This window comes from Listeria grandensis (assembly GCF_014322885.1).
Classification (GTDB): Bacteria; Bacillota; Bacilli; order Lactobacillales; family Listeriaceae; genus Listeria_A; species Listeria_A grandensis.
Window position 1 is genome coordinate 1 of the sequence record NZ_JAASUG010000006.1, and the last position, 115,343, is coordinate 115,343.

The window sequence follows — 115,343 nt, forward strand, 5'->3', positions numbered from 1 at the left end:
ACTGTCCTTGGTTATGACGATGCGAACACGGTTATTGTACAAAAAGTAGTGACGATCGATCCAGGTGTAGCACCAACGCTTACAACAGATGAATTCGTTATCGATACAACTAGATTTGTCACAGGTAAGTTTACAGGCGGCGTGAAATACGTTGGTCTTAAAGTAGGCGACACTGTATATGACAGAGTTCCAGTGAGCTCAGACGGAACGTATCAATACTATGCCAAAGATAAAATTAAAGACACCACAACAGCCGTAACGGTTCTTGGCTATGATGCCACAAATACAGTAACAATACAAACAGTTGTAACCGTTAAATAGATTTCAGGTAAACACAAAGTATTCCACCTTTTTAATAAATGATAGTGAGTCATATAAGACGGAGGCGAGCATGACTTATTTGCCTAAATAGAAAAAATACGTATCGAAAATCTAATTTTAGATTTTCGATACGTATTTTCTATTTAGAGAACCTTTTATCTCAAACTAGTTCTTTCGCTCATTTTATTACTCCGTTTTACTTGCAACTTTTTTCTTCATTCTGGCTTTGTCGCGTTCTAATATCGGTTTCAGGTATTTGCCTGTATAGGATTTAGTGACTTTTGCGACTTGCTCTGGCGTTCCTTTTGCAATGATTTGCCCGCCACCATCGCCGCCTTCAGGGCCTAGATCAATGATGTGATCAGCCTGTTTGATGACATCTAGGTTATGCTCAATAACGAGAACCGTATCTCCATTATCATCTACGAGTCGCTGTAGTACTTTCAGTAGCCTCGCAATATCGTCTGCATGTAAACCAGTTGTCGGCTCATCCAAAATATAGAACGACTTACCGTTACTCCGTTTGTGTAGTTCAGATGCGAGCTTCACGCGTTGGGCTTCTCCACCTGATAAAGTCGTCGCTGGCTGACCTAAACGAATATAGCCTAACCCAACATCTACAATAGTCTGGAGTTTCCGGCTAATCCGAGGAAGGTTTTTGAAAAACTCTAAGCCTTCTTCCACGGTCATATTTAATACTTCTGCGATGTTTTTCCCTTTGAAGCGAATATCTAATGTTTCACTGTTATATCGTTTACCATGGCAAATTTCACATGGTACATAGACGTCTGGCAGGAAATGCATCTCGATCTTGATAATTCCATCGCCCTTACAAGCCTCACAACGTCCGCCCTTCACGTTGAAGCTAAAGCGACCTTTTTTATAGCCACGAATTTTTGCTTCGTTTGTGGAGGCAAAAAGATCGCGAATATCATCAAAAACACCAGTATATGTGGCTGGATTGGAACGTGGTGTGCGCCCAATTGGAGATTGATCAATATCGATAATCTTCTCTAGGTTCTCCATACCTTTAATTTCTTTGTGTTCTCCTGGTTTAGCGTGCGCACGGTTAAGGTGTCGAGATAAAGCTTTTCGTAACACTTCATTAACAAGCGAACTCTTCCCAGAACCGGAAACGCCAGTGACACATGTAAACGTACTTAGCGGGATTACGGCGCTAACATTTTTGAGATTATTAGCCTTGGCTCCGATGACTTCTAACTTATTGCCGTTTCCCTTGCGTCGTTCTGTTGGGATAGGAATAAACTTCTTACCGGATAGGTAGTCCCCTGTTATCGAGTTCTTATTGTTGCGGACTTCTTCTGGCGTTCCAGCTGCAACGACTTGGCCTCCATGTTCGCCTGCACCGGGACCAATATCAATTAAATAATCCGCTGCCAGCATCGTGTCCTCATCATGCTCGACAACAATGAGTGTGTTTCCGATATCTCGCATACTTTGAAGGGTATGAACAAGACGATCATTATCCCGCTGATGTAAACCAATCGATGGCTCATCCAGTATATAAAGGACTCCTGTTAAACGAGAACCGATTTGGGTTGCTAGTCGAATCCGCTGAGCTTCCCCACCTGATAGCGTTCCAGCGGCGCGACTAAGTGTTAAATAGTCCAGTCCGACATTCTTTAGGAAACCTAACCTTTGCCTCACCTCTTTTAAAATTGGTTTCGCAATTTGGGTTTCCTTTTCTGATAAAGTAACCTCATCGAAAAACGCCAGTGCCTCGATAATCGAAAAATTACTTACTTCGCCAAGATGCGTCTTATTGATCTTAACCGCAAGCGCCTCTTCTTTCAGACGGTATCCTTTACACGATGGGCATGGCAAATCAGTCATGTACTGCGCCATCTGTTCTCTCGTGAAATCAGAGCTTGTTTCGCGATAACGGCGTTCCACATTCGGAATGATACCTTCAAATGGAATATTAGTTTCGCGAGTCATGCCAAAATCATTTTTATATTCAAAATAGAATTCCTTACCGCTCGAGCCGTTTAAAATAATGCTTAAATGTTCTTCTGGCAAGTCTTCTAGCGGTGTATCCATATCAATGTTAAATTCTGTACAAGCCGCTGCTAGCATTTTGGGATAGTATTGGGAACTGATCGGTTTCCAAGGTATGATAGCTCCTTCATTTAGCGAGAGACTCATATCAGGAATAACTGTATCGATATCTACTTCTAGTTTTGTCCCAAGTCCATCACATGTTGGACAAGCACCAAATGGGCTGTTGAACGAGAACATTCTTGGTTCTAGCTCGCCTACTGAAAAGCCGCAATATGGACAGGCGTAGTGTTCGCTAAATAAGAGTTCTTTATCACCGATAACATCCACGACGGCATATCCATCTGCCAGCCTTAATGCTGACTCAATCGAATCGAAAAGACGGGAAGTAACACCTTCTTTTACAACGATGCGGTCGATGACGATATCGATAGAATGCTTTTTATTTTTTTCAAGTTCGATTTCGTCGCCGATATCATACATTTCACCGTCAATACGAACGCGGACATAGCCTTCTTTTTTTATACCTTCTAGTGTCTTTTTATGAGCACCTTTTTTGCCTGAGATGATTGGCGCTAAGATTTGAATGCGTGTCTTGTCTGGTAATTCCAACACGCGATCCACCATCTGTTCAATCGTCTGTGAGGTAATCTCAATGCCATGATTCGGACAGATTGGATGGCCTACACGTGCGTACATTAAGCGTAAGTAATCATGGATTTCGGTGACAGTACCAACCGTAGAACGCGGATTTCGACTCGTTGTTTTTTGGTCAATCGAAATCGCTGGGGATAAACCTTCTATTAAGTCAACATCTGGCTTATCCATCTGACCTAAAAATTGGCGCGCATAGGAAGATAAGGATTCCACATAACGACGCTGACCTTCGGCGTATATCGTATCAAAAGCAAGCGAGGATTTTCCCGAACCAGATAAACCAGTCATAACAACCAGTTTATCACGCGGTATTTCGACATTAATATTTTTTAAATTGTTAGCTCTAGCGCCTTGTATCACAATTTTATCTTTTTCCAACTACAATCATCCTTCCGCTTTTAACTCGAGTAATGTATCGCGAAGTTGTGCCGCACGTTCAAAATCGAGTGCTTTTGCTGCATCTTTCATCTCGTGTTCCAACTCTTCAATGAAGGCAAGCCGTTCTTTCTTATTCATCTTGCTAAGATCTTTCAGATGCTCGGCTTCTCTTTCCTCAGCAGCCGTAGTCGCAGCAATGACGCCACGCACGTCTTTTATAATTGTTTGCGGTGTAATGCCATGTTCGATATTATATGCCTCTTGAATTTCCCGGCGACGCGACGTTTCACTGATTGCGAATTTCATAGAGTCGGTCATTTTATCAGCGTACATAATGACTCTACCATTTTGGTTACGCGCAGCTCGGCCAATTGTCTGTACCAAGGAACGTTCCGAACGTAGGAATCCTTCTTTATCAGCATCCAAAATGGCCACAAGTGAAACTTCTGGAATATCGATTCCTTCACGCAACAAGTTGATCCCTACAAGGACATCGTATACACCTAGGCGCAAATCGCGAATAATCTCAATTCGCTCTAATGTTTTTATTTCGGAATGTAAATACTGGACTTTAATTCCGGTCTCTTTCAGATAATCCGTTAAGTCCTCCGACATTTTCTTCGTCAGTGTCGTAATTAAAACGCGCTCATTCTTCTTAATGCGATCATTAATTTCATCGATTAAATCATCAATTTGGCCTTCAATTGGACGAATATCAATAATTGGATCCAGTAGCCCCGTGGGACGAATGATCTGTTGGATAACATCTGGATTACGCTCTAATTCATATGGTCCTGGCGTAGCTGAAATGTACATAATCTGGTTCACATGTTTCTCGAATTCTTCCAATCGTAACGGACGATTATCTAGTGCGGATGGCAAACGGAAACCATGATCTACCAGCATTTGTTTACGCGCTTGGTCTCCGTTGTACATTCCACGAATTTGCGGCATCGTTACATGTGACTCATCGATGACAATTTGGAAATCATCTGGGAAAAAGTCCAGCAACGTATATGGTGTAGAGCCTGCTTCTCGCAAAGATAAATGGCGTGAATAATTCTCTACTCCAGAGCAGTAACCCATCTCTTCCATCATCTCAATATCATAATTCGTACGTTGTTCAAGACGTTGTGCTTCTAGTAATTTATTATCAGCACGCAACACTTTCAAGCGAGCTTCCAATTCTGCCTTGATATTCACAATCGCCTTCTGCATAATATCTGGTCGCGTCACAAAGTGGGAAGCTGGGAAAATGGAAACATGGTCGCGTTCCCCAATGATTTCACCTGTTAACGCGTCTACTTCCCGGATCCGTTCAATCTCATCTCCGAAAAATTCAACTCGCATACAGTGCTCATCACGAGATGCCGGAAAAATTTCAACAACGTCCCCGCGAACCCGAAAACGACCGCGTTGAAAATCAATATCGTTGCGATCATACTGTATTTCTACTAAATCACGCAATAATTGATCGCGACTAATCTCCATTCCTGGTCGTAGTGAAACCAGCATTGCACCGTATTCCTCTGGCGAACCCAAGCCATAAATACAAGACACACTGGCAATAATAATCACATCACGGCGTTCAAATAAAGATGCCGTTGCCGAATGTCGTAATTTATCAATTTCATCGTTGACACTGGAATCCTTCTCAATAAATGTATCTGTCTGTGGTACGTAGGCTTCCGGTTGATAGTAATCATAGTAACTCACAAAATATTCCACTGCATTATCTGGAAAAAATTCTTTAAACTCACTATATAATTGCCCTGCTAACGTCTTATTATGTGCAATGACAAGCGTAGGCTTATTCACTTCTTGAATCACATTAGAAACCGTAAAAGTCTTCCCTGTTCCCGTTGCACCAAGCAAGGTTTGATGCTTAATACCACTATTTAAACCAGCCACTAATTTCTCAATGGCTTTGGGCTGATCGCCTTGTGGTGTGTACTTCGAAACTAGTTGAAATGTATCCTTCACCTTTTCCCCTCCTTTAGCAAAACGAAAGCGAGCCTAGGCAAATCCCAGACTCATTACTTACACTTATTCTACCATAATTGTTCGAAAACCACCAGTAAAAAGCGAAAATACGTTCGTATTTATATCACGAATATATCTTCGCTTTCTTTACTACCATTCCTTGTCTGCTTGACGCAATCTAGCAAGCATATGTGTCGCTAAAAAGAACCCAATTGTCATCGAAATGGCGTCAATGAATATAAGCCACCATGTGTTTGTAAAGCCTAAGCGAGCAGAGACGGCGATTAAGATGACGGTCAGTCCTAACCCAACAAAGCGGTGGTATGTTATTCGAGACAAAATAATGACCAACAACCCAGGAAAAATAAACGCCGAAATTAGCTGATCCCACATAGGCTTCGCACTCCCTTTTAATTATCTTCTTTTAGAACGCGTGCTTTGATTTCAGTTGTTAATGCTGGTAAGTCAGTTTTTTCAATCCCTTTTTCAGCGAGAAGATCTGGTAGGATTTCGCGGAGGAAATACTGAACGCAATTCATTTCACGGAATTGGTAGATCGTTTCTAAAGCCTCACTATATATTTTAGTGAACGTTGGCTCTGGATTGCCTTTTTGAATTTCGCCGAATGATTCGTACAGCAAATCAACTTTATCTGCTACAGCGAGAATGCGACCTTCTAACGTGTCATCTTTCCCCTCTTTCAGCAGGACATGATAAATTGCTTGGAATTCCGTTGGGATTTCGTTATCAATAAAATTTCGTGTCATCGTTTCTTCGACCTCGGATAACATTTCGCGAAGCTCGGATGTCGCATATTTAACCGGCGTTTTGATATCCCCGATGAACAGTTCTGGGTAATCATGATTCAGTGCTTTTTCGTATAGAGCACGCCAATTAACCGCTTGTCCCGCCTGTTCTTCTACATTGCCTAAGAACTGTGCTACTTGTGTCACTTTGAAGGAATGTTCGGCGACGGAGTGCTCTTGGTATTTGAACTTTCCTGGACAGCGATAAATATTCTCTAAATCTGATAAACTGCGAAAATATTGATGAATTCCCATTTTATTTCACTCCTCATTGTTCTTCTTGTTTTTTGTTATCCGGATGCGTATTTTCTACTTCTCTCATGATCAACGCGGAGCTAAAGCCAAGCAATGCAATAATAGCCGCGGAATATTGTCTGAAATTGTCTGCTGCAAAAATATAAATAAGCCCCATAAAAATAAGTGTTGTCAAAATACCCCAGGTAAATAGTTTATGTCCACGTGCCGCGCCTACTTTCATCACTGAGTAAATGCCGACATAACAAACGGCTTGGATCAGGATAAACTGGACAATGGAGATAATAATGACGGAAGTTAAATCATCGTTGAACATGATAGCCATGACAGAGACGGCGAGTAGGGCGATAATACCCAAAATAACGATTACTTTTTTGCTACTTGATAATTGTTTCATGTTCTTCCCCCAAATGGCGTTCTTTTTTAACTAGTATAACGAGGATGGCGATTGATAGCAACCTAAAACACTTGATAAGCCTTGATGGAATGCGCTTTATCCTCACACAATAAAAACAAGAAGCGCGACCGGCTTCTTGTTTTTATCGGGCTATTTTATCGCTTTTTCTTCTTTACTTCGGAACAAAATGGAAAGTCCGAGGATCGTGACAATAATGGTAGCTCCCATATCCGCCATGATAGCCATCCAGAGAGTTAGGTAGCCCATTACTGCTAGCAATAACGCTATAATTTTGAGGCCTAATGCGAAAGCGATGTTAAATCCAACGACAGTTCGAACTCTTTTGGCAATTTTCACCGTAATTGGTAATTTGCCAAGATGATCTTGCATCAAGACAATATCCGCTACCTCAATAGCGCTGTCTGTTCCTTTTCCCATCGCGATGCCAAGATCTGCTGTTGCGAGAGCCGGGGAATCGTTTATACCATCGCCAACCATTGCGATACTCCCATTTTGATCGTGCAGTTGTTGAATTTTAGTAAGTTTATCTTCGGGCAGTAGACCAGCATAGTAACTATCGATTCCGATTTCTTTCGCTACTTTCTCGGCTGTTTTTTCATGATCTCCGGTCAGCATGATAATGTTTGTCATACCTTCTTCATGCAACTGGCTTACAAGTTGTTTACTTTCTTTGCGCAAGGCGTCTCGAATTCCAAAAATCCCTAAAACCGCTGTTTCAGAGGCTGTAACGACAACCGTGTAGCCTTCATTTTTCAACTTGTCCACGTCTTGCTTCGATTGCGCTGTCCAGCTTGCGTCCGGAATTTGTTGTTCATTTCCTAAGAAATACTGCTTCCCTTCAAAAGTTCCACGCAACCCTTTTCCGCCGATTGTAGTTAAATCCATCATTTCAGGGAATGTAGTTTGGTGCTTCGTCACATAAACCATTATAGCGGCTGCAATTGGATGTCCAGAGCTTTGTTCCATCATTCCTGAAATTTGGAAGAAGTTTGCATCATCATAGACAACTTCTCTTGCTACGACTGGTTTCCCCTCAGTCAAAGTTCCTGTTTTGTCAAAAGCGATCTGTTTTGTTTTTGCCAATTGTTCTAGGAAAACGCCACCTTTAATCAAGACACCGTTCTTAGCACTACGCGTAATTCCAGATACGATAGCGACCGGCGAAGAAAGAATAAGCGCGCATGGACAACCGATAATCAATACGGCCAGTCCTTCGTATACCCAATAGCTCCACACACCATTGAAGAAAAGCGGCGGTACAACCGTTACAAGTACGGCGAATAGCATAATGATGGGCGTATAGTATTTCGCAAATTTATCAATGAAAAGTTCCGTTGGCGTTTTCGTTTCTTGCGCTTCTTCTACAAGATGCAAAATTTTCGCTAAAGACGAATCTGCATAAATCGCTGTAATTTGCGCTTTTAATGTTCCTTCGTTATTGACTGATCCGCCGAATAAGGCATCACCGATCTGCTTTTCTACCGGCATTGATTCACCCGTAATTGCCGCTTCGTTCACCGAACTTTTCCCTTCGACAATCATTGCGTCAGATGGCACTTTATCACCCGCTTTAATGAGGACGATATCGCCAATTTGTAATTCATTAATTGGCACTTCGACAGCAACGCCATCTTTTAAAATGTTCGCGGTTTTTGGCACGACTTTCAATAGCGCAGCCATCGATTTGCGTGCTTGGCGCATCCCGAATCCTTCTAAATACTCATTTATACCGAAGAGAATTGCGACAACCGTTCCTTCGCGCCAGTCTCCGATAGTGAATGCTCCAACGAGTGCGACGGTCATCAATGTATCAATATTAAATTTCAAACGGAATAAATTTTTCAAACCTTTGAAGAAAGTTTGGTATCCACTAAGTGCTGCGGCTACAAAATAAATACTGAATGCGCCCCAAACCGGAATATTTTTTTCCGTCAAAAAAGCAACAAAGAACAGAATTGTCGAAATTGCGATTTGAATAATCAGCTTCCTATCGCCGTGGTCATGATTATGATCGTGATCGTGATCGTGCTCTCCATCTGGTTTCACGACAGACACACCCTCTTGTTGTAGGATTTTCTCCACGTCTGCCATTACCATCTTATCAGAAATCACCATTTTCCCAGAGTTGTAAAGTACCTTGGCATCTTTTCCGTGTTTTAACTTCTGCATTTCCGATTCCATTTCTTGGGCACAGTGCGCGCATGAGAGCCCGCTTAGTTTGAATTCAGCCATTGTTCGTTCCTTCCTTCTGCATTTAATGATGTTCCACGTGCCTGATTGTTTGAGATAACAACTCTAAAACGTGATTATCATCTTGCGTGTAATAGATCGTCGTACCTTCGCGTCTTGATTTGACGAGTCTTAAATTTTTTAAAAAGCGTAACTGATGGGAGACTGTCGTCTGATTGAAGCCCAGCGTCCGTGCAATGTCATTCACCGAATACTCCTGGTCCTGCACCAAATTCAATATCTGAACCCGCGTCGGATCTGCCAATGCTTTAAAAATTTGTGTTACACCAAAAAGCGTTTCTTCGCCTAATAATTGTTTGCTTTGTTCCATCACCTATCACTCCAATTCTAGTATATGCCCACATATACATATAATAATCCAAACAAGGAACTTAGCAAGGTTTAACTAGGATGATTTTCAATATATGTTTATATACACATATATTAATACATGTTGGTCAAAATTGCAAGCATTTCCTACTTTTTCAGCTATTATGTACAAAATAAGCTTATTTATGTAAAAAAAGAGCTCAATTGGCAAAATCATGATATAATTTACACAAAGGAGTGATAGCATGCCAGATTTAAGCGGACGATTGACAGTTTTAAGGGAGAAACAAGGCTGGTCGAAAGCCGAAACAGCAAGACGGCTCGGACTAAAGGCCCCTTCTACATATGGTAATTGGGAGTACGGTATCAGGGAGCCAGATTTGGATACGGTTCGCCATATTGCAACATTATTCGATGTTTCTGTAGATTATTTAATTGGCCAAAATAGCGAACCTTCGTATAAACCAGTCACCACAAAAGAGAAGAACGATATTGCCAAACGGATCGAAAAGATAATCGAGGACTTACGCTACGAAGAACATCAACATTTAAACGGGGAATATCTGCAAGAAGAAACAAGCGAGTTTTTGATGGATTCGCTCGAATTCACATTAAAACAAGCTCGGAAATTAAATAGTTAACGGATAAAGGACTCTATCACAATATGCGGTAGAGTCCTTTTAACTAGGTATCAATGATTCAATTCTTCAATTTCGCCACTCTTCAAGTACACAATCCATTCACAAACGTTAGTCACATAGTCACCAATTCGCTCTAGGTATTGGGCAACAAGGAGCAGATACGAAATTTCCTCTAGATGATCGGGATCCTCTTGCATAAAATGAATACATTTCGTATAAATGACACGTTGGAGTTTATCAACCTCATTGTCACGTGTCGCAATTTCACGGGCAGCTTCTTCATCTTCCGCCAAATATGCTTTTAACACATCATGCACCATGATTTTAACGATGTCTCCCATCTCTTGGATCTCCGGAATCGGCTTCACAACTTTGCTACGGCCAACTAAAATCGTTGTTTTCGCAATACTTACTGCATGATCCCCAATCCGCTCCAAATCTGAGCTCGCTTTTAGAACTGTTACAATTTTGCGAAGGTCTATGCCTACTGGTTGCTGCAGCGCAATTAATTCGAAAGAGCGCTGTTCTAATGCCAACTCCATGTTATTGATGGAACGATCGCTCACGATGACATTCTCCGCTAGCTCCTGATCCCGATTCACAAGTGACTTCACCGCTTTATAAATCGCTTCATTGACTAACATTCCCATCTCAAGTAAATGTTGATGTAGCTCGTTTAGCTGCTCATTAAAAATTTTTCTAACTGGCATATGCTTCGCTCCTTATCCGAATCTTCCTGAAATATAGTCTTGCGTTTTTTGTTCCGCTGGATTGGTAAAAATAGTTGTTGTGTCGGTGAATTCAATAATTTCGCCATTGAGGAAAAATGCTGTCTCATCGGAAATCCGTGATGCTTGTTGCATATTATGCGTGACGATAACGATCGTGTAATCTTTCTTCAGCTCCAAAATGAGATTCTCCATCTTGGCTGTAGAAATTGGGTCAAGCGCGGAAGTCGGCTCATCCATGAGGATAACTTCTGGTTGGACCGCCAAAACGCGAGCGATACAGAGGCGTTGCTGTTGCCCACCAGACATGCCGAGTGCGGACTTGTGTAAACGATCATGCACTTCATCCCAAAGTGCCGCTTGTCTTAAGCTACGTTCAACGATTTCATCTAGTTTTTTCTTATTTTTGACGCCATGTGTTCTTGGTCCATAAGCCACATTGTCATAGATCGAAAATGGAAACGGGTTCGGTTGTTGGAAAACCATCCCGACTTTTTTGCGCAAATTGACTGTGTCGATTTTGGAGCTTTGAATGTTTTCGTTGGCAACTTTGATCTCGCCTTTGATTGTGACGTTTGGAATCAAGTCGTTCATTCGATTCAATGTACGGAGAAAAGTTGATTTCCCACATCCAGATGGTCCTATAAGCGCCGTCACACGATTTTTTTTGAAGTTTAGGTTTATCTTATTCAGCGCTTGTTTTTGACCGTAGAACAGGTCTACGTCTCTCGTTTCGATGACGAATTCCGTGTCAGTTATTGTTGACATTGGGGTGGCTCCTTTCCTTGAAGAAAAATATTTTGAAGAAGGTGAGCGGGCTGTTTACGCTTTTCATGTGATCCAGCTTCAACAGCCAGCCTCTCGGAATTTTCGTGGCCTCCGCAAAAACCAAGAACGGGTTTTCACTGCGCCCTCTAACAAATTCTGTCGAGACTAAGCGGGCTGTTTACGCTTTTCATTATCCAAAATTGCCCGAAATATAATCCTGCGTCTGCTTGTTCGATGGATTCGTAAATAGCGTCGTTGTATCGGTCACTTCGACTACTTTTCCAAGATAGAAAAATGCTGTGTGATCAGATACCCGCGCGGCTTGTTGCATATTGTGCGTCACGATAATAATCGTGTATTTTTTCTTTAGCTCGTGTATCAAATCCTCGATCTTACTCGTTGAAATCGGATCAAGCGCGGAAGCTGGTTCGTCCAACAACAAAACTTCTGGTTGCATCGCAATTGCCCTAGCGATACAGAGGCGCTGTTGCTGCCCACCAGATAAGGATAGGGCGCTTTTGCCTAAATCATCTTTGACTTCATCCCAAAGCGCGGCGCTACGCAGACTTTTTTCCACGCGTTCCGCAAGCTCGGTTTTATTTTTCATACCATGGCGTTTTAAGCTGAAAGCAATGTTTTCAAAAATCGATTTGGTGAACGGATTCGGTTTTTGGAAGACCATCCCGATTTCTTTTCGAACATTATACAGGTCGACTTCTTTGCGGTTAATATTGATACCGTTATACAAGATTTCGCCTTCCATCCGGCAGCCATCGATTTCATCATTCATTCGGTTGAGCGCGCGGAGATAGGTCGATTTCCCACATCCAGATGGACCGATTAAAGCCGTCACTTGGTTTTCATGAAATTCTAAATCGACGCCTTGAATCGCGTGATTGTCGCCATAATAGACGTGCAAATCATTCGTTGCCATTGCGGGCGCGCCTGCTGTTACGATTTCTTTATCTTGATTTATCGCGAAAGACATATTTGTCGTTGCCATCATTTAAAAAACTCCTTTTGTCCGCCAAATCAGGAAGACGTCATCTTTTTGAATACGTATTTTCCTAAAATGCGGGCTAAAATATTGAAAAGTAGTACGGAAAGAATGAGTACGGCGGACGCTCCCGCGGATACAGCTGCGGCATCAGGCATAATTCCTTCCCCATTAATTTTCCAAATGTGTACGGCAAGTGTTTCTGCTGGGCGGAAGATGTTGAGCGGCGACGTCGGGTTCATTGGATTCCAGTCCCCGAAGTTCAATGTCGGTGTACTTTGTCCAGCAGTGTAGATTAAGGCGGCTGCTTCACCAAATACGCGTCCTGCGGCTAAAATAACGCCGGTCACGATTGCTGGTAGCGCGGCTGGGACTAGTACCCGTGTTATGGTCTCCCAGCGCGACAAGCCTAGTGCAAGTCCTGCTTCTCGCTGCGTATTTGGAATAGCATTAAGTGCTTCCTCAATAACGCGAATAAGTAGCGGTAGATTAAAGATGGTCAGTGTCAGCGCCCCGGAAATAACCGAGAAGCTCCACCCCATCTGTAACACGAAAATTAAGAAGCCGAACAAACCAACCACGATGGATGGTAAAGAAGATAGGACTTCAATCGTTGTTCGGATAAAGTCTGTAATCCAATTTTTGCGGGCGTATTCTGCCATATAGATACCGGCTCCGAGTGCGATTGGAACAGATAATATCATCGTGATTAGCAGCATGTAGAAGGAGTTCCAGATTTCTGGACCGATCCCGCCGCCTGCTTTGAACGATTCTGGCGGTGAGGTTAGGAAATGCCAGCTCAGATGAGGCACGCCTCGAACTAAGATATAGCCGAGTAATCCAGCCAAAATAACGACAATGAGTAGTGCAATCAAATAGAAAACGGAGGTCGCGATTTTATCTTTTGTTTTTACATTCATTTGACTTTCCTCCTACGACCGATGAAGCGGATCATAATGATAAAGAATAGTGACATGGCTAGTAGCACCATCGCTAGTGACCAAAGCACGTTATTATCAAGCGTCCCCATGACGGTATTTCCCATTCCCATTGTTAAAATACTTGTTAACGTGGATGCCGGTTCGAATAACGAAGTCGGGATAACCACGGAGTTTCCAATAACCATTTGTACAGCAAGTGCTTCACCAAATGCGCGAGCCATACCGAATACAACGGCTGTCAAAATGCCTGGTCGTGCACTGCGTAAAATTACTTTCCAAATCGTCTGCCACCGCGTTGCACCAAGCGCAAGCGAAGCCTCACGATAATGACGTGGTACCGAATGAATCGCATCCACTGTCAAGCTGGTCACAGTCGGCAAAATCATCACGGTCAAAACCGCGGTCGCCGCTGCAATCCCAAAACCACTTCCTGAAATGTGTTCCCGTATAAATGGAACGACAACACTAAGCCCGATAAATCCGTAAACAACAGACGGAATTCCAACAAGCAACTCCATCACGGGTTGCAACACTTTCTTACCAAATTTCGGCGATATTTCCACCATGAAAATAGCAGCGCCAATCGCAAGCGGTGCGGCGATACAAGCCGCGAGTAAAGTAACACCAAAAGAACCAAGAATCATCGGCAAGGCTCCAACGAGTGGATTTCCGGCCGCGTCTGTTTTCGAAGGATTCCAATCTGTTCCTGTAATAAAATCGACGAATGACACGTTATTGACAAAGAACGTCGCCAACCCTTTCGAGATAACAAAGAAAAGAATGGATGCTGCTGCAATCACCATGATGCTGATGCAGATAAAAGTAATGATTTTCCCTCTTTTTTCAAGACGGGCTTTTTTGGAAGTTTGCGTTAATGCTTTTTCTCTTGCTTCCACTGTCTGGACTCCTTTCCGAGTGCTGAGCACAATTTTTATACCCAACAAACGGGTTTGCGCCCACTTCTATAATTAGAAGTAGACGCCTTCCCCAATATATTTTTTATTTAACTTCTGTAATGTTTCCTTTAGCATCACGTTCCACTTTCATGGAGTGAATGGATTGGTAACCTAATTGTGGTACCAAGTCATTTTGAACATCTTTGCTTGTGATGTAAGCTAGGAATTTTTTCGTAAGTCCTGTTGCCTCACCTTTTGTATACATATGTTCGTAAGCCCAAATTTTCCAATCGTTGGTTGCTACGTTTTCTTCTTTCGGCTCTACGTTATCAATCGAAAGTCCTTGGATCGAATCGTCAATGTAAGAGAAAGCGAGGTAGCTAATTGCACCTGGTGTTTCGCTTACGATTTTACGAACGGTACCTGAGGAATCTTGTTCTTGTGCTTTCACTGGTGTCGCACCATCTAAGCCCCATTTTTCAAAAGTTGCGCGTGTTCCGCTTCCTTCTGCACGGTTGATGATCGTGATTTTCTCATTTTTACCGCCAACATCTTTCCAGTTTGTAATTTTTCCTGTGAAGATGTCGATTAATTGTTGTTTTGAAATATTTTTCACGCCAGCGTCTTTGTTAACAACTGGAGCCATGCCGACTACTGCGACTCTGTGGTCTACTAATTTTGAAGCGTCAACGCCGTCTTTTTCTTCAGCGAAAACATCCGAGTTGCCGATATCTACTGCGCCTTGTTGCACTTGCGTTAGGCCAGTTCCAGATCCGCCACCTTGCACGTTGATTTGTGCTTTAGGATTTTCAGCTGTAAATTGTTTCGAAGCAGCTTCAACAAGAGGTTGCAGTGCCGTCGAGCCCACCGCCGTAATCGAACCAGAAACTTCCTTGCTATCTGCATTTCCGTTTGCTTTATCTGATGATGAACCTGAATTTCCACATCCTGCTATAATCATTGTGAACGCTGCAATAACAGCTACTAGTCCTAAAAATCTCTTCTTCATGAATTGTAAACCACCTTTTTTATCGATTTAACTTACAAACCTACTATACCTCTTAAGAATTAAGGTGATGTGTAGCTAATGTTAAGAGAATGTAAAGATGATGATTCTGTAAATTTATTTAAAGAGAGATGACGAAAAGACCGCTAATTAGGCGATCTCCGGACTCTATTTATGTAAAGAAAAGCGCAAGCCGTTTAAAATCACGACTTGCGCTACTCCTTTATTTAGGAAGTGTCACTGTAAATGTTGTTCCAGAACCTTCCACGCTCTCCACTTGAATCTGCCCCCCGCAACTTTCAACGATATGCTTCACGATAGAAAGTCCGAGCCCAGTTCCACCTGAATGTCTGCTTCGCGCCCGGTCTACCCGATAAAAGCGTTCAAAAATGCGATCGATATCTTTGACGGGTATACCGATACCGTTATCTTTGACTGTGATTGCAATCGTTTCGTTCGCGATATTTTCCGTCACGCCTACCGTGACTTTTCCTTTTTGAGGCGTGTAAACAATCGCGTTTGAAATCAAATTGATCAAGATTTGTTGCAAACGATCGCGTTCCGCTTGCATAACAATCGGCGTTGCTAAATTCGGAGATATGAGTTGGATTTCTTTTGTAGATGCCATCGGACGAACGGTATCCATAGTTGCGACTACCACGTCCTCCACATCCACTTGTTCTAAGTTCATCGAAACGTGTTTCTGCTCAATTCGTGACAGCTCCAAAATATCCATAATTAGGCGATGGAGTCGGTCACTTTCCTCTTTTATGATCGTTAGGAATTTTTTGAGAAGTGCTTCATCATACATGGCGCCGTCTAGTAAAGTTTCCGCGAAGCCTTTAAGCGCAGTAACTGGTGTTTTTAGTTCATGCGACACATTCGCGACGAATTCAGAACGTACATTTTCGAGTCGCCTAATTTCAGTAATATCGTGAAGTAGCAATATAACACCAGTGATATTCCCTGTTTTAGAAAGAACCGGTGAGGCATTCGCATCCAAAATAAGTTCGCGCGGGAAATAAATCGTAATTTCCTCTTGCTGCGGTGTTTTCTGCTCTAAACAGCGATCTACAAGCTGCGTCAAGGCAAAACTTTTAAGGACTTCATAGTATGCTTTGCTTGTAAGTCCCTTCTCGCCAATGATTTGCTCCATCATCGGATTCGTCATCACAATGAGCTTGCGCTGATCGATCAGCATGACACCACTGACTAAATTTTGCACAATGCCGCTGAGCCGTTGTTGATTAAGTTCGATTTCCTGCATCTGCTTTTCCAAACTTTGCGCTAATTGGTTCACACTTACCGAAAGATCCTGCAATTCACCACTCGTTTGGCCTGTAATTCGACTATAATAACGATTGTTCGCCAAATCCATCGACACATCGATAATTTCATTGACCGGTCGCGTAATCCGGCGGGCAATCACCGCACTGATAAAACCGATAACTACGAGTGCCAAACCAAAGATCAAGGATAAGCTCAGCCATAACTGATGAACAGCTTTTTCGACGGACTCCAACGATATTGAAATTCGTAAGACACCGTCCATCGCACCGTTATGCACAATGGGAACCGCCACATATAACATGCTATAGCCAAGCGTAGAACTTTTTCGAGTCGCAATTCCAACCTCTTTTCCCTGACCTAAAACCTCTTGTACTTCTGGTCGATCCTTGTGACTGCCTAAACTATGTGGATCTTCCTTCGTATCCGCAACCACATGCCCATTCCTATCAACTATCGTAATCCGCGCATCAATCTTATCTTCTAAAGGTTTCAAAGTAGCTTGAATCTGATCTGCACTCTGATCCAAATCCACATTTTCTAAATTTGTCGTCGTCAATAGAATTTTCGCGTCATCCTGCAACTGATTTTCCTTCATATGCAAATAAACGCTCCTCATCAGATCCCCCGAAAAGAAGCCAACGACAACCATCACCACAAAAAATAGAATAAAAAAGGACAGTCCTATTTTCAGCCATAGTTTTTTCATGCCTTCATATTCTCCATCTTGTAGCCAAAACCACGAATTGTCTTAATATATTGTGGCTTCTTCGTATCGGTCTCAATTTTATCGCGCAAATGGCTTACATGCACATCTACAATCCGCGTTTCACCAATGTAATCATAATTCCAAACCGCATCCAGCAACTGATCTCGAGAGAAAACCTTGCCACGATGATTTGCCAAATATACCAACAACTCGAATTCCTTTGGCGTTAAATCCAGCAACTCGTCCTGTAAATAAACCTCATAGCTCTCCGTCAAAATCTTCAGATCGCCAACATGAAGCGCCTTCTCTTTCACAGGCTCTGGCGCATCCATTTCAGCAGCTGATTTCCCAGCACTCCGTCGCAAAATCGCCTTAATTCGCGCCACGACTTCACGCGGGCTAAACGGCTTCGTTAAATAATCATCCGCGCCGAGTTCCAGACCAATAATTTTATCCAATTCGTCATCCTTTGCCGTTAGCATCAAGATCGGTGTCTCCACCTTATCCTGGCGCAACTGTTTGCAGACCTCGATCCCATCCATTTCTGGTAGCATTAAATCAAGCACAATCAAATCTGGTTTTTCCGCTAAAGCGAGCTCGTATCCCGTTCGCCCATCCTCTGCTGTCACCACGTCAAAACCAGCCTTTTCAATGTTAAATTGCAGTAAAGTCACAATGGAAGACTCATCATCCACTACTAAAATCTTGGTCAATGCCATTTCCTCCCCATTCATAACGCGCAGCCTTTACAAACTCGCCACAACTTGTTATGTATTCTTCATCTAAAATATAGCACGAATTTACCTTTATCGGGTAGAAAACCTATCAGATTAACACAATCTTAAAAAAACAGGCCCTGAAAAGAAGAGCCCGTTTTCATCATTAAGAGCTCCATTCCGATACTCGTGTATAGGTTCATGCGCGTCTTATTTTCCCTCTACCATAAATAACCCCAGCTCAAATGAATCTTCCTCATGGATCGCCGTTTGAACAATCCGCGGCTCTCCATTATTATCGCGTACCTTCAACTTACAATACGCCCGATTCTCATTCAACGCATCATATAACTCCGCACGATTTGTCACCTTTTTCCCATTCGCCTCCAAAATAACTTCCCCAGCCAAAATTTCCATCCGACTAGCCGGCGTATTCTCACGAGCGCCCAAAATCATGATTCCATCAGATTGCGGCGTATACTTAAAGGCAGCATTCTGTTCCTCACTGCGGTGACGATAAGATATCCAAAACCGTCCAATGATAGCAACGACAAAAGCGGCTAAGCATAAGATGGGCATCACAATGCTTCCAACACCGAAGAGCGCAATTACAATCGCCAAACTCGTCACGCGAAGCGCGATTTTATGCGTCGCCTGCTTCGGTAATTGTGATTGTACCTGTTGCTGAAAACCGATAACGACCGGCAAAATCAGCAGTGAAAATGTCTGATTCCCAATTTGGAAAATCGGCCACCAATCAAAAAATGCTGCAAAACCATGACCAGGAATAAAGCAAACGATTGGCAATAACCATAAACGGCGTAGTTGAAAAGCCCCGATCCATTTTCCGCGTCCGCTTTTTCGTAGCATTGGTGATGCCTGATTAGCACCCGAATACTGGATCAAAAACGCCTCAACAGCGATCAATAGTGCTAAAATAAATACGATAGCAATCATGAAATTATCAATATACAAATCCTTGATCGGCAACATCGTATCTTCAAACGGTGCCAACTGCCAATCAAAATAGTACGCTGCGTAGTAAACCAAACTCGCAATTCCAATTGTATACGCTGTGGAAGTCATTCGAAAAAGGCCTACGAGTAACAATACAATCAGCACCACATTAAAGATCGCAATCCAGCCAATCGTCAACGTAAACCCGGTGAAAATCAGCACGATCGATACTAGCGCGCCAAACATAATCCCCAATCCAAAGAAGCCTTTCAACTCCTGCCACGGGGAATGCACGCGTGTATGAAAAGATTTACGCTCCCATTTTATCCGGTTAAACCCAGCAATAATAACAATCAATACCGAGACGTAAAAAGCTGGCTGTAGCAGCAAACTCCCGATTCCCTTTAATATTTCTAGCACTATGTCCACTTCATTCACCTCTTATAGTATCGGTGACAGCAACCTTGACACCGCTTCTTTCACTTTAATCCAAAAAGATCGCTCGGCGTACAATTCTGCTGTTAGCTGATACGATTTCAAAATATCTTGCAAAAATAGATCTTCCAATTTCTGCGCGATTTTCTTCTCATACATAAACGCATTCACTTCAAAATTCAATCTAAAACTACGGAAATCCATATTTGCCGTCCCAACCGATGCAATTTCACCGTCGACAACCATCGTCTTCGCATGAATAAAACCATTATCGTAGATATAAACTTTGACTCCACTCTCTATCAATTCCCCACAATAACTCGTCGTTGCACGATAAACAAAAGCGTGATCCGGTTTATTTGGAATCATCAAACGAACATCGACACCCGACAGCGAAGCAATTTTTAATGCCTCAAGCAAACTCGCATCCGGAATAATGTATGGCGACTGTAAATAAATAGATTTCTTAGCCGAATTAATCATCTTAACGTAACCATTTTTAATCTGCTGCCATTCCGAATCTGGCCCACTCGCAACAATCTGCATACTAGAGTATCCCTTCCCATGAAAACTCGGAAAATAACGCGTTTGATAATCTAGTTTCTGACTTGCCGACGACGCTGAATTCCAGTCCATAATATAGCGCGTCTGCATCGCAAAAACCGCCTTCCCCCTCACTCGAAGATGCGTATCTCGCCAGTATCCAAAGCTTTTATCGAGCCCCAAATACTCATCTCCCACATTAAAGCCACCAATGTAACCAACCTCACCATCAATAATTGCCAACTTGCGATGATTTCGGTAGTTCAGCCGAAAGTTAATCAACGGTAATTTCGATGGGAAGAACGGCCAAACTTTCACGCCATTATGCTTCAAATCGTTCCAAAAAGCTTTTTTTGTTGTTCGGCAACCCATTGCATCATAAATTACACGGACATCCAATCCCTCTTTCGCCTTCTTAATAAGCGCCGCTTTCAGACGCTTCCCAAGCATATCAGAATGAATAATATAATAAATCAGATGAATATGATCCTTCGCGTCCTCTATATCACGCATCAACGCATCAAATTTTTCATGCCCGTCTGTAAAAATAGTAACTTCATTATCCTGCGTTAAAATTGCGCCATCATTAACAAGTAATAAATAAATCAAATCCCGATGCTTCGCCACATTCCTATCACTAAACGGAAACTCCTGCTGCCTAATCATGCTAATTTGATTGTCCGTCGACTCACGCAACCCAATTCTCTCCTGTCCCCTCCAGTCAAAAATTTTGCGGTGTGAAAGCTTTCGGCCAAATATTAAATATATAATAAAGCCAATAACAGGTATGAAAGTTAAAACAAGCAACCAAGCCCATGTCGCTGATGTGTCTCGCCGTTCCAAAAACACCATCACGGCGGCAAAGAATAGATTGATTAGTAATAAAACAATCAATAAACCCGCAATAATCCCCATATTGCTCCCCCCAATAATAATCCTACCCTTTTATCATATCATAGATTAGCAGTGAAGTATTGCCTTAGACAAGCAAAAACTCGACCAGCCCACCTATGAGCCAATCGAGATTCTAAATTAAATATAAGGTGATGGATCAACCGGAACCCCATTTTTATGAATCTCAAAATGAAGATGCTGACCTGTAGACTGCCCTGTTGAGCCCATCATGCCGATGCCTTGTCCTTGAGAAACGCTTTGTCCTGCAACGACTTGCAAGCTTCCCGCTCTCATATGTCCATACAAGGTTTGATAACCATTCCCATGATCGATTTCAACCACATAACCATAGCCACCATAGCCACTACCTGGAGCACCAAAACCAGAGAAAACAACAGTTCCTCCTGCCGCGGCATAGATTGGCACACTACCACCAGCTGCAATATCCTGTCCCTTATGTGATTCATGTTCTCCAGTCACTGGATTGGTACGATCGCTAAAGCCAGAAGTTAAGATTCCCGCTGCTGGTTTAATAAACATACCCGTAGAAGATCCTGCACTAATCGATGGAATAGAGACAGCTGGTGATTCCTGTTGCGATTCCGTCCTCGTCACTGTTTTTGATCTTGCTTGTGCTGTTGCAGCCTTTGCAGCTTCTTCTTTAGCTGCACGTTCTGCGCTTGCTTTGCGGGCCGCTGCCAATTGTAGTTCAGCTTGGCGACTTTGCTCCGCTTGAATGTTACCCGCAATTGCTTTCTCACTTGCCGAAAGCGTATCTTGCTTTGCTAACAACTCATTTTTTTGTTGTTGCGTTAAATCTTTTTCTGCCGCAATTGCTAAAATAAGCTCATCTTTTTGGCTCTTTTGGCTCTCTAAGTTATTTTTGGAAAGCGCAATTTCGGTAGAAAGTTTTTTCAAGCTCGCTAATTTTGTTTCTGTCTGATTTTGTTTCGAGCTGAGTGCATCTTCGTCTTTTTTCTGATCCGTCATAATGTCTTTATCTGCATTCACGAGTGTCGATACCATTGTCGCCCGATCAATAAAATCACTGAAATTATCCGACGCTAAAATAACGTTCATATACGCTTGACCGTTTCCATTAACTTGTATCGCACGTGCGCGATCTTTCAATAAGTCAAGGCGTTCCTGAATACTTTTTTGCAATACGCTGATTTCATCCTTTAGTTTACCTACCTCAGCATTCGTTGTAGCTACTTCCTGTTGTTGCTTTTGAAGCTTTTTATTTGTTTCCGTGATACTTTTTACTAGGCTTTCTAATTCCGCAGCCGTTGTTTGTTGTTTTCTTTCAAGAACCGAAACTTCGTGGTCCTTTTCATCGATGTGGCTATCTATAGCAGAGCGCTGGTTCTGAATGTCTTGTTGCTGCTTCTGTAATTCATTTAAATCGGCGGCCATCGCATTAATCGGTACTCCACTAAAAAGTCCAACTGCTACAGTCATTGCAATGCCATTTCTGAGTATTTTCTTATATGTCATTCACAGTTTCCTCCTAATTCGAATTCATATATAACTATTTTTTCCAACACCTAGTTAGAAAAAAAGTACCCTTGCAAAACTCGCACAAAGGTACTTTTCTATTTTCAAAAAATCTTTTTATTGTTTGGGATTAAAAATTAGCTACGCGACCAAAACCTACAAGAGATTGTGCCCAGAAGCTACTTGAAAGGCTGTCAATGCTAACGCCATTATTTTGCGCGTTAATCATTTTACCGCCACCGATGTAAATACCAACGTGAGCGATTCCGCTACCATAGCTGAAGAATACTAGGTCACCTGGTTTTGCTTGGCTTGAGCTGATTTTAGTAGATGCTGCATATTGAGCGCCTGAAGTTCTTGGAAGAGAAATTCCTGCTGCACGGAATGCGTAAGAAGTGAATCCAGAACAGTCAAACGAACCTGGTCCAGTAGCTCCTAGAGAATAAGGTTTACCTAGTTGTGCATAAGCTGCTGAAATCATTGCATCATATCCAGAACCGGTTGGTGTTGCAATATTGTTGTTTGAAGAACTGGAAGTATTTTCATTACTTTCAGATTTACTGCTGCTTGAAGATGATGCAGAACTAGAGTCTGAGCTTGTTGAAGCACTTGAGCTAGAGCTTGATGAAGATGCAGTTTCAGTAGCTGCTACTGGTTGAACAGTTGTAGCTTCTTTCGCTGCTGCTGCACGAGCCGCCGCTGCTGCTGCTTCTCTATCACGTTGCGCAATTAAAGTAGATTTCTCTTGTTCTGTTGTTGCTTGTTGTGCTGCTAACTGTGCTACAACAGCTTCTTTCTCAGCTTTTTGAGCTTCGATTTTATTTTGTTGTTCTTCATAGCTTGCGATTGCTTTTTGTTGTTTGGCTTGTTCTTTCTTAACAGAAGCAGATTTTGATTTCAAAGCATCCTCGTCTTTTTGTTGCTCATCAAGGATTGCTTTGTCAGAATCAACAATGGTATTAACCGCAGAAACACGGTCTACTAAATCACCAAAGTTATCTGCACTTAGAACTACGTCAAGATAAACATTCGAGTTTGAATTCACTTGCATAGAACGAGCGCGCTCTTTAAGAACTGCTTCACGTTCCTTAATGCGTGTATTAATTGCCGCGATATCAGCATTTAATTTCTTTAATTGTTCTGCTGATTTGTTAAAACTTGCTTGTAGTTCTTTCGATTTCGCTTGCGCTGAATCTAGCTTAGACACTAAAGATGATAGATCAGCTTGTAAATCAGCTTTCTTAGATTTAAGATCGTTTAGCTTTGCGTCTTTCTGTTGGATATCTGTGTTAACGTCCGCAAATGCATTTGTTGTAAAAACCGGTGATAAACTGATTACAGCTGCCATTGACGCAGCAATTAAAGTATTTTTTTTCAAAAGATTTTACCTCCTAAAAAGCTCCCTAGGCTTTTCTTTCATTAAATTTTTTTAATCATTATTTTTGAAAATGCGTTCTTTATCTGATACGCACTTAATTGTTAAACTTTCAAGAATCTACGGATGGATATTGCACTCCCCCATATACCGATCAAAACTCCGATAGCGATGATCAACCCAGCAATTTCATACATGAATGGGGTTGGTGTCAATAAGGAAAGATTGGTGCCTTCTCCAAGTCTTGGATTGATAAGCTTGTAGGTGTTAATATAACCTACAAATGTTAGTATCACTGGTACGACGGATCCTAAAAGACCCAGCCAAGCACCTTCTAACACGAACGGCCACCGGATAAACCAGTTTGTCGCCCCTACCAGTTTCATAATCTCAATCTCGGTTCGACGCGAGTAAATCGCAATCTTGATCGTGTTCGAGATTAGGAACATAGCTGTTAGTAAAAGACCAGCACTTAATATGATACCAGCATATCGTCCCCATTTCAAGACATTAAACAATTTATCTACTGTTTTTTCACCATAGTTCACTTTTGCGACATATTTCATTTTCTGAATCTCGGTTGCAACTTTTGAAGTCTCGCTCGGCTCCTTAGCCTGAACTATGAACACATCGTAAAGTGGATTATCTTGTTCGAATAACTCGAAATCCTTACCATATGTAGAGACTAATTTCTCCATTTGTTCATCTTTAGAAGAAAATGTTACACTATCGACGCCATTTAACTGCTCGATATTACCTTTTAATTCGTCCTGTTGATCTTTTGTCGCGGTTAATTGGATATGAACGTTAATCTCCACGTCATTCTCCACATCGTCTGCTAGTTTGTTCATGTTCATCATAATTGCGAAGAACACACTGACCAAAATCAAAGTAACTGTTACCGCACTAGCTGCAGCAAATGTCATCCAACCGTTACGATAGAGACTCTTAAAGCTTTCTCTAAAATGTCTACCCACTGTTCTAAATTTCATAGCCATAATCTCCTTGCTGTTCATCACGAACGATTCTGCCGTTTTCAATAGCGATAACACGATGTTTAAGAGTATTAACAATCTCTTTATTATGCGTCGCCATTACGATTGTCGTTCCGCGATTACTTATTTCTTCAAGGATATTCATGATTTCCCATGAAGTATCAGGGTCGAGGTTTCCAGTTGGTTCATCTGCAATTAACACCTTAGGCATATTAGCTATCGAACGAGCAATCGAAATCCGCTGTTGCTCTCCGCCAGACAACTCATCTGGTAGCATTCTGACTTTATGTTTCAAGTTTACTAAGTCTAGCACTTCCATGACACGATCTTTGATGACTTTCGGATCTTCTTCTACTACTTCCATTGCATACGCAATATTTTCATACACGGTTTTACTCGGTAGCAGTTTAAAATCCTGAAAGACAACGCCGACATGCCTTCTCAGAAATGGTACTTCACGATTCTTCATGTGCAATAAATCAAATTTATCTACATTAATCGTTCCTTTTGTTGCACGTTCTTCACGATAGATCATCTTGATAAAGGTAGATTTACCTGCACCACTCGGACCTACGACATAAACGAATTCTCCCTGCTCGATCCGAATATTCAATCCGTTCGCAGCGGTAATGCCATTGGGATACTTCTTGTATACATCTTCCATAACAATCATTTTATCACCTAACTATGCCTTTCTTAAATCAAGTTTGAATGATATAACATGTAAGATATAACCGAACTATACAGTGAAGTTTCATGAAAGGTTCACCATTTCTTATTGAAATGCTTGAAGTCACAATACATAATTCAATTATAACACTTCAATCTTTCAGGTTCAGGTTAATTAGGTTACAGTTATATTTCAACCAATGACAAGTTTTATTTTATTTGCAACATCTTTATTTACATCCACATTTTAATTTCTAATTTTATAAAAAGCCCCACAAATTCTATTGACCGATAAAAAAGCCCATAAAAAAACGTGCCTTAAATGCCGCACTGTTTTTATTACTCTCTTATTGTACCGTGTTTTACGTAGAATTAACATTACAGGGATATTAAAAATAGTTACAGCGAAACCGCTTGGAATAGACCATTTCGAGACTAATAACATATAATACCTTACTGAGAATGAACTTCTTGTTACACAACTGTTATACAAAATAAACGAACTTTGCCAACTGTACTACAAATAAAGCGACATGAACGTTACTAGTCAATGCCGCTTTAAGTTCTATATTTTAAATATTGAAGCCCTCGCCCATGACCTCACTCGCACTCATGACGACGACAAACGCGTTTGGGTCAATTTCCTTTATGACCTCTTTTAACCGTGAAAATTCAGATTGAGCGATGACACAAAGTAAGATTTGTTTTTCATCTTCCGTATAGCCACCTTTTGCTGACAAACGCGTAATCCCTCGGTCAATTTTAAAAAGAATCGCTTGGCGTATCTCATCTTGCTTTTCTGAAATGATAAGCACGGTTTTCGATTGATTCAGCCCTACTTGGACAAGGTCGATAGTTTTACTCGTTGCAAACAGACCAATTAAAGCATACAGTCCAGACTCAATATCAAAGACGAACATCGCTGCAATCACGACAAAGCCATCGATAAGCGCCACACAAATACCTAGTGATAGATTCGTGAACTTATGCAGAATTTGGGCGATGACATCGGTACCACCAGTAGACGCTTTCCCTCGAAAAACGATACCGAGTCCCATCCCAACTAGCACTCCACCAAATAATGCGGCAACAAGGGGTTGATTTGTCCAAACAGTCCAATCCGATGTTACATAGACGAATAAGGGCATAATCATCGTTCCCACAAACGTTTTAATACCAAATTGATACCCTAAGAAAAAGACACCTGCAAAAAATAAGGGGATATTGAAAGCCCACTGAATATAGGCCGGAGTCCAACCTGTGAGGTAGTTAATGATCGTACTAATCCCGCTCACTCCGCCTGATGCCACATGGTTTGGGAGCAACAGAACATTGAACGCTACTGCAATAATGAAGGCACCTATAATAACATAGACGTATTCCATTATTTTCGCCAGTTTTGGCGATAGTTTTCGCCGTTTAATTGGTTTAATTTCTTTCATATTAGCACCTTAGTCGATCCGCGAACGCAGATAACCATTGATAAATTCATCAATATCGCCATCCATCACCGCTTGTGTATTTCCTGTTTCAACATTCGTACGGTGGTCTTTCACCATGGAATAGGGATGAAATACATAAGAACGAATTTGACTTCCCCAACCGATTTCCTTTTGTTCACCACGAAGCTCTGCTAACTCTTTTTCTTTTTCTTCTTGTTCTTTTTGGTATAGTTTTGCTTTTAACATCTTCATCGCTTGGTCTCGGTTTTTCAGTTGCGAACGTTCAGACTGACAAGTAACGACAATACCGGACGGGATATGCGTCATTCGGACAGCCGAATCGGTTGTATTGATATGCTGTCCACCTGCCCCCGTCGCACGATACGTGTCTATCTTCAAATCTTCTGGACGCACTTCAATTTCAATATCGTCATCCATTTCTGGCATCACATCGCATGATACGAAAGAAGTATGACGACGGCCCGAGGAATCGAATGGTGAAATTCGAACAAGTCGGTGTACTCCTTTTTCCGCTTTGAGATAGCCATAAGCATTATGCCCTTTGATAAGGAGTGTTACACTTTTAATACCCGCCTCGTCCCCTGCTTGATAATCCAATGTTTCCACTTTGAAATCTTTCTTATCTGCCCAGCGTTGATACATCCGTAAAAGCATGGAGCCCCAATCTTGTGACTCTGTCCCACCTGCACCAGGATGCAACTCTAAAATAGCGTTATTTTTATCATAAGGCTCACTTAACATTAATTTCAATTCGAAATCCGTTAACTTCGCCACAAATTTCGTTAAGTCCGTTTCTAACTCTGTATGCAAGTCTTCATCAGCTTCTTCTCGCAAAAGTTCTAAACTAAGTTCTAAATTCTCTTGCTCTTCTTCCAGCTCGTGAAACGCATTATACGTATCTTTATAGCCATTTGTTTCGTTGATTATTTTTTGTGCTGCTTGTTGGTCATTCCAAAAATCTGGATCCAACATTTGATCCTCTAACTCAGCGATTCGCACTTCTATGCTATCTAAGTCAAAGAGACCCCCTAAAGTCTTTGATTTGTTGGGTTGTTTTTTCTAGTTCATTACGAATTTCAGCTAATTCCATGCTCAACACCTCTTTTTAATTTTTCATGCGCCAACTTATGCGCACCTATAATAATATAGCATATATTGTTGTAAACTGCGATTGTGAAATTATTCCTTTGTAACGGATTCCAACTGGCAAACAAAAAACCAGGAAAAATATCCTGGTTTTCTTGCTTCTACTTCTCTTTACCGTGACAATTCTTATACTTCTCACCGCTACCACAAGGACACGGATCATTACGGCCGATATGTTGATCTTTATGAACTGGTTGTCTCTTCGCAACCGGCTTGCCTTCATTTGGATCAATCGCATCACCTTTAGCTACTTGTTCACGTTCAAGATTTTGACGAATTTCAGCTTTCATAATATAACGAGCAACATCTTCATCAATCGAATTAATCATTGCTTCAAACATTTCAAAGCCTTCTGATTGATATTCACGAAGCGGATCGATTTGACCGTAAGCTCGTAAATGAATACCATCACGTAGATGATCCATTGCATCAATATGATCTACCCATTTCGTATCAACTACACGTAACAATACTACTTTTTGGAACTCATTGAACTCCTCTTCTGGAAGCAACGTTTCTTTCTCGTTATAAGCTTCTTTTACTTTCTCTAAAATGAAGTCTTGAATATCGGATGTCTCCATGTTTTTAATATCATCTACACTGATTTCATCTTCTGGCAAAAGGTTCGCCTCGACAAAATCAATAATACCTTGTAGATTCCATTCTTCACGATCTTCTTGTCTTGGCGCGTTCGATTGTACGACAAAGTTCACGACATTTTGAATCATCGGCTCAATAACAGAGCGCAGATTGTTTTCAGCAGTGATTACTTCATAGCGCTGTTTATAGATAACTTCACGTTGTTGACGCAACACATCATCATATTGAAGTACTTGTTTACGTGAATCGAAGTTGTTTCCTTCCACACGTTTTTGAGCGGATTCAACAGCTCGGCTAACCATTTTACTCTGGATAGCCTCATCATCCATTCCAAAACGTTCCATCATGGATTTCATGTTATCAGAACCGAAGCGCTTCATCAATTCGTCTTCCATCGAAAGATAGAATTGCGTCACACCTGGATCACCTTGACGACCAGCACGACCACGCAACTGATTATCGATACGTCTTGACTCATGGCGTTCTGTACCAATAACAGCCAAACCACCAGCTTCAATGGTACCTTCACCAAGTTTGATATCCGTACCACGACCAGCCATATTCGTCGCGATTGTTACTGAACCTTTTTCACCTGCAAATTGAATGATTTCGGCTTCTCGTTCATGTTGCTTTGCATTTAAAACACTGTGAGGAATGCCTCTGCGTTTTAATTTATGCGAGATAACTTCCGATGTTTCAATTGCTACTGTACCTACAAGTACTGGTTGACCATTCGCATGACGCGTCGCAATATCATCTGCCACAGCGCTAAATTTCGCGTCAATAGACGTATAGATTAAATCAGCACGGTCATCACGAATAATTGGCTTATTCGTTGGGATTTCGATAACACGCATATTATAAATATCACGGAATTCTTCTTCTTCCGTTTTCGCTGTACCCGTCATACCAGATAATTTCTTATACATACGGAAATAGTTCTGGAATGTAATGGTTGCCATTGTTTGCGATTCATTTTGAATTGTTACGCCTTCTTTGGCTTCGAGTGCTTGGTGAAGCCCTTCGCTGAAACGGCGCCCCTTCATAATACGACCAGTAAATTGGTCAACAATGAGAACCTCATCATCTTGAACAACGTAGTCCACATCTAAATGCATGGTATAGTTCGCTTTTAGAGCCTGCGCAATATGGTGTAATAAAGTCGCATTTTCTAAATCAAACAAGTTTTCCACGTCAAAGTACTTCTCACCTTTTGTCATACCCTCTTCCGTCATGTTTACGGATTTCGTTTTGATATCAACAGTATAATCTTTCTCCACTGTCATAGTTTCAACAAACGAATTAGCACGAACGTAAAGAATCGTTGACTTCTCCGCTTGACCAGAGATAATAAGCGGTGTTCTTGCTTCATCGACAAGAATAGAATCGACCTCATCGATAACTGCATAAGAAAGCGGACGTTGAACCATTTGCTCTTTATACACAACCATGTTATCGCGTAGGTAATCGAATCCTAGCTCATTATTCGTACTGTACGTAATATCAGCAGCATACGCTTCACGTTTTTCTTCACTGGAAAGGGCATTCAGGTTAAGTCCAACTGATAGACCAAGGAAATTATATAGAACTCCCATCTCTTCAGCATCACGTTGCGACAAGTACTCATTGACTGTAACAACATGAACGCCGCCGCCTGAGAGTGCATTTAAATAGACTGGTAACGTTGCCGTTAAAGTTTTACCTTCCCCAGTTCTCATTTCTGCAATGTTACCTTCATGTAATACAATACCACCCATTAGTTGAACGCGGAACGGGAACATGCCTAATGCACGCTTTCCTCCTTCACGCGCAACTGCAAAAGCCTCTATCAAAAGGTCATCTAGCGTTTCACCATTTTGATATCGCTCTTTAAATTCTTCTGTTTTCGCACGTAATTCATCATCAGAAAGTTTCGCCGTCTCATCAGCTAATGCCTCGATCTGATCTGCTTTCTTTTCTAGATATTTGCTATCTTTTTTTCCAGATTCAAATATCTTTTTTAATAAACCTGCCATGATCTTATTCTCCTCTACTGTTTCTATACTTTCCCTGAAGTTGAAATCGTCGCGTTCTTCCCATTTTCTGACGCGACTGCCTTATCACAGGCACACTAGACAATTCTACCATCTTTCACCTGTCTTTTACAACCTGTTTTCCTGTGAACATTTCGACGCATTTTCGCCAATTCTGTATAAAAGCCTAAGCTATGCGCTTTATCTAGTAAAAAATAGCTTCAAGTATCCGTTTTTATCATTCACTTTTCTTAATTTCAAAACTCAGTATTGACAATAAAAGCCGAGATCCCCTAGTTGTTGGATCCCGGCTCTTAGAGGAATTTCTAAGTTAATTTGTCTCAATCAAACCGTATTTGCCATCTTTACGACGATAAACGATATTCGTACCATCGGACTCCGCATCTGTATATACGAAGAAACTATGACCTAATAAATTCATTTGAAGTACAGCTTCTTCACTATCCATTGGTTTCAAAGAAAATTCCTTTGTACGAACAATATCTAGCTCGCTATCATTCTCGAATTCATCCGATGCAACACTGCTATTTACTTCAGAAAAAGCAAAGTAATCATGTTCGGCACCTTTGTCACGGAATTTACGATTCACTTTTGTTTTATGTTTACGAATCTGTCTTTCTAATTTATCTACAATTAAATCAATACTTGCATATAAATCCCCGCTTGTTTCTTCAGCACGTAGCACTAAATTTTTGAGAGGAATGGTCACTTCAACCTTTGCATTCTTGTCAGAATAAACTTTAAGATTCACATGGACATTAGCATCCGGAGCCTCGCTGAAATAGCGCTCTAATTTGTCGATTTTCTTTTCAACATAGTCTCTAATTGGCTCCGTTACTTCAATGTTTTCGCCACGAATATTATACTTTAGCATAGCAATTCCTCCTTTGAAATAAAACAACTCATACTTTACAAGAAGTGAATGACTTCTTAACATACAGTCTACGTTATAACCTGATATTTTGCAAACATTTACACAGAGCAAAATTACTATATTCCTAGCATGTAAGTAGTCAGTAAGTATGATGCTATTACTCTATTCATTCCACTAATATTCAAATGCAAACCTGAAATGATTGAAAATTTTGTTTTAGCGAAAAATAGTAAGTGACGATACGCTCTTGGCCCCTTCATTTATAAGGGCTTCCGCGGCTAAATGTAGGGTCGCACCTGTTGTGTAAATATCGTCCAGCAAAAGTATCTCTTTCGCTTTGATAGCTTCGTTGTTCTCCACAAAAAAGAATTGCTCTTGCTCTATTCTTTCCCTTCTCGTTTTTTTCGACTGCTTTTCAGTATGTGCTCTTTTTAGATGCGTCTCAAATGGAATGCCTGAAAATTTAAGTAGTCCCTCCGTCTGGTTAAACCCTCGCTCCACTCTACGCTCAGGACTTATTGGAACTGGTATAATTATATCTCTACTCCATTTCATACAATTAGTTCTTAAAACTTGTGAAAAAGCTACTGCAACAGCATAATCCCCTCTATATTTATACAGCGCCATAAGCTCTTTTGCGAATGCATTGTATTCATAGCAAGCCACATTTTTTTGTAAATAATTAATTTTCTTGTCGAGTGACCATTTCTTACAATCCTGGCAAGTCACTATTTCACTTGTTTCATTCATACGACGACCACATTTTTCACAAGCGTTATCACCAATTTCATCTAATTTCGACTCACAAGTAGTACAAATTGTTCGTTTTTCTTCCTTGCTAAATAAACTACCCCATGAAATATCTGCTACTAGCTCTCGCCTACACAATATGCACTTAGTTGCCATCCAGCAGCCCTTTTTGCATTCCCAGTCTGTTCATCAATTTAATTTGCGCGATAGCCAAGCCCATATTACGAGATACGCCGTGGTGGAAAAATAATACATCCCCACCCGGATAGTCAGATTTCCGACCCGCGCGACCTGCTATTTGGACTAAGGCTGATTCTGTAAATATTCTTCCTTCACTCCCGAAAACGCCAACTTGAACATTTGTAAAGGTAACTCCACGTTCTAGTATTGTTGTTGTACATAGCAATTTAATAGTTCCATCACGCATTTGTTGCACCTTCTCTTTTCTTTCGGGATCTGCTGAATGAACGGTGAGTAGTGGGCCAAACCCTAGGAGTTCAAGGATATTTGCCACTTCTAGCATTACTTTTATTTCTGGAAAGAACAATAAAACTGGGCAACCTTCTGCTAATTTCTTTTGTATCCATCTCAAAACCTTAGTGGATATTTTTCGCTTTTGTAGTGCTTTTTTCCAATTTCCAATCCATATTTTTTGAGGAACAGGTAATTTTTTTCTATGATACCTTGCTGGGACTTTTACAAAATTCCGCTTGCCAATACTGCATTCTTTTTGCCATTTTCTTTCTGGTGTGGCCGTTATAAATATAGAGCATCCTTGTTTTAATTGTGCCTTTTTTACAGCATATTCGAGAAAGGGATCTTTGGCATATGGAAATGCGTCTACTTCATCTATGAAAATAACATCGAACGCCTCATAAAACCTTATCAGTTGATGCGTTGTTGCGACAATGAAGCGTTCTCCATTATATACATCCGGTGAATCTCCGTAGAGGCAAACCATTTCCACTGCTGGAAAAACTTCTTGCAGACGAGGAAATAACTCCAAGCACACATCGACTCTTGGCGAGGCTACGCAAAGACGCCCACCATTTTTCAATACTTCTTCCATCCCTTTAAACATCATCTCCGTTTTCCCCGAACCCGCAACTGCCCATAATAATAGGTTCTTTTTATCGATCACAGCCTGATGTACCGCATCTGAGGCCACTTGCTGCCCAGGCGACAATTGACCTTCCCATACTAAATAATGCTGCTTCTTATGAGCCAAACTTATCTCGCTTGGCAGGTAAAAGAGCTCCCTGCACTCTGTCATTTTCCCCATGATAATACAATTTCTGCAGTACAAACATTCCTCACTACCACAATTACTACACGGCGATTTAAAAAATAGTTCCTCATCATTGTTGCCACATCTGAAGCACAACTGTTTGTGATCTGTTATTTCTATCGCCTTGATTCGTTTCAGTTTGTTTATGTCTGTTACCTCACCCTCCAAAAACAACCGACCTTCTGGATTCATACTATCACCTCGTATATACATTTATACACGAAAAAATTTTTTATGCCAGTTACCATATTTCTATTTTATCGACTAACTATCCTCAAAAGTGGAATGAATCAGGGATAGTATCTTTTTTTGCATAGAATTTTAATTTTTTTCAGTCACACTTGGACTTTTTTACGTAATTTATTTTTTCTTTCGCTTCTGCTACACTAGAAAAAACCTCCTAGAGATTAGGAGGCCAAACATCAATTATTTTATTGTCCATACAAGTGCTAATGCGCCTTCACCTAAGTGTGTTGCAATAACCGGCCCGAAATAGCTGATATTAAAATCGACATTCGGATGCAGTTGCTTCAGTTCACTTCTCCATGCTTCAGCCTTATCATAACAATTTCCATGGACAACATATACTTGCTGTGCATTACCTTTAATAACAGCTTCTTCTAAAATCCCTTCGATTCTGCGCAATGCTTTTTTCTGCGTTCTTATTTTTTCAAACAAGACAATTTTGGTTTCTTCAAAATAGAGTATAGGCTTTATTTGGAGAACACTACCAATTACAGCCTGAGCATTGGAGAGCCTTCCACCTCTTGCTAAGTGGTTCAGATCATTTACTAGGAAATAGGCATCCATGGCATCTCTCATAGCATTTAGCTTTAACACAATGGCTTCTGATGTCCCTCCACTATGGGCAAGTTCAGCCGCTTTCTCTACCATCATTCCCATAGCCATACAAGCTATTTCAGAATCATAAGCTATAACACGGATATCGTCGACTATATTTCCTGCTGAAACTGCATTTTGATATGTCCCACTGATACCACTGCTTAAATGAATACTAATGATAGTATCAAAGCCTTTGTCTCGCAATTTCTCATAGAGTATCAAAAAATCCCCTGGTGCTGGTTGAGACGTAGTTGGAAATGATTTCGCTGTTTTCACTAAATCATAAAAATTGCGCTCATCGATGTCCTTATCTTCGATGTAAGATGTACCATCAATAGTTACCGAAAGGGCTACTTTGTATATTTCAAACTTATCGATTACTGCTTGGGGTAAATAAGCAGTACTGTCTGTCACGATAGCAATTTTTTCCCCCATAAGGTCACCTCTAATTTAACGATTATCTAATAAATACCCAGCCGTTCTTGATTGCGGTAACAACAGCTTGCGTACGATCGTTTACTTTCATTTTTTGTAAAATACTACTCACATGATTTTTAACTGTTTTTTCACTAATAAATAAGGCTTCACCGATACCACGGTTACTTTTTCCGTCTGTCAATAACTGTAAGACTTCACATTCTCTGTGTGTGAGAATATGTAGCGGCATCTTAACTTCTGGTTGTTGGTATCCGTAAGCACCTTGAGCATTGTTAGTACTTGCTAAATGTCGATACTCACGCACTAATTTAATAGCAGCTTTAGGATGAATATAGGCTCCACCATCTTCCACCGTCTTAATCGCGTCTACAAGATCCTTGGCATCCATTTCTTTTAACAGGTAACCAACTGCTCCTGCTCGCAATGCTTCTGTCACAAATTCATCAGTATCATGAATTGTTAGAACAACTACTTTAATGCTTGGGAATTGTCTTACTAACATTTCTGTAGCATCTAAACCGTTCACAGTAGGCATATTTATATCCATTAATACGATATCAGGTCGATATTCACGTACCTTAGCAACAATATTTTTTCCATTTTCAGCTTCTGCAACTACTTCAAATGAATCTTCTAGTTCTAGTATACGTTTTATGCCTTCACGAAATAATTGATGATCATCTACAATCATGATTTTTACAGTCATAATGAGAAATCCTCCTTCAAAATTGTTATTTTCATATTTGTTCCCATTTTTTTATCCCTTTAGTAGCTCAAAAGCCTACTCAAAATAACCTTCTAAACTATATTTTCATAGTTTTTCTCTGTATCATTTCATGTTTTTCTAGGAGTCATTGTCATTTGTTTTGTTGCTGCCTCTAGACATCTCGAAGTAATCCGCCCTTATGAATTGCCAAGTTACCCACAAAAATGCCTAGATGATATGGATTTTATCTATCAAAAGTAACAATAGATTTCATTATACCATGAATTTGCTCCCACTTCATCTTTCAAATATACGGGAAAGTTATTTTCTAACTATACACACTCCTAGTTTTCCGTTAAACTAGGAGGATAGACGATTAAATTAACAATTGGAGGCCTATATGCTAGAAAAATATTTAACGATTAAAGTAGCTGGGCAACATGAAATAATCATTGATAAGTCTAGGTTTATTTGCTCTGTCATTCGAGCTACTGATGAACAAAGTGCGCAAGAATTCATCCAGGATATAAAGAAAAAACATTGGAACGCTAGCCATAACTGTTCTGCATATCTCATCGGAGAACGAGATCAATATCAAAAAGCAAATGACGATGGAGAACCTAGTGGCACTGCCGGCGTTCCAATGCTTGAAGTTTTAAAAAAGAAGCAACTAAAAAATGTAGCCGTAGTAGTAACCAGATATTTTGGCGGCGTGAAATTAGGCGCAGGAGGACTTGTGCGAGCATATGGAAATGCTGTAAGCGAAACTTGCAAGACGCTTGGGGTCGTAGAGCGCTCCTTAGCAATCATCATTTCTTGTACCCTCGACTATGCATCGCATGCAAAGTTTGAAAATGCTTTAGAAAAAAAAGGATACCAAATGGCAGGGATATCATTCACAGACAAAATAGTAATCGATGTTTATGTAGATAGTAGTGATGTTGCCATATTCCAAGAATGGGCTATAAATTTCACAAACGGGCAGATCCAACTGCATGAGACCGGGCAAAAATATCGAGAAAAGGATGTTAACTAATGCTAGTAAATGAGTTGCAAAATTTACCACGGGAATTTGAAACAAATCGTACCTTATTGCGAGTGATGACTCACGATGATGCCGATAATTTACTAAAGATTTGGTCACACACTGAGGTCACTCGTTATATGAATATTGAAACGCTCCATACTATTGAACAAGCACATGAAATCATTTCTGCTATATTAGATACAAAAAGTGCTAACAGGTATGTAATTATCGACAAACTCAATAGAAATATTATTGGTTCTTTCGGCATCAATGAGCTATATTTAAATACAATGACTGCAGAAATTGGTTACGAATTGAAGCAAAGTTACTGGGGTACTGGCCTAATGGCTGAAATTCTCAATGTCTTCATTCAACTTATTCAAACAACAACAACCATAAAAATTCTGACGGCTAAAGTATCTCCTGAAAACATTGCTTCTAGTAAACTACTAAAAAAGCTAGACTTCACATTTGATAAAACCGTTTCTGAATTTGCTATGAAGACTAAAACGCTAGAAACTGTGGAGCAGTACAAGCGTGAATTAGTTTGACTAACTATAGAGGCATTACATACGACTTATTTTACCTTATTTTTGATGATTTTAATGTTCATTTTCTGCTTACTTATGTATAATAGAAAAAAGCATCCATGTTTTGCAATGTTCTTTATTGTAACTTTAAAACAAACGTAAATCTATCGTAACAAATAAACTTTCTTATCATGATACAATTGCATACGCGAACAATTTACTTCGGGATATAGCTAGACGCTTAGAATTTAATTATAAGGAGAAAATAATTCATGCCTATAAACAAAAGTCCTGCTCCAAGAAGCGCGAAATACAAAAGACGCCGATTGGTACTTTTTTTAATCCTGATTCCATTGATGATAATCGTGCTTGCGGGGGCTGGATATGCTACATATCTGTTCAGTTCAGCAAAACTTGCCGTAGATAATTCCTATGATAATGTAAGAAGTGGTGAGGCTTCGTCCTTGAGAAACAAAGATGTTGATCCTATAAAAGATAGTTTCTCATTCCTGATCATCGGTGTTGATGACAGCGCTAAAAGACAAGCAAATAATGGCGGAAACCCTCGAAGTGACGCGCTTATTTTAGCAACATTAAACGTTAAGGACAACAAGCTTGAAATGACGAGTATTCCTCGAGATTCCTATGTTCATATTGAAAGTAAAGATGGCACTACTGACAAATTCACGAAAATAAACGCGGCGCACGCTTATGGTGGGCCTGAATTGACAATGAAAACAGTGGAAGATCTTTTTAAAGTTCCTGTTGATTATTACATCAGATTCAACTTCGATGCCTTCTTAGAAATAGTCAACGCACTTGACCGAATTGAAGTTGACGTTCCCGTTGATTTCACAGAACAAAATTCCAAAGATCAAGCTGGCGCAATAAGTTTGAAAAAAGGTAAACAACAGCTTAACGGTGAGCAAGCGTTAGCCCTTTCTAGAACGCGTCATATCGACAATGATATCGAACGCGGCAAACGGCAACAGCTTGTCATGAAAGCAATCATCGATAAGGCTACCTCTCTTGGTTCTATCAATAAGTACTCCGATGTTATAAAAGCAGTGGGAGATAATATGAAAACAAATATGACCTTTTCTCAAATGCTTTCTATTGCCAAATACGGTATGACAAATGATATTGATATGAAATCGTTGGCTCTTAAAGGTGATGATGCTCCGCAAGATGGTGTCTACTACTATCAACTCGATGAAAATTCTGTACAGAGTGTAGCAAATGAGTTTGCTGGGCAGTTACAAGGCGTCAACAAGCCATTCCCTAACGCTCTTCCATATAGCGAAGATAACTAAATTACTAAAAGGCGCGAAACCCTAGATATAAATTTCTAGAGTTTCGCGCCTTTTTAATGTTTTTTTCGCCGTCGTATTTTTGCTAAGATATTTAAAATCGGACGATATTGTTCGCCAATTAAGCCGATAAATTCCACAATGATTTCGATGCAAAAAGCTAGCAATACAAGTAAGATGACGGCTCCCCAAGTCGTAGAGAAAGAGAATACGAAACCAGTGATCGAAAATAGAATCGCCATACAATAAATCAACAATACCGTTTGCCGCTCCGAGAAGCCAAGCGCCATGAGACGGTGATGAATATGAGATCTATCAGCCATCGAAATTGGCGTTCTCGACTTTAGCCTGCGTATAATTGCAAAAAAAGTATCAGAAAGCGGTACACCTAATATAATTAATGGTACCAATATCGAAATAAAGGTCACATTTTTAAAGCCCATGAGTGATAAAACTGCAATCATATATCCAAGAAACAGTGAACCCGTATCCCCCATAAAAATAGAAGCCGGCGGAAAATTATAAACCAGAAAAGCAAAGATACAGGCAATCAACATGAACGCTACAGGGGCTACAAATATGTCTTGGAGCAATAAGGCCATTCCAGCAATCGTTAGAAGCGCGATAATTGCAATACCACCTGCTAACCCATCCAACCCATCAATTAGATTCAACGCATTAACAATAGCTACAATCCAAATAATTGTAATAGGGATCGCCCACACACCAAAATATAAGGGTCCAGCAAAAGGAATATTAATAAATTCAATGGTGATCTTACCCCATAATACAACACACAAAGCCGCACTAATCTGTCCTACAAGTTTCCATCTGGGTGATAATTCAATAATATCATCGATGAATCCTGTTGTAACAATAATCAACGCGCCTATGTACACTGGTAAAAAACCACTTTTATCCACGGCTAGTAATAACATGCCTATAGTGAAAGCTATAAATATAGCTAAGCCACCTAATGTTGGTGTAATTTTCGTATGAATGTGCCGTTCACGAGGCTCATCCACAGCATTTATAAGAAAAGCAAACTTGCGTACTAACGGAATAATGAGTATTCCGATTAGGAAACAAATAATCATGATCCAGATTTGCAACTTAATTTCAGCTCCGTCCTTCAGTTTAAAACGATGACTTCTCGTCGTTTACAATAGGATACCAGACTTTTTTGGTCTATATCTACACCGATACCTGAACCTATTGGCGTTGTTATCTTCCCATTATTAATTTTAAAATCATTCTTGATAATATCTTTCTCAAAATAGCGATTGGATGCCGATATATCTCCTGGAAAAGTGAACTCAGTCCTAGCGGCTAGTGCAATATTATGTGCCCTACCAATCCCGGCTTCGAACATCCCTCCACACCAAGCGATCATACCGTTTTCGTGACAAAATGTAGCTATTTTAAGAGCTTCATCTAGGCCTCCTACACGCGCAATTTTCACATTAATTGCCCACGCACTTTGGAGTTCAAACGCCTGCCTAGCGTCACTCACAGAACGAATATTTTCATCGAGACAAATTGGGGTAGACAATTGTTTTTGTAGCCATGCATGATCTACAAAGTCGGTCACACCAAAAGGCTGCTCGATCATCGCTAAATTGTATTGATCTAGTTTCTTCAATATCGAAATGTCGGCCCTGTTATATGCAGAGTTAGCATCTACCATCAACGTTAAATCGGGAAAATCATTCCTGACCTGGCGCACAGATTCTATATCTGATCCTGGCTTAATTTTAAGTTTCACTCTAGTGTAGCCGGCCCGCACATATTCGCCTACAATTCGCACTAATTCAGTGGTATCGCTTTGAATGCCTATACTCACGCCAACAGGTATATCTCCTTGATTCCCACCAAGATACGCTGTTAGACACTGACCGGACATCTTCGAGAAAATATCCCACACTGCAGTTTCAACAGCAGATTTTGCCATCTCGTTTCCTCGAACGACTTGAAAAAGCTGATTTATTTGGCTAGGTTCCTTGATATCAAGACCTTTTAGCATCGGAAGAAGGTGGTTTTTTATGATTAAACTTGCCGTATTGGTAGTCTCTTCTGTGTACCATGGTGCTGAAAATGCCTCAAGTTCACCATAACCCTCTAATCCATCATCTGAGACGATTTTTAAGATACATAGGCTCTTAGTATGCATAATACCATAACTCGTCTTAAAGGGAGTTTTGAGCGGCATTTCGAGGTGATATATCGTTACCTGTTTAATAAGCATTCCATATCACCTTTGCTTCCTTTGCCTTTTCATTGCCATTACAAATTTTGGAATAGCCAATGCCCGCCTCCAGCGTCTAGGTTGGGATAAAATTCTGTATAACCACTCTAAGTTCGACTTAACCCAAAACTCAGGAGCTCGTTTAGTACAACCAGAAAGTACATCAAAACTCCCACCAACGCCTATAAAAATGCCCTTATTAAATTTCTCTATATGCGAAGATATCCACTTCTCCTGCCTTGGAAATCCAAGCGCTAGAAAAATAAAATCCGCTTTACTTTGAAAGATATCGTCGGCTACAGCCTCTGCTTCTGAAGCAAGAAAATAGCCATCACGCGCTCCTACAATATCAATATCACTGTAATCTTGTTCCACGTGCTTGACAAGTTTTTTTATAACATTTGGTTTTGCACCAACAAAATATACACTCATTTTCATTTCATTTGCTTTTTGGAGAAGCCCCAACATCGTATCAAAGCCTGTTACCCTTCCCTCAAGTGGTTTCCCAATACTTTTTGCAGCCTTAACAACACCAATACCATCAGCAACGATATAATCCGCTTGGAGAACTGCGTGATTAAACGCCATATCCTGCTTTGTATGCATTACTATTTCAGGGTTAGCCGTCACTACAAACCGACGTTCTTGATTCGCAGCAGCCTCTATTAATTCATCTACAAAAGTGCTTTGAGAAACATTATAAAATGGAATACCCAGAATATCAACAGTCTGTTTCATATGTTCACTCCTATATTTCTCATATATCTAAGTTTATCATAAATATACGATTCTTCATATCTTAAAATTATATATTCTTTCATTACGAATCTATGTAACAATATACAGCACAAAAAAATCGTGACTGATGAGACACCAATCACGATTTTGCATTTATAACTGAAAATATTAGTTTAAAATTTGTACTTTTACTGTTTTAACGCCCCAATTGTAGCAAGCTTGTACACTATCTAAATGTACATCAATCTTGTTACCTTTGATTGCGCCACCAGTATCAGCAGCAATTGCTTCTCCATATCCCTCAACATATACCTTTGAGCCTAATGGAATAACGGATGGGTCTACTGCAATGACTCTTGGATTATCGTTCAAATCAATCCCTGAAGCCGTCATATGCCCCATGCCAGGTTCTGCTTTGCTATATGCAGTCGCAGTCACTGTAATCTCTTTGGATACACTGCTAGATGCGCTTTTGTTTGAACTTTGCGCTTGCTTGCTAGGTGTGCTAGTTGTTGCTTTCTCCTTTTGAGGTGCTTGTGCTTGCTCCTGTTCTTGGACGGATGAAGATTCTGATTTGACTTCCTTCTTGGGTTCAGTTGGAGCCTCGCTCTGAACTGCCCCAATAGTTAAAGTATCTCCTGCAATAATCAAATCCGATGATAAAGAGTTCCATGATTTCAGTTGAGCAACAGTAACATTATGGTTTTGAGCAATCTCACTCAAAGTATCACCTGGTACAATTTTATATGTACCTGTATCTACTTTAGTTGTATCCGCTTTGATCGTACCAACTTCTAATTTTTGATTGGGAAAGATAAGATTCGAGCTTAGATTGTTATTTTTCTTTAACTGATCTATGGAGATGTTATTTTCATTTGAAATTTTCCATAGTGAATCCCCTGATTGAACTGTATATTCTGCCGCACTAACCTGAGTTGATCCAATTCCGGCTAAGACTAACCCTGTCGCAATAGTGGCTACTGTTTTCTTCATGTAATAATTACCTCCTTGATAACTTCGAGAATAATCGTATCATATGGGAACTCGGCTTAGGTTACTAATTCATTAAGGCTACGTAACACAATGCTAGTTGCATACTATTTAATCGTAATATTTGTTAATCGACTTTTTTAATAGAATTTTCAGACTATTATTCTTTATGGTGATTACGGTAAAAAAATATATACTCCTCCCTTCTAGTGACTTCACTTCATCTACTTTAAGTTCTACGAAAAATAGATTAACCTAGTGAACTTATTTGTGTCAAAATATATAAATTGGGCAATATATACATTTCAAAAACACTAGGAAATAGTTCAAATTTAATGGAAAATCCCTCTTGCACGGTTTAACTTTTTTGATTTATCCCTCAATATAACAGAAGGTTACAATTGTTATCCTCCATTTATACATCATTTTCTGTTGTAGCCTCCGCTTCTCCCACTTTCTGCTCTTTATTTCTGCTTAAAAATCTTATCTTATCCACTAGTACTTCAATAACATAGACCTTTTTATCCTCCCGATTAATATAATTCCTAGTTTGTAGCTCTCCATTTATACCAACTAAGGTTCCTTTTTGACAATATTCCACTGTATTTTCTGCTTGTTTTCCCCAAATTACACATGGAATAAAATCAGCCTCATTATTTAATCGCCTGTTTTTTCCAAAACGATTGAGAGCTATCGTTACATTTACAACAGCCTTATCTTCTGATGTCCATCGTATTTCTGGGTCTTCAGTTAGCCTTCCAACAATCGTTACTTGATTAATCATGGCATCACTCTTTTCTTTTTTAGTGACCTCAGCATACCTCCATTGTTTCAATCTGTAAAATCTGTAAAAAAAAATTTTAGTAACTTTATTGTCTCTAAAACATCATTTTCCTCTAGCAGAAAAAATACATTTGCTAAGATAATAGCTTTGAAAAAACAAATTTATAAGTTAGCCAATTTTTTTATTTAATTTCTTTTCTCGCGATACTCTGTTATTCTATATTCAAGTCAACGCTAGCAAGCTTTATGCAACTAAAGAGCCGCAATCGAGTATCGCGGCTCCTTTCTACTTATTTAACTACATCTGTGAGTGCAAACATTATTTCAGCTTCACAAACTAATTCTTCATCTACCGTTGCTTTCACCTTTGCCTTAGCAATAGACCCTCGTAAACGAAGAATCTCTGCTTCTAACCGTAGCTGATCTCCTGGGACAACTTGGCGTTTGAATCTACAACCATCAATCCCTGCGAATAAACCAATTTTACCTTTATTTCCTTCTACTTGCATCATTGCAATCCCACTCGTTTGAGCTAAGGCTTCTACAATTAAAACACCAGGCATTACTGGATAATCAGGAAAATGCCCATTAAAAAATTCCTCATTCGCAGTAACATTTTTTATAGCCACAACCTTTTTATCATCTAGTTCCACAACTCGATCTACCAAAAGGAAGGGATATCTATGTGGTAATATTTTTTTAATTTCGCTTATATCTAACATCTTTATACCTCCATACAATCGTACATGAAAATTAATTCACCTTTAGGATCCACTTCATCCGTATTAAAAAATCCATTGTTTTCATAAAATTTCCTTGCTCTTAAATTCTCTGGAGTAACACTCAATATAATCTTTTTTACTTTAAAACGTTCTCTTATATACTCCATTAAATACACTAGAAAATTTTGACCAAAGCCCTGTCCTTGGTATTTTAGATCAATCATAAAGCGATCTATCCAAATCGAATCCATTTCTTTACAACCATACATCGCAAAGCCCACTAACATATCGTCGAAATACAAACCAACAGGATACCAACCAGATATGTACTGAGATTCTAATATTGATAGTGCGTTAGACTCAATAAAGTTTACTTGGTGTTTAGCCACAGTTAGTTCAGCAATTTCTAGCCAGTTGGTTGCATCAACACGTTCTACTCGAAGGCTCAACTTACCACCTCATATTTCTAAAACCAACTCTTCTTTGTTTTTGATGTATTTTCTAACAGTATACCAGTTCCAATCGCCACAGCATCCAATGGGTTCTCAGCAATAAGAACTGGAACCTTTAACTCTTCAGCCAAAAGCTCATCTAAACCATGTAATAATGCTCCGCCACCAGTCATAATAATCCCACGATCAATAATATCAGCAGATAATTCTGGGGGTGTTTGCTCCAGTACTTGTTTGGCAGATTGAACAATCACATTGACTGATTCTCTAAGCGCTAGCTCAATCTCTTCACTAGTTACTGTTACCGTTTTTGGTAATCCAGAAACAAGGTCTCGTCCTCTAATATCCATCGATTCTTGACGTGCACCGGCACACGCAGTTGCTACATTAATTTTTAGTTCTTCAGATGTGCGTTCGCCTATTAGAAGATTATACTTTCGTTTAATATATTGCAAAATATCTCCATCCAGTTGATTACCAGCAAGTTTTACAGATTTGCTCGTTACAATATCTCCCATAGAAAGCACTGCGATATCCGTTGTTCCACCACCAATATCAATAACCATATTACCACTTGGTTGAAAAATATCCATGCCTGCACCGATTGCTGCTACTTTGGGTTCTTCTTCCATAAATACTTGTTTTCCACCACTTTGCTCTGCTGCTTGCCGTATCGCTTTTTGCTCTACCGAAGTGATGTTCGTTGGACAACAAATCAAAATTCTTGGTTTTGAGAAAAAGCCTTTCAAATCTAATTTTTGCAGGAAAATCCGTAGCATTTCTTGGACAATGTCAAAATCTGCAATTACGCCATCTTTCATTGGTCTAATTGCTGTTATATTCCCAGGAGTTCTCCCTACCATATTGCGCGCTTCTGTCCCAACCGCTAAAACTTCGTTCGTTATATTATTGATTGCTACAACGGATGGTTCATTTAATACAATACCTTTTCCTTTTACATGAATCAAAACATTTGCAGTACCTAAATCTATTCCAACATCTTTCGCCATAATCTTTAATGACCCCTTTCTATGTTGTTTTAATATGTATTACTTCACACTATCTCTTCTGCATTATAGCATATTTCCTTTAACATATATATCTTTTCATCGAACGTATTCAGATAAATTATTTTTGGTAAATAAAAAACTAGGTCTTTTACAACCTAGTCATACATTTATTTAGTTGTTACATCTACATTAATATCCTTGGTATCGGCCACGCGTTCAATATCTGCACCTAACGCTTTTAACTTAGTATGGAAATTATGATATCCTCTGTCCAAATATTTAAGTTCGGTAACTTGTGTATATCCATCTGCGACTAGCCCAGCCAAAACCAATGCTGCGGCTGCTCGTAAATCTGTAGCTGCAACTTCAGCACCTTGAAGCTTCGCAGGTCCAGAAATAATAACAGAATGGCCTTCAATTTTCATATCGGCATTCATACGACGCATTTCTTCAACATGCATAAAACGATTCTCAAATACAGTTTCCGTCATCACACTTGTACCCGTGCTTAGCATTTGGATAACCATCATCTGAGATTGCATATCTGTTGGGAAACCTGGATGTGGTAATGTTTTCACATCAACAGCTTTTAAATATTTAGGGCCAATAACCCGAACACCGTTGTTTTCTTCAACGATTTTCACGCCCATTTCTTCTAGTTTAGCAATCAGGGAACTGATATGTTCAGGAACCATATCCTCAATGAATACATTTCCTTCTGTAATAGCAGCAGCAATCATGAACGTTCCTGCTTCAATTCGATCAGGAATAATTGAATGATCTGTGGCAACTAGCTCTTTCACACCTTCGATCCGGATAACTTCTGTACCAGCACCAATAACTCTACCACCCATTTGGTTTAAGAAATTAGCAAGATCGACAATTTCAGGCTCTCTCGCTACGTTTTCAATAACTGTTGTTCCTTCTGCTAGTGTCGCTGCCATCATAATATTTTGAGTAGCACCTACGCTTGGAAAATCTAAATATATTTTGGCACCAATCAATTTCTTAGCCGTTGCTTCAATATAACCATTCTCAATTTTAACATTGGCACCCATTGCTTCGAAGCCTTTTAAATGAAGGTCAACCGGGCGTGAACCTATTGCACAACCACCTGGTAAAGCAACTTTTGCTGAACCTGTTCGAGCTAACAAGGGCCCCATAACAACGATCGAGGCACGCATTTTACGAACATATTCGAATGGTGTATCAGATAAGATATCTCCTGTGGCATTGACAGTCACCACGTCATCTTCAAAGGACACATCCGCTTTTAAATATTTTAGAACTTCATTAATTGTATAAACATCTGACAAATGCGGAACATTTCTTAACGTACTCGTTCCTTTGCTTGCTAATAAAGTAGCAGCGATAACAGGTAAAACAGCATTTTTTGCGCCTTCAACCTTCACTGTCCCTTGTAACTGTTTTCCACCATGAACAATAATTTTTTCCAAAACGAACCCCTCCGCGTATTAATTACTCTAATCATATTTGATATACATCACTTAAAATTAACCCTGAAATGTATTTAGTCTTTAAACATACTCTGAACATTCTACCACTAATCGCAACTACTTTTCAACACTAATTTTAAGAGAGTTATATCAAAGCTAAACAAGAATCTATCTAAAGCCTAACCGCCAAACAAATTACCTAGTTGTTTCGCTGAGATAAAATAATCCAAAAAGAAATTACTAATCGTAACACCTAATTCTACAGCAATAATCAAATAAAGAACTCTAGCTTGTATCACATGGTCACGACGTATCAATTTTTCGAAGTGGAGTGCTTGTAATGCCCAGAAAGCAATGACAATAAAAAGCAGATGTGAAATCATGACGATAACTGCCTGCTGCCCAATAACTGTATACATCTTTTACCTCCAATTTTTATCAGCCTCTATTATTCTACCAGTATTATCACTGAATAACAATTTTATACGCTTTTTATTACTATTTAGTTGATGAAGTAAATGAGTTTGGAGCTAAGTCCACTTTTAAGGGGAAGGCTCCAAACTCACTATACTTTACTTTTTATTATAAGCATGAATTCGATTTATTGCTTTTTGGAGTGCTACTTCTGCTTTTAGTTCGTCTACTTTTTTGTCTTTCGCATCCTTTAAATCATCTTCTGCACGTTGTTTAGCAGCCTCAGCACGGTCGATATCAATCTCTTCTTCCCGCTCAGCGGTATCTGCTAAAATATTTACTTCTTCACCATTTACTTCCATGAAGCCACCATTTACTGCAACCCATTCTTCCTTGCCATCATGCTTTAGACGCACGACATCAATTTTTAGTGGGGCTACCAAAGGAACATGACCAGGTAAAATACCTAATTCGCCGGCTTTTGTTCTTGCGATGACCATGTTAGCTTCACCGCTGAAAACAGGACCATCTGGAGTAACAATACTTACATTTAAAATGCCCATGTGTATCTCCTCCTGCTTTTATTAAACTTCGACACCCATGCTTTTGGCTTTTTCGATAACTTCTTCGATACGACCTAATGAACGGAACGCATCTTCTGGAAGATGATCATATTTACCTGCAAGAATATCTTGGAAACCTTTAACAGTTTCTTTTACTGGTACATAGGAACCTTTTTGACCAGTAAATTGCTCGGCAACGTGGAAGTTTTGACTTAAGAAGAATTGCACGCGGCGAGCACGGCCAACCGCTTGCTTATCTTCATCAGACAGCTCATCCATACCTAAAATAGCAATAATATCTTGTAACTCTTTGTAGCGCTGCAATAATTGTTGTACTTGTGTCGCCACCTCGTAATGATCTTCTCCAACGATATCTGGAGCAAGCGCACGAGAAGTCGATGCAAGTGGATCTACCGCTGGATAAATACCTTGCTCAGTCAGTTTACGCTCCAAGTTAGTTGTTGCATCTAGATGGGCGAAGGTTGTTGCTGGCGCTGGATCGGTATAGTCATCGGCTGGTACGTAAATTGCTTGAATGGAGGTAACAGATCCTACATTTGTGGATGTGATACGCTCTTGTAATTGCCCCATCTCTGTGGCCAGTGTTGGTTGGTAACCTACGGCAGATGGCATACGACCAAGTAAAGCCGAAACTTCAGAACCAGCTTGCGTGAATCGGAAAATGTTATCGATAAATAGCAACACATCTTGATGCTCTACATCGCGGAAATATTCCGCAATAGTGAGACCCGTTAAGGCAACACGCATACGTGCGCCAGGCGGTTCATTCATTTGACCGAATACCATCGCCGTTTTCTCAATAACACCCGAGTCCTTCATTTCAAAGTAAAGGTCATTACCTTCACGGGTACGTTCTCCTACACCAGCAAACACGGAAATACCACCGTGCTCTTGGGCGATATTATGAATAAGTTCTTGGATAAGTACCGTTTTACCTACACCGGCACCACCGAACAAACCAATTTTACCACCTTTAACATAAGGAGCTAGAAGATCTACTACTTTAATTCCTGTTTCCAAGATTTCAGTTGTTGTTGATAGCTCGTCAAATGTTGGTGCTAAACGGTGAATTTTATTTCGTTGAACGTCACTTGCGATCGGCTCATCTAAATCGATTGTATTGCCAAGTACGTTGAATACACGCCCTAATGTTACATTTCCAACCGGAACAGTGATTGGGCTAGCAGTATCAATAACTGTCATGCCTCTTTGAACACCGTCTGTTGAAGCCATCGCAATAGTACGAACAACATCGTCACCTAAATGGATAGCTACTTCAAGTGTTAGTTCCACACTTTTTTCCTCTTCGGATTGTGCTTTATATTCAACTTTAAGCGCATTGTAGATTTCAGGTAGATGATTATCAAACTTTACGTCTACAACGGGACCCATAACTTGGATTATTCGTCCTTCAGTCATGCGATTTTCCTCCTCACTTGCTTTCCCCAACTCGGGAACTTAACAGCTGATGAGCACCCCTTGAAAATTATTCAAGAGCTGCTACACCGCCAATAATCTCAGTTATCTCTTGCGTAATCGCAGCTTGGCGAGCACGGTTATATTGTAATGATAAGTCATCAATGATATCGGTAGCATTGTCTGTCGCGCTTCTCATCGCTGTCATACGAGCAGCATGTTCCGCGGCTTTGGCATCCAAAATGGCACCGAAAATCAAACTTTCAACATATTGCGGTAACAATACTTCTAAAATTTCACCTTCAGATGGTTCAAATTCGTATGTTGTCAGATCATGTTCTGCTTCATTTTCATGAAACTCCGTGAGTGGCAACAATTTTTCGCTTCTCAAAGATTGAGAAATCGAGTTCACATGGTGATTGTAAATAATGAATACTTCATCAAAAACACCATCTTCAAACATTTGAACCGTATTGCGCGCAACATCTTTAATTTCAGCAAAAATTGGATGATCCGAAATACTTGGTACCTCTAAAACAACATTCATATGGCGAGCCTTGAAAAAGTCCGCGCCAGCTCTTCCTAAAGCGATGATTGCGTACTCTTCGCTGGAAGTATGCTTTTCTTGAATTTGTTTATATACTTCTTTGATAACACTACTGTTATAAGCTCCTGCCAACCCTTTATGCGAAGTAACAACGATATAGCCAGTTCTGTGAACAGCTCGCGTTACTAACATCGGATGGTCTGCGCTATTTCCTGAAGCAACATGGGTTACCACATCTCGAATTTTTTCTACGTATGGGGCATAGGCTCTCGCTTTTTCTTCTGCACGACCAAGTTTGGACGCAGAGACCATTTGCATCGCCTTTGTAATTTGGCTTGTTTTCTTTGTAGAAGTGATTCGCTGTTTAATATCTATTAAAGATGCCAAAGATTTTCACCACCTTTGTTTCGTTTATTACTCAAAAACGGTTAGGCTTCTGAAGGAACAAATGTATTTTTGAATTCTTTAATTGCACTATCTAGTTCGGCTTCGTCTGGTAAAGATTTTGTTGTGCGAATTGTTTCCAGTAATTCTGGACGATTATGATCGAACCATGTGTTCATTTCGCTTTCAAAACGAAGAACATCTGTTACCGGAATATCATCCAAGAACGAATGAACTAGTGTATAAAGAATTAGGATTTGTTTCTCGACTTTTAGTGGTTTATGCAAGTCTTGTTTCAGAACTTCTACTGTGCGTTTACCGCGTTCTAGTTTCGCGCGTGTCGCTGCGTCAAGATCAGATCCAAATTGCGAGAAGGATTCCAACTCACGATAAGATGCTAAATCTAGACGAAGTGTTCCTGCCACTTTTTTCATCGCTTTGATTTGGGCGGAACCACCAACACGGGATACGGATAATCCAGCATTGATCGCTGGACGAACGCCAGAGAAGAATAGATCAGACTGCAAGAAAATTTGACCATCTGTTATCGAGATAACGTTTGTAGGAATATAGGCAGAGATGTCTCCGGCTTGTGTTTCTACAAATGGGAGGGCTGTAATTGAGCCACCGCCCAATGAGTCATTTAATTTTGCTGCACGTTCTAGTAAACGGGAGTGTAGATAGAATACATCCCCTGGATAGGCTTCACGACCTGGTGGACGACGTAATAGCAAGGAAAGTTCACGATAAGCAGCAGCTTGTTTTGATAAATCATCATAGATAATCAGAACGTGTTTGCCGTTATACATGAATTCTTCGCCCATCGCAACGCCAGCATATGGAGCTAAGTATAGTAATGGAGCTGGTTGAGATGCAGATGCTGTTACAACGATGGTGTAATCAAGCGCTCCGTGTTTGCGTAAAGTTTCAACTGCTGTACGAACAGTTGATTCTTTTTGACCAATAGCGACATAGATACAAATCATATCTTGATCCGCTTGGTTTAGGATGGTATCGATTGCAACTGTTGTTTTCCCAGTTTGGCGGTCACCAATGATCAATTCACGTTGACCACGGCCGATTGGAACTAGTGCATCAATCGCTTTAATTCCTGTTTGAAGCGGCTCGTTTACGGACTGACGTTGCATAACGCCTGGTGCAATGGCCTCGATTGGGCGTGTACCCGATGCTGCAATTGGTCCTAATCCATCCACTGGTTGGCCTAGTGCGTTAACAACACGGCCAATTAGTGCTTCACCAACTGGAACTTCCATGATTTTTCCTGTGCGACGAACTTCATCGCCTTCACGGATTCCAGTATAAGGTCCCAAAATAATGATACCAACATCATTGGTTTCTAAGTTTTGAGCCATACCCATAACGCCATTTGAGAATTCTAATAGCTCTCCAGCCATCGCGTTATCCAATCCGTGAGCACGCGCGATACCATCACCAATATAAGTAACTGTACCAACATCGCTAACTTTTAGCTCAGATTGATAATTTTCAATTTGTTGCTTTATGAGAGAACTAATCTCTTCAGCTTTTATGCTCATCAAATTCACCCCTTGTTACACTGAAAGCCTACAATTTTATTTGTCGCTCCAGGTCTCTTAGTTTAGATTTTAGACTGCCGTCATAGATACGGTTTCCAATTACTACCCGTACGCCTCCAAGAAGGGACGGATCAATATGGTTATGAATAGTCAACTCGTTTTTAGACATTTTAGCGGCAAAGGCTTTAGATAATTCTGCTTGCTCTGCTTCGGAAAGCGGGATAACAGAGTACACATCCGCGTCTGCAATACCACGAGCTTCTTTTACTTTATTGAGATAACGATCAATGATTACAGCTAAATAATCTTCACGTCCACGATCGATGAGAAGGAAAATGAAATCTTGCAACACTGGCGTTAGACCAGTAAACACAGTCACAATCATGTTTTTCTTTGCTTCAACCGTGATCGTTGGATTCTCGACTAGCGTACGGAAATCATTATTTTGTTCTATGGCTTCCTTTACAATCGCGAGCTCCGTATCGAATTGATCGATCAGTTGTTCGTCTTTGGCAACTTCGAAAAGTGCTACGGCGTAACGATTCGCAACTTCAAAATCCTTGCTCATTTGTCATCGCCTAGCCTTTCGATATACTCTTGTACAAGTGCGGATTGTGACTGTTCGTCCAAGTTTTTCTCGATAACTTTGGATGCGATTAACACAGACAAGGAGCCGACTTGTTCACGAAGCGCTTTGATAGCATCTTCTTTTTCGCGAGTAATGTCGCTTTTGGCTTCTTCTTTAATGCGTTCACTTTCAGCGCGCGCAACTTTGATGATTTCTTCGCGTTCTTTCTCACCAAGCTGTTTTGCGTTCTCAATCATTGTTTGAGATTCTAGACGAGCTTGTTGAAGAACTTCTTTTTGTTCGGCTAACAGGGCTTCTGCTTGTACACGACTTTCTTCTGCTGAGTCGATTTCCGACGCAATATGTTCTTCGCGAGCCTTCATGATATTCATTAAAGGTTTCCATGCGTAGATACGGATTAAGACTAGCAAAATACAGAATGCTACGACGGTAAAAACAGAATCACCAGCTGTAAAAACGGCTGAACCTAGTGCAATACTATTAAATCCTAGCACGTTCGATTCACTCCTTTCCATACATTCGCTTTTTATCGTTTCATGTTTTTATCACACATAAAGATTGGCGAGTTGGCCCCGCCATGTTTCGATTACTTATTCATTACCATGAACGCGATAACAACAGCGATGATTGGAAGGGCCTCAACCAAACCAACACCAATGAACATGATTGTTTGTAGCATAGAACGTGCTTCTGGTTGACGAGCAACACCTTCAACTGTTTTTGATACGATAAGACCGTTACCGATACCTGCTCCTAGAGCTCCTAAACCTACGGCGATAGCCGCTGCAATTGCACCTAATGACATAATAATATCCTCCTCGAATTATCTTCTAAATTATTTTTTATTACAAGATTATGGGTTTTGCCCCATAGCTCTGACTTGACCTGGATGTGGCGAGTGTCGCTTAGTGTTCGTCACTTACTTTGTGCGACATGTAAACCATTGTCAACACGGTGAATAGATAGGCTTGGATTGCACCGATGAATATCGAGAAACCTTGCCAAACCACTGCTGGAATAATTGCGAAAACGCCAACTACTGGATTGATATGTGCTAATTGAAGCGCAATAATGCTTAGCAATACCTCCCCTGCAAAAATGTTACCGTATAACCGCAAACCTAGTGTCAATGTGTTCGCAAATTCTTCTACTAGCTTCAATGGGAATAAAAATTTCATTGGGCTAAAGTATGTGCCAACAACATAGTGCTTAACGCCTCTAAGCTTGATTCCGTAATAATGAGTCAACCCGATAATGAGTACGGCCAAAGTTAGCGTTACGATTGGATCAGCTGTAGGTGAACGCCACCATACTTCGCCACCGACCGCAATCTGCATTGGTAATCCTAACATATTAGCTACGAAGATAAAGAATATCAGCGTGATTCCTAATACGTGGAATCTCCCACCAGTTTTCCAGTCCATATTGCTGTTGATAATGCCTTTAACAAAGTCCATTACCCATTCAATAAAGTTCTGTTTCCCTGTGGGACGCATTTGGAGTTTTCTCGTACAAAAGATTGCAATAAACAGTACGATGACACATGTTATTGTAATCATCAGGACATTAGATAAGTTAAATGCTAATTTCCCTAAGTACCATATTGGAAATTCCTCTTCCAATTTGGTTCACCCCTCTCTCTTTTTAAGCGTTTTTCTTCCGGTAGATGGAATAGATAACAAAATCCAAGAAAACCACGGAATAAACAATGCCCAAACCGATCACCATACTATAAACGTGAAAGAAATCCGGTACTTGTGTCGCAATGATTGTTGCAAGTAGAACGCTTCCCATTCTTGCTGTTGTCCCCATGCCATAAAAAGTTCGCTTCTCGGCAATTGCTTTTGTCATGGCTTGTGTACGTCTCATCAACAGCCAGTAGTTAAACCAACCTACAATAATCCCCAGTTTTAGCCCCAAAAAAATATGTACATGTGGGGTTAGTAACCATCCAGCTACACAAATGCCTACAAAAGCAATGATGTATTTCTGATGACGATGATACATTCCTATTAGTGATTCTAACATTCCGGCAGATGTCCTTTCTTAATGTTATTAGTATTTCTTGCTCCCCGTCTGTAAAATGTGACTCGGATTTTAAGACAGAAGTAAGCTTGGAGTTTGTGATTTTTTACACATTACCCGTTTGCTAACAAAAAATTGAACACAACTGTAAGCCTTATCAGTGCGTCACTTTTTAGCATACAATAGGCAAAAGTAAAAAGTCAATATCTTTTCACAAATTCCGTACCTACTTGATAACAATTCTACCACAATACCACTACTCCAAGGAAATAATGCGAATTAATTTTTAACATTTTTTTGAAAAATCTCATAGCCGGCTCTAACTTTGTCAGTTGAAACACTATTTCCATCTAGTTTTAGTATTTTTTGTTGCACGACACCTCCGTATTTGCTGAATCATGTTATTTACGCTCGCCGCTTCACATATTGATGTACAAAAAAAGCTTTCACCTGATTTGGTAAAAGACTTTCGACAGATTACGTGACTGCGAAAGCTCTCTTCCAGCGAAGAAGATCGAAAAAAATAGCTAGACACGTATTGTTTGCAGTATGAAGTTATAATTGCCCGGCACACTTAGGTCAATTCTGTCCACGCCTTTTTCAGACGTCGGCGGGATTGAGACAGTGCTGGCTTGCAGCAATTATCCCTTACGCATTTCATGAACAGCTAAATCTTTTGAGCTCTTTTGTGATAACATTGATCATCTTAACACAATATAACTGAAAGCTCTAGCAAAAACCAGTTGCGTAATATATTTGTAACAATGAGGCGCTTCCATTGGGATTTCTTGTTTTTTCATAGGTTTTTGGTAGTAATAAAAGCGACTATTTACAGTAAATAAAAAGACCGAACTTTGAACAAAATCTTGATAAAGTCGATGGGTATCTTACGTATTACCAGTAAAATGATCTTCGTCTTTATTCAGGTTTTGTTCAAAGCTCGGCCAGCGTTTTAAACGGTATAGTCGGATGGGCGATTCGTTGTTTTTTCGAAGTGATATTTGATCGCTTCTAGAATTCTTGCAGATGCTTCTCCATCGCCATATGGATTGCTAGCATTGGCCATTTTTAGATACGCTTCTTTGTTATCCAACAGCTCAAATGCTTCTTTTTTCAGGTCTTCTTTGGCGGTTCCAATCAGTTTTAGCGTGCCGGCTTCTACGCCTTCTGGACGCTCGGTCGTATCTCGCAAAACTAAAACCGGAACTCCCATACCTGGGGCTTCTTCTTGCACGCCGCCAGAATCTGTGAATACAAGGTACGATTTTTTCAAGAAATTATGAAAATCGATAGCATCGAGCGGTTCAATTAAATGAATGCGTGGATGCCCGCCTAGGATCGCAGTCGCTTTTTCACGTACAGCCGGATTCATGTGCATCGGATAAACGATCTCGACATCTTCGCGCGCCTCAGCAATCTCGCGTACAGCCTCAAAAATCCCTTGCATCGGAGCGCCCAAATTCTCGCGACGATGCGCCGTCATTAATACGAGACGATTATCGCCTAAACCATCTAGAATTGGATGGTGGTAGTCATCTTGAACCGTCGTTTTCAGCGCATCGATTGCCGTATTACCTGTGACAAAAATGGCATCGGGGTTCTTACCTTCATCTAGCAAATTCTGCTTCGATTGTGAGGTTGGTGAAAAATGCAAGTCCGCCATAACGCCTGTCAATTGACGATTCATCTCTTCGGGGAATGGTGAATATTTATTCCATGTCCGCAAGCCAGCCTCTACGTGACCGATCGCCGTTTGATTGTAAAAAGCAGCGAGTGCAGCCGCAAAACTCGTCGTCGTGTCGCCGTGAACTAGTACGATATCTGGTTTTTCTTTTGCAATGACCTCGTTTAAGCCTTGTATCGCGCGTGTTGTAATATCCGTTAACGTTTGTTTTTTCTGCATAATATTTAAATCCACATCTGGTTGTACATTGAAAATATCAAGCACTTGGTCTAACATTTCGCGATGTTGGGCTGTGATAACGACACGCGATTCAAAAAACTCCGACTGCTTCTCAAACTCTAAAACTAGCGGAGCCATCTTAATAGCTTCTGGTCGTGTCCCAAAAACACTCATTACTTTAATTTTACTCATTGCTAATCCACCCTTTCTGAAAAAACGAGGAAACACTTGCCTCCTCGTCTTTGAATCCTTATTATTTTGTGCCAAATAGGCGGTCCCCAGCATCTCCTAGACCTGGAATAATGTAGCCATGCTCATCTAATTTTTCATCTAAACCGGCAACATAAATGTCTACATCTGGATGTGCCTCTTGTAATGCTTTAATTCCCTCTGGAGCAGCAACTAAACACATGAACTTCATGTTTTTTGCGCCACGTTTTTTCAAACAGTCGATTGCCATGATCGCAGAACCACCTGTTGCCAACATCGGGTCAACAACGATGAAAAGGCGTTCTTCTACATCTGACGGTAACTTCACAAAATATTCGACTGGTTCTAGTGTATCATGATCGCGATACAAGCCAACGTGCCCTACTTTTGCCGCTGGGATAAGTGTTAGGATTCCGTCCGCCATGCCGAGACCAGCGCGCAGAATCGGAACGACGCCTAATTTTTTACCTGCGATTGTTTTTGCTGGTGTTCTTTGTAATGGTGTTTCAACAAAGGTGTCTTCTAACTCCACATCGCGTGTAATTTCATACGCCATTAATGTCGCGACTTCATTTACTAGTTCACGAAATGCTTTCGTTCCAGTATCTTTATCACGGATAATTGTTAATTTATGCTGAACTAATGGGTGATCTATTACGTGTACTTTTGCCATTGTATTCGCTCCTTTAAGGTAAATTTCCTTCTCTTATTGTATCAGAGAATCGCGCTTGTGCAAGTATTAAATCGTTTCGTATAAAATGCTACAAAAAAAGCCCTACTATTCACTAGTAAGGCTCGGATCATTTCTATAGAGATGGATATAATGGATAGTCAGCTGTAATCTTGGCTACTTCCGCTTTGACTTCGGCTAGCACTGCCTCATCTTCTAGGTGATGCAACACCTTAGAGATTAATTTGCCGACTTTGGCAATGGCTACTTCGTCAAAACCACGCGTCGTTACTGCAGCGACACCAACACGGATACCGCTCGTCACAAATGGACTTTCTGTTTCGAAAGGAATTGTATTTTTGTTAACAGTAATACCGACATCGTCAAGGACCGCTTCTGCTGCTTTACCAGTTAATCCTAGTGGTTTTAAATCAATCAGAAGTAAGTGGTTATCGGAGCCGCCTGTTAAAACAGTGACACCATTTTCTTGAAGCGTTGCCGCGAGCTGTTTCGAGTTCTTCAAAATGTTTTCACTATACGTTTTGAACTCCGGTTGTAAGGCTTCACCAAATGCGACTGCTTTTGCAGCGATAACGTGCATCAACGGACCGCCTTGAATTCCTGGGAAAATCGCTTTATTTAATTTGGCTTCCCATTCTGCTTTTGCTAAAATCATACCGCCACGAGGGCCACGCAATGTTTTGTGTGTCGTGGTCGTTACAAAGTCTGCGTATGGTACCGGATTTTGGTGATGTCCTGTCGCAACAAGACCAGCGATATGCGCCATATCCACCATTAAGTATGCGCCAACTTCATCCGCGATTTCACGGAATTTAGCGAAATCGATTGCACGCGGATAGGCACTTGCGCCTGCTACAATCATTTTCGGCTTATGTTCCAGGGCAATTTCACGAACTTTGTCATAATCAATTTGCTTGGTTTCTTCATCCACGCCATAAGCAACGAAGTGATACAGTTCCCCACTAAAATTCGCTGGGCTTCCGTGTGTTAAATGTCCGCCATGAGATAAATTCATTCCAAGTACAACGTCTCCTGGTTTAAGCGTGGCATGATATACCGCCATATTCGCTTGGGCACCAGAGTGCGGTTGAACGTTGGCATATTCTGCGCCAAATAATTGTTTCGCGCGATCGCGGGCTAAGTTTTCTACAATATCAACATATTCACAACCGCCATAATAGCGTTTGCCAGGGTAACCTTCTGCGTACTTGTTCGTTAAAACAGATCCCATCGCTTCCATGACTTGCTCCGTCACGAAATTCTCCGATGCGATTAACTCAATATTACTGCGTTGTCTGCCTAGCTCTAACTCAATTGCGTCAAAAACTGCCTTGTCGTGCTTTTGTAGATAAACCATATGTGGATCCCCATCCTTTTCTCAAATGATTAGTAAAGCGTCGTACATGTTCTAATAATCTCCCATTCCGCTCTAAATTGCAAGTATTTTCGCACAAGATTATCTAATTCTAAATAGTGAAACAGATCACAAAAATGAAAAACGGAAGTAGCCCGTTTATGTTGCTTCACTAAATCAATAGGCAGTGGAGCAATGCGAGACTGCCAACCTTTTATTTGTTAGGGGGCGCAGTGAAAATCCGCTCTTGCTTTTGTAGGAGAGCGTGAAGTTTAGGGGAGTTCGTCGCTGAATGCTGGATCTAGAAATTTAGGCACGTAATAACAAACAGGTCTTTCCGCTTACATGATTGCCAAACGCAAAAAAGGAGGTTTTTAATATGTACAAATCCCTCCTCGGTCCTCTAGACATCTAACAAAAAACGCCGTGCAATCATTTCTTCCAATTCCGCAAACGTATACTCATAATCCGCCTTGCTTCCACCATAAGGATCGGCAACGTCAAAATCATACGGCGAAATCAGCTCGGTTTTCTGATTAGGGAATTGATATAGTAACGCTTGCCGATGTTGCTCCGTCATCACAAAGATTTTATCCGCCTGATCTACGAGGTCATTTGTCAGTGATTTCGCGACATGATAGGTTGGCAAGCCATGTTCTTGCAATACGGCTTTTGATTCCGCTGACATCGGGGAACCGGATTGTGCGGCGAGTCCTGCTGATGTAATTTTCCAATCCGGTTTGAACCACTGTAACATTTTTTCGGCCATTGGGCTTCGGCATGTATTTCCAGTACACACAAATAATATATTCATTCTAACGTTCCTCGCTTTGCCTGATATAATGTCCGCCTGCTGCTTTCTCAAGTCGATTCATTACCGCTTCTCCAATACCAATTTTTGCAAAAGGTTCGGCGTAAATAAGCGTCACTGGTGTATGGTCAAAATGGCGAAGCCGGTCGTATAAACGATAGGCAGTTTCTTCTGGGTAGGCTTTACTGCCAAGTCCCATCATATATTCTGATTTGCGTAGCTGCGCTTCAAGCTCATCAGACACGAGCACACCGACGATTTCTCCGTTTTTCTCAGCCAAGTCAATCTGCTGCTGAAAAAAGACTGCATCGCCCTCAATGATCGCCACCGGGGCTTTTGGCGCGTAATGTGTGTATTTCATTCCTGGCGCTTTCGGTGCTTCTTGTTGCGCGACTTCTTTTGCCTCGGAAATCACGGGGCCAATCACAGCCTCAATCTCCTCTTGTGATACGCCACCGGGTCGCAAAATAGCCGGCATCTCAAGCGTGCAATCAATGACCGTGGACTCCAAGCCCACTCCCGTCTTCCCGCCAAAAACTATACCCGCGATTCGGCCAGATAAATCTTCCTCGACATGTTCCCCAGATGTTGGACTCGGCTTTCCAGAGCGATTTGCACTGGGCGCCGCGACTGGAATGCCAGCTACCGCCAAAAGTCCAAGTGCGACTGGGTGCTCTGGCATGCGAACGCCGACACTATCTAATCCCGCTGTCACATTTGCCGCCAATCGCCCTTTCCGTAATGGTAAAATGATCGTCAACGGTCCTGGCCAAAAAGTGTGCATCAGTTTTTTCGCGTTATCTGGAACCTCCTTGACGAATTCATGCACTTGCGATTGGTCTGCGATATGGACGATTAACGGATTGTCTGCGGGCCTACCCTTCGCTTCATATATTTTAGCCACAGCTTGTTCATTTGTCGCGTCTGCACCGATGCCATACACCGTTTCAGTTGGAAAAGCCACGGCCTCTCCTGCTTGCAAAAGTTTCGCTGCTTCCAAATAGGTTTGGATTTCATTTTCTTTCGTTATATGCCAAATCTTTGTTTTCATCAGGAATTGCTCCTTTACATTGCTTTAATCTTATTTTAACGGTTTTACGATAGTTTTTACAGCGTGAGATCCATTTTTTGAAAATTAGTGATTTACCCACAAAGTTATCCCCAATCTGTGGATAATAACTTTGTCAATGTGTATAACTACTTGTGAATCTGTGGATAATGTGTATAAGTGTGTTGATAACTACGTTTACTTTATTAAGATTTGATTAAAAATATTTTTTTACACAAAGTTTTATCCCCAATCCTGTGGATAATTACGGCTAATAAAAAAGCATCTCCATCATAGAAATGCTTTTATATCCGTTCATACACGCAAATAACCATTCGGTCTTTGCCGTTGATATCTTGTTGTACCGTTGTCGTTGCCTGTGGAAAACTTTTTTCAAAAAGCTGTTTTACGGCTTTCCCTTGTGTATAACCGATTTCCACGCCTATCCAAAAAGAGTTATCCACAATGTCAGGTAAATTCTCGATCAGTTTTTCGTATATCGCTAGTCCGTCATTTGGCGCAAATAAAGCGAGTTCCGGTTCATGATTCAAGACATAGGCCGACATTTCGGCGCGTTCATCATCCGCGATATATGGTGGATTAGCCAGAATCATGTCGAATTTCTCTCCATTTTGTTGGAAAAATTCTACGAGATCGCTGTGGATAAAGTGCACGTCTGTTTGTAATTGTTTGCTGTTCTTCTCGGCGACTTCAAGGGCAGGCACGGAAATATCGGAACCTGTCACCGCGAGTTCCGGAAATGTCGCTTTTAACGTGATTGGGATAATACCGCTTCCCGTACAGACATCCAACACGCGATGGATACGATTTGGCTTTTTTTCAATGAATTTTTCGGCGGCGTAGACGAGTTCTTCGGTTTCGGGACGTGGAATCAGGACGCTTGGTGTGACGTAGAAATCGCGACCATAAAAAGGAGCCACTTCTAAAATATACTGAACTGGCTCTCCGTTTATATAGCGCGCGAAATCAGCATCAAACTGCGCTTGCTCACTTGGGCCCAGCTCGCGATCCGTCGACATCCATAAGTCGGAACGCGTCAAATGCAGACGCGTTTCAATGAGAATTTCAGCGATATTGAGGTCCAGTCCGCGCGTCGTTAGTTCGACTTTGGCTTGATGCAAAATTTCAGCGATTGTCATCTTACATACCGTCGCTCAAATGGTCTAGTTTACTTGTTTGGTCTTCCATAATAAGCGCGTCAATCACTTCGTCGAGCTTGCCTTCCATGATTTGATCGAGCTTTTGGATCGTCAATCCAATCCGGTGGTCGGTCACGCGATTTTGTGGATAATTATACGTCCGAATCCGCTCCGAACGGTCACCCGTACCAACTGCCGATTTCCGGTGTGTATCGTATTCTTCACGCGCTTCCCGCTCAAATTTATCAAAAATACGGGCACGCAAAATTTTCATCGCTTTTTCTTTGTTCTTAATTTGGGAACGTTCATCTTGCATCGAAACAACGATCCCCGTAGGAATATGCGTCAAACGTACGGCTGACATCGTCGTATTGACACTTTGTCCTCCCGCACCACTTGACGCGAAAGTATCCGTCCGAATTTCGTTATCTTTGATGTCGATCTCCACATCTTCGGCTTCTGGCAAAATCGCAACTGTCGCCGTTGATGTATGGATTCGTCCGCCTGATTCGGTTTCAGGTACACGTTGCACACGATGCGCGCCATTTTCGTATTTTAGACGTGAGTATGCTCCAGCGCCGTTAATCAATACGATAATCTCTTTATAACCGCCAATTCCCGTCGCGTTTGCTTCCATTACTTCTGCCTTCCAGCCTCGCGACTCGGCGTAACGAGAATACATTCGGAATAAGTCGCCCGCAAATAGAGCGGCTTCATCGCCACCCGCCGCGCCACGAATCTCCATGATAACGTTTTTGTCGTCATTTGGGTCTTTTGGAACGAGTAATATTTTCAAGCGTTCTTCTAACTCCGCTTTTTTAGCTGTTAACTCGTTGAATTCTTCCTTCACCATTTCCTTCATGTCATCGTCGAGCTTCTCGTTCATCATTTCGCGCGTCTCGGCAAGTCCTGCCGTCACTTCTTTATATTCGCGATATGTTTCTACCGTTTCGGTAATGCCGGACTGCTCTTTGGAATAGTCGCGTAGCTTTTTCGCGTCACTGACCACGTTCGGGTCGCTGAGCAATTCGTTCAATTCATCGTAGCGATCTTCCACTGCTTGTAAACGATCATACATTTCGATTCACCTCATTAGTTTATATTGATGGGTTCGCGTGGCATTTCCGGCAAACTGGATAGTAACGGTCATTGCCGCCAATCATGATTTGGTCGCCTTTGTACATCGGCTGCCCATCCTCATCGACGCGTAATACCATCGTTGCCTTTTTCGTGCAAAACCAGCAAACGGTCTTCATTTCTTCAATCTTGTCTGCGTATAGCAATAAATATTTGGAGCCTTCGAAAAGCTCGTTTTGAAAATCGTTTTTTAGGCCGTACGCGATGACTGGAATATTAAGCCCGTCTGCGATTTGCGCCAACTGCAAAATATGTTTTTTCTCCAAAAACTGCGATTCATCCAGCAGGACGCAGCATGGTTTGGGCTCGATTTTGGCAACTTCTTCATACAGATTAGTTGCGGAAAACACTGGTGTTGCCTCACGTTTCAAGCCAATGCGACTCGAGATGATGCCAACCTGATCGCGATCATCGATACCCGACGTGAAAATCATCACCGGCTTATTTTGTTCCTCATAATTGTGTGCTACTTTTAAAATTTCAATCGTCTTACCACTATTCATCGAACCATATCTAAAGAAAAGCTGTGCCATTCTCTCAAAACCTCGCATTCCCATGTTAAAAACTCTTTTTCATTCTATCATAGCGCGTAATTTGGGACAATAGGCATTGTTTTATGTATCGCGTGAAGCCTGTGATAATCGCATTTTGAGGATTATTTTTATGTGTCATTCTTAAATGAACCTGGCAAAAAAACTACAAGTAAAGCGTAAAAATAATACTTTACTTGTAGTTTATTCATGAAAATATCGTCGAGCCGTTTCCTTCTACATTTAACGAAAGAACCGCCGCAGTTTGATCAAATTCCTTCATGACATGTATCAAGTTCTCGCTTTCCGATTTTGGAGCAAATATTAAAATCGTTGGACCCGCGCCACTCAGACACGCCGCGTAAGCACCGTTCGCTTTCATCAATTCCCGCAATGGCTTCAAATGAGGCACAAGTTTCGCACGATATTTCTCATGCCATAAATCGCGTTCCATCATGTCGCCCGCCAGTTTCAGATCATTTTGCAAAAGCGCGGCGATCATCACATTGGCGATACTGCTTGCTTTGACTGCCTCTTTGTATGGAAGCTGGTCTGGCAAAACACCTCGACTCTCACTCGTTAAGAGCACTTCTTTTGGAATAAACGCGAGCAATGCACAGTCTGGAAAAAGATGCCTCACGTAAAAATCTTCTCCATCCAATTTCGCACCAACGACAAAATTACCGAGTACTGCTGGCGCAACGTTATCAGGATGGCCTTCGATTTCCGCAGCAATCTCCACTTTGCGTTCTGACGTCAACTCCAAATTCGCGAGTATATTCGCAAGCTCGATGCCTGCCACCACGGCCGCTGAACTACTTCCAAGTCCGCGCGCCGCTGGGATATCGCAGAGCATTTTCAAGTGGTGCGGTTCGAGATTTGGCGCAATGCTAAGCGCGGTTTCGATAATGACATTCGAGGCATCCGTCGGAATTCCGCCGCCGAGATCATGCGCGATATGCCATTCCGCTGCTGGTTCGCCAACGTCTAGCGTCAAGTACAGCGATAACGCCAAGCCGCACGAATCAAAACCAGGTCCAAGATTCGCTGTTGTAGCCGGAACTTGGATGCGGATCATTTCGTCACGCCCCCGCGCAAGTATTCACGCATCGCGTCTACACCTTCCACGTGTGAAATCGGAACTTCATGCACGCTCATCGCCGTATCCGGATCTTTCAAACCATTTCCAGTGAACACACACACAACCGTCTCACCTTGCTTAATCGCGCCACTTTTCACGTGTTGAATCACGCCAGCAAGCGATGCCGCAGAACCAGGCTCAATGAAAACACCGTCCTGTGCCGCGACTTTTTTGTACGCATTCACAATCTCGTCATCTGTCACGGAATGAATATAGCCCTTCGACTCATCACGCGCCGCCTCAGCCAACTCCCAACTCGCAGGATTCCCAATCCGAATCGCCGTCGCAATTGTCTCCGGATTCTTGATTGGCGCACCTTGCACGATCGCCGCCGCACCTTCCGCTTCAAAACCATGCATCCGCGGTAAACCGACACCAAAATGCCCGTCCCATTCCTTGAAACCTTTCCAATACGCCGAAATGTTCCCCGCGTTCCCAACCGGAATAGCCAGCACGTCTGGCGCTTTACCACCCAATTGTTCACAAATCTCAAACGCTGCCGTCTTCTGGCCTTCCAAACGATACGGATTCACCGAGTTAACTAGCGCCACCGCTTCCGTTTTCGCAAGCTCACGAACCGCGTCCAAAGCCTCATCAAAGTTCCCCTGAATCGCGATAATATCCGCGCCGTACATCACGGCCTGCGCTAACTTACCAAGCGCCACTTTCCCATCCGGAATCACGACATACGCCTTCATTCCCGCACGAGTCGCGTACGCAGCCGCAGCCGCCGACGTATTCCCCGTCGAAGCACAAATCACAGCCTCTGCGCCCTCTTCCTTCGCCTTCGCAACCGCCATCACCATACCGCGATCCTTAAACGACCCCGTCGGATTCAAGCCCTCATATTTCCCATATAACGTCACACCAAGTTCCTTCGACAAATTCGGCAATGGAATCAAAGGCGTATTCCCTTCCGCCAAGCCAATCATCGGGGTTTTATCCGTAATTGGTAAATAATCCTTATATTGTTTCAGTAATCCTTCGTACATCCTTATCCCTCCACCACTTTATATTTCGCTTCCACTTGCATTTGCGGTTCCAATTGTACCTTTTCGATCGCTTGTTCCAGCTGTGCCTTACTCGTCACATGCGTCACCACAACAACCGTCGCCGTAAACTCGTCCAGCGGTTCCTGCAAAATTTTATCAAAACCGACACCCGCCTCCGCAAAAATCTGCGTTAACTTAAGGAACGTTCCCGTCTTATCATCCATCACAATACGCAAATAATACTTCGAGAAAATTTCATCCGACGATGTTTGCTTCGTGTCATGCTTATAACTATTAAACGCGTTTCCATTAATGCCTAACTTACTATTTTTCGCCACCATAATAATATCGCTGACAACACTCGTCGCCGTCGGTAATTCCCCAGCACCAGGCCCGTAATACATCGTTTCACCAGCCGCAGCACCCGTTACAAACACCGCATTATTCTCGTTGTTCACGCCCGCCATCGGATGATATTTCGGCAAGAGCACCGGTCCAACACTAACAGCCACCGAACCATTTCGCTCCTCCGCCGTACCGACTAGTTTAATCACGTATTTCAACTGCTCCGCAACTTCCATATCACGCGGCGCAATCCCACGAATCCCAACCGTATCCACGTCCGCCAAGTCCACGTTCATCCCAAAAGCCAAACGCGTCAAAATCACCATTTTGCGAGCCGCATCGATTCCGTCCACATCATTCGTCGGGTCACTTTCCGCGAAACCTAAGTCCTGCGCCTCTTTCAAGACACTTTCGTAACTCCGCTTCTCCGTCTTCATTTTCGTCAACATGAAGTTCGTCGTCCCATTGACGATTCCCATCACCTTCTGCATCTTATCCGCCGCAAGCCCGTTCACAATCGTCCGCAAAATCGGGATTCCGCCAGCAACACTTGCCTCATAGAACAAATCACATTTATTCGCCTGCGCCACAGCAATCAATTCATCACCATGTAACGCAATTAAGTCCTTATTCGCCGTCACCACATGTTTACCAGCCTTAAGAGCCTGTAAAACATACTCCCGCGCCGGTTCGATGCTTCCCATTACCTCCACAACGACCGAAATATCCGGATCATTTAAAATAGCGGCAGGCTCCGTGGTCAAGCTAAATCCTTTCGTTTCATACCGACGATTTTTCTCTAAGTCGCGTACAAGAACCGTTTTGACACTTACTTGATAGCCCGTCATTTGACTAATTTTCTCCGCATGTTCCTCTAAAATGTGAATGACACCACTACCAACCGTTCCAAATCCAAAAATTCCAACTTCTAATTTTGCTTCCACTCGCCAACCTCCTCAGTTCTAAAACAATGTAATTATTGCTTATTATACGCAATTTCCTTCTATAAAGCAAAGGGTTATTTGACATATCTGAATATTCGTTTAGGCAATGTCCATAAAGATGTCAAAATCACTGAGACACATAAAAAAACACCCGTCCTTATCCAGCGCACAAATAAGCACGCCGTCATAAGTCCGAGTCTTTCTTAATCTAAAATTACCGCATCGTCACAAATTCCTCAGAACCTGTCGGATGAATCGCAACCGTATTATCAAAATCAGCCTTCGTCGCGCCCATTTTCATAGCGACCGCAAAGCCTTGTATCATCTCATCTACACCCGTCCCAATACCGTGCAGCCCAACTACTTTTTCATTGTCGCCCGCACAAACGAGCTTCATACGGCACGGTTCGCGATGTTCCGTAATCGCCGTATACATCGATGTAAACGAAGAAGTGTAGACTTTGACTTGCGTCTCACCGTATTTCTCAATCGCCTCGGGCTCCGTTAAACCAACTGTCCCAATCGCAGGATGACTGAAAACAACCGTCGGAACTAGCGAATAATCCAAATGCTCGTCCAACTTGCCATTAAACAAGCGCTCCGATAACCGCCGTCCCGCAGCAATCGCAACCGGCGTAAGTTCGATGTGTCCTGTAATATCCCCAACCGCATAGATTCCCGGAACCGCCGTATTTTGGAACTTATCGACTTTAATATAGCCTTTCTTATCCAGTTCCACCGCTGTGGCCGCCAAATTCAGCATCTCCGTAAGCGGCGTCCGACCAATCGCCCAGATTAATTTATCCACCGTCTGCGTCCGACCATCCTCCAAATGAAGCGTCACCGAACCATCCTCATTTTGCGTCACCGCTTTTGGAATCGCCTCAGTATGCAGCGTTGGCCCCTGCTCCTTCATAACCTCCACCAGCGTATCCACCAGCAACGGGTCAAAATTCCGCAACGGCGCGTGCTTGCGAACAAACAAATGCGTCTCCACACCAAATCCCTGCAAAACGCCTGCAAGTTCCACAGCAATGTATCCCGCACCAACAACTGCCACGCGCTTCGGTAACTCGGTCCATTCAAAAAAGCCATCCGAATCCGTCCCAAATTCCGCACCCGGAACGTCTGGCCAAGCCGGTTTTCCACCAGTCGCTATCAAAATATGCTCCGCCGTGTAATGCGTCCCGTTCACCTCAATCGTATGCTCATCCACAAATGACGCGTATCCTTTTAAAATATCGACCTTATTATGATCAAGTCCGCGTTGATACGAACCATGAATCCGTTCAATATAAGCCTCCCGATTCTCCACCAACTTCGCAAAATCAAAACGCTCCTGCTTCACCTCAAAACCATAATCCGGCGCGTACTTATGCATTGCTTCAGAGATTTGCGCCCCATACCACATCACTTTTTTCGGAACACAGCCGACATTCACGCAAGTGCCACCAAGATGTTTTGGCTCTACAAGTGCACATTTCATCCCATAACTGGCCGCCCGATTTACCGAAGAAATCCCACCACTTCCGCCACCAATCGCTATATAATCATAATGTTTTACCATCTGAAAACCTCCTCTATTACTTCTCTATCCCTCAATTCTACCCCAAGCCGCACCGAATTGAAAATGTTTGGATTGGAAGGATCGGTATGATGCTTAGCGGCTTTACTAGGATAAATGTTCCGCACAAAATCAAATAAAAAAGCCACCCGAGGGTGACTTTTTTATTTGATTCCGTATTTTTTGTTGAAACGATCGACACGTCCATCGGCTGTCGCATGTTTTTGTTTACCAGTATAGAATGGGTGAGAATCAGAACTGATTTCGACACGTAGTAAAGGATACTCGTTGCCATCTTCCCATTGAATAGTTTCGTTCGAGCCCTTAGTAGAACCAGAAAGAAATTTGAAATCTGTACTAGTATCAAGAAATACCACTTGACGGTATTCCGGGTGAATTCCAGCTTTCATTGTTTTCAACTCCTTCGCCCTGAATCATCTGAAACAGAGTAATTTCTGCACAATTGCACACAGTAAACTCATTATAACAATGCTTTTCTATTTTAGCAAGGCTTATTTTTTAAACATTTCGCTTTGCATCACTTCGAAAAAGGCCTCATTGGTCGGTGTCTTTTTCAGCTGACGAATAAAGCGTTCGGAAATGTCGAGCGCATCGCCTTGAATCGGCATGACTTTGCGAATTTTCCAAAGCTGCTCGAGTTTATCTTTTGGTAATAATAGCTCTTCTTTTCGCGTCCCAGAACGGCGGATATCAATCGCTGGAAACACGCGTCGCTCAGCCATCGCCCGATCCAAGTGAAGCTCCATATTCCCTGTACCTTTAAACTCTTCATAAATCACGTCATCCATTCGTGAGCCTGTATCCACAAGCGCTGTTGCCAAAATCGTCAAGCTCCCACCTTCTTCGATATTCCGAGCCGCCCCGAAAAAACGCTTCGGTCTGTGGAAAGCAGCTGGATCGATACCACCCGACAGTGTACGCCCGCTCGGTGGAATAACAAGATTATAAGCCCGTGCAAGACGGGTAATGCTATCCATCAAAATAACGACATCACGCTTCTGCTCAACTAGCCGCATCGCTCGCTCTAACACAAGTTCTGCCACTTTAATATGATTCTCCGGTACTTCATCAAACGTCGAACTGACGACCTCTGCTCTAACAGAACGCTCAATATCCGTTACTTCTTCTGGGCGCTCATCGATAAGTAAAACAATGAGCTCCGCGTCAGGACTATTCTCCGTAATCGCATTAGCAATCTCTTTTAGCAAAATGGTTTTACCGGCTTTCGGTGGCGCGACGATGAGACCACGCTGCCCAAAACCAATCGGTGCAATCATATCGATCATTCTCGTTGAAATCGGCTCTTGGCCAATCTCCATTCGAATTTGACGATCAGGGTAAAGCGGCGTCAATCCTGGAAAATGAACACGTTCTTTCGCGACTTCCGGGTTTTCGCCATTGACAGCTTCAACGTGAAGTAAACCAAAATAACGCTCATTTTCTTTAGGTGGGCGTACTTTTCCAGAGACCTTATCACCCGTTCTTAAATCAAAACGTCTAATTTGGGAAGCTGATATGTAGATATCCTCAGAACTTGCGGAATAGTTGATGGGGCGTAGGAAGCCAAAACCTTCCGAGGCAATGATGTCAAGAACTCCTTCCATGAAAAAGAACCCTTGTTTTTCAGCACTTGCTTTTAACAGAGCAAAGCTAAGTTCCCTTTTTGTGAGTTTGCTGTAATAGGGAATTTTATGTTCTTTCGCAAGCGCATAAATTTCTTTAATTGTCAGTTTTTCTAGATAGGATATGGATATGTCTGGCATATAATTTGACCACCTTTTGGATTTTTTGTGGAGAGGATTTTGGAGAACAACGAGGACTACAAACTATTTGTACTACTTTCATACATGCATCACGAAACTAATCGGGGGTTGTCCAACTTTCATGATATGTTGGAACCACCCCCAGCAATTTTTACGATTTCATCCGCCGCGCTGAAGACTAGACGATCTCTTCGGCGTGGACCACCTTCCGAATATCAGCACCGATACCTTCTAATTTTTCGATGATGCGACCGTAACCACGTTCGATATGTTCGATTCCAAGTATTTCCGTGATACCATCTGCGGTTAGGCCAGCAATAACAAGAGATGCCCCAGCGCGCAAATCAGAGGCAGTGACTGTAGCGCCTCTTAGCTGAGTTGGACCAGTCACGATCGCGGCGCGGCTTTGGAGTTTAAAGCGACCACCCATACGTTTTAATTCATCGATATGTTTAAAACGACTTGGATAAATGGTATCTGTTACGATGCTACTCCCATCAGCACCAGCGAGTAAAGCCGTCATTGGTTGTTGTAAATCTGTCGGAAAACCTGGATAGGCGTATGTTTTAATATCTACTTTTTTGAGGGACTTACTTTTGCTGATGTATGCGGAGTCTTCATCCATTTCGATGGAAACCCCTGCCTCGACGAGCTTGGCTTTCACAGCTTCCATATGCGCAGGAATAATATTTTCGACTTTAATACCTGAACCCGCAGCAGCAGCTAGAATCATAAAAGTACCTGCTTCAATACGATCTGGAATAATGGTGTGGCGGCAACCGTGAAGCTGCTCCACGCCTTCGATGCGGATTGTATCTGTTCCTGCACCTTTAATCTTCGCACCCATACTTGTAAGAAGCGTGGCTACATCGATAATTTCTGGTTCTTTAGCGGCGTTCTCGATGACGGTTTTTCCTGTCGCTTTTACAGCTGCAAGCATAATATTAATCGTCGCACCAACACTGACAACATCTAGATAAATTCGCGCACCTTTTAATTCATCGGCACGCAAATAAATCGCGCCTTGTTCATTGGTAACAGTCGCACCTAAAGCTTCAAAACCTTTAATATGTTGATCAATCGGGCGTGGGCCCAAATAACATCCACCGGGAAGACCGATGACAGCTTTTTTAAAACGACCTAACATAGCGCCCATCAAATAATAAGAAGCGCGTAATTTTTTTACATTACCATTTGGCAGTGGGACATCTGTTAAATTGGATGGATCAATCGTAACCGCATCCGGCCCCGCATGAATTTCTCCACCAAGTTCTTCTAAAATCGCATAAAGTGTGTGCACATCCGATATATCTGGCAAGCCTTCAATCGTCACATTCGAGTCAGCCAAAATCGTTGCAGGAATAAGAGCAACAGCACTATTCTTAGCACCATCAACACGCAACGTCCCTGACAGCTCATTTCCACCTTTTATAACTAATTTCTCAACCATACCGTTCCTTCTTTCTGATTACAAAGATTTCACTTGTTGCTAATTATCCCTGATATTGAGGAAATTTGCAAATCGAAGAGCTGAAAGAGCCCGTTTAGCCTTGACAGAAATTGTTAGAGGGCGTAGTAAAAGTCCTCTTTTGACTTTTATGTAGACCTCGAAATTTCCGAAAGGCTGGCTCTCGAAGCTTGATCAAATCGAAGAGCTGAAACGGCTCGTTTAGCTCCGACAAAAACTGGAGCGCTCGCGAGAAAAAGCTGTCCTTGCTTTTTATTGCGAGTGTGAAGTTTTCGAGGAGCTAGCCGTTGAAGCTTGACCCTATCGAAGAGCTGAAAGAGCCCGTTTAGCCTTGACAGAAATTGTTAGAACACGTCATAAAGGCCTCAACAAATCCACCTCATATACATACGCCAGTTGCTTCCGCTGTGCCGATGCTGGTGCTAGTCGCATACCTACATTGCGTACTTTACAAGCAAATGCCGACTCAAACTGCCCCACTTTGCCAATCAATCGTGAGCGCTCTGTAATTTTCTTAGTTCGCCCCACCCGAGCCTTGCTGTAAGCCTCAAATGCCATTTCTACATCCTCTAAACGCTTCACACAGTTTTGCAGAACAATCGCGTCTTCCATCCCCTGACAGCCACCTTGCCCCATATTCGGTGTCATTGCGTGTGCTGCATCGCCAAGCAGAACAATACGTCCTTTAACAAAACTGGTCATTGGCACCAAGTCAAAAATATCACCGCGTATCAATTTTTCTGGATCTGTCGCTTCTAATATTGCTTGCACCGGCGTGTGATAAGAACCAAATCGAGCTATTAAATCGGCTAATTCATAGGTCTGGTGAGCGATACTATTTTCCGTTGCACTGATAACGGCAAACCAATATGTCTCCCCATTGGCAAGTGGGACAATGCCAACTCGCCCTTTCGTACCCCAAGTCTCCGTAAATAGTTTCTCATCATCTGGCCACTCCTTCGCAATCCCACGCCAACACGTATAATCCGCATAACGCAACTTCTGTCTGCCAAAAATCTGATCGCGTGCCGACGAATGAATACCATCGGCAACAATCACGTAATCACCAGTGACCTCCGTCCCATCTTCAAACCGGATCACGACACCGGTATCATCTTGCCCCACATCACAACATTTTTTCCCAAACTGCAACGTATCCTTTTTTAAAGCACCTGCCAGAATATCCTGCAAATCCGCTCGATGAATCGCATAAATTGGGAAAGCTAATACCTCATCCGCCAGCTTCGTGATTGGTCTGCCACGTTCGTCGACAATCGCAATCCCTTTAGAACTTACATTTCCCATCTGTTTTACCTGCTCGGCCAGTCCTAATTCCGCCAATGCCGACATACCATTTGGTGACACAGTAATACCTGCACCGACCCGCTTCATTTGTTCTGCCTGCTCAAAAATTTCTACATAAAAGCCAGCTTGTTCTAAGGCGATGCCAGCCATCAGACCTCCAATTCCCCCACCAATGATTAAAAATTTCGTCGCCATACTCCCCCTACTTTCCTTGTATGCGTTTTCTTTCTAGTCTATCAAACTTCACAAAAATAGGACATCCGACTTAAGTTATGTTTTTTACACACGATTGGTCGCCAATTCATTTGGATCGTGCCGCACCTCAAAAAAAACAGCGAGCCACGATGGCCCGCTGTAACCTAAGTATAAAATTATGCTTTGCCGTTAGAGCCGAATTCTTGGATCTTAGCAACAACAGTTTTAACAATCGCATCTTTACCAGGTCCGATAACTTTACGTGGATCGTAAACTTTATCATCTGTAGCTAATTTTTCGCGAACAGCGGCAGTCCAAACAATTTGGCATTCCGTGTTAACGTTAATTTTGCTGTGACCGTGTTCGATTGCTTGTTTAATTTGGTGTTCAGGAATTCCAGAACCACCGTGAAGTACTAGAGGAGCGCCTGTTAATTTCGAGATCTCTTCCATTTCTTTGAACCCAAGAACTGGTTCGCCGTGGTAAGGTCCGTGTACAGAACCTAATGCTGCAGCAAGTGCATCAATGTTAGCTTCTTTAACAACACGTAGACATTCAGCAGGATCAGCGTAGTTGATTCCGCCAGTTACGCCGTCTTCTTCGCCACCAACAGTTCCAACTTCGGCTTCAACAGAAACACCTTTTGGATGAGCGTAGTCAACAACTTTTTTAGTCATTTCAACGTTTTCATCGATTGGGTGATGAGAACCATCGATCATAACAGATGAGAATCCTGCATCGATTGCAGCTTTACAAGAATCAAAAGATGAACCGTGATCCAAGTGAATAGCAACTGGTACAGTGATTTTTAGGTCATGCATAAGTCCTTCAGTCATTTTAACTACTGTCGTAAATCCACCCATGTATTTCGCTGCTCCTTCAGAAACACCAAGGATTACAGGGGCTTTTTCTTGTTCTGCAGCTTCTAAAATAGCGCGAGTCCATTCAAGGTTATTGATGTTGAATTGACCTACAGCATATTTTCCAGCTAACGCTTTGTTCAACATTTCAGTCATACTAACGATAGGCATAATACATTTTCCTCCTCAGGAATATAAGAGGTCTTGTGCATACCTCGGGTAAATCGGCGGCAAGCGTTCGATTTGTGTAAAGCCTAGTTTACATCCTACCTAAAATAAAAATGGGCTCGACGTTCTTCGGCTTTGTTCGAGTTTGCTCCAGACTCTTACAAAATTTGATTTTCTGCTGTGAAAAATAACGGTTGCTATTTTTCCTAACACTGTAATAATACCAGATTTGTGAGTAGTTTACCATAGTGAAGGTCGATATTTTTGATGTAATCGTTTTATTTCTGTAAGCGGTGCTCGATTCGGGTTACATCTGCCAAAATTGCCAATTTCTCAGGCAGTACTTCCAACGTATATGGTGTCTCCCCGCCATATACACCATCATAGCTTATGTTTAAGCTCGTTTCACATTCGATGTACACTTTTTTCGTTCTTACATAAACAACATCTTCACTAGCCAAATGTGTACCTGCCTTAATGGAAGCAAGGAGTTTCAATAATTTAGCTGGCGATACTTTCTTCAAAATGAGCAAATCCATCTGGCCGTCATTGAGCACTGCTGGTGGACACAATTTTTCCATACCGCCAACGCTGTTTGTTAACGCACCAAATAAGAGCAGTATTTCACCTTCAAAAACACCTGTGTCATGTATTATTTTGACTTGCTTTGGTCCCAATTTGGGCAACATCGAAATCCCGCTTAGCAAATAGGCTAAACGCCCAATCTTATTCTTCATGGACTCTTTGACGGCATACGTGATTTCCGTAATTTTCCCACCTGCCGCATTGTTAATGAAAAACTGATCGTTCGCCTTACCAACGTCTACTTTGATCGTCTCACGTGCTGCGATAATGTGCAGTGCCTCTAGTGGATCTTTTGCCATCCCAAGCGCCCTCGCAAAATCGTTTGTCGTTCCAACTGGCAAAACACCAAAAATAGGCGGTGCTTCGACTTGCATTAGACCATTCACAACATCGTTTACCGTCCCATCTCCGCCTGCCGCAACAATCATTTCAAAACCGTCAAGTGCGCCTTGTTTCGCAATCTTTGTTGCACTTTTTGCTTCTTCCGTTGTTGGAATGAGCGTCACTTCCAAACCAGCATCCCCCAAAACTTGTTCTGCAACCGGCATTAATTTGTGAAACTTGCGCTGTCCGGCAACAGGATTATAGATGATTAACATTCGCTTTAACAACTGTTTTCCCCTTCTCTCATGCAGTGATAATCTTAGTTTCTTATTTCTTTCGTTTATTGTCAAACTAGGTGCCTCGAAACAACAAAATACCTAGGCTTACGAAGGTGAGGACGGAGTTGTGACAAAGGCTTGAACGTACATTTATACCGCTACACTAGTTTTTCGATATTAAGCTATTTTGTGATAATGCTTACAAAGAGGTTTTTTGACGCCATTTAGACATCAAATTGTAGGTAATTTGTCAAATTTCAAATTTTTTAATCTAAATCTATTGGTATCAGTTGGAATTCACGCCCTTCATAGTAGTTATATTCGCCCAAATTTCGACCATGATAGGGAAACTCTATTGACTCTCTTGCTGATTTTCTCCATAATGAAAGTACTCTCTGTATACATTTAGTATATATGGAACACTTGCCTAATTTTTTATTACCAAAGGGGATTTTTAGAATGGAGATGGACAATTGAAAACTTTATTAAAATCAGTGATTGTGACGGTCGGACTTACAACTGTTGTTTTACCGATCTCTGTCCTAGCTGATGAACAACCCACTGCTGATATTAACTCGGTCACCGCAAAAGACGGATCGCAAACGGTTAACGATGATTCGATTTATGTACCAAAAGCAGAACGAGAAGGAACGTTCACGGGAGATTTACACGCGGAGCAAGATACAGAAGCACCGATACCAGATCGTAGCAGGATGCTAAACGCAAAAGCAACTTATCCAAACGTCAATAATTACATCAAAGCGAACAACTTCACCAATGCCAAATTAAGTAGCCAAATTCAGTCACAATTCACTAAATTTAATTACCGTAATGGCTACGGCAAACCAGAAGGCGTCGTTTTACATGAAACTGCCAATCCAAACTCGACTATCCAAAACGAAATTGACTACATGAGTGGAAACTGGGAGAACGCTTTTGTGCATACTTTTATTGACAAAGGAAATATCATCCAAATACATCCAACCGATTATGGGGTTTGGGGAGCTGGACGCTTTGCCAATGCTCGTTTTGTTCAGTATGAATTAGTAGAACATAAAACATTCGATGAGTTCGCACGTTCTATTAATAACTACGCTTATTATACAGCTTATATTCTTGATAAGTATAAACTGCCAATTGACAGCGCTGAAACAGACGGTGTCGGAACAGTTTGGACGCATAATGCTGTTAGTAAATATCTCGGTGGCACAACCCATACCGATCCAATTGGTTACTTTAACAAGTGGGGTTATAGCTACAATGAACTCCTAACACTTATAACCGAGAAATACAATGCGATGAGTAAAGATACCATCATATCCAATACACCTTTCCCAGCGACAACTTATGCTAATGTTAAAACGGCAGCAGGAAACACCGTTTGGTCCGCGCCATTCAACACAGCCGGTTCCGACGAAGTGAATCCCCTGTCCGCCTACACTGGCAAAAATTTAAAACTACTCCGCGAAGCGAAAACACAAAGCGGGACGTGGTATCAATTTAGCATTGATGGAAAAACAATTGGCTGGGTAGAGAATAAAGCAGTCAACATTTTCTATACACCAAGCATGGAACAATCAGCTAACCTAACACGTTACGTCAGCGTTCCAACAGAATCTGTATATTATTTCCCAGTTATTGATAGCTCTGCGCGCAAAGGAAATTTGGCAGCCTATACGAACAAACCATTAACTGTGCACAAACAAATCACACTAAGCGGTACACTTTGGTATCGCCTCATGAATGGCTCCGAAGCAGTCGGCTGGGTTCGTGCTTCAAGTCTGACAACGACAGTCTATGATCAAATCGAGTATGACAAAGTGATGGGCGCAACCACCTATGCTAGCGTCAAAACCGCCGCTGGAAACAATGTCTGGACGGTACCAAATGGAACATTAGGGGCAAGCGTTGTTAACCCACTTTCAAGCTATACCGGCAAAAACCTAAAACTAATTCGCGAGGCCAAGACTAAAAAAGGCATCTGGTATCAATTTGCCATCGACGGACGAACAATTGGTTGGGTTGATAGCAAAGCTGTTTCGATTTTCTATACACCAAGTATGGAGCAGACGGCTAATTTACCGCGTTATGTGGCGCTTCCGAACGACTCCATTTACTACTTCCCAGTCGTTGATAGCTCCACACGAAAAGGTGATCTCAAAAAATATTTAAACATCAAACTCACAGTTCACAAGCAGATCACTGTTAATGGCACGCTTTGGTACCGTCTAATGAATGGTGTAGAATCGATTGGTTGGGTTCGTGCAGTAAGCGTGACGCCGACCAATTACGACCAACCAGTCTACGACAAAACATTGACCGCTTATGGTAAGACCAAAACAACAGCGAATCAATATATTTGGAAGCTAGTTCCGAACACGTATGGTATTAATTCTAAGATTGCACCGCTTTCCAATTACAGCGGTAAAAAGCTCCGCATCTTACGTGAAGCGAAGACAACTGGCGGTTTATACTACCAAATCAGTTCCAACGGTCAACTTCTTGGTTGGGTCAATGCAAGTGCCCTGACGAAATTTTACGATGGTGCAATTGCTGAAAAGCCAGTGAACTTAACGAAAAAAGTAGCCAATACAGCTGGCGTACTCTACTCATTCCCTGTTGATGATCCTCCAATTAAAGTTGGAACGCTTGCTAAATTTGCCGGTAAAACATTAACTGCAGATCGTCAAGCAAACATCGAAGGAAAAGTATGGTACCGCCTCAAAAATGGCAATGTCGTTATCGGTTGGACGTTAATGGCAAATATTAAATAACATGAAAAAGCAGTAAATCCACGAAAAAAAGGATTTACTGCTTTTTTCTCACCTAGAAATGAAAATTGTCAGGATCAGGACCTGTGCGCTCATTCTGATTCAAACTATCGATCAACGCCATCTCCGAATCTTTCAGCTCAAAATCAAAGATATTCGCGTTTTCGATAATACGATTTTGATGCACTGATTTTGGAATCGTTACGATACCGTGTTGCAAATCCCAACGTAAGATGACTTGCGCGACTGACTTCTCATAGATTTTGGCGATGGAATTAATCACACTATTATCGAGGACTTTACCACTTCCAAGCGGGCTCCACGCCTCCACCACGATATTTTTATCCGCACAATATTGGCGTAACGGTTCTTGCGATAGCAAAGGATGTAACTCAATTTGATTCACCATCGGCACAATTTTTGCTTCTTTTAGTAATTCATCCAAATGATGTTCATGGAAATTACAAACACCAATAGCACGTACTTTTTTGTCCGCATATAATTTTTCAAAGGCGCGCCATGTGTCGACGAACTTGCCTTTCACTGGCCAATGAATTAAGTATAGGTCAATATAATCAAGCCCTAATTTTTCTAAACTGGTATCAAACGCGGCTAACGTCGATTCATATCCTTGATCCGCATTCCATAACTTCGTCGTCACAAAAAGGCTGTCGCGCGCCACACCAGATGCCTTGATTGCGCGTCCCACACCTTCCTCATTTTTGTAAGCAGCCGCTGTATCGATGCTCTTATATCCCGTTTCAATCGCCCATTTCACGGAATTCACTGCCTCTTCTCCATCATTCACACGCCAAACGCCAAACCCAAACTGTGGCATCTCCACGCCATTTGCAAGTGTTACCGTATCGTTAATGTTCATTTTACCAGCCTCCCGATTTCTATTTACCTCTCTACTATACACCCAGTGCCCCCCGTCTATGCAAGCCGTAAGCCTTCTTACTTCCAGGCACAAAAAAAACACCGCGGAAAAAAGGGGGAAACCGCGATGGTCAAAAGGGAGTTTTATCGGATGAACAACTACTAAAAAGGGGGAAAAAGTAATTGCTATCCTCTTTACACTTTCTATAATACAGGTCGCACATGATAACCAATCGAGAATCAGATGAGAAATTCATGAAAAATATATTTTATCGTTTATAAATCCTGTTTCGCAAAAATACATAAAGAACAAAATAACGATACTGAATAGACTGCAATGGAAATAACCAGAAAGAACACCGCAAGCATCTCAATCGGAGTATCCCTCAAATACCGCAGTAGCCAATATCCGAAATTAGACTGATACAAAGCCACCATCATCCCGCCTAAAAGAACAACTAGCGCTGTATATATATAACTCAATCGTCGAAATCCAAGCCAGTAATAGCCAGGGAAAACAAGGGCAAAAAAGAAACATAACCCAGCAAAAACAAATCCTATCGAAATAAAATGCGCACCTATCCCACTTTCACTTTCGATAAACAGACCGATAATTAGCGTACTTATGAAAATAAAAATCATAGCAAAAATCATGAAAACTAGACTAGATATATATTTTGCAATAACTATCTTTGCCCGAGAAACTGGCCAACTTGCCGTCAACGCACTACCACTTTTATCATCATAGCTGAGTGTAGCAAAAATGGGGGCCATGGAAATCATAGTCGCCCCTAGAGCATAGAGAGCCCATGTGACAAATTCCTGGCTCATCCATAAAGTTAACAGAGCCAATACAAAAATTAGATAGTAAGCCGTTATTTTCGTCTGAACACGAAAATCTTTCCTTATTAATGCATACAATATAATCCCCCCCTATAAATCCGTGAATCCCAGAACTCGAATGGAGAAGCGCATCGATACTATATATAATACAATCATCAATCCAAGTAGAATACTTAGTATCACGCTATACCCCCGTACCGCTAACCAATTTATAGCCTTTTGAACAATAGGGAGGCTAACTAGCAATGTCAAGAAAGCATAAAAAATAATTAATCCACTTCCTATATACCGCATCAAGTCATAACCAAGCCAATAATAAATCGGAAAAAGAAGCGTCGTTACACCGAGTACTATCACCAACGCAGTCCCCATGCTCACAAAAAAATCCTCTATCGGAATCCATGTCCACATTACAATACTTGTTATCACATACAAAAATACCATAGTAACTAACATGACAATCAGCGTACCAATATAACGCGCCATAACAATATCTTTCCTACTAACTGGCAAAGAGGTCAAAAATAGTAATGTGTGATTAACTTCATCTCTACTTATCGATCTCGCTATAACACTTCCACCTGCAATCAATGTTCCTAATAGCAAGAAAATAAAAGCTGGCATCTCGATACTTACGCCAAAAATCACAATAAATATTAGTAATATCGCAAGCCAAATAATCGAGCCACGCTGAATCATCACATCTTTCCAAATCAATTGCCACATCTACATTACCCCTTGTCGTTTCTTCTTCGTTGCCTGCACCGTGTAGTACATAATATCATCCAAGGTCGGCTTCTCAAATACAGCTTCCTCACCAAAATAAAATCGAGCTTCCTCCGCATTCTCAGACAACCCTTGAAATCCAAGAGCTCCAATTTCCACATCAACGAATAAGCTTTTAACCTCGTCATCCAATAGGTCCTGATCACCCTTCACAATCACGTATCTCTCCAATAAATTATCTTTCTCCTCACTGAAAAAAATACGCCCCTCATGTATATACGTAATAAAATCGGCCACCCTTTCTAAATCAGCTGTGACATGTGTGGAGAAAATCACGGATACCTCTTCCTTCATCACCACTGTTTGTAAAACACTGAGTAGCTCGCGCCGCACAATTGGATCGAGTCCTGCAGTGGGCTCATCCATAACAATCAATTTCGCGTGATGACTGAGAGCAATTGCGATACTGTATTTCATCTTCATCCCTTTAGAAAACACCTTTATTTTCTTGTTACTCGGGAGTTCAAACATCTTCATGTAATTCTGATATTCTGCCTCATCCCAATTCTGATAAAAAGGGGCGATAATCCGCTTCATTTGCTCGCAGGTTAAATGTTCATAGAAATGATTCTCATCAAAAACAAAACCGATATCTTGCTTTATCTCTTCCATTTCATCTCTCGTGTTCTTCCCAAAAATAACAACATCTCCATTATTTTTCTGTACTAAATCCATGATTATTTTTAATAGCGTACTTTTACCCGCACCATTCACACCAATCAACCCCATAATATAACCCTGTGGTAATTGGAAAGAAATATTTCGTAAAACAAAATCCTTATATATTTTCGAAACATGCTTCACTTCTAAAATACTATCCATAGTCTAGTCCTCCTCTGCCAACGAATCCATCATTTCACGAACCTCTTTATACTTTAGCCCCAAATCTGCTGCTAACTGTAATATCTGGATTATCTTTTTCTCCAAATCCTTTACCTTATGTTCCCGAATTAATGACATATTTTGGTTTGATACATATGTACCTTTCCCAGCAACCGTTTGAATAAAGCCATCATGTTCTAGCTCCTCATATGCTCGCTTCGTTGTAATAACACTAATCTGTAATTCCTTCGCCAATGCCCTGATAGACGGCAACTGAAAATCTCCGACAAGTTCACCATTGATAATCTGATTACGAATCTGTGACGCAATTTGCTCATAGATTGGCAATGTGGACGTATTCGTAATGATTATTTTCATACGCACCTCCGCACACGACTGTATATATAATATATATACAGTATATACGGATATGATATATATTGCAAGAATAAATGTCGCACAAAAAAACCAAGCTGGCAGGGGAACCAACTTGGGAAAAAGGAGTTTAGATATCCTATTACTAAAAAGGGGGGAAAAGTAACGGTTATCTTGTTTACATTTACTATATTACATGAACTACCTAACATTGCGAGGAAAATCACATGAGATTTCCATTAAACTTTACCGACTTATTCATGTGAACTGCCAATATGAAATTTCTTCTTCGTCAACAGGACAATCGATAGCACAAGCAATACGACAATAAAGAACAGCGAAATCAACAAATTGCCTACAAAATAAGCCTTCACATCTCCAGTCACAATCATATTAGTCGCATTCGCACTCAAATAGGCCGGATTAAAGATTTGTCCCCAACCAGAGGCTCCACTCACTAGCTCCAAAATAATTGCGCCACCAGCCCCTATCATCGCGACAACGGCTGTACTCCGAAATACGATTCCAAGGATAAGCACCGCTGAGACTAAAAATAAGACCCATACAAGATAAATCCCAAATCCAGCAAAAACACTTGCTGCCTGAATCCCTCCGTACAATAAGTAAACATAGTAATACGCCGCAAAATATCCTAAACCTAACGAAATAAACACTAATAAGGCTTGAGAAAACCATTTTGCTAAAATGTACTGCCACGCTTTTACAGGTCTTGTTAAAATAAGCGCCAGCATCCCATTATTTTTTTCCGAAATAATTGCGCCCATCAATGCTACAACTAAAATAATAATTCCAAGTTGATCAAACTGCGAAGAAAGCGTCCCAGCCATCACTTGTTGTGCGTTCACGTTGCCCATCAACTCAGCAATTGCCGATCCCTGCTCGCTACCATCACCGCCCATTGCCCCCATAATTTCAGGTAAATAATACATCATCAACGGCTGCATCATCCCAAGAATCGCAAACACAATCGGCAACCAAATCCATTTCAAGCTCCGCCACTGCTCCATCTGCTCTTTCAAAAAAAGCGTCGTCACGTTGTTCATTTACCCACCATCCTTAAAAAGACATCTTCAAGCGTCTCCTCAGCCTGACTCACACTCGTCCAAGCCATTCCAGTCACCGTTAACACGCGTAAAATAGCTTCACGCGCAGCATCCACATTCTCCTGATAATATACATATAATGCGCCATGCTTGTGCTCCACTTGGCTAATTGCCGCCTCTTTTGCAATCAAACGCTCGAACTCCGACACATCTACCCCACCTCTCAACACAAAAACAGGCGCAGCATTCGCTTGAACCAAGCTCACAATCCGGTCATCCGCCACAATCTCGCCATCCCGAATAATGCAAACACGTTCACATACTTCTTCAACATCCGCCAATATATGCGTGGAAAAAAGTAGCGTCGTCTCTCCTTTCAACGAGTGAATCAACTCGATAATTTCACGGCGCCCAATCGGATCCAGCGCGGAAACCGGTTCATCCATAATCAATAACGCCGGCCGATGCAAAATCGCCTGAGCAATCCCCAAACGCTGCCTCATACCACCTGAAAAAGTAGCAATTTTCTGTTTCGGAGTCGCCTCAAGTCCAACTTGCGCCAAAACCTCAGGAATCCGTTCCGCCAATGCCACCTTATCCATACCAGAAAGTTTTCCCATGAACTGCAAAGCATCCGTCGCCGTCATCCAACCATAAAAATTAGGATACTGCGGCAAAAAGCCAATCCGCTGTTTCATCTTCGTATGCTCTCCACCACAAATCTGAATCGTCCCGCTATCCAGGTTGATCATATCTACAATCATCTTCAAAATCGTCGTTTTCCCCGCACCATTAGGTCCAAGCAAAGCCACACATTCCCCAGCGACTAACTGAAAACCGACATCCTTCACAGCCTGATACGCATCAAACCGCTTCGATAAATTCCTGACCTCCAATATTTTCTCCATCATCGATAGTCCTTCCTACCAAAAATAAAGTAAATAATCGATCCAATTGTACTAACGAGCAAAATAACAAGCAACCAAATAACCGGATTTTGCCGATTGCTCCAATGACGAATCAAATCCACCAAAGCCGTCACTAATAATATTAAGTATAAAATAAAAACTGGCGCTAATAATGCTAATGTGTTTGACATCCTGTTCATCCTCTCTTTCATCTGTTATATAAATAATATAACAGATGCATATAAAAGTCAATACAAAAAAACCGAGCATACACATAACGTATATCACTCGGCTTCAAAAATTATTCCTTCAAAGATGCCGCAATAAAATCATGGAATAGACGTTGCGGACGCGTCGGGCGTGAAATAAATTCTGGGTGATATTGACATGCCACAAACCATGGGTGATCCGTAATCTCCACGACCTCAACAAGACGACCATCAGGGCTCGTTGCCGATACTGTCATTCCCGCATTTTCTAACTGCTCGCGGTACTCATTGTTAAACTCATAACGGTGGCGGTGGCGCTCTTCAACCAATGTCGTCCCATACGCTTCCGCCGTTCTTGTACCTTCTTTAATTCGCGCTGGATAAAGGCCTAAACGCAATGTTCCGCCCATATCTTCCACATGTTTTTGCTCTGGCAATAAATCAATAATCGCATGTGGTGTTTTCGGATCGATTTCCGCAGAGTTCGCACCTTCCAAGCCCATCACATTACGCGCATATTCGATCGTCGCCAACTGCATGCCTAAACAAATACCGAAATACGGCACTTTATTTTCACGTGCAAATTTAATCGCTGTAATTTTGCCTTCGATACCACGATCCCCGAAACCACCAGGAACTAGAATACCATCCGCATGACCGATTTTCTCTTGGACATTCTCAGGTGTAATTTCTTCAGAATCAACCCAGTCAATTTGTAGCTCAGCATCGTTCGCGTAACCCGCATGACGCAACGCTTCCGCTACAGACAGATAGGCATCTGGCAAGGCAACGTATTTACCAACCAACGCGATACGAACTTTTTTCGTCAAATTCTTCACTTTATGCACAAGTTCTTCCCACTCAGACATGTCAGCAACTGGTGCTTCCAACTGCAGGTGGTCCAATACAATCTGATCCATTTTTTGCGCTTGTAAAGAAAGTGGCACATTGTATAACGTTTCCTCGTCACGCGCCTCGATTACTTCCGAAGCCCTCACATCACAAAATAGCGCGATTTTCTCTTTCATCTCTTGAGAAACTGGTTGCTCCGTACGAACAACAATGATATTCGGCTGAATCCCGTAACTACGCAATTCCTTCACACTGTGTTGCGTCGGTTTCGTTTTCATTTCTCCAGCAGCCTTGATATAAGGAATTAATGTCGTATGAATGTAAAGCACGTTTTCAGCACCGACATCGCTCTTAATTTGGCGAATCGCTTCGATAAATGGCAAGGATTCAATATCACCAACCGTTCCACCGATTTCCGTAATAATTATATCCGAATCCGTCATACGAGCTGCACGGAAAACACGATCCTTCAGCTCATTCGTAATATGCGGAATAACTTGCACTGTCCCACCAAGATAATCACCGCGACGCTCTTTCTTAATAACCTCGGAATACACTTTCCCCGTCGTTACATTGCTGTACTTGTTCAAATTAATATCGATAAAACGCTCATAATGACCTAAATCCAAGTCAGTTTCTGCACCATCATCTGTTACAAAAACCTCTCCATGTTGATACGGGCTCATCGTCCCAGGATCGACGTTAATATAAGGATCAAATTTTTGAATCGTTACACTAAGTCCTCGGTTTTTAAGTAATCTACCAAGTGAAGCAGCCGTAATCCCTTTACCAATCGACGAAACGACGCCACCTGTCACAAAAATATACTTTGTCATTGTTCTAAAATCTACTCCTTTCGCCTTATCGAAAATTATTTCGGGGTGGAGAACCTTTACTTGCAAACTTTCATTGCTAAAAAAAGAAAATCGCCAATAGCTCATTCATGCCCTTGGCTCATACTTTTTTGCGTCATAACCCTCATAACACAAAAAGAAAACGCCCCACTTACTCATCATTTCTAAGTAAGGGAGCGCAATATTTATATCCGTCCTTATAAAAAGGAGCCCAAATAAAATATTACATAGATAGCGCAAATAAGTCAACCCTTTATTTCATGAAACCGTCCCCAAGCATTGCAAGTAGGGAATAAAAATATTTTCACAGAAAAACCTGCCTCATTGTTTCGAAGCAGGTATCCATTTTTTACTTCTCGAATTCATCCTCAAACTCATCATCATCTTCAATGACAGTCGTCAAATCGCCTTCAATCCCGTCAGGTAAATGATCTTCTGTTGGATCGTCGTCATCACTAACCAGACCATCTGTTAGAATTACTTCCTCTTCACCAAGTTCTTCTACCACATCGTCTTCTTCATAATCGATATCATCATCTAGAATATCTTCGTCGATATCTTCATCGTCGTCATCATCGTCATCTGATTTACGTTTCTTCTTCGGCTTCGTTTGCGTTTGAACTTCTTCATCAATCGCATCAATAGGATACCATGCACGCAGTCCCCAAGTATTATTACCAAGAGAAATAAAATTCCCCTCAATATTCATATCTGTATAAAATTGAACAAGTCTCTCTCTTACTTCGCCTTCACTTAAATCAAGAAACTTCGTAATTTCATCCACAATCGCTTGGAATGGCATTACTTCTCTTCTCGTTTCAAGAACATAGTGCGCCACTTCAATCAAAGATAACTCTTCACGTTCTTCTTTTGTCAATTGGCTCAAATCCAAAGCTGGCACGCCCCTTCTATAATAAAAAATTATTTCCTGCATTTTTTCTGACTCTATCTATTCTACATGTAAATGACGTCGAACACAATAAAATTATAACATACTCTTTCATAATCTGAATACAAGCCACTTGTTTATAACTTCTTAATAACACAATATCCAATATAAAAAAGCAGTATCGCAAGCAATAGTATCGGGATAGAACCTAATTGCATACTATATAGAATCGCTGTCGCAACAACAAGTAGTAGAAAAATAATACATATGAAAATTATATATCGCATAATTCGCAAAACCCCGATCTAAATTTTTCTACTAATTATCTATTGTGCGGAACACATGTATCTCCACCTACATTTTTTCAGGTGCAGAAACGCCGAGTAGTGTAAGGCCGTTACGAAGCGTAATCTGGGTTGCTTTAATCAATGCCAATCGCGCTTCCGATACCTCTTTATTCTCCGGATCCAATACTTTATTAGCATTATAGAAACGGTGGAATGCCGATGCCAAATCATTCAAATAACGAACAATCCGATGCGGAATTCTCTTTTCTGCCGATTCTGCAACAACGTCCGGAAACTCTCCTAGTACTTTCAATAAGTCAAAATCCACTTCTGAATCTAGCAACGCCACATTCGCATCCTTACTCAAAGCAAAGCCCTGCTCCACGCCTGAACGTAGAATACTTGAAATCCGCGCATGCGCATACTGCACATAATACACTGGATTTTCCGTTGATGTCGACTTCGCAAGACCCATATCAAAATTCATATGCGTATCCGAGCTTCTCATTGCAAAGAAATAACGCGTGGCATCCAACCCAACTTCTTCGATCAAATCACGCATTGTCACTGATTTCCCAGTACGTTTACTCATTTTGACCTGTTTCCCGTCCTCATAAAGATGAACCAGTTGAATGATTTCAACCTCGAGATGATCCGGGCTATACCCAAGGCTCTCAATCGCCGCACGCATCCGAGGAATGTACCCATGATGATCAGCTCCCCAAACATCAATCAATACATCAAATCCCCGCTCTAGCTTATCCAAATGATAAGCAATATCCGGTAGGAAGTACGTATAACTACCATCAGATTTGATTAAAACACGATCTTTGTCATCGCCAAATTCCGTTGTCCGAAGCCAAGTCGCACCTTCCTCTTCAAAAATATAACCATTAGCACGGAGCTTCGCCAATGCCGGCATAATCTTATCATTCTCATAAAGCGTCGTCTCAGAGAACCAGCTATCGAAATGCACGCGGAACTCCGCCAAGTCATCACGCAATTTTGCCGTTTCAAAAGCAAGCGCCTCTGTCCGAAATACGCTACGCCTTACATCAACGTCTTCATGGACATACTTATCGCCATACTTATCCGCCAACTGTTTACCTAGATTAATAATATCCGCACCTCGGTACCCATCCTCAGGAAACGTCGCATCGATATCTAGCGCTTCAAAATAACGCGCTTCCGTCGACAAAATCAAATTATTAATCTGATTCCCAGCGTCATTGATATAATACTCACGCGATACGCTATAACCCGCCATTGTCAAAATGTTTGCTAACGAATCACCGATCGCAGCGCCACGTGCATGTCCTAAATGCAAGTCCCCAGTTGGATTCGCCGATACAAACTCAATCTGGAATTTCTTTCCCTTTCCTGTATCACTCGAACCATAAGTACCCTCTGCGTCCATAATAACAGGCACTAATGCCGTCAAATATGCATTATCTAAGTAAAAGTTAATAAAACCTGGTCCAGCAATCTCAATTTTATTGATCAAGGAATGTTCGTCTCCGACAGCTGCCACAATCGTTTCAGCAATCGCTCTCGGTGCTTTTTTGGCCACACGCGCTAACTGCATAGCGATATTAGTAGAATAATCCCCATGCTGCTTATCCTTTGGAACTTCCAGTAAAATCGCTGGCACTTCCGCCTTCTCTAACTCCAAGGTATTTACAACTGCATCATTAATAATTGCAATCAAATCTTGTTGACTTTTTTGACTAACATTCATTCCTTATCCTCCTCTAAAATCATCGAGACATCGAAAAGTCCAATGTTCACACCTCTGTCTAACAACTCATACTGAAACTCTATCTTTCCAGAAAAAACCTCATCCTGTACATAGGCTTCCTCTATATTTAAAAGCTCCGACTCCATCATCAACTTACCCGCACCGTAATCCACACTAATCGTGCTCCGTTTACGCTCTCTGAAGAAATGCATACGCATATTCACTGCGCCACTTCGCATCAGTAAAACCTCTTGATCTGTGATTTTCAAAACCGTTCTAATCACGCCTGCCTCTTGTTCTTCTTCATAATGAAGGTAACGACTTCCCGTTGTGTGATCTAAATAAAACACGCCCGACGCAGTCATTTCCGTACGTTCTTCTTCCATTTCCTGTTTAGAAATCGTCCTTAAACGCAACTGCACAGGTGTTTTTTCTTTATTACTCACGCTTTAAAGTCCCCCCATATAATTTAGAATGCACTACATTATAGTTAAAAACTGGCTAAAATGCAACCTCAGATCTGAAAAATATAATAATAAAAGCCTGCCATCTCACTCGTTATCCATGGAATCAATGTGTTAAAAATAGGAGATATCGTGTACCTCGACAGCGGCGTAATAACTAGAATCAAAAAGAACAGCAATGCATAATTCTCATAGGCTTGTACTTTCAATCGCCATTTCAATGGTAAAAACTCCGATAAAATCTGATAACCATCCAGCGGCGGCAACGGCAACAAATTAAATATAAATAAAATCAAATTCAGCGATACAAACAAATTTAAAAAATGTAATATAATTTGCGAATACCCTATATCCATTTGCAAGAATAAGAAATAAAAACCCATCCCAACAAACGCCAGTAACAAATTACTAACCGGTCCAGCTAAGCTCACCACTACACTACCTACACGTCGATGTTTCATCTTATACGTATTTACCGGTGTCGGTTTCGCCCAACCAAATCCTGCAATAATAACAAAAATAAAGCCAATCGGATCGATATGCTTCAATGGATTGAACGTGATTCTTCCTTCATTCTTTGCCGTATCGTCTCCAAATAACAATGCAACCCACGCATGTGCAAGCTCATGTATCGTAAAGGCAATCAACAATGTCACTATTACATAAGGTAAATCCTGCAATGAATAGGCCAAAAAATTCTCCATTCGTAATCTCCTTCTAAACTGTAATCTCCTAGTCTTAATTATGTTATACTATACTCATTAAATCAATACTTAGGAGTGAATTTCATGCCATTCGTCACAATAAAATTTCTAGAAGGTCGCACCGATGACCAAAAGAAGGCGGTTATAAAGGATGTAACAGACGCTGTTTCTAAAAATCTCGGTGCGCCAAAAGAAAATATTCATGTCATCCTAGAAGAAATGAAAAAAACAGATTATGGTGTAGCCGGCGTCCGAAAATCTGACATGTAGCCGTTCTATCCAGAAGCACTATGCTTTTCAGCCCATTCACGAGCTGGAATCACAGTGCTTTTCCTATTTTTTATATTCTTTCAGTGAATGGGCATGTATCAGGCTAATAATCTCCTCTGCAATCGGAGCACTAATCCGACCACTCTCAATGAAATCTAACGGATAATAAAGCTTTACATCCATACGCCGCTTACCAGCAATAGCTTCCACTATAGGCGACTCCGTTGATAATTCATGCAATTCCCCATTAGGCATCAATAATTGAATAGGCGACCTCCCAGCAACGTCTCCCGGCTCATACAAATCGTACGGTAAATCCGACGTTGAATCAATAACTAAATAATACTCTGGATCAATATCCGCCTTCTCCAATAACCCCTTCAACTTCAAATACAGCTCAGCGTCCACTTTCGAATCATAGTTAATGTACTGCAATAACCTCCGATTCAAAAAACGACTACATAAATCACTTAAAATAGCATCTTCTTCGTACTGCCAAACCGAAAAGAAATACATCAATACCGTGTCATCCAACGTAATATACTCATCTAATGAAACATCTTGATCTAAAAATGGCAATAATTGCACCGGCGCCTGTGCGAAATGATAGCCTCTCTCATGCAAATTCCGTGCACGATCTAATATTTTCCACAAAAGCACCTCCGCACTCCTGCTGACCGGATGAAAATACACTTGCTGGTACATCTGATATCTGCTTACAATATAATCCTCCACTGCATGCATTCCCGAAGACTTAACAATAACACCATTACCGTCTGGACTCGGTCGCAATACACGCATAATCCGCTCCATATCAAAATTCCCATAGCTCACACCTGTATAGTATGCATCTCGTAATAAATAGTCCATACGATCCGCATCAATCTGGCTCGAAATCAACTTCACGAGCGTCTGGTTCTGGTACGTTTTATTAATGACTGCCGCCACTTTTTCCGGAAATAAGGTACCGGCGCGTTCTAATACGGTTCGCACCTCGGTATTCCCCGTTATAATCGCCATCGTATAGTGCTCGTGATCCGTACTAAATACCTTCTCAAACGCATGTGAGAACGGTCCATGCCCTAGATCGTGAAGCAACGCCGCACATAGAGCAACGAGGCGCTCCTCATTATCCCATTGAATCTCCTGCGCAAACGTGCCTTCTACAATATGACGCGTTATTTCATACACACCTAACGAATGATTGAATCGACTATGCTCTGCCCCATGAAAAGTAAGTGATGTGGTTCCGAGTTGATGAATTCGGCGCAAACGTTGAAATTCTTTTGTTGCAATTAAATCCCAAATAATTTGATCCGAGACATGTACATATCGATGCACAGGATCTTTGAATACTTTTACTTCTGGTAATTTCGTCTCTAAATATGTCACATGTCATCTTCCCTCTCTCAATAGTAGCTTATAAATTCGCCAAAATTTTCTCATTTCGTAATATCAACCGCTCATAGTAAGCTGGATACCAAGTTAATTCTTCGCCCATTAAACGGCTTGATTCCAGGCGCCCCGCAAAATGATATAATGCGTTCAGCAATTTCACCATCACATCATTCACTTCAAGTGATGATTCCGATAGCTCCGATAAAGTCGTCATCACCGTTGGATCCACATTTGGAAATACATACTTATCTTGCTTATCTTTCCCACTGATCTGGTAAAATTCCCGAATTAACTCTGCCCGTTTCTTCTGGTCTCCGTTCACCGCTAAATATATTTGTACAGCGACTCCCTTCGCCATTCTTCGCTGTGATATCCCAGCAAACTTCTTACCGTCTACACTTAAATCATAGCTTCCAGGGCAATAAGAACCAACTATTTCTCTTGCTTCCATCTTGTAGGCAAACGCTGGAAACATATGCTTAATCAGCGCAAACATGGTCTCATAGCCACGATCAATTGCAATTCCACGATCCACATCAGGAAAAACAAGTGACAAGTTGAGTACGCCTGAATCAAGTACCACAGCCAAACCGCCCGAATTCCGAACAACAGCTCGATATCCTTGCTCTCTAAAAAATGCGATGCCTTTTGCTAAATCTGGTAATTTCGTATCCTGAATCCCCATTGAGATGGTATCGTGATGCACCCAAGCCCTTGTCGTCGGTGGCGAAAGATGGCTACCAACAGATCGACACAGCGTATCGTCTGTCGCAAATGACTGCAATGCATCAAATGCAATCTGCACTGTCGTCTGATCGATAAATCGCCAATTTTCTTGCTTTAATAAATCAAGTCCTTCTATCATCCCGTTTGCTCCATTCCTACTAATCATTAACGTTATTATAGCACAGTCCCGCAACGATTTGGAGCACTTTTGACAAATTCGTTTTTTAAATGAAACCGTACATTTTTATGCCTGATTTTGTTATTTTACGCTTCTTTTTTTACTCGTCAAAATCAATTTTGCTATAAGTGCAACAGTAGCCAGTTTCCCTAAGCGGTTCCAATTTTTCTTATTCATGGTAATCGCCTCCTCCATACTAGTGTAAGTTTTTTTGCACCAATTCACAAACAAGGCGGCTTGAATATCTATAGGTCCCCCCTGATGTTGATGGTTTACATGCTCGCCTTCGCTCCCATGCATATTGGTGCTGTAACTCATTTCATTTCGAACAGCACCAACAAAAACGCCCAAGCTGAGGGCTTGGGCAAAATTTAAAACCTAGGGAGTTTTAAATGAGTATATAGTTTTGGAACGGTTTACCAATCGTAATGGTCTGTTTTATTCGTGTTGCGTCTGCAATTACGTGGGTTACCCCATATGCGGTAAAGGAGGTATGCTACAATCGCAATTCCTATAAGTGGGAACAGGAAGTGGAATGTGATACCGATGATTTTAAATAGGATATTAAGTCCGATAATAACAAGGATGATGGTAAATAAGTACTTGAAAAAATTATTCATTTTAACGACCTCCAAATTTTTTATATCAACAGTTTAAAATTAGCATGATTCAAATCTATGTGAAATCGCCCTATGTTCTAGCAACGATTAGTTTGTGACGTCTAGAATTTGAGCTGCCCGTGGTTCTTTCTGGATGATTGTATGTAGCTCTGTGGTTTTCAGTGGTACAATGATTTGCTGTGTCTGTGTTCCAACTAGTAACATAATGCCTAGTGCCGATAGTAGACCGAAAATCCCTTTTTTCACGTCGTTCACGCCCTTTTATTTGGTTGATAAGTTTATTATAGCCGGATTTATTTTTTTTAACGATAGGCTGTGGGCTGAAAATCTGTACGCCCTAAGTCGGATTTGTTAGCGGTGTTCGAATGCATACGAGCTACATCCCCAATACGCGCATTTATCCATGGAACATTGCTTCGTTTAATGATATGATGAGTTACAATATGAAGTGTTTGGAGGGATTAGAGATGAACAATGCGTATATTCAGGTACGTGATTTCCATGAAAAATTTAATGCACCCATTGCAACAACACCTACAATGCTAGACAAAGATCGTTTGGAAACTCGGATTAGCTGGGTGGAAGAAGAGCTTCAGGAATTGCGTGATGCAAAGACTGTAGTAGATCAAGCAGATGCCGTCATCGATGGGTTGTATTTCTTGATTGGGACATTGGTCGAAATGGGTGTAGAGCCTGAGAAACTATTCCAAATCGTACAAGATGCTAATATGGCCAAACTTTGGCCTGATGGAAAAGCGCATTTTCGCGAATCAGACAACAAGATCATGAAGCCTGCTGGTTGGATCGCACCAGAACCTCAATTAGAAAAAGAAATTGAACGTCAGATAAAGGCTAGCAAGCACATATGATAGCAGAACAAAATCAGCCTCGTATTTGGACAATTATTTGGGTTTTTGGCGTTTATCTTCTATTGTCTCTTCTGTTCCAAATTGTTAGTATCGTTTGGGATGTCACGACAGGGAATGATTTCCTTGATATGACCGTTACATGGCACAGTGAACTGTTCGGACTCACCGCCATGCTTATTGCACTTATTTTCGCAAAATGGCAAAGGATCCGGTTCTTTCGTTGGGAACGGATTAGCTGGAAGGGTTTTGTTTTTGCTTTCATCGTGATGATTGCGGCAATCGGGATTAGTTCTGTTATCGACTACCTTGGGCAAAATTTCACTTCTTACACCAATACGCAAAACGAAATATTGTTAGATGATGTTTATTCGCAGGCTTCTTGGTTACTCAGTTTTCTGTCAATCGTTATTATTGCGCCGTTTGTAGAGGAAATTATTTTCCGGGGATTTTTGATGCAACAACTTTTCCGAAATCGGTTATGGCTGGGTTGGATTGTTAGTAGTTTGCTTTTTTGCTCTGCACATGTTCCAACAGATTGGGTCAGTTTTCTGCTTTATTTGATTCCAGGTATTGCGCTTGGGGGGATTTTATACAAAACAAGACGGCTCGAACTCACTATTTTTGCCCACTTTTTGAATAATTTTATTGCTTTCATTTGGACATGAAAAAGCAGCGATTCTTTAATTCGGATCGCTGCTTTTTCTATTTTATATAACCAATGTGATAACACGGTCGCCTGGTTTTACTTCTTCTTCATCGACAACCATAACATCTAGATACTGATTTGTATTCGTTACGATAATTGGTGTTGTAATATCATAGCCTTCGCTTCTGATACCTTCAATGTCGAATTCTGTCAACAATTGACCTGCTGTAATTTTATCGCCTTGTTTTACGTGGACAGTGAAATATTTCCCTTCTAGTTGAACGGTATCCATTCCGATGTGCATGAGGATTTCAGCGCCTGAATCGGTTGTAATTCCTACTGCGTGGCCTGTTGGGAACACCATCGTTACGGTTCCGTTTGCTGGTGAATATAGCTTGCCTTCTGTCGGTACAATTCCCAAACCTTTGCCAAGTGCGCCGGATGAGAATGCTTCGTCTTTAACGTTTACAAGCGGGATGAGTTCACCTTCAAGTGGAGATACTAAAACTTCTTGTTCAATTAGTGTTTCGCTTTGTGTTACAACTGGTGTGACGGATGCCTCTGTTTCTACTGGATCTTTGAAACCAAATACAAGTGTTAAAATCAGACCTAAGACAAAGCTGACAACCATTGCAAGCATAACCATCCAGAATTGTGTTCCGATTGGGCTACCTGGTTCGATGAAATTCGGAATACCGAAGACGCCAAGTCCACCAAGGATATACCCTTGTGAGCCAGCAAAACCGATAATTCCACCACCGACTGCACCAGCGATACAACTCATGATAAACGGTTTTTTAAGTGGTAACGTAACCCCATATATCGCTGGCTCTGTTACGCCAAAAATTCCGGAGATGAATGCTGGGAAGCCGAGCGTTTTGATTTTTTTGTTCTTTGTTTTTAGGATAACTGCTAGAACAGCACCGATTTGTGCAAAAGATGCGCCGAACGTCATTGCTAAAATTGGATCTGCGTGTAGTGTTGCAATGTTGTTGAGTGCCACTGGGATAAGACCCCAATGAAGTCCGAAGATAACGAATACTTGCCAGAATCCACCTAGGAATAGACCTGCAATAACTGGACTTAAATTGTAAACCCATAGTGTTCCTTGACCTAGTAAGTCGCCTGCCCATACTGCGATTGGACCGATGACGATGAATGTTAGTGGTACAACGATTAGTAATGTAAAGAATGGCACTAAGAAAGTTTTTACGACATCTGGAATGATTTTTTTGAGTCCTTTTTCAACTTTTGAGGCGAAGAATGTTGCTAAAATAATTGGAATAACAGAGGATGCATAACTCATTAGAATAACTGGTATTCCTAGGAATGTAACGTGAACTGGTGATTCAAAAAGCGTTCCTGAAAATAATGTATACAGAGGTTTTCCAGCTGTTATACCTGCTAAGGCTGGATACACGAGCGCGCCACCAATGGCCATCCCGACGAATATGTTGCCGCCGAATTTCTTAATGGCTGTGTAACCTAGGAAAATTGGGAAGAAGTAAAATAGCGCATCCCCAATCGCGTATAGGATTTGATAAGTTCCGGATGTTGCTGTGACCCAGCCGAATGCTAGGAACATTGATGCGAAACCTTTGATCATACCGGTTGCTGCTAATACGCCGAGAACTGGTGTAAATACACCTGAAATCATATCGATAAATCTGTTGAAAAGATTACCGCCCCCTTCGTTCGCTGCTCCTTCTGCGCCTTCAGCAGAAATTCCGCCAACCGCTAGTACTGCGGCATACACGTCTGGTACGTGGTTTCCTATAACGACTTGATACTGTCCACCGCTTCTAAGTACAGAGATGACACCGTCCATTTTTTCTAATTCTTCTGTTTTCGCAATACTCTCATCTTTCAGTTTAAAACGCAATCGCGTGATACAATGGAAGACACTATTGATGTTGCCTGTTCCGCCGACTTTTTCGAGAATGTCTTTAGCGAGTTGTTCATATTTCATAATATAAACCTTCCTTCTTACCTTATTTTTGCACAAAGAAAAACCCAAACCGTTTCATGGGAGAATACATGTGTATCCCACGAATCAGCTTAGGTAATGCCCGTAGATTGGTAACAATCCTTTGCGATGACTATAATATATCACAAGTTGAAAACGATTACAAGAGGTTTTTAAATTTTTTTTCGTTTGGAAAATGTTTTTTTATTTAGCTTGATACATCATGGTGGAAGTGTTAATATTACTTGTTTTTGATTCGGATATCTGCAGTTTTACGCTAGCTCCCTTGAGTATATTCATCGGGATGGAGAAATTAGCCATTTTACTTTTTGGAGGTTTCAGCTCAATAGTGATGGTTTTGCTAGGTAAAATGGTGGCTTTAATGTATTTCGATTTTGTTTCATCAGCATTCCAGATCAGTGTGCCACTAAGCCTTTTTTTGCTGTATGAAAAGGGTTTTATCGTCGCACTGATGTAATTACGCGCAGTTTGATTCAGAGTGCCGTTATACGTATTATTATTTAGGATGAGAAGCTGTAGTACATCTTTTTTACTTGTTGAGCTACCATCGACGAGCGTACTGATGCTCTTACTTTGGATTTTATTATTTAGCATCGTGACAAGTGCTGTGGGATAATAGGTCGTTTTATTATTTTCGGTGACAGGAACTTCGCGGACATTGACGAGGGAATGATAATAGTTGCTGACTTGTCCTAATATCCGGAAATTATTGGATTGGATTGTGATCCCATTCGTCATATTACCATTGCTGATTCCGGCAAAGAGTCTGATAGGATAATCCACGTTGCGCGCAGTGAATTGATTCCCAGTAACCGTAATCGCTTTTGGCCGTGTTACGGTATTATTTTTACGCATATTAGCAGTAAAAAATGAGAAGGTATCTGGACTATCGATATTAACAATGTTGCCTTGATAGACGGCATTTTGTATACCACTTGCTCTCAAAGCGGTATATCTGACGTAGTGCAGCACTGTTTTTATTTTCCATTTTTTAGCGATCATAGCGTTGTTTGGATTCGGTTTATTGGCACCGCTAGACAGATAGATTTGATTATTCCGAACGGTAACGTATTCATTCGCTGGACCGTAGCTGTCGATCGCTGCATCTTGCATACTATCTAGCGCCTGACCAGATTGTTTAACAGCATCGTAATGATAGCTACCGTAACGTTGCATCCAATCGGTTATCCTGTTGTTGGCAATCGTAACTTGGCTATTGCCATAATAGAGTACAATCCCCGTCCTACCAAGATTTTTTACAAGATTATTAGTAATTGCCACGTTGTCTGAGTAGGTAACAACGACACCACTTTGTAATCCAGAATTAATAATTTGACTATTTCGGATATTTATATTTTTGGCCTTGGTGATATTAACAGTACTCAATCCAACCGTGTTGGCATTCAAAATCATATTGGTGATATTAATATTAGTTTTTAGTGCTTTTTTTGTCGTAGCTTTATACCCTGCGTCACTCTCCGCTTTTGTATACTGACCAAGACTCAGCAAGTCTTCTTTATAGAAATTAGTCGGGTTAGTCAAATAATTAAATTTAGGTATATTGGGGTTATATTGTAAAGTAAAATTTTGGAGGGTCACATCAGTGATAGCTTCTTGGCTTTTTATTGTTGCATCGGTAGTGACGGGGCCATTATTCATCGTTAACGTTGTGGTTTTGGGGGATGTTGAAGAGCCTGTTAAAACAATATGTGATTTCAAAATTATCTTACCATTGATATAAAATAGTCCGGCTGGCAGCATGACCTGTTTGGTACCGCTAATGGATGCTTGGTTAATCGCAGCTTGTAATGTTTCCCCGTTTTTCGTTGCAATTTCTGGAGTTGCACCTTTCATAAGTTGTACTTCTGCGTGTGCCATTTGAGGAACAATAAAGAAAAAAAAGAGACTCAATAGGATTCCAATTGTGTACATCATTATTCTTTTCATAAGACCACCGCTTTCTTTTAAATGTGTCGAATTTGTGAACTCTCCTTCCTTATACCGCAAAAAAATACATTTCAAACGCGTATTGGTGCGTTTGAAATGTATTTGACTTGTTATTTCGCTTTTGACATCCATTTGTAATTTTCGGAGCCAATTGGATACGCGATATAATCTTGTAGGGCTGCTTTTTGCAAATAGGCGCGTCCACCTTGATATAGAGGCACCAATGTAGCGTTATCTTTTAGCAAAATTTGTTCCGCTTTGAGTAAGGCGTCCCAACGTTTTTCCGGATCATTGGATAGGCTTCCTTTAGCTCCAAGCACTAGCTTATCATATTCTGTATTCGAGAAACCGGTATGATTTCCAGGGCTGTTTGTTAGGAATAAATTGAGATAAGTCAACGGATCTGAATAGTCGCCACCCCATCCGCCTAACAAAACTTCATAGTCTTGGCTAATATCTGCTACAAAACTCGCTTTTTGTGTCACTGTTTTGATATTCACGGTAAGACCTGGTAAATTCTTTTGAAGTTGGTCTTGCATGAATTCTGTTTGTTGTTTCTGTAGGGAGGAATCACCAGCAGTGAGGGCCAGCGTCAAATCGGTTTTGCCGATTTCTTTTAGTCCTTTTTCCCAATATTTTTTTGCTTCTGTCGGATTGTAGCTTAGCAAATTACCATTTTGCTCGCGGAAATCTTCGTTTGTCTTGGGATCAAACATGATTTTAGCCGGCACATTCCCGTTTAGTACAGCGGAACCATTGGCCAGCAAGCGATCTACCATCGACTGTTTATCAATCGACATCGCAAGGGCACGGCGTAAGTTGACGTTCGCCAAATCGGCTTTCTGTCCGTCTTTACCTTGGTTCATCTTGAGATAGACGGAGCGGCCGGTGAATGTTTTGTTGAAATCTGGATCATCTTTGTACTTAGAGACAAATTCGCCGTCAAGTTCGATGCGATCTAATTTGCCTGTAGTGTATAAATTTAACGCCTGATTTGTGTCTTTTACGACCTGGACGTGGATTTTATTCGCTTTCACGTTCTTTTTATCCCAATACTTATTGTTTTTCACGTAATCCCATGTTTTTTTCGTACCATCCCAGTTTTCTAGTTTGAATGGACCATTGGAAATCAGGTTTTCGCTAGATAAGGCGTAACGATCACCTTGCTTTTCAATGAATGCTTGGTTTTGCGGGAAAAACGTGCCGGTTGTTAGCAAGTCTTTGAATATTGGTACCGGATTTTCGAGCTCGACTTGTAGCGTTTTATCGTCTAGTGCCTTCACGCCAAGCTGATCTGGATCCATATCACCTTTTAGAATCTGCGTCGCGTTCTTCACGATTTCTTCCATCTGCGGACCGTACGCGGCAGCTGATTTCGGATCAACGACTTTTTTCCATGCGTATTCGAAATCAGCTGCTGTTACCGGTGTCCCATTTGACCACTCGGCATCTTCACGAATTTTGAAAATCAGCGTTTTACCGCCGTTTTGTTCTTCCGGCTCAGCCGCCGCCATCGCGAGTGCTGGTTTGCCGTCTTTATCTAAACGGTATAATCCTTCGTATACTTGATTGATTGCTTTAAAACTGACACTGTTATCAGCAGTTGTTGGGTTGACGCCTGGTATTTCGCCTGTTTCCATAATGTTAATCGTGGTGTTCGTATTTGTTTTCTTCGTTTCTGTGACTGCATCTTTTGACTGACAAGCGGCGAGTAATACGAGTCCTAAAAGCATTAGGATGCCTAACATTTTTTTGCGCAAAATCATGTCCCCCTTTTTATTTTTGGCCTCAAAAAAGACCAAAGACATGTCTCCTTTTCAAGACATCTCTGTGGTCTTTATTAAACCATAATCTGTATTCATTGTAAACCAGAACTGTACTATTTTTTGTTTAAATAAACACCAGATCCGACGATTATAATGGTCATTGATAACAGCGCTGCAAGCATGAAAATAGACGGGTCATTGAACATAAAGATGCCGAGAAGTAGGAAGGTAAATCCGACTACTGATAACGTTATAACAGTTATCTTTCGCAAACTATTTCGTGATCTTGCATCTATTTTTTTAAAGCCGATCATTGTAAGCCATAAGAATATTTTTTTGGAATTAGAAAGGTACAGCGCTACCAGAACTAGGAGTGCCCCGACAAGTAGCAAACTGTAACGTCCTGTTGGGATTTCGTAACCTAAACTAAACAAGATGATCGTCAGTTGAATGATTGCAAGTAAGATTAGTAACGCATAAAACATGTACTCAAACTCCAAGCGATTATCTGGTTTCACCTTCTCTTTCCCGTAGTATTCTGTCCCGGTAAACATCACCATGAGAAAAGGAATTAAAATTAAGCCAAGCCATTTTTGGACGAACATGTCGGGTGAAAAATCCGTTCCAAAATGTACCGCTACCTCGCTTGGGAGTAGTGGATACGTTGCTAAGGTTAAAACTAGTGTCGAAAAAATAACCATGCTTGGAAACATTCCAATTCTTTTCATTCGTCTCGCCTCTTTCCTAAAATTAAATTTGGCGATACGTGGCTAATTCAGCTCGATCCTTGGCTATCCTGACGTTTTTCAAAGTTCCTAGATGCGCTGCTGTGTCGTGATAACCGCGCTCTGTCAAAGCACGCGTCGCAGGCAAATATACAACAACCGCAAAACCGGCTCGTGAAAGCTGTTCCACCGTCGTTTTCACACAAAAATCAAAGGCTAATCCTCCAACAATAACAAGATCCACATCTCGCTCTCGTAAAAATTCGATCACTCCGGTCGACAAGTTCTCACGAATATCATGATAGCAAGCGCCGTATGGATGCAAGTCTGGCTCCATTCCTTTCCAAATAAAAAGATCGTACTCGGATGGATGTGGCATGCCATCTAGTAATTCGAAGCCTGGTGTTCCTGGAACGCAGTGCTTTACCCACGTGAGATCTGCATCAGGAAAACCAAGAGGGGCTAACATTTCTTCTGGATTTGTAACCGTCCAAACGGCTTGTTCCGGATGCGCGTCTTTACTACCCATTCGAAGGCTTCCTAGCTGTGCCATAAATTGTAATTCTGGTACGATAAGGTGGCCTTCTGGAACCGGTAGTTCGTCGGGGCAAAGCGGCGTAAAACCTTTTTGAACATCCACATCAAAAGTGGCTATTTTCATGATTTATTACTCCTTTTTGCGATATGTCATCTGTGTGAATTGGCCGTATTTAACGACTTCTTCTAATTCCAGTTGCTCTTTTGTCCCTTTTTCAAAAAGTGGGGTGCCGTCTCCAAGAATTATCGGGGCAACAGTGATAATGAAGCGATCAATTTGTTGTTCTTCGAGAAATTTCTTTACTAACTGAGCGCCACCAACAAGCCAGATACTTTTTCCAGACGTATTTTCCAACCAATTTTTAACGGAGCCATTTACAAATGCGGCGTATTCGTCTTTTGTACCCGCTTTTTCGTTAGAAAAAACATAAACATGCTTCTTGCTATATGGAAACGTGTCGGTGAGCGTGAATAATTGCTTATAGGTGGTATGCCCCATCACGACAGTATCAATTTCGTCCAAGAAGGTTGTATAGCCGTTATCTCCTTCTCCTTCGATTTCTTCTAACCATGCAACACTACCCGCTTTATCCGCTATATATCCATCTAAACTCATCGCTATAAATAATTCAATTCGCTTTTCTGTCATGCTAATCAAATCCCTTCACTACTAGTTTTCCGATCGACTTGCCTGATTCTAAAATTCGGTGTGCTTCTTTTATCGTGGTTGCATTTATTGGTGTTAATGTCTGATTTAAGGTAGATTTTAGAGCTCCCGTTTCAAATAATTGCGCGGACTTCGTTAATATGTCATGTTGGCGCACTTTATCAGGCGTGTTGTATTTGGAACGAGTAAACATGAATTCATAGCTCACCGTCACGCTTTTATCTTTGATGAGGCTCATGGATACTGGATTTTGAAGTTCTACAATGGAACAAATATGACCTTGTGGCAAAATGATTTCCTGCATCGCGTCCCAATAAGCGTCCGTGTTATGTAGGCATAAAATATAATCTACACCGGCAAAACCGAGCGTCTTTAATTGCGGCAAAAGGGGATGGCGATGATTGATGACATGCGTTGCCCCCTGCGATTTGGACCAAGTAACCGTCTCATGGCGTGAAGCCGTCGTGATGACTTCAAGACCTGCCCATACGGCAAGTTGTGTTGCGATGGAGCCCACACCACCGGAACCATTGATGATCAGGAGTGATTTCCCAGCATCAGCGTCCGGATTGATTCGTATCCGATCAAACAGCGCTTCCCATGCCGTTATTAGCGTAAGTGGCATCGCGGCAGCTTCTTCCATAGTCAAATTCGCCGGTTTGGCGCCAACTAAATGTTCATCCACGAGTTGGAACTCCGCATAACTTCCTGATCGCGTGACGTCCCCAGCGTAATAAACGGCATCCCCCACTTGGAATAATTCGACGGCATCACCAATTTCTGTCACAATCCCGACGGCATCCCACCCTAGAATTCGCGGTTTCTCTTCCACCTCATTTTTTGGCGCACGCAACTTGGTGTCTACAGGGTTCACTGAGATCGCTTCGATTTGGACAAGTATATCGTGCCCACTCGCTTTTGGTGTTTCTACCATGACATCTAGAAAACTTTCTTCGGCTTCGATTGGCAAATATTTGTATAATCCTACTGCTTTCATTTTACAACACCTCGTTTTTTTATTATTCCCCGTCTCTTCGCAAATAATGCATAGATTCGGAATTTTTTTGGGAGATTAAAAAATTCGAACGGAAATGTTCGCATAAAAACTAGTTCAGAATAAGTCGCGCAAATGAGGTATAAATATTTTAACGCAAAGTAAAAGAAAGCGCCTTCTCTCGTCCGTATTGCTCGCTATATTTCTTTTTTTAGTCACAGCTATTATCTGGAAAAATTGGTATTATTACTACATTGGGAATAGTTTCCTAAAACAAAGAAAGGAGTCGAAACCAAGAAAGAAGTTTGACGGGATGTATTATTAATTGCACGTATTTACTTTCACTCGAATTATGATTATTTTCAACTAGCTTAAATTAGGAGGTTACTATGGAAAAAACAGCTGATATTATGTTACTACCAAAAGTCGAAAAATTTTTAAGCGTACCCCAAAAACTATTTATCAACGGTACTTGGGTGGACTCGATTTCAGGAAAAAATTTCGAAACGCTAAACCCAGCAACAGGTGAAACTATCACTTTAGCAGCAGAAGCGGGCGAAGCAGATATTGATTTAGCGGTAAAAGCTGCTCGCCACGCTTTTGAAATTGGAGAATGGTCGAAACTGAGTGGCATAGAAAGAGGCAACTTGATCAACAAACTAGCAGATTTGATGGAAGAAAATAAAGAAGAACTCGCGCAGCTTGACTCGTTGGATAATGGAAAACCTATCCAAGAAACAAGAAATGCGGATGTGCCTTTATCTATTGAACATTTCCGTTACTATGCTGGTTGGGCAAGTAAAATTTTTGGTCAAAGCATTCCCGTAACAGGAGATTTCCTGAATTACACACGGCATGAGCCCATTGGTGTTATCGGGCAAATCATCCCGTGGAACTTCCCACTTCTAATGGCGGCTTGGAAACTTGGAGCAGCCCTCGCAACAGGGTGTACAGTTGTACTGAAGCCTGCTGAGCAAACACCACTATCTGCACTTTATCTGGCTAAACTTAGCCAAGAAGCAGGATTTCCAGATGGCGTTCTAAACATTGTCACAGGCGCTGCAAAGACAGGCGAAGCACTTGTTGACCACCCAAATGTCGATAAAATCGCTTTTACTGGTTCTACTAAAGTTGGGAAACATATTATGAGTCAGGTTTCAGAAGATCTCAAACGTGTAACGCTTGAACTAGGGGGGAAATCTCCAAATATTATCTTCCCTGATGCTGATTTATCGCGAGCTATTCCTGGCGCATTAAGTGGTATCATGTTTAATCAAGGGCAAGTGTGTTGCGCGGGCTCACGCTTGTTTGTCCACAGAGACATTTTGGATACGGTGGTTCCCGAACTAGTTGCCCAAGCAAAAAAAATACAGCAAGGTCCTGGTCTGGACGGCGAAACGACCATGGGACCACTAATATCTAAGAAGCAGCAGGAACGCGTACTGAATTATATTGAATCCGGCAAAAAAGAAGGCGCCGAGATACTAACTGGAGGAACCGCGCCATCTGAAAAAGGTTTCTTTGTAGAACCAACCATATTCACTAATGTAACAGACGATATGGTCATTGCCAAAGAAGAAATTTTTGGTCCAGTCGTTGCGATACTTCCCTTTGATACAATAGATGAAGTTATTGAGCGTTCCAATGCGACTAACTACGGGCTTGCTGCAGGTATTTGGACAGAAAATATACGAACAGCCCATCGTGTTGCGGAAAAACTAGAAGCAGGAACCGTCTGGATCAACTGCTACAACGTATTCGATGCGGCATCACCATTTGGCGGGTACAAAGAATCAGGAATTGGTCGAGAAATGGGATCCTATGCATTAGACAACTATACAGAAGTAAAAAGTGTTTGGGTTAACCTCCAATAGTGACTTGCTAGGTAAAACTCATTTGCATATAAAAAAACATACTAGGATTAGTATGTTTTTTTATATGCAAATGAAGGCCACATAATGTTTCTCACGCACTCTTTTTCAAAATATATCAAGATGAACGAAACGCCAACGAACCATGAAAGGTCCTATGAACTAGCATTTACACGAAAAATAAGTTATACTTGCTTCGTTAGCTGAAAGCGATTTCAAATGTATCGGAATACTCGGGAGGTATGAAATGAAAAAGAAAAGTTATTGGTTCATCGGATTGGGTACTATTCTGCTTATTATAGCTGGGATTATCAGTTTTAATTTGCTAAGTAAAGACAAGGAACAAACATCAGACTTAACAAAGAACGCTCCTCAATCAAAGGTTTCAAACTTTAAAAATGTGATCGACATCTCTGCAAACCCTACAGAAAATATGTATGGAAATTATGATACAAATAGATTTAATAATTTTTCTGATTTAGGTGCGTGGCACGGTTATTATTTACCGGATGGTAATATACCTGATATACTGGGCGGTTTTGCCGGTCCTGTCATCCTTGCTGAAGAGTATCCCGCTAATTTAGCGAAAACGTTTAATAAAATTCGAATTGCAAATGATGATACAAAAACAACGTATGATTTAAGCAAAGCGAGTACAGATTTCGCATATTATCCAGGGAAATTAGTACAAAAATATGAACTGGATGATGTAACATTGCAATTAGACCTGATTTTTACTAGCAATCGTACAGCCCTTATTAAAACAAATATCACAAATAAAACAGAAAAGCCGCTTCACTTATCACTTTCATGGCAGGGAACTTTGCTTAACAAACTCCATGACGGTAGCAATGACATCGACTTGAAGCAAACGCTTGAATCAACAACTAATGGCGTCCAAGTTAATTTTTCTAATATAAGAGAAATGTGGGCGTTCTTCTCCACGACACAAACAAAATATTCTATTTATCATGATATGCCTGTTACAAACGCTATTGATAAGAATACATATACATCAAAAGCAAAGAGCCCGATTACGATTGATCCACAGAAAAATTTTGCAACCTATGCCGTGGAAAGCTATACATTCACCGATCAAGAGTTGCAGACTGAAAAAGCAAATTGGGATGCTTATATAGCAGACCAAGATAAGTTGTTCCAAAGTAATAACAAGCGCTGGCAAGGCTATTTAGACAAGACATTTGCAGAAAAAAAATACAACCATTATCCAGAATATAAAAATGCTGCCGTGAAAACCATTCAAACACTGACAACAAACTGGCGTAGTCCTGCTGGTGCAATAAAGCACGACGGTATCGTCCCGTCTATGTCCTATAAATGGTTTATCGGGCTTTGGTCTTGGGATTCATGGAAAGAAGCCGTCGCGACGGTGAATTTCAATCCTGAACTAGCAAAAAATAGCGTGCGTGCCTTGTTCGATTACCAAATTCAAAAAGATGATCCGATTATGCCGCAAGATTCAGGCGCTATAATCGATGCCATTTTCTACAATAAAACACCCGAACGCGGCGGGGACGGCGGAAACTGGAATGAGCGTAATTCGAAGCCACCTCTTTCCGCTTGGGCAGTGTGGAATATTTATACGGCCACAAAAGACAAAGCATTCTTAAAGGAAATGTATCCAAAACTAGTTAACTATCACGAATGGTGGTATTCTAACCGAGACCATGACAAAAACGGCATCGCAGAGTACGGTAGCATGATTAGCGACGCAAACTGGAAAAAAGATGCGAACGACAATAATATCAAAGATGCCAACGGAAATTATGAACTCAATGATGAAGCAGTTATCGAAGCGGCTGCTTGGGAAAGCGGTATGGATAATGCCGTCCGTTTTGACAAAGATGGCGTTGGAAAAAACGATCCCGGTGTATTAGTTTTTGAAAATAAAAACAGCGATAACAAAGTGATCGGTTACTCTATCAATCAAGAGTCTGTTGATCTAAATGCCTACCTTTATGCAGAAAAAGGTTTCCTACTCTCGATGGCAAAAGAGCTAGGTAAAGATAACGATGCTAGTAAATACAAAAAAGAAGCCACAAAAGTACAAGACTACATCGAAAAAAATATGTATGACAAAGATACAGGGTTTTATTATGACCTGCAAATAACGGACGACGCTTCCAAAACAAAACTGCTCGTAAACCGAGGAAAAGGAACAGAAGGCTGGATTCCGCTTTGGGCAAAGCTGTCAGATTCAGATAAGGCAAAAAAAGTACACGAAAACATACTATCCCCAAATAAATTCAACACATACGTGCCATTTCCCACTGCGTCCAAAGACAATCCGCGATTCAGTGCCACAGAATATTGGCGCGGACCAGTTTGGCTCGATCAAGCATTGTTCGGTATAGAAGCCCTACAAAATTATGGCTATAAGTCAGATGCAACCTTCTTATCCAAAAATTTGTTTAACCATGCAGAAGGCTTGATGGGCAACGGTCCAATTCATGAAAATTACGATCCGCTTACCGGAGATGGCTTAAGCACAAAAAACTTTAGCTGGTCTTCTGCCGCCTACTATTTAATGTACCAAAATACAATTGTAGGCAACAAAACAACCAGTCAGACTGGAATAGAAAAATAATATCTTCTGTGCCTACAATTTCAATGTTTATAAGTAGTATCAACCATTTCCCTGATAAAATAAAAAATCGCCCAGCCTTTCATTGGTTGAGCGATTTTCTATGCTTTACAGCGCGCAATAGCATCGAATCTGTTTCAAAAAATACATGGCTTTATGCAGTGGTTGATGTGATTTCTATTATAGGAAGGTCTATCATTTATCTAGGGAATCACGAAGGAGCTGATACGAGAGAGCATTAAATGCAAAATAGGATTGATAATATTTAAATATAATTGGAGGATGAACATGAAAAAAAAGAAATTACTAAAAATTGGGATAATAGCCGCAATAACATTGATGAACACAGGAGGTCTATTAAGTAGGACGAGCGTTGATGCCAGCGCTAAGAATATTTTTAACCTTCAACAACCTCCTATTTCCACTACATTACCGCAAGAAAAACTGGACATAGCAGGTATTTTTGCAAATTTAATCTACGAAGCGGCTTTTACGAATAAAATCAATGATTCCTCAGGCCATATGAATGGTGGTCCCTATCCTTTCGAAAAAGAATTTAATGCGCATTTGGATTGGTATAAAACAGTAGACAAAGAGACCTGGAAAATAGAATCCGATATGCAACTCAAAGCCACCTATCTACCAAATATCAAAAAATCTAACAAAACTGTGATTTTAATTCATGGTTTCAGTAGCCAGCCAAATTTTATGGGGGCATGGGCAAAAGTATACTATGATTTAGGTTACAATATTTTAACACCAGAAATGAGAGGCCATGGTACTAGCCCCGACAAACAACGATCGCTTGGTTGGAAAGACAAAGATGACATCGCCCAATGGGCAAAATTGCTAAACGAGAAAACAGGCGCCGATTCTGAGATTATTTTATCTGGCTTATCTATGGGGGCATCTATCGCAATGATGAGTTCAACAGCGACAGAATTACCCCAAAATGTGAAAGCAATTATTGAAGACTGTGGCTACACGTCTATTGCAGAACAAGTGAAGTTTCTTATTAACGATAAATTGGGCTTTCTAAATGATGAGACAAGAGCGTTGGTTTATCATAAATTAAATGATTTATTATTGGAGCGTCAGGGCTTCAAAATGGAAGAGGGTTCTGCGATCAACCAAATTAAGCAATCCAAAATTCCTTTATTAGTGATCCATGGTGACAGTGATACAGCTGTCCCAACGAGTATGGCAAAAGCAATTTATGAAGCCTCACCCGCGCCTCAAAAAGAGATCTTATTAGTACCATCGGCAAGCCATCCAGAAGCAATCCTATTCGACCTACCACAATACAAGCAAAAAGTCGCCAGCTTTTTAGAAAAAGTATGGTAATAAAATCATAAAAAAACAGACAAATGTTAAGCGATTGAAGCTGAGCTTATTCAAGCATGCCAAGTCGGCATCATGAATGAGCTCTCTTTTTAGCAAGGTAAGCGCGCCTCCTTGGTCTGGAAACGCGCTTTCACTATACCCATTTTCTATGATTTACTACACTTGCGAACACATAGAGAAATCAAACTTATAATTACCAACAGTAAACCGAATACTATAGCTACTTTATTCATTTCTTCTCCTGTTTTTGGAAGTGTAGTCTTTTTCACTATTGATTGGTTATATTTAGATTGCATTTTCACATCAAAGACGCTATGTTCAGCCAAGTTCCGCTTATTTTTAGTACTAGTTACCGCACTTTTATTATCATCTATGTTTGTAACTTTCTTCGTGAACTTATTATCTTTGAACGCCTCGTCATCCTTATCTAGAGCTGGTGTTGGAAGGCTTTTCTTATTCTCTTTGACTGTTACATAAGCAGTACTTTTTACGCCTCCATAAGAATACTCGATCGGGTAGATTCCTTCTTTCGTGACATCTACCGTTCCGTTGGCTTGAATGCTTTGAAACTTGATTGGATCGCCAGTTTTATCCGACGCACTTTCGAAATTGTCAGAAGCACTCCAGCTCTCACCAACGTAAACTATGGAATCTTTGACCACTATTTTCGTTTTATCTTTCTTATAATGATACGTAATTATTTGTGCCTGATCTGTATAGTTTCCAACAATGCTATTTCCCTCCTGTGTCTGGCCGTTTAAATCTCCCGACCGAAAAATATATCCTGGTATATCTTTCGTATTACTTTCAAAAAGGTCTCCAAAAATTGCGTTCTTATCTAATATCTCTTCTTGTTGGCTTATTTCTTTTTGTGTATCATCATCGATATATTGCACTTTCACAGGGGCGGCTTTTTTCAAATCATAGCTATAGATAACTGTCTGTTCATTTGTATCATCGAATATGCCAATTCCCTCGGAAACTTGGACTCCATTTAGCGTAATGTCTTTCAGTTCGTATCCTGTAAATGATTTTAATTCTGTTTCAAAAGAATCGCCCCATTTTTTCTCATTCCCGTCCAACTCTTCTTTTGCTAGCTCCTTACCATCTTTATCTTGGTAGATAACATGTACTGGCTTCGCTTTGGTTTTGGTGTAGGAATAATAGACTTTGATTGTCTGATTAGGATCTGGATAGGTTCCTTTTGCATTGTCGGGTATGTGTGATAATGCATAGCGATTTATATTTTTAGGCGCAAAATTGTAGGCTTGATTCACGCCTCCGTTCTTAACATCTACAGGGCTTATCTCCTCTTTTGTATCTTTGTCAATATAGTGTAGTTCGACTGTACCACCAATATCAGGCTCATAAAGGTAGATTACTTCGCTGCTCGTATCGCTAAAAGTTCCAGATGTATTGTCTGGTATATCAACCAGATGGTAACCTTTTATGAATTTGGGTGTTGTTACGTATCGCTCCTCATATTTCCCCGTTAAGATTTCTTCTGTGGCAATTTCTTTTTGATCATTTTTGTTAATATAGCGTACTTTTACTTGACCAGGAGCGTCATCTTTTTTTAAAGAGTAAGTGAGTTCGCTTGAATATTTCACGTCATTATCATCCGTAAATTTCCCATATGGATTACCTTGAATTTCTTGTAGTGTGTAATGATCGGTTTTCAACTTTTTTAAAATTTCTTGAATCGCTTTGTTTTTTTCAGATCCGTCAAAAGATTCATCATGTTTCCCGTACATTAGATAGCTTTCATCTATTAGCCTGCCTTTATCATCTTTGAAACGCACAATGACCGGCTTGCCATCATTTTTTTCGTAAACAAACGTAATTTCTTGTTGTTTATCTGTTACTTGACCAATAATCTCGTCCTTTTTCTGTCGATAATGATCTATATTAATTGCCTGCTCTTTAAATTTAGAACCATAATTTAGTCCTGTTAATTTCTTGTCTGGATGAATAGTCTTACCTTTTTCATCAACGTATTGAATAACTATTGGAGCTCCTTCAGATACTTTATAGCGATAGACAATTTCTTGGTTGTCATCTGTTAAATATCCTTCTTTCTTTTCACTACTATCTACAAGTGTATAAAAAGGAATTTCTTCTCGAGGTGTAACTGTATATTTATCTCCCCACTTTCCAGATATTATTTTATTGTCGACTCCTGGGATTGCGTTTCCATCTTCATTTATATATTTTACAGTCAACGGCTTCGCTTGCTTTAGTTTGTACTTAAATGATTGTTGTTGCGGTTTCTCATCTAGCTTTATCCCCATTTCCTCTTTGCCATCTATCGTTTCATAATGCGCCATCTTTTTTGCCTTCGCTGTTACTGTATCGCCATATTTACCTGTCATAATATCAGGTGTGGGACTTCCGAAAGCTTCTCGTTGCTTATCATTTAGAGTGGATTCTGCGTTCACATGGTTGACTGATACATTTCCGCCTTGCTCTCTTTCAAATTGATATTCCGCATTGATTTCCCCATCTCGATAGCTTCCCGTCGTATTTTTTTCGCCAACGTATTTGTAATGTTGATTTTTAATATATTCTTTTTTTGCTGTGTAGTCTTTTTGTACCTCTTGGTTGTAGGAGCTGCCAATTTTTCCGTATACCACACTTTCACTCATAATAGATTTCCCCGTGTCAACGTCTGTATAGGAAACCTTTACTGCGCCTTCTTCATTAGCTTTCGTGACGTGTACTCTGATGGATATCGGTTGATCTAATAAATCTTGGGAATATAACGTTTGTTCCGAGCTTCCCCAAAAAGCTTCTCGTTCTAGCGTGTGGAATACTGTGTAAACACTGCGAACTTCTAATAAAAAGCTTGTATCGATTTTTTTATTTGTTTTGGCAGTAATCGATATGGAACTTGGATCAGTTTTAGTTGTGCCGTTACCGGGGCGTTTGTAGTCGATGGATAGTAAATTGGTATCCACGCCGACGGTAGTATAAATAGGGTTCATGCTAATGACATACGCTTCTTTTTTCCAAGTAGGGCCTCCCTCGCTATACTTTGTTGACTCTCCTGTCTTATAGGAAAATTTATTAGTTAATGGAGTCGTTACTGTATTAATATACTGTTCTGAATTGCTTTGAATTATTCGCTTTACATTTTCTGTTAACTCTGCTTTTGATTCATTTTTCGCCGACGCGACTCTTTGCTCCAGAGCAGCATAGACTACCTTAGGCTCTAACACAAAAGTGAAAAAAGGAAAAATCACCATCATTACTACAAGTATTTTTAAAAATTTCTTCATCTCGAACCTCCGATTATTTTTTTATAGTTATACTATAATTTTGTTTAAAAATTGGGAATAATGATATTTTTTGAGTGCTATTATTTATTTTGATCGTTGATTCTTATGTAGCTAAACATTAGGCTGATGCAAGATATACTTGTCACCAATAGTTTTTTTGTAATGTTTTAAAACCAGTGTTTATTTTACAACTTTATCCTACTCTGCTATAGTAACATTATTACTTGAGACTTTGTATGTACAATTAGTGTTTAGCGCTAGACATTAATTGTGAATAACAACGAAGGGGGTATCATTTTGATTCCAGACTATTTGCAAAAAGAACTAAATATTTTATTCTTTATCATCAAAAAAGAGAAAACCTCGCTACGAGATATCTCCACATCTTTAGGGATTTCTAAACAAACTGTAAAATCGAACATGGTCAGAATCAATCAATCTTTTGATCAATATCTAACAATGAAAGACTTCATTACATCAGACAATACGGGCACTATTCGTGTGAACCAGCAGTATGAGAAAAAAGCTGTAGAATGTTCTTATATTTTGAAATTAAAATTGCTGAAACTTGTAGTCATATTCAATTATGCCGTGCTACTTACAACTAGATCCGTAATTACGAAACAGGAGGTACTCGATTTATTATTTATTTCAGAGAGCTACTTCACCAAATTAACATACAAATTAAACACATTTTTGAAACCGTATCATATTAAAATAATTATTTCTGATAACAAGGTTTCCCTTGAAGGTAACGAAATGTTTATCAGGGTTTTTTCTTACATATTTTTACAGGATTCTTTTCAGGATTTAGAATGGCCTTTTACCAATATAAGCATAGATGAAATTAAATCAACAGTTCCTCCAACAGGGCTACAAAACGCTCATAAGAGATCCAATACAAAAGAAAGATCTCTCTATATTTTTTATGCCATTCTTTATACTAGAATAAATGAACAAAACTTTATTAAAAATCCTGATTCTACTGAACTTTTATCATTCTTTGAACTCATCAAGGATAACTTTGACGTTGCGCTAATTTTTCACAAAAATGGGTTTGGCCATCTTAGCCAAATTAACAAAAAAAATGAAATACTTGTTTTTAATTTTCTTTCTAGAATTTTCATTTCAGATATTATTCCCAGAGAACAAAAAATTCGACTCGGAAAAATTTTTTCTGTTCAAAAACATCCTTATTGTGTACTTTCGAAAGATATCTATACTCGCTTTTCCACACTAACATCCTTAGTTTTATCAGAAGAGAAAGAATATATTTATATCTATTATTTGTCACTTATAATCTCTTTATATAATTTAATCGGAGATGCATTTCTTAGTTTTGTTGACCTGTATATCCCAAAACTCACCATTTATATACCAAGGGAAGATAATCTAGCTGATGCTATAAAAGAAAAACTTTCTCCCATCATAGATGATGAACACTATCTGGAAATGATATGTAATTTTTTGCATTCTTTGGTGAATTCCGAGAAAAATCCTAAGGTCTATATTTATTTACAAATGACGAAGGATTTTACAGCTATTTATGTTATCAAAAATCGTTTATCTTCGCTGTATAACCATACTAATATTTCTGTTACTAACGACTACTCAAAAGCAGATATTATCGTGACGGATACGCTTGAGAAAGCCAAGCCAAATAAACACGTATTTTATCTAGATTCAACTAGAAACATGGAGAGATGGACGGAATTAACAACGATTATACAAGATAAATTCCGTGAGAAAATAAACTTGGAAGAGGGACTATAGTTGGTTATGTCTGAGTAAGTATACAACATCCAAATTTTTAATCACAAAATAAATATACGAAGATTAGTAGGTAAAACCACCATCATGGCCTGGCTTACTAGCCTTCGTATATCTTTCATTGGATATCATTATTCGATTTTTTCTGGAATCGCTTTAATCCGCGCCACCATTTTGTTTGTATATGTTGAAACGCTAAAAACTGCTTGCGGGCGCTTTTTAGTTTTTTGTACCTTCTCGGGTTCTTCTGATAAAACTGCTGGTGAAAGTTTTCAGCTGGCCAAAAGACGGAGGTTGGTTCTATGGCGGTCACAATCGGCCGTTTGTATTTTCCGAATGCCGCTAAATTTTGTTTGGAACGTTCTGCGATTTGGCGTTGTTCTTCATTTGCCACGAAAATAACCGGTCTATAGTTACTACCGCGATCAGCCATTTGACCAAACTCATCGGTGGGATCGGTCAGCTGCCAATAAAGTTCGACTAGCTCTGCATAGCTCCAGATTGTTGTATCAAAAATAATCTCTACAGCTTCCACATGCCCCGTATAGCCACCCACTACTTGCTCATATGTTGGATTATCCATATGCCCACCAGTATAACCTGATGTCACTGCAATGATTCCAGGCTTGGTCTCGAATGGCTCCACCATACACCAAAAACATCCGCCAGCAAATATGGCCCGCGCTTGGTGAGGTCCGTCATCATCATAATGTTTTGATAAGTCAAACGAATCCAAAGTAGCAGCGTTCCCAGTAATTTTTAAATAGAAGTCGGTGACGTCTGGAGTTAGGTTATTTCTTAAAGCAAGTGGACGCAAATCAGCTTCAAGCTTGGCAATCTGGTCGTCAAAATTCGCCCCATTATCGATTCCTGTCTTTGCGGTGCGTAATAACGAACGTTCCCAATCCCGAGTAGCTGGATTAAGAAGCAAATTATAGAGATCTCGAGTGACTTCTGCTTGATTCTGTTTCATAATTTAGGACCACCCTCATTATTTTGTTTTTATATCTCATTATTGCACGAACCAATAACTAAAATCCATAAAGATTAGAGACACTTAAGTGAGAAACTGTGATGCAGATTGAAATAAACATCATAATATATACTACCCTTTTTTCGAAAGATACATGGTTTTATGCAGGTAAAAGATCCAAAAGCATAAACAAGCATTAATAAAAATAGTTGGGAATCGCATAAAAAACAAAAATCACGAAAAATAGGAATGTCTGTCATAGTAATGTTAATAAATATGGGCGTTTGTCGACACGCCGAAAGAGCCTAAAAAATTTTTAGGCTCTTAGTGTCTTCTATTATCTTACAGTACTGGTACACTCACCGTTTTAATCTCGCCACCAAGTGCATTGTATGCTGTCAAGGTAACCGTATCTGTCCAATTCTTAATCAATGTTTTCGCGTAGTATTGGAAGTCTGGTCCTGTTGTTGGAACACTAATTGTTGACCCCTTCGCATTAACTAATTTTTGCTACGTCACCTGTAAATTGACCTTTCACGTAGCCATCTTTACCAAGGGAG

General features: G+C 41.0%; 106 protein-coding genes and 2 pseudogenes (1 of these 108 running past the window's edge). 13 read left to right on the plus strand and 95 right to left on the minus strand.

Features of this window, described 5'->3' with window-relative positions; genetic code table 11:
- A partial coding sequence (locus HCJ54_RS09110; RefSeq protein ID WP_342354458.1) for an immunoglobulin-like domain-containing protein occupies positions 1-321 on the plus strand: 321 nt, incomplete at its 5' end.
- Positions 322-507: 186 nt separating this feature from the next.
- Here the strand turns inward: HCJ54_RS09110 and uvrA are convergent.
- The 7 genes from uvrA to HCJ54_RS09145 all read right to left on the minus strand — a co-directional run bounded on the left by uvrA (position 508) and on the right by HCJ54_RS09145 (position 9,397).
- Complete coding sequence (gene uvrA, locus HCJ54_RS09115) at positions 508-3,375, minus strand: excinuclease ABC subunit UvrA (protein ID WP_187137430.1); 2,868 nt, start codon at positions 3,373-3,375, stop codon at positions 508-510.
- A 6-nt stretch (positions 3,376-3,381) separates the two neighbouring features.
- On the minus strand, positions 3,382-5,358 hold the full coding sequence (gene uvrB, locus HCJ54_RS09120) for an excinuclease ABC subunit UvrB (RefSeq protein ID WP_036065704.1): 1,977 nt from the start codon (positions 5,356-5,358) through the stop codon (positions 3,382-3,384).
- A gap of 150 nt (positions 5,359-5,508) precedes the next feature.
- Positions 5,509-5,751 (minus strand): CsbA family protein, encoded by a 243-nt coding sequence (locus tag HCJ54_RS09125; RefSeq protein ID WP_185410425.1) that lies wholly within the window; start codon positions 5,749-5,751, stop codon positions 5,509-5,511.
- Positions 5,752-5,768: 17 nt separating this feature from the next.
- Entirely contained in the window at positions 5,769-6,419 is a 651-nt protein-coding gene (locus HCJ54_RS09130; RefSeq protein WP_036065703.1) for an HD domain-containing protein, read from the minus strand.
- Positions 6,420-6,432: 13 nt separating this feature from the next.
- Positions 6,433-6,816, minus strand: coding sequence for a hypothetical protein (locus tag HCJ54_RS09135; protein WP_185410427.1), 384 nt, complete (start codon positions 6,814-6,816; stop codon positions 6,433-6,435).
- Between the two features lie 150 nt (positions 6,817-6,966).
- Positions 6,967-9,069: a heavy metal translocating P-type ATPase gene (locus HCJ54_RS09140; protein ID WP_187137431.1), complete on the minus strand. Its 2,103-nt coding sequence runs from the start codon at positions 9,067-9,069 to the stop codon at positions 6,967-6,969.
- A 22-nt stretch (positions 9,070-9,091) separates the two neighbouring features.
- A complete protein-coding gene (locus tag HCJ54_RS09145; RefSeq protein ID WP_036065698.1) occupies positions 9,092-9,397 on the minus strand; it encodes an ArsR/SmtB family transcription factor in 306 nt (101 codons plus the stop codon).
- Between the two features lie 244 nt (positions 9,398-9,641).
- Between HCJ54_RS09145 and HCJ54_RS09150 the strand changes: the two genes are divergently transcribed.
- Complete coding sequence (locus HCJ54_RS09150) at positions 9,642-10,037, plus strand: helix-turn-helix domain-containing protein (protein ID WP_036065695.1); 396 nt, start codon at positions 9,642-9,644, stop codon at positions 10,035-10,037.
- A 50-nt stretch (positions 10,038-10,087) separates the two neighbouring features.
- Here HCJ54_RS09150 and phoU read toward each other — a convergent pair whose 3' ends face one another.
- From phoU to HCJ54_RS09260, 22 genes are all read right to left on the minus strand, one after another.
- On the minus strand, positions 10,088-10,747 hold the full coding sequence (phoU, locus tag HCJ54_RS09155; RefSeq protein ID WP_036065693.1) for a phosphate signaling complex protein PhoU: 660 nt from the start codon (positions 10,745-10,747) through the stop codon (positions 10,088-10,090).
- Positions 10,748-10,759: 12 nt separating this feature from the next.
- Positions 10,760-11,533, minus strand: a complete 774-nt coding sequence (gene pstB / locus HCJ54_RS09160; RefSeq protein WP_185525702.1) for a phosphate ABC transporter ATP-binding protein PstB — start codon at positions 11,531-11,533, stop codon at positions 10,760-10,762.
- Positions 11,534-11,723: 190 nt separating this feature from the next.
- Complete coding sequence (gene pstB / locus HCJ54_RS09165) at positions 11,724-12,521, minus strand: phosphate ABC transporter ATP-binding protein PstB (protein ID WP_244966936.1); 798 nt, start codon at positions 12,519-12,521, stop codon at positions 11,724-11,726.
- A gap of 44 nt (positions 12,522-12,565) precedes the next feature.
- Entirely contained in the window at positions 12,566-13,450 is an 885-nt protein-coding gene (gene pstA, locus HCJ54_RS09170) for a phosphate ABC transporter permease PstA (RefSeq protein ID WP_036089747.1), read from the minus strand.
- Complete coding sequence (gene pstC, locus HCJ54_RS09175) at positions 13,447-14,367, minus strand: phosphate ABC transporter permease subunit PstC (RefSeq protein WP_187137432.1); 921 nt, start codon at positions 14,365-14,367, stop codon at positions 13,447-13,449. Before pstC ends, pstA begins: the two co-directional genes overlap by 4 nt.
- A gap of 103 nt (positions 14,368-14,470) precedes the next feature.
- Positions 14,471-15,376, minus strand: coding sequence for a phosphate ABC transporter substrate-binding protein (locus tag HCJ54_RS09180; protein WP_036065689.1), 906 nt, complete (start codon positions 15,374-15,376; stop codon positions 14,471-14,473).
- 220 nt (positions 15,377-15,596) lie between these two features.
- Positions 15,597-17,369, minus strand: coding sequence for a two-component system histidine kinase PnpS (gene pnpS / locus HCJ54_RS09185; RefSeq protein ID WP_187137433.1), 1,773 nt, complete (start codon positions 17,367-17,369; stop codon positions 15,597-15,599).
- The gene (locus tag HCJ54_RS09190) at positions 17,366-18,082 is read right to left on the minus strand and encodes a response regulator transcription factor (protein ID WP_185409986.1); all 717 of its coding nucleotides are present in this window, start codon (positions 18,080-18,082) and stop codon (positions 17,366-17,368) included. Before HCJ54_RS09190 ends, pnpS begins: the two co-directional genes overlap by 4 nt.
- Positions 18,083-18,295: 213 nt before the next feature.
- Positions 18,296-19,471 (minus strand): PDZ domain-containing protein, encoded by a 1,176-nt coding sequence (locus HCJ54_RS09195; protein ID WP_187137434.1) that lies wholly within the window; start codon positions 19,469-19,471, stop codon positions 18,296-18,298.
- Between the two features lie 12 nt (positions 19,472-19,483).
- On the minus strand, positions 19,484-20,935 hold the full coding sequence (cls, locus tag HCJ54_RS09200; RefSeq protein ID WP_187137435.1) for a cardiolipin synthase: 1,452 nt from the start codon (positions 20,933-20,935) through the stop codon (positions 19,484-19,486).
- A 117-nt stretch (positions 20,936-21,052) separates the two neighbouring features.
- Entirely contained in the window at positions 21,053-22,411 is a 1,359-nt protein-coding gene (locus tag HCJ54_RS09205) for a murein hydrolase activator EnvC family protein (RefSeq protein ID WP_187137436.1), read from the minus strand.
- 130 nt (positions 22,412-22,541) lie between these two features.
- Positions 22,542-23,789 carry an NlpC/P60 family protein gene (locus tag HCJ54_RS09210; protein WP_187137437.1) on the minus strand — a complete coding sequence of 416 codons (1,248 nt, stop codon included), beginning with the start codon at positions 23,787-23,789 and terminating at the stop codon, positions 22,542-22,544.
- Positions 23,790-23,890: 101 nt separating this feature from the next.
- Positions 23,891-24,778: a permease-like cell division protein FtsX gene (gene ftsX, locus HCJ54_RS09215; RefSeq protein ID WP_036065682.1), complete on the minus strand. Its 888-nt coding sequence runs from the start codon at positions 24,776-24,778 to the stop codon at positions 23,891-23,893.
- Positions 24,768-25,454, minus strand: a complete 687-nt coding sequence (ftsE, locus tag HCJ54_RS09220) for a cell division ATP-binding protein FtsE (RefSeq protein WP_185409981.1) — start codon at positions 25,452-25,454, stop codon at positions 24,768-24,770. Before ftsE ends, ftsX begins: the two co-directional genes overlap by 11 nt.
- 568 nt (positions 25,455-26,022) lie before the next feature.
- Entirely contained in the window at positions 26,023-26,892 is an 870-nt protein-coding gene (locus HCJ54_RS09225) for a YitT family protein (protein WP_036065679.1), read from the minus strand.
- A 9-nt stretch (positions 26,893-26,901) separates the two neighbouring features.
- Positions 26,902-28,003 (minus strand): peptide chain release factor 2 gene (prfB, locus tag HCJ54_RS09230; RefSeq protein ID WP_187137438.1). Its coding sequence is split into 2 segments (ribosomal slippage): positions 26,902-27,930 and positions 27,932-28,003, totalling 1,101 coding nucleotides; the frame shifts between segments, so codons are not numbered across the junction.
- Between the two features lie 157 nt (positions 28,004-28,160).
- Positions 28,161-30,674, minus strand: a complete 2,514-nt coding sequence (gene secA, locus HCJ54_RS09235) for a preprotein translocase subunit SecA (protein WP_187137439.1) — start codon at positions 30,672-30,674, stop codon at positions 28,161-28,163.
- A gap of 328 nt (positions 30,675-31,002) precedes the next feature.
- On the minus strand, positions 31,003-31,566 hold the full coding sequence (hpf, locus tag HCJ54_RS09240) for a ribosome hibernation-promoting factor, HPF/YfiA family (protein ID WP_187137440.1): 564 nt from the start codon (positions 31,564-31,566) through the stop codon (positions 31,003-31,005).
- 216 nt (positions 31,567-31,782) lie between these two features.
- Positions 31,783-32,472 carry a ComFC family protein gene (locus HCJ54_RS09245; protein WP_187137441.1) on the minus strand — a complete coding sequence of 230 codons (690 nt, stop codon included), beginning with the start codon at positions 32,470-32,472 and terminating at the stop codon, positions 31,783-31,785.
- The gene (locus HCJ54_RS09250; RefSeq protein ID WP_187137442.1) at positions 32,462-33,796 is read right to left on the minus strand and encodes an ATP-dependent helicase ComFA; all 1,335 of its coding nucleotides are present in this window, start codon (positions 33,794-33,796) and stop codon (positions 32,462-32,464) included. Before HCJ54_RS09250 ends, HCJ54_RS09245 begins: the two co-directional genes overlap by 11 nt.
- A gap of 234 nt (positions 33,797-34,030) precedes the next feature.
- Positions 34,031-34,882 (minus strand): DegV family protein, encoded by an 852-nt coding sequence (locus tag HCJ54_RS09255; RefSeq protein WP_187137443.1) that lies wholly within the window; start codon positions 34,880-34,882, stop codon positions 34,031-34,033.
- 22 nt (positions 34,883-34,904) lie between these two features.
- Positions 34,905-35,591 (minus strand): response regulator transcription factor, encoded by a 687-nt coding sequence (locus HCJ54_RS09260; RefSeq protein ID WP_036065674.1) that lies wholly within the window; start codon positions 35,589-35,591, stop codon positions 34,905-34,907.
- Positions 35,592-35,991: 400 nt separating this feature from the next.
- Between HCJ54_RS09260 and HCJ54_RS09265 the strand changes: the two genes are divergently transcribed.
- The 3 genes from HCJ54_RS09265 to HCJ54_RS09275 all read left to right on the plus strand — a co-directional run bounded on the left by HCJ54_RS09265 (position 35,992) and on the right by HCJ54_RS09275 (position 38,461).
- Positions 35,992-36,627, plus strand: coding sequence for a YigZ family protein (locus HCJ54_RS09265; protein ID WP_187137444.1), 636 nt, complete (start codon positions 35,992-35,994; stop codon positions 36,625-36,627).
- Positions 36,627-37,169, plus strand: a complete 543-nt coding sequence (locus HCJ54_RS09270; RefSeq protein ID WP_187137445.1) for a GNAT family N-acetyltransferase — start codon at positions 36,627-36,629, stop codon at positions 37,167-37,169. Before HCJ54_RS09265 ends, HCJ54_RS09270 begins: the two co-directional genes overlap by 1 nt.
- Before the next feature lie 251 nt (positions 37,170-37,420).
- The gene (locus HCJ54_RS09275) at positions 37,421-38,461 is read left to right on the plus strand and encodes an LCP family protein (protein WP_187137446.1); all 1,041 of its coding nucleotides are present in this window, start codon (positions 37,421-37,423) and stop codon (positions 38,459-38,461) included.
- A gap of 53 nt (positions 38,462-38,514) precedes the next feature.
- On the opposite strand, the gene HCJ54_RS09280 is transcribed toward HCJ54_RS09275, so the two are convergent.
- From HCJ54_RS09280 to HCJ54_RS09460, 37 genes and pseudogenes are all read right to left on the minus strand, one after another.
- Positions 38,515-39,555 (minus strand): glycosyltransferase family 4 protein, encoded by a 1,041-nt coding sequence (locus HCJ54_RS09280; RefSeq protein WP_376699103.1) that lies wholly within the window; start codon positions 39,553-39,555, stop codon positions 38,515-38,517.
- A gap of 35 nt (positions 39,556-39,590) precedes the next feature.
- Positions 39,591-40,703, minus strand: coding sequence for an o-succinylbenzoate synthase (gene menC / locus HCJ54_RS09285; RefSeq protein ID WP_187137447.1), 1,113 nt, complete (start codon positions 40,701-40,703; stop codon positions 39,591-39,593).
- A 6-nt stretch (positions 40,704-40,709) separates the two neighbouring features.
- On the minus strand, positions 40,710-41,441 hold the full coding sequence (locus tag HCJ54_RS09290; protein ID WP_187137448.1) for a WecB/TagA/CpsF family glycosyltransferase: 732 nt from the start codon (positions 41,439-41,441) through the stop codon (positions 40,710-40,712).
- Positions 41,442-41,609: 168 nt separating this feature from the next.
- Positions 41,610-42,434: a LysM peptidoglycan-binding and 3D domain-containing protein gene (locus tag HCJ54_RS09295; protein ID WP_187137449.1), complete on the minus strand. Its 825-nt coding sequence runs from the start codon at positions 42,432-42,434 to the stop codon at positions 41,610-41,612.
- 412 nt (positions 42,435-42,846) lie between these two features.
- Positions 42,847-43,215, minus strand: a complete 369-nt coding sequence (locus HCJ54_RS09300) for a single-stranded DNA-binding protein (protein ID WP_187137450.1) — start codon at positions 43,213-43,215, stop codon at positions 42,847-42,849.
- A 289-nt stretch (positions 43,216-43,504) separates the two neighbouring features.
- Positions 43,505-43,936 carry a 3-hydroxyacyl-ACP dehydratase FabZ gene (gene fabZ, locus HCJ54_RS09305; RefSeq protein ID WP_036065660.1) on the minus strand — a complete coding sequence of 144 codons (432 nt, stop codon included), beginning with the start codon at positions 43,934-43,936 and terminating at the stop codon, positions 43,505-43,507.
- Positions 43,937-43,938: 2 nt separating this feature from the next.
- The gene (locus HCJ54_RS09310; protein WP_187137451.1) at positions 43,939-44,385 is read right to left on the minus strand and encodes a GNAT family N-acetyltransferase; all 447 of its coding nucleotides are present in this window, start codon (positions 44,383-44,385) and stop codon (positions 43,939-43,941) included.
- 17 nt (positions 44,386-44,402) lie between these two features.
- On the minus strand, positions 44,403-45,398 hold the full coding sequence (mreB, locus tag HCJ54_RS09315) for a rod shape-determining protein (RefSeq protein WP_036065657.1): 996 nt from the start codon (positions 45,396-45,398) through the stop codon (positions 44,403-44,405).
- A 167-nt stretch (positions 45,399-45,565) separates the two neighbouring features.
- Positions 45,566-46,855, minus strand: coding sequence for a UDP-N-acetylglucosamine 1-carboxyvinyltransferase (gene murA, locus HCJ54_RS09320; protein ID WP_036065656.1), 1,290 nt, complete (start codon positions 46,853-46,855; stop codon positions 45,566-45,568).
- A 179-nt stretch (positions 46,856-47,034) separates the two neighbouring features.
- Positions 47,035-47,274 carry a DUF1146 family protein gene (locus HCJ54_RS09325; RefSeq protein WP_187137452.1) on the minus strand — a complete coding sequence of 80 codons (240 nt, stop codon included), beginning with the start codon at positions 47,272-47,274 and terminating at the stop codon, positions 47,035-47,037.
- Between the two features lie 153 nt (positions 47,275-47,427).
- Positions 47,428-47,832 carry a F0F1 ATP synthase subunit epsilon gene (locus HCJ54_RS09330; protein WP_185409966.1) on the minus strand — a complete coding sequence of 135 codons (405 nt, stop codon included), beginning with the start codon at positions 47,830-47,832 and terminating at the stop codon, positions 47,428-47,430.
- A gap of 21 nt (positions 47,833-47,853) precedes the next feature.
- Positions 47,854-49,272 (minus strand): F0F1 ATP synthase subunit beta, encoded by a 1,419-nt coding sequence (atpD, locus tag HCJ54_RS09335; protein ID WP_185409965.1) that lies wholly within the window; start codon positions 49,270-49,272, stop codon positions 47,854-47,856.
- Between the two features lie 67 nt (positions 49,273-49,339).
- Positions 49,340-50,203: a F0F1 ATP synthase subunit gamma gene (locus tag HCJ54_RS09340; RefSeq protein ID WP_036065654.1), complete on the minus strand. Its 864-nt coding sequence runs from the start codon at positions 50,201-50,203 to the stop codon at positions 49,340-49,342.
- 41 nt (positions 50,204-50,244) lie between these two features.
- Positions 50,245-51,756 carry a F0F1 ATP synthase subunit alpha gene (gene atpA / locus HCJ54_RS09345; protein ID WP_185409964.1) on the minus strand — a complete coding sequence of 504 codons (1,512 nt, stop codon included), beginning with the start codon at positions 51,754-51,756 and terminating at the stop codon, positions 50,245-50,247.
- A 28-nt stretch (positions 51,757-51,784) separates the two neighbouring features.
- The gene (locus HCJ54_RS09350) at positions 51,785-52,324 is read right to left on the minus strand and encodes a F0F1 ATP synthase subunit delta (protein WP_187137453.1); all 540 of its coding nucleotides are present in this window, start codon (positions 52,322-52,324) and stop codon (positions 51,785-51,787) included.
- Positions 52,321-52,860, minus strand: a complete 540-nt coding sequence (atpF, locus tag HCJ54_RS09355) for a F0F1 ATP synthase subunit B (protein WP_051998423.1) — start codon at positions 52,858-52,860, stop codon at positions 52,321-52,323. Before atpF ends, HCJ54_RS09350 begins: the two co-directional genes overlap by 4 nt.
- Positions 52,861-52,931: 71 nt before the next feature.
- Positions 52,932-53,150, minus strand: coding sequence for a F0F1 ATP synthase subunit C (gene atpE, locus HCJ54_RS09360; protein ID WP_036065649.1), 219 nt, complete (start codon positions 53,148-53,150; stop codon positions 52,932-52,934).
- Between the two features lie 100 nt (positions 53,151-53,250).
- Positions 53,251-53,967 carry a F0F1 ATP synthase subunit A gene (gene atpB / locus HCJ54_RS09365; protein ID WP_036065648.1) on the minus strand — a complete coding sequence of 239 codons (717 nt, stop codon included), beginning with the start codon at positions 53,965-53,967 and terminating at the stop codon, positions 53,251-53,253.
- Positions 53,968-53,973: 6 nt separating this feature from the next.
- Positions 53,974-54,373 (minus strand): annotated as a pseudogene (locus tag HCJ54_RS09370) (ATP synthase subunit I).
- A 949-nt stretch (positions 54,374-55,322) separates the two neighbouring features.
- Positions 55,323-56,465, minus strand: a complete 1,143-nt coding sequence (gene wecB, locus HCJ54_RS09375; RefSeq protein ID WP_187137454.1) for a non-hydrolyzing UDP-N-acetylglucosamine 2-epimerase — start codon at positions 56,463-56,465, stop codon at positions 55,323-55,325.
- Between the two features lie 61 nt (positions 56,466-56,526).
- Complete coding sequence (gene upp, locus HCJ54_RS09380) at positions 56,527-57,156, minus strand: uracil phosphoribosyltransferase (RefSeq protein ID WP_036065645.1); 630 nt, start codon at positions 57,154-57,156, stop codon at positions 56,527-56,529.
- Positions 57,157-57,289: 133 nt separating this feature from the next.
- Positions 57,290-58,531: a serine hydroxymethyltransferase gene (gene glyA, locus HCJ54_RS09385; RefSeq protein ID WP_187137455.1), complete on the minus strand. Its 1,242-nt coding sequence runs from the start codon at positions 58,529-58,531 to the stop codon at positions 57,290-57,292.
- Between the two features lie 400 nt (positions 58,532-58,931).
- Positions 58,932-59,342 (minus strand): low molecular weight protein arginine phosphatase, encoded by a 411-nt coding sequence (locus HCJ54_RS09390; RefSeq protein WP_187137456.1) that lies wholly within the window; start codon positions 59,340-59,342, stop codon positions 58,932-58,934.
- A gap of 1 nt (position 59,343) precedes the next feature.
- Positions 59,344-60,390 carry an L-threonylcarbamoyladenylate synthase gene (locus HCJ54_RS09395; RefSeq protein ID WP_187137457.1) on the minus strand — a complete coding sequence of 349 codons (1,047 nt, stop codon included), beginning with the start codon at positions 60,388-60,390 and terminating at the stop codon, positions 59,344-59,346.
- A 302-nt stretch (positions 60,391-60,692) separates the two neighbouring features.
- The gene (gene prmC / locus HCJ54_RS09400; RefSeq protein ID WP_187137458.1) at positions 60,693-61,547 is read right to left on the minus strand and encodes a peptide chain release factor N(5)-glutamine methyltransferase; all 855 of its coding nucleotides are present in this window, start codon (positions 61,545-61,547) and stop codon (positions 60,693-60,695) included.
- A gap of 1 nt (position 61,548) precedes the next feature.
- Complete coding sequence (prfA, locus tag HCJ54_RS09405; protein ID WP_036065637.1) at positions 61,549-62,625, minus strand: peptide chain release factor 1; 1,077 nt, start codon at positions 62,623-62,625, stop codon at positions 61,549-61,551.
- A gap of 19 nt (positions 62,626-62,644) precedes the next feature.
- A complete protein-coding gene (locus HCJ54_RS09410; protein WP_185410003.1) occupies positions 62,645-63,217 on the minus strand; it encodes a thymidine kinase in 573 nt (190 codons plus the stop codon).
- A gap of 205 nt (positions 63,218-63,422) precedes the next feature.
- A complete protein-coding gene (thrB, locus tag HCJ54_RS09415) occupies positions 63,423-64,289 on the minus strand; it encodes a homoserine kinase (protein WP_187137554.1) in 867 nt (288 codons plus the stop codon).
- Complete coding sequence (thrC, locus tag HCJ54_RS09420) at positions 64,289-65,347, minus strand: threonine synthase (RefSeq protein WP_187137459.1); 1,059 nt, start codon at positions 65,345-65,347, stop codon at positions 64,289-64,291. Before thrC ends, thrB begins: the two co-directional genes overlap by 1 nt.
- A 2-nt stretch (positions 65,348-65,349) precedes the next feature.
- The gene (locus HCJ54_RS09425; protein ID WP_187137460.1) at positions 65,350-66,636 is read right to left on the minus strand and encodes a homoserine dehydrogenase; all 1,287 of its coding nucleotides are present in this window, start codon (positions 66,634-66,636) and stop codon (positions 65,350-65,352) included.
- A gap of 214 nt (positions 66,637-66,850) precedes the next feature.
- Entirely contained in the window at positions 66,851-68,203 is a 1,353-nt protein-coding gene (gene gorA / locus HCJ54_RS09430) for a glutathione-disulfide reductase (protein WP_185409955.1), read from the minus strand.
- 161 nt (positions 68,204-68,364) lie between these two features.
- Positions 68,365-68,610, minus strand: coding sequence for a type B 50S ribosomal protein L31 (locus HCJ54_RS09435; RefSeq protein ID WP_036065627.1), 246 nt, complete (start codon positions 68,608-68,610; stop codon positions 68,365-68,367).
- 102 nt (positions 68,611-68,712) lie between these two features.
- A complete protein-coding gene (gene rho / locus HCJ54_RS09440) occupies positions 68,713-69,984 on the minus strand; it encodes a transcription termination factor Rho (protein ID WP_187137461.1) in 1,272 nt (423 codons plus the stop codon).
- A 178-nt stretch (positions 69,985-70,162) separates the two neighbouring features.
- A complete protein-coding gene (locus HCJ54_RS09445) occupies positions 70,163-71,434 on the minus strand; it encodes a UDP-N-acetylglucosamine 1-carboxyvinyltransferase (RefSeq protein WP_187137462.1) in 1,272 nt (423 codons plus the stop codon).
- Between the two features lie 372 nt (positions 71,435-71,806).
- Positions 71,807-72,952, minus strand: coding sequence for an FAD-dependent monooxygenase (locus tag HCJ54_RS09450; protein ID WP_187137463.1), 1,146 nt, complete (start codon positions 72,950-72,952; stop codon positions 71,807-71,809).
- Positions 72,953-73,128: 176 nt separating this feature from the next.
- Complete coding sequence (fba, locus tag HCJ54_RS09455; RefSeq protein ID WP_036065624.1) at positions 73,129-73,983, minus strand: class II fructose-1,6-bisphosphate aldolase; 855 nt, start codon at positions 73,981-73,983, stop codon at positions 73,129-73,131.
- A 275-nt stretch (positions 73,984-74,258) separates the two neighbouring features.
- Positions 74,259-75,176 (minus strand): diacylglycerol kinase, encoded by a 918-nt coding sequence (locus HCJ54_RS09460; RefSeq protein ID WP_187137464.1) that lies wholly within the window; start codon positions 75,174-75,176, stop codon positions 74,259-74,261.
- A gap of 464 nt (positions 75,177-75,640) precedes the next feature.
- On the opposite strand from HCJ54_RS09460, the gene HCJ54_RS09465 reads away from it, so the two are divergent.
- Entirely contained in the window at positions 75,641-77,941 is a 2,301-nt protein-coding gene (locus HCJ54_RS09465) for a GW domain-containing glycosaminoglycan-binding protein (protein ID WP_187137465.1), read from the plus strand.
- 52 nt (positions 77,942-77,993) lie between these two features.
- Here the strand turns inward: HCJ54_RS09465 and HCJ54_RS09470 are convergent, their stop codons facing one another.
- From HCJ54_RS09470 to HCJ54_RS09530, 13 genes are all read right to left on the minus strand, one after another.
- Positions 77,994-78,818, minus strand: a complete 825-nt coding sequence (locus HCJ54_RS09470; RefSeq protein ID WP_187137466.1) for an aldo/keto reductase — start codon at positions 78,816-78,818, stop codon at positions 77,994-77,996.
- Positions 78,819-79,093: 275 nt separating this feature from the next.
- The gene (locus HCJ54_RS09475) at positions 79,094-79,738 is read right to left on the minus strand and encodes an ABC-2 transporter permease (RefSeq protein WP_187137467.1); all 645 of its coding nucleotides are present in this window, start codon (positions 79,736-79,738) and stop codon (positions 79,094-79,096) included.
- Between the two features lie 12 nt (positions 79,739-79,750).
- The gene (locus HCJ54_RS09480; RefSeq protein ID WP_187137468.1) at positions 79,751-80,386 is read right to left on the minus strand and encodes an ABC-2 transporter permease; all 636 of its coding nucleotides are present in this window, start codon (positions 80,384-80,386) and stop codon (positions 79,751-79,753) included.
- Entirely contained in the window at positions 80,387-81,259 is an 873-nt protein-coding gene (locus tag HCJ54_RS09485) for an ATP-binding cassette domain-containing protein (protein WP_187137555.1), read from the minus strand.
- 12 nt (positions 81,260-81,271) lie between these two features.
- Entirely contained in the window at positions 81,272-81,646 is a 375-nt protein-coding gene (locus HCJ54_RS09490) for a GntR family transcriptional regulator (protein WP_187137469.1), read from the minus strand.
- A gap of 251 nt (positions 81,647-81,897) precedes the next feature.
- Positions 81,898-82,707, minus strand: a complete 810-nt coding sequence (locus tag HCJ54_RS09495; RefSeq protein ID WP_187137470.1) for an ABC transporter permease — start codon at positions 82,705-82,707, stop codon at positions 81,898-81,900.
- Complete coding sequence (locus HCJ54_RS09500; protein WP_187137471.1) at positions 82,704-83,618, minus strand: ABC transporter ATP-binding protein; 915 nt, start codon at positions 83,616-83,618, stop codon at positions 82,704-82,706. Before HCJ54_RS09500 ends, HCJ54_RS09495 begins: the two co-directional genes overlap by 4 nt.
- Entirely contained in the window at positions 83,615-83,806 is a 192-nt protein-coding gene (locus HCJ54_RS09505; protein ID WP_036065617.1) for a PLDc N-terminal domain-containing protein, read from the minus strand. Before HCJ54_RS09505 ends, HCJ54_RS09500 begins: the two co-directional genes overlap by 4 nt.
- 110 nt (positions 83,807-83,916) lie before the next feature.
- Positions 83,917-85,512, minus strand: a complete 1,596-nt coding sequence (locus HCJ54_RS09510; RefSeq protein WP_187137472.1) for a CTP synthase — start codon at positions 85,510-85,512, stop codon at positions 83,917-83,919.
- A gap of 367 nt (positions 85,513-85,879) precedes the next feature.
- On the minus strand, positions 85,880-86,422 hold the full coding sequence (rpoE, locus tag HCJ54_RS09515; protein ID WP_187137556.1) for a DNA-directed RNA polymerase subunit delta: 543 nt from the start codon (positions 86,420-86,422) through the stop codon (positions 85,880-85,882).
- Positions 86,423-86,773: 351 nt separating this feature from the next.
- Positions 86,774-88,444, minus strand: a complete 1,671-nt coding sequence (gene argS, locus HCJ54_RS09520; protein WP_187137473.1) for an arginine--tRNA ligase — start codon at positions 88,442-88,444, stop codon at positions 86,774-86,776.
- Positions 88,441-88,890: a YwiB family protein gene (locus tag HCJ54_RS09525; protein ID WP_425324799.1), complete on the minus strand. Its 450-nt coding sequence runs from the start codon at positions 88,888-88,890 to the stop codon at positions 88,441-88,443. Before HCJ54_RS09525 ends, argS begins: the two co-directional genes overlap by 4 nt.
- 68 nt (positions 88,891-88,958) lie before the next feature.
- Positions 88,959-89,612: a site-2 protease family protein gene (locus HCJ54_RS09530; protein WP_036065608.1), complete on the minus strand. Its 654-nt coding sequence runs from the start codon at positions 89,610-89,612 to the stop codon at positions 88,959-88,961.
- Between the two features lie 84 nt (positions 89,613-89,696).
- Here HCJ54_RS09530 and HCJ54_RS09535 point away from each other — a divergent pair, with 84 nt between their 5' ends.
- Positions 89,697-89,882: a 2-hydroxymuconate tautomerase gene (locus HCJ54_RS09535; RefSeq protein ID WP_036065606.1), complete on the plus strand. Its 186-nt coding sequence runs from the start codon at positions 89,697-89,699 to the stop codon at positions 89,880-89,882.
- Between the two features lie 63 nt (positions 89,883-89,945).
- On the opposite strand, the gene HCJ54_RS09540 is transcribed toward HCJ54_RS09535, so the two are convergent.
- From HCJ54_RS09540 to HCJ54_RS09555, 4 genes are all read right to left on the minus strand, one after another.
- The gene (locus tag HCJ54_RS09540; RefSeq protein ID WP_185409941.1) at positions 89,946-91,274 is read right to left on the minus strand and encodes an HD domain-containing protein; all 1,329 of its coding nucleotides are present in this window, start codon (positions 91,272-91,274) and stop codon (positions 89,946-89,948) included.
- A gap of 28 nt (positions 91,275-91,302) precedes the next feature.
- Positions 91,303-92,145, minus strand: a complete 843-nt coding sequence (lipL, locus tag HCJ54_RS09545) for a lipoyl-[GcvH]:protein N-lipoyltransferase (protein WP_185525681.1) — start codon at positions 92,143-92,145, stop codon at positions 91,303-91,305.
- A 455-nt stretch (positions 92,146-92,600) separates the two neighbouring features.
- On the minus strand, positions 92,601-92,804 hold the full coding sequence (locus HCJ54_RS09550; RefSeq protein WP_036065599.1) for a hypothetical protein: 204 nt from the start codon (positions 92,802-92,804) through the stop codon (positions 92,601-92,603).
- Positions 92,805-92,891: 87 nt separating this feature from the next.
- On the minus strand, positions 92,892-93,050 hold the full coding sequence (locus HCJ54_RS09555) for a hypothetical protein (RefSeq protein WP_159101110.1): 159 nt from the start codon (positions 93,048-93,050) through the stop codon (positions 92,892-92,894).
- Between the two features lie 221 nt (positions 93,051-93,271).
- Here HCJ54_RS09555 and HCJ54_RS09560 point away from each other — a divergent pair, with 221 nt between their 5' ends.
- Both HCJ54_RS09560 and HCJ54_RS09565 read left to right on the plus strand, forming a co-directional pair.
- Complete coding sequence (locus tag HCJ54_RS09560; protein ID WP_244966931.1) at positions 93,272-93,673, plus strand: pyrophosphohydrolase domain-containing protein; 402 nt, start codon at positions 93,272-93,274, stop codon at positions 93,671-93,673.
- Positions 93,670-94,338 carry a CPBP family intramembrane glutamic endopeptidase gene (locus tag HCJ54_RS09565; RefSeq protein WP_187137475.1) on the plus strand — a complete coding sequence of 223 codons (669 nt, stop codon included), beginning with the start codon at positions 93,670-93,672 and terminating at the stop codon, positions 94,336-94,338. Before HCJ54_RS09560 ends, HCJ54_RS09565 begins: the two co-directional genes overlap by 4 nt.
- Before the next feature lie 42 nt (positions 94,339-94,380).
- On the opposite strand, the gene HCJ54_RS09570 is transcribed toward HCJ54_RS09565, so the two are convergent.
- The 7 genes from HCJ54_RS09570 to HCJ54_RS09600 all read right to left on the minus strand — a co-directional run bounded on the left by HCJ54_RS09570 (position 94,381) and on the right by HCJ54_RS09600 (position 102,945).
- Positions 94,381-96,288 (minus strand): beta-glucoside-specific PTS transporter subunit IIABC, encoded by a 1,908-nt coding sequence (locus HCJ54_RS09570; protein ID WP_187137476.1) that lies wholly within the window; start codon positions 96,286-96,288, stop codon positions 94,381-94,383.
- A 201-nt stretch (positions 96,289-96,489) separates the two neighbouring features.
- Positions 96,490-98,253 carry a right-handed parallel beta-helix repeat-containing protein gene (locus HCJ54_RS09575; protein ID WP_187137477.1) on the minus strand — a complete coding sequence of 588 codons (1,764 nt, stop codon included), beginning with the start codon at positions 98,251-98,253 and terminating at the stop codon, positions 96,490-96,492.
- A gap of 110 nt (positions 98,254-98,363) precedes the next feature.
- Positions 98,364-100,001 carry a peptide ABC transporter substrate-binding protein gene (locus HCJ54_RS09580; protein WP_425324802.1) on the minus strand — a complete coding sequence of 546 codons (1,638 nt, stop codon included), beginning with the start codon at positions 99,999-100,001 and terminating at the stop codon, positions 98,364-98,366.
- A 131-nt stretch (positions 100,002-100,132) separates the two neighbouring features.
- Positions 100,133-100,747 carry a DUF1648 domain-containing protein gene (locus tag HCJ54_RS09585; RefSeq protein ID WP_036065595.1) on the minus strand — a complete coding sequence of 205 codons (615 nt, stop codon included), beginning with the start codon at positions 100,745-100,747 and terminating at the stop codon, positions 100,133-100,135.
- Between the two features lie 22 nt (positions 100,748-100,769).
- The gene (locus HCJ54_RS09590; RefSeq protein ID WP_187137478.1) at positions 100,770-101,405 is read right to left on the minus strand and encodes an isochorismatase family protein; all 636 of its coding nucleotides are present in this window, start codon (positions 101,403-101,405) and stop codon (positions 100,770-100,772) included.
- Positions 101,406-101,411: 6 nt separating this feature from the next.
- A complete protein-coding gene (locus HCJ54_RS09595; RefSeq protein WP_036065593.1) occupies positions 101,412-101,930 on the minus strand; it encodes a dihydrofolate reductase family protein in 519 nt (172 codons plus the stop codon).
- Between the two features lies 1 nt (position 101,931).
- Complete coding sequence (locus HCJ54_RS09600; protein WP_187137479.1) at positions 101,932-102,945, minus strand: zinc-binding alcohol dehydrogenase family protein; 1,014 nt, start codon at positions 102,943-102,945, stop codon at positions 101,932-101,934.
- A 386-nt stretch (positions 102,946-103,331) separates the two neighbouring features.
- On the opposite strand from HCJ54_RS09600, the gene HCJ54_RS09605 reads away from it, so the two are divergent.
- The 3 genes from HCJ54_RS09605 to HCJ54_RS09615 all read left to right on the plus strand — a co-directional run bounded on the left by HCJ54_RS09605 (position 103,332) and on the right by HCJ54_RS09615 (position 108,762).
- Positions 103,332-104,816, plus strand: a complete 1,485-nt coding sequence (locus tag HCJ54_RS09605; protein WP_187137480.1) for an aldehyde dehydrogenase family protein — start codon at positions 103,332-103,334, stop codon at positions 104,814-104,816.
- 244 nt (positions 104,817-105,060) lie between these two features.
- On the plus strand, positions 105,061-107,421 hold the full coding sequence (gene ygjK / locus HCJ54_RS09610; RefSeq protein WP_187137481.1) for an alpha-glucosidase: 2,361 nt from the start codon (positions 105,061-105,063) through the stop codon (positions 107,419-107,421).
- A 285-nt stretch (positions 107,422-107,706) separates the two neighbouring features.
- Positions 107,707-108,762 (plus strand): alpha/beta hydrolase, encoded by a 1,056-nt coding sequence (locus HCJ54_RS09615; RefSeq protein WP_187137482.1) that lies wholly within the window; start codon positions 107,707-107,709, stop codon positions 108,760-108,762.
- A 146-nt stretch (positions 108,763-108,908) separates the two neighbouring features.
- Here HCJ54_RS09615 and HCJ54_RS09620 read toward each other — a convergent pair whose 3' ends face one another.
- Positions 108,909-112,040 carry a MucBP domain-containing protein gene (locus HCJ54_RS09620; RefSeq protein WP_187137483.1) on the minus strand — a complete coding sequence of 1,044 codons (3,132 nt, stop codon included), beginning with the start codon at positions 112,038-112,040 and terminating at the stop codon, positions 108,909-108,911.
- Positions 112,041-112,337: 297 nt separating this feature from the next.
- On the opposite strand from HCJ54_RS09620, the gene HCJ54_RS09625 reads away from it, so the two are divergent.
- On the plus strand, positions 112,338-113,813 hold the full coding sequence (locus HCJ54_RS09625; RefSeq protein WP_187137484.1) for a helix-turn-helix domain-containing protein: 1,476 nt from the start codon (positions 112,338-112,340) through the stop codon (positions 113,811-113,813).
- Between the two features lie 115 nt (positions 113,814-113,928).
- On the opposite strand, the gene msrA is transcribed toward HCJ54_RS09625, so the two are convergent.
- The 4 genes and pseudogenes from msrA to HCJ54_RS09635 all read right to left on the minus strand — a co-directional run.
- Positions 113,929-114,546 carry a peptide-methionine (S)-S-oxide reductase MsrA gene (gene msrA / locus HCJ54_RS15465; protein ID WP_342354462.1) on the minus strand — a complete coding sequence of 206 codons (618 nt, stop codon included), beginning with the start codon at positions 114,544-114,546 and terminating at the stop codon, positions 113,929-113,931.
- Positions 114,547-114,564: 18 nt separating this feature from the next.
- Positions 114,565-114,783, minus strand: a pseudogene (locus HCJ54_RS15470) (bacteriocin immunity family protein); the annotation flags it as partial.
- A 342-nt stretch (positions 114,784-115,125) separates the two neighbouring features.
- The gene (locus tag HCJ54_RS15705; RefSeq protein ID WP_425324803.1) at positions 115,126-115,263 is read right to left on the minus strand and encodes an immunoglobulin-like domain-containing protein; all 138 of its coding nucleotides are present in this window, start codon (positions 115,261-115,263) and stop codon (positions 115,126-115,128) included.
- 16 nt (positions 115,264-115,279) lie between these two features.
- On the minus strand, positions 115,280-115,343 hold the 3' end of the coding sequence (locus HCJ54_RS09635; protein ID WP_187137486.1) for an immunoglobulin-like domain-containing protein. The gene runs 1,100 nt beyond the window's last position; the window shows 64 of its 1,164 coding nt (coding positions 1,101-1,164); its start codon lies off the right edge, out of view — the gene reads right to left on this strand; its stop codon occupies positions 115,280-115,282.

What these genes read in the sequence shown, in the direction of transcription:
- HCJ54_RS09225 (WP_036065679.1), bottom strand. Translation starts at nt 26,892, where the DNA reads ATGAAAGAAATTAAACCAATTAAACGGCGAAAACTATCGCCAAAACTG.
- HCJ54_RS09580 (WP_425324802.1), bottom strand. Translation starts at nt 100,001, where the DNA reads ATGTTAGGCATCCTAATGCTTTTAGGACTCGTATTACTCGCCGCTTGT.
- atpA (WP_185409964.1), bottom strand. Translation starts at nt 51,756, where the DNA reads ATGAGCATAAAAGCTGAAGAGATTAGTTCTCTCATAAAGCAACAAATT.
- cls (WP_187137435.1), bottom strand. Translation starts at nt 20,935, where the DNA reads ATGGGGATTATTGCGGGTTTATTGATTGTTTTATTACTAATCAATCTA.
- hpf (WP_187137440.1), bottom strand. Translation starts at nt 31,566, where the DNA reads ATGCTAAAGTATAATATTCGTGGCGAAAACATTGAAGTAACGGAGCCA.
- HCJ54_RS09490 (WP_187137469.1), bottom strand. Translation starts at nt 81,646, where the DNA reads ATGAAAATAATCATTACGAATACGTCCACATTGCCAATCTATGAGCAA.
- phoU (WP_036065693.1), bottom strand. Translation starts at nt 10,747, where the DNA reads ATGCCAGTTAGAAAAATTTTTAATGAGCAGCTAAACGAGCTACATCAA.
- HCJ54_RS09265 (WP_187137444.1), top strand. Translation starts at nt 35,992, where the DNA reads ATGCTAGAAAAATATTTAACGATTAAAGTAGCTGGGCAACATGAAATA.
- HCJ54_RS09450 (WP_187137463.1), bottom strand. Translation starts at nt 72,952, where the DNA reads ATGGCGACGAAATTTTTAATCATTGGTGGGGGAATTGGAGGTCTGATG.
- HCJ54_RS09595 (WP_036065593.1), bottom strand. Translation starts at nt 101,930, where the DNA reads ATGACAGAAAAGCGAATTGAATTATTTATAGCGATGAGTTTAGATGGA.
- argS (WP_187137473.1), bottom strand. Translation starts at nt 88,444, where the DNA reads ATGAATGTTAGTCAAAAAAGTCAACAAGATTTGATTGCAATTATTAAT.
- HCJ54_RS09295 (WP_187137449.1), bottom strand. Translation starts at nt 42,434, where the DNA reads ATGAAGAAAACAGTAGCCACTATTGCGACAGGGTTAGTCTTAGCCGGA.
- ftsX (WP_036065682.1), bottom strand. Translation starts at nt 24,778, where the DNA reads ATGAAATTTAGAACAGTGGGTAGACATTTTAGAGAAAGCTTTAAGAGT.
- atpF (WP_051998423.1), bottom strand. Translation starts at nt 52,860, where the DNA reads ATGGAAAGGAGTGAATCGAACGTGCTAGGATTTAATAGTATTGCACTA.
- glyA (WP_187137455.1), bottom strand. Translation starts at nt 58,531, where the DNA reads ATGGTTTATCTACAAAAGCACGACAAGGCAGTTTTTGACGCAATTGAG.
- HCJ54_RS09145 (WP_036065698.1), bottom strand. Translation starts at nt 9,397, where the DNA reads ATGGAACAAAGCAAACAATTATTAGGCGAAGAAACGCTTTTTGGTGTA.
- HCJ54_RS09325 (WP_187137452.1), bottom strand. Translation starts at nt 47,274, where the DNA reads ATGTATACAGTTATTGGGCAGCAGGCAGTTATCGTCATGATTTCACAT.
- HCJ54_RS09280 (WP_376699103.1), bottom strand. Translation starts at nt 39,555, where the DNA reads ATGATTATTTGTTTCCTAATCGGAATACTCATTATTCCGTTAGTACGC.
- HCJ54_RS09300 (WP_187137450.1), bottom strand. Translation starts at nt 43,215, where the DNA reads ATGATTAATCAAGTAACGATTGTTGGAAGGCTAACTGAAGACCCAGAA.
- HCJ54_RS09495 (WP_187137470.1), bottom strand. Translation starts at nt 82,707, where the DNA reads ATGAACAACGTGACGACGCTTTTTTTGAAAGAGCAGATGGAGCAGTGG.
- HCJ54_RS09590 (WP_187137478.1), bottom strand. Translation starts at nt 101,405, where the DNA reads ATGAAAATAGCCACTTTTGATGTGGATGTTCAAAAAGGTTTTACGCCG.
- pstB (WP_185525702.1), bottom strand. Translation starts at nt 11,533, where the DNA reads ATGTCAACAATAACTGACACGGAATTCGTCATCGAAACGAGAGACGTA.
- HCJ54_RS09500 (WP_187137471.1), bottom strand. Translation starts at nt 83,618, where the DNA reads ATGATGGAGAAAATATTGGAGGTCAGGAATTTATCGAAGCGGTTTGAT.
- HCJ54_RS09205 (WP_187137436.1), bottom strand. Translation starts at nt 22,411, where the DNA reads ATGACATATAAGAAAATACTCAGAAATGGCATTGCAATGACTGTAGCA.
- HCJ54_RS09505 (WP_036065617.1), bottom strand. Translation starts at nt 83,806, where the DNA reads ATGTCAAACACATTAGCATTATTAGCGCCAGTTTTTATTTTATACTTA.
- pstA (WP_036089747.1), bottom strand. Translation starts at nt 13,450, where the DNA reads ATGAATGTAAAAACAAAAGATAAAATCGCGACCTCCGTTTTCTATTTG.
- lipL (WP_185525681.1), bottom strand. Translation starts at nt 92,145, where the DNA reads ATGATAGAAGGACTTGATTTATTAAAGCAAGAAAATTGGCGATTTATC.
- HCJ54_RS09245 (WP_187137441.1), bottom strand. Translation starts at nt 32,472, where the DNA reads ATGGCAACTAAGTGCATATTGTGTAGGCGAGAGCTAGTAGCAGATATT.
- atpD (WP_185409965.1), bottom strand. Translation starts at nt 49,272, where the DNA reads ATGACTGAAGGACGAATAATCCAAGTTATGGGTCCCGTTGTAGACGTA.
- pnpS (WP_187137433.1), bottom strand. Translation starts at nt 17,369, where the DNA reads ATGAAAAAACTATGGCTGAAAATAGGACTGTCCTTTTTTATTCTATTT.
- HCJ54_RS09565 (WP_187137475.1), top strand. Translation starts at nt 93,670, where the DNA reads ATGATAGCAGAACAAAATCAGCCTCGTATTTGGACAATTATTTGGGTT.
- HCJ54_RS09510 (WP_187137472.1), bottom strand. Translation starts at nt 85,512, where the DNA reads ATGACAAAGTATATTTTTGTGACAGGTGGCGTCGTTTCGTCGATTGGT.
- HCJ54_RS09180 (WP_036065689.1), bottom strand. Translation starts at nt 15,376, where the DNA reads ATGAAGAAGAGATTTTTAGGACTAGTAGCTGTTATTGCAGCGTTCACA.
- mreB (WP_036065657.1), bottom strand. Translation starts at nt 45,398, where the DNA reads ATGGCGAAAGATGTTGGAATAGATTTAGGTACTGCAAATGTTTTGATT.
- wecB (WP_187137454.1), bottom strand. Translation starts at nt 56,465, where the DNA reads ATGAGTAAAATTAAAGTAATGAGTGTTTTTGGGACACGACCAGAAGCT.
- HCJ54_RS09615 (WP_187137482.1), top strand. Translation starts at nt 107,707, where the DNA reads ATGAAAAAAAAGAAATTACTAAAAATTGGGATAATAGCCGCAATAACA.
- HCJ54_RS09550 (WP_036065599.1), bottom strand. Translation starts at nt 92,804, where the DNA reads ATGAATAATTTTTTCAAGTACTTATTTACCATCATCCTTGTTATTATC.
- HCJ54_RS09600 (WP_187137479.1), bottom strand. Translation starts at nt 102,945, where the DNA reads ATGAAAGCAGTAGGATTATACAAATATTTGCCAATCGAAGCCGAAGAA.
- HCJ54_RS09255 (WP_187137443.1), bottom strand. Translation starts at nt 34,882, where the DNA reads ATGGGGGAAAAAATTGCTATCGTGACAGACAGTACTGCTTATTTACCC.
- HCJ54_RS09605 (WP_187137480.1), top strand. Translation starts at nt 103,332, where the DNA reads ATGGAAAAAACAGCTGATATTATGTTACTACCAAAAGTCGAAAAATTT.
- secA (WP_187137439.1), bottom strand. Translation starts at nt 30,674, where the DNA reads ATGGCAGGTTTATTAAAAAAGATATTTGAATCTGGAAAAAAAGATAGC.
- HCJ54_RS09585 (WP_036065595.1), bottom strand. Translation starts at nt 100,747, where the DNA reads ATGAAAAGAATTGGAATGTTTCCAAGCATGGTTATTTTTTCGACACTA.
- HCJ54_RS09410 (WP_185410003.1), bottom strand. Translation starts at nt 63,217, where the DNA reads ATGGCACAGCTTTTCTTTAGATATGGTTCGATGAATAGTGGTAAGACG.
- HCJ54_RS09390 (WP_187137456.1), bottom strand. Translation starts at nt 59,342, where the DNA reads ATGAATATATTATTTGTGTGTACTGGAAATACATGCCGAAGCCCAATG.
- thrC (WP_187137459.1), bottom strand. Translation starts at nt 65,347, where the DNA reads ATGTACGAAGGATTACTGAAACAATATAAGGATTATTTACCAATTACG.
- HCJ54_RS09620 (WP_187137483.1), bottom strand. Translation starts at nt 112,040, where the DNA reads ATGAAGAAATTTTTAAAAATACTTGTAGTAATGATGGTGATTTTTCCT.
- pstB (WP_244966936.1), bottom strand. Translation starts at nt 12,521, where the DNA reads ATGTCTTTCGCGATAAATCAAGATAAAGAAATCGTAACAGCAGGCGCG.
- HCJ54_RS09330 (WP_185409966.1), bottom strand. Translation starts at nt 47,832, where the DNA reads ATGGGCATTTTAAATGTAAGTATTGTTACTCCAGATGGTCCTGTTTTC.
- HCJ54_RS09470 (WP_187137466.1), bottom strand. Translation starts at nt 78,818, where the DNA reads ATGAACATTAACGATACGGTAACACTTGCAAATGGCGTGGAGATGCCA.
- HCJ54_RS09530 (WP_036065608.1), bottom strand. Translation starts at nt 89,612, where the DNA reads ATGGAGAATTTTTTGGCCTATTCATTGCAGGATTTACCTTATGTAATA.
- prmC (WP_187137458.1), bottom strand. Translation starts at nt 61,547, where the DNA reads ATGACAATCGCTGAAATTTTGCATCAAGCCAAAGTCGAACTAACGACG.
- HCJ54_RS09480 (WP_187137468.1), bottom strand. Translation starts at nt 80,386, where the DNA reads ATGTGGCAATTGATTTGGAAAGATGTGATGATTCAGCGTGGCTCGATT.
- ftsE (WP_185409981.1), bottom strand. Translation starts at nt 25,454, where the DNA reads ATGATTGTTATGGAAGATGTATACAAGAAGTATCCCAATGGCATTACC.
- HCJ54_RS09290 (WP_187137448.1), bottom strand. Translation starts at nt 41,441, where the DNA reads ATGAAACAGACTGTTGATATTCTGGGTATTCCATTTTATAATGTTTCT.
- HCJ54_RS09125 (WP_185410425.1), bottom strand. Translation starts at nt 5,751, where the DNA reads ATGTGGGATCAGCTAATTTCGGCGTTTATTTTTCCTGGGTTGTTGGTC.
- fba (WP_036065624.1), bottom strand. Translation starts at nt 73,983, where the DNA reads ATGCCTATCGTTAGTATGACTGAAATGTTGAACAAAGCGTTAGCTGGA.
- prfA (WP_036065637.1), bottom strand. Translation starts at nt 62,625, where the DNA reads ATGTATGATCGTTTACAAGCAGTGGAAGATCGCTACGATGAATTGAAC.
- HCJ54_RS09570 (WP_187137476.1), bottom strand. Translation starts at nt 96,288, where the DNA reads ATGAAATATGAACAACTCGCTAAAGACATTCTCGAAAAAGTCGGCGGA.
- HCJ54_RS09575 (WP_187137477.1), bottom strand. Translation starts at nt 98,253, where the DNA reads ATGAAAAGAATAATGATGTACACAATTGGAATCCTATTGAGTCTCTTT.
- HCJ54_RS09275 (WP_187137446.1), top strand. Translation starts at nt 37,421, where the DNA reads ATGCCTATAAACAAAAGTCCTGCTCCAAGAAGCGCGAAATACAAAAGA.
- atpE (WP_036065649.1), bottom strand. Translation starts at nt 53,150, where the DNA reads ATGTCATTAGGTGCAATTGCAGCGGCTATCGCCGTAGGTTTAGGAGCT.
- HCJ54_RS09395 (WP_187137457.1), bottom strand. Translation starts at nt 60,390, where the DNA reads ATGAAAACAAAGATTTGGCATATAACGAAAGAAAATGAAATCCAAACC.
- fabZ (WP_036065660.1), bottom strand. Translation starts at nt 43,936, where the DNA reads ATGTTAGATATAAGCGAAATTAAAAAAATATTACCACATAGATATCCC.
- ygjK (WP_187137481.1), top strand. Translation starts at nt 105,061, where the DNA reads ATGAAAAAGAAAAGTTATTGGTTCATCGGATTGGGTACTATTCTGCTT.
- HCJ54_RS09445 (WP_187137462.1), bottom strand. Translation starts at nt 71,434, where the DNA reads ATGGTTGAGAAATTAGTTATAAAAGGTGGAAATGAGCTGTCAGGGACG.
- HCJ54_RS09260 (WP_036065674.1), bottom strand. Translation starts at nt 35,591, where the DNA reads ATGACTGTAAAAATCATGATTGTAGATGATCATCAATTATTTCGTGAA.
- HCJ54_RS09135 (WP_185410427.1), bottom strand. Translation starts at nt 6,816, where the DNA reads ATGAAACAATTATCAAGTAGCAAAAAAGTAATCGTTATTTTGGGTATT.
- HCJ54_RS09130 (WP_036065703.1), bottom strand. Translation starts at nt 6,419, where the DNA reads ATGGGAATTCATCAATATTTTCGCAGTTTATCAGATTTAGAGAATATT.
- rho (WP_187137461.1), bottom strand. Translation starts at nt 69,984, where the DNA reads ATGCCAGACATATCCATATCCTATCTAGAAAAACTGACAATTAAAGAA.
- HCJ54_RS09350 (WP_187137453.1), bottom strand. Translation starts at nt 52,324, where the DNA reads ATGAGCAAGGATTTTGAAGTTGCGAATCGTTACGCCGTAGCACTTTTC.
- menC (WP_187137447.1), bottom strand. Translation starts at nt 40,703, where the DNA reads ATGCTTATTAAACAGGTAACGATATATCACCTCGAAATGCCGCTCAAA.
- upp (WP_036065645.1), bottom strand. Translation starts at nt 57,156, where the DNA reads ATGGCAAAAGTACACGTAATAGATCACCCATTAGTTCAGCATAAATTA.
- HCJ54_RS09435 (WP_036065627.1), bottom strand. Translation starts at nt 68,610, where the DNA reads ATGAAAGCTGGAATTCACCCGGAATACCGTCAAGTGGTATTTCTTGAT.
- HCJ54_RS09150 (WP_036065695.1), top strand. Translation starts at nt 9,642, where the DNA reads ATGCCAGATTTAAGCGGACGATTGACAGTTTTAAGGGAGAAACAAGGC.
- HCJ54_RS09270 (WP_187137445.1), top strand. Translation starts at nt 36,627, where the DNA reads ATGCTAGTAAATGAGTTGCAAAATTTACCACGGGAATTTGAAACAAAT.
- HCJ54_RS09560 (WP_244966931.1), top strand. Translation starts at nt 93,272, where the DNA reads ATGAACAATGCGTATATTCAGGTACGTGATTTCCATGAAAAATTTAAT.
- HCJ54_RS09250 (WP_187137442.1), bottom strand. Translation starts at nt 33,796, where the DNA reads ATGAATCCAGAAGGTCGGTTGTTTTTGGAGGGTGAGGTAACAGACATA.
- gorA (WP_185409955.1), bottom strand. Translation starts at nt 68,203, where the DNA reads ATGGTAAAACATTATGATTATATAGCGATTGGTGGCGGAAGTGGTGGG.
- HCJ54_RS09140 (WP_187137431.1), bottom strand. Translation starts at nt 9,069, where the DNA reads ATGGCTGAATTCAAACTAAGCGGGCTCTCATGCGCGCACTGTGCCCAA.
- HCJ54_RS09535 (WP_036065606.1), top strand. Translation starts at nt 89,697, where the DNA reads ATGCCATTCGTCACAATAAAATTTCTAGAAGGTCGCACCGATGACCAA.